The sequence below is a fragment of the Enterobacter sp. Y17 genome (genome assembly GCF_019730495.1).
Classification (GTDB): Bacteria; Pseudomonadota; Gammaproteobacteria; order Enterobacterales; family Enterobacteriaceae; genus Enterobacter; species Enterobacter asburiae_B.
On the sequence record NZ_JAASKP010000007.1, the window covers coordinates 1 to 104,607 of the forward strand.

Consider the following 104,607-nt stretch of genomic DNA (forward strand, 5'->3'; position numbering starts at 1 on the left):
GGAGAAGCCGCAGCCCTTGACCTTAGCCATCAGACCCTAGCCGTATGGCACGAACCCCGGAGGGGTTCGGCGGAGCCCGGCGGGTGCGTCAGCAGCCGCCCTGGCGGAGTGGGGCTCGACGACCGGACAGCAGCGCTGGCCGGGAGCCGAAGGGGGCCAGAAGTGGGATTCGGGTGTTTTGAGGGAATTTGCTGATCGGGTTTCAGAGCCGCCACGCCACGCCACGCCACGCCACGCCACGCCACGCCACGCCACGCCACGCCACGCCACGCAGGACCGTATCAGTGACAATTCGCCCTCACAATGCCTTTCATGTGCATCTCCCCGGGCTTACATCAGGGCGGGAGGGGGCAGCGCCGCAGGCGCTGGCCTTGCCGTCCGTCAGCCCGAAGGGATGACAGGGTTTTCGCGCGCGAACAGGCGGCGCATATGCCCCGCCCGGATTATTTACTGTGCATCCCCCTGACCGCCCTGGAGAATGAAGTGGCCGCAAAGATAAACGGCACACTGGCGGGTAGCCGATTCGCAGATCTCATCCAGCACTTTCGCCGTGGTTACGGGGTTGAGTCCGGATTCGCGACGTCGCTCGTTGATGAGCGTTTTATACTGGCGCAGGATGCTGCGGGTTTCCGGTGACAGTTGCATGGTGTTCTCCTTTTTTCAGTTTCCGGAGGCAACGCCTCCGGTTTCTCTGTCAGGCATCGAGCGCTGCGCGCAGGTTCAACATGACGTCGTTTTCTTCTTTCAGGGTTTCTTCTGCCGATCCGCCGCCATCCTCAGCGCATACGGCGATACGCTCCATTTCCTTCCCTGCAAGCTGCATCACCACCGCAAGCGCCGCTGCCGGAATGGTGACATTACGGTGTTTCCGTTTTTCTTCCACCATCACCTCAACAATGTTGTAGATGAGAGGGACACATCCGGAGGGATACAACTCTGCCTCCAGTCTTTCCATCACCACGTCGATCTCTTCATCACTGAGATCCCAGTCAATGCAGAGACCGCGAATATCGTTCCGGCTCCAGCTGGCGAATACAAATTTCTCGCCGTCATTATCGTCATCACGCAGCATTTCGATGGCTATCTCTTTTGCTGTACCAATCATGTTTTTCTCCATTAGTCGGGCGGCATTGCCGCCCGTGGTGAATCAGTCAAGAGCACGCCAGATCGTGGCGCTTTCAGGATGGGTATCAGCAAATGCCATAAGCTGCTCATAACGGCGGCAGAAGTGGCGGCACAGCTCCTCATGGTCATGGTTACTGTGGTGCCAGCTCCGGTGATTCAGTACCAGCGCCGTGAGGATGATCCCCGCCACCTCCCCGCTGACAGTCTGCTCAAACCAGTTGTCCGGATTGCACAGGGTCAGGCTCTCCACGTCAGGCGCCATATATCCGCCACCTTCCGGCAGCCGGTAAAACTGCCAGAATCCCCCCTGATACTCAGGGCAGTAACGCTGGGCATAGGCGTACACGGATGCCTCGGACGTCATAAAATCGCCGCCAAACAAATCAGGCAGGAAAGTCAGGCGCTGCGCACCCTCAAGACGAACAGCATCACAGGTCACGGTCTGGTTCATAGATCCTCCACGGTTAACATATTCTCGGTTCCGGCATCGCCGTGACGACACGACAGACCGGCGAAAAGCGGAGGACACAGGGGCGACGCCGCAAGCCGCAGCGCAAAGCCTTCACGGGCTGAATGCACCGTGAAGGGTGCGAACGGGTGAGGACGGAGGCGTCAGCGAACCCTTGTGGCCGATGCGGCCGGGCTACAGTGAAGTCACGGCGCATGCCGTCACCGCACGGAGCTTCAGGGGAGTTTCATTGTCCCGACGTGGCCCGGAGGGCAGCGGCGGATAGAAGCGGAAGGCACTGACATCCTTTTCGCTGTGGATGTCCACCGGTTGCCGGGGCGTTACCCCGGCTCTTTCCCTTACGCGGCCAGCGTCTCCTGTAATGCGTGAACGTCCTTCAGCTCATTCCTGACGGATTCAGGCTCCTGCCGCCCGGCTTCCCAGGCCATACCGATCCGGTTTTCCAGCTCACATTCATAGTTACGCAGGACGCGGGACAGGAGTACCGCCGGAACACTCACCTGACGGTTTGCCACTTCCCGCTGACGGGTCAGGAGATCGCTGACAGTCAGATTATTTACCCCCTCCTGGCGGTATTGAGTCATTTTCATTTCGCCGATCGCCTTCATCAGATTCCGGATTTCAGTCCCGTCCGGTTCTGGCTGGGCTTCACGGCAGGCCACGCTAATCCACTCTTCCGTCCAGACCAGCAGGACCAGGGGTTCGTCAAACGTGAACATGTTTTCAAGCTGTACACAAAGTTCTTCGCGGGTTCCGTACATCGTTTTTTCTCTCTTGTAAGGGGTTACAGGCCGGGCATCAGCCCGGCAGGGTCAGTCAGTCCTGAAAGGTTTCGTCCAGCACCAGGGCTTCGCGGTAGGCTTCAAGAAGCAGGGTGTTGATCCGGCGCAGAGTCTGCGCAGCCATACGTTCGGTAAGCGTTGCCGCGTCGTGCCGATGCTGCGATTCGAGGCGGTTCAGCAGCATCCGCACGTCACACATGGCATTGCTGAGCGCGGCCACGTCCGCGCGCAGGTGTTCAAGGCCCGGGTAGTTCATGCCGCCTCCGGATAGTCGGGGTAAAACGCGCCGTCATTGGCCGCCGGCATCCTTCTCGGCCGTTCAACCTGTGCCAGACGTCGAACGCCGGCGGCGTGGTACTGCTCAAGCATCTCGATCCCGATATAGCGGCGGCTGGCTTCAGCGGCGGCTACGCAGGTGGAGCCGCTGCCGGCGAACGGATCAAGGACAATAGCCCCCGGACGCGTGAGCGATTCAATCAGCGGCCGCAGGCTCTGCACCGGCTTCTCCGTCGGGTGATGTCGGTTGCCCGTGTATTTCCAGGGGATCACGTCCGGGATGGGACGGTCCGGGGTTTGCGGCCTTCCCTTCGCCAGCAGGTAGGCGCTCTCATGGGTGTAACCCACGAACGTCGATTTTGAGGCGTAGCTCTTGGCAAAGACGATATGGCCAACCACCCTGAAACCGGCCGTTTTCCACGCATTCAGAAACAGATCCGCGCGGTTCCAGGCATAGAAACTCACCATCAGGTTGTCATTTTTCAGCACGCGGTACATTTCATGACAGGCGGGCTGGAGCCATTCGGCAGAGTTGTCCCCGGCCAGGGTGCGGCCGGTACGGTCCTTATAGCCAACCAGGTACGGTGGATCGGTAAGAATAAAATCGACGGCACGCGCCGGAAAACGGGACATCACCTGCACGCAGTCACCCAGAATAAAACGGGACATAGACACACTCCTCTCTGATATGCGGCACCCTGTTGCGCCGTGCCGCCACAAAAACCCGGCGAAAAGCGGAGGGCGCAGGGGCGACGCCGCAAGCCGCAGCGCAAGCCTTTCACGGGCTGAATGCACCGTGAAAGGTGCGAACGGGTGAGGACGGAGACAACGTGAACCCTTGCGACCACAGCGGCCGGGTTAGCGTGAAGGCACGGCGTTGAACACGCCGCCGGCTGGCGGCAATAAGGCGGAGGGAACCGACATCCTTCGGTACCGGTTCTGGTAGCTGATGAGTACGTGAGTGTATGGCAGAATGCACGCTGATAATGGATTCGCGCCGTTATCTGACATGTGTGCCTTTGATTTCAGGACGTCCCCGACCGGAGACGTCTTTTTTTTGAGTCGGATATATGGCAGGTGAAAGTGCGAAGTGATTATGTGATTATCAGCGCCGAAAACATCTTAAGGGTTTTCACCTGTAACGAATTGCATGGCTTCAGGACACCCCCTACCCGGATGGTGTCCTTTTTTTCACCCCGCCTTAACTCCGTAGGTGACAAACTAAAGCGCGTTCCGGTTAAAAACGTTTCCGGCATCGTGGCTGAGCTCTCAGAGACGCATGGCTTCTGCAGTTTCATCTTCATACACGCCGTGACCAGGCGTCAGAAATCGTCTGCAAGCCAGAATTTCACATTCAGAATGTATCCTGCGGACACTGCTGCAGCCTCGCGCTGTGCGCCGCCACCGTAAAATGACCGTGGCAGACGCGAGCGACAGCTTACCCTTCGTCCGATGCGGCCGGATTAACATGAAAGCATGGCGGGTCTGTTTTCTGGAAGAGAAAAATAAGGGCGATAAATCATGATGATATATTTTGACTTAACGCAAACCGGTTCTAAAGTTTAAGAATAATAACAGCAAGTATGCTTACGGCAGGAGGTGATGTCACCCTGCCGTTTTTTTTCTGAAGTGCATGGGCCGGATTTAACTGCTCTCCGGTGCCGCCCCAATTCTGCGCAGTGCCTCCTGCACTTCATGCAGCCCAAAAATATCATCTGGGGGCGGATATTTTCCCGACAGGCTGCATGAACCCGCTGGCGATACAGCGCCTGCAGTGCAACAATTACGAGGGTGCGTTCCTCTCCCGTCAGTTTCTCAAGCTGCACACGGTTTCCTTCAGGTTAATGTTCATATTCATCCCTGCCCCTCTGGTTTTTTCTCGTCAAACGCCAGGAGAACCCCGAGGCCGATCAGCGAGGCGTAGCAGATCTGCATCGCAACTGTCACCGGAAGGGAGATATTATCAACCAGGACACCGGGAACCACGACGGCCACGCCTGCCAGTATCATTCCCCTGCCGGTCTTTTTGACCCGTTCCGGCCACTGCGATTCAGGCACGTTCCGGGCGCGCAGAAAGTTATGAATGCACTGCTCTGCTTTTTGTTTAATCACTGACATGCTCTAGTCTCCGAATGCCCGGCGCATATTTTTCTTTATCCTGGTCGCTTCAGCGGATACCGGTGCGGCAGGCTCTGCTGGTTTCTCCGGTACTGCAGCTTTACTCATGCCAGCCGTACCGGCCATCTGCTGAACCAGAACCTGCAGCTCGCTGACCGTGCCGGGCGGTACCGGCATACTGGCCAGCAGACGCGGCAGCTCCGGCGCGGTCGTATGCAGGGCAAGACCGGTGATAATCAGATTTCTCAGCAACTCTCCGCGCAGACGGGATGACACGCCCGTCAGCACACCCTCAACCCGTTCGCTGCTCCGGTCATCCTGAAGCGTCAGGGTGTAACGCCGGCGCTGGTATTCCGTCTCCGGTGACATGGCCAGAGTCGCCACGCCACCGTCAGGCTCATCAGGAAGTCCTGAGAGTGAAGACCAGGTGCCGGATACCAGCGCCATCACGGCGCAAAGCCGGATGGCGCTCAGATGCCCGTCAAAGAATACCGGGATCAGTGCCGGTAAACGGGCATCCGTCTGGTACATCACCGCCCCGGCGGTGGCGGCGGTCCGGATGAAGTCACCGCGCAGGGGCTGTGAGATGGTGCTGATGGTCGCCATCGCCGCGATGTCGGTGCGATCGTCGCTGTGCAGATAGAAAGAATACTGGCCGTCCGGCACGTTTAGTCCTCTTTATTGTAAAGGGCAATCTCTCTGGCCAGCGCCAGCTGCGGATCGCCGATAACCTCGATACGGTCAGGAGCCAGAGGCCAGGCCTGACGGATAGCCTCTTCAATGAGGGATGCCCCTCCCCCGACCAGGAATACACGGTTAACGTTCCTGAAGGCCGTCAGCTCACTGGTGACACGCGCCCCCAGGGAAGTGATTGCCTCTGTAATTTTGTTCAGAACATCGTCAATTTTTCCGGCATCGTTGATCACTCGCTGCAGATACTGACGATCATTGCGGTTGCGGATGACCGTGTCAGCAATAAGCGCGCTGGTTTCGCTGTCTGCAGCCCGCAGCGCGCCTGCAGCTGCGCGGGTGACCTGTGACACACCGACAGACGGATTGCCGTGTACCGCACTGATATCATCAAACTGTCCGACAATCACGCCGGCATCGAGCGTGGTTCCGCCGAGATCGATAATCAGGGTGGTCTCAGCGGGTCCGGGCTTCAGCTCCACGAGACGGGAGAACGCCGCCGGCAGTGATTCCGGCATCACCTTCACGTCCGTTACGGTAAATGCCCTGCCCTTATTCAGAACCAGCTCACGCATCAGGTTTTCCCGTTTGCGTCGGATGTTCTCCTCGTTCCGCTGGCAGTCCCCGTCATAATACTCGCTCAGGGGCAGCGTCACGGTCAGGCTCACCGGCTGCGGCTCAAGTCCGCTGTTCAGCAGGGCATGATGCACGGCCAGCAGGTTGAGATCACCGTACTGGTATTCCACGTTTGTCGTCGGGATGGCATCCCGGCTGACGCTGTCCCAGGTGTATTTCAGCGTGCCCACCTGATAGTTGAACGTTGCGGCACTGAATTCCGCCACTTTCCAGCCATGCCGGAAGGAGTTAGCTGAAACCCGGGTCTGCAGCTCGTTTCCTTCAAACCATGCCAGCTTAACATTAGTTGAACCATCATCGCAGTAAATATTCATCATTATGCTCCGTTAATTAAACTCAATTTGATACATATTATAAGAGCAAAATGGCAAAACAAAAGTATTATTTCTCACTGTGAGCAACTTAAATATCTCATAATGAGATTTAACAGCATTTTGAGTAACTTAGGTTACTCACTCTGTTCATGAAGCAGGTGATCTGGATTATCCTCACGCTGTTAAATATACTGTATGCATAACCAGTATATTTAGACGTCAGGAGGAAAGATGAAACTGCAGCTTTTCAGCACCGGGAAAGCACTCCCGCCACAGGCCCATCCGTTGTTTGCTGACCTGGCCAGCTGCGGTTTTCCCAGCCCTGCCGCTGACTATGTCGAGTCCGACCTGGATCTCCATGATTACTGCATACGGCACCCGAGCGCGACTTACTACCTCCGTGCCAGCGGTGACAGCATGTCCGACGGCAGCCTTTACAATGGCGATCTGCTGGTTGTGGACAGTGCAGAGAAGCCCCGGCACGGCGATATTGTTGTGGCCAGCGTGCAGGGGGAGTTTACGGTTAAACGGCTTCTGCTGACGCCACGACTGACGCTGCAGCCAATGAACGCCGCCTGGTCGCCGATTTATCCCGACCCGGACGATCTGGATATCTTTGGCGTCGTGACGCACATCATCCACCGCCCGAGGGAGATGTACTGATGTTTGCCCTGGCCGATGTGAACAGCTTTTATGCCAGCTGCGAACGTGTTTTCCGCCCTGATTTGAAAGGAAAGCCGGTTGTGGTGCTCAGTAATAACGATGGCTGCGTCATCGCAAGAAGTGCCGAGGCAAAGCCCTGGATCAAAATGGGCACGCCGTGGTTTCAGATGAAAAACGAAACGTACCCGGAAAAAATATACGCGTTCTCAAGCAACTATGAACTTTATGCCTCGATGTCAGCGCGCGTCATGAGCTGCCTGGAGGAGCTGGCCCCCAGGGTGGAACAGTATTCGATTGACGAGATGTTCCTCGACCTGACCGGCGTTGAGCACTGCATGGACCTGGAGGACTTCGGCCGGCAGCTGCGCCAGCACGTGTATGACTGTACCCGTCTGACCATCGGCGTGGGTGCCGGGCCAACTAAAACCCTGGCAAAATCAGCCCAGTGGGCCTCAAAGGAGTGGAAACAGTTTCGTGGTGTGCTCGCCCTGACTAGGGGGAATCCTCAGCGAACGCGGAAACTGCTTTCACTGCAGCCGGTCGAAGAGATCTGGGGTGTGGGAAACCGTATTGCACGCAAACTTAACGTACTGGGTATCAGGACAGCGCTCGATCTGGCCCTGACGAACCCGGCCTTTATACGCAAAAATTTCTCCGTCGTTCTCGAGCGAACAGTGCGCGAACTGAACGGGGAAAGCTGCATGTCGCTTGAGGAAGCACCACCGACGAAACAGCAGATCGTCTGCAGCCGCAGCTTTGGAGAGAGAATCACGGAGTACGATTCGCTCCGCCAGGCTGTCTGTCAGTACGCAGAGCGGGCCTCAGAAAAGCTGCGTAAAGAGCGCCAGTATTGCCGGCATATTTCCGTATTCATCAAAACGTCTCCGTTCGCCGTTAAAGAGCCTTACTACGGCAACGTGGCCACGGAGAAACTGCTTACCCCCACTCAGGACACCCGGGACATCATTGCGGCCGCCACAACGGCTCTGGAGCGTATCTGGAAGGACGGGCACCGGTATGCCAAAGCCGGTGTGATGCTGAATGACTTCACCGGCTCCGGCGTTTCGCAGCTGCAGCTGTTCGACGAACGTCCGCCACGTCCTCACAGCGCTGAGCTGATGAAGGTTCTCGATGGCATTAATCATTCCGGGCTGGGACAGGTCTGGTTTGCCGGACGAGGGATAGCGCCATCATGGCAAATGAAACGCGACATGCTCTCCCCTGCGTACACCACCCGCTGGAAAGATATACCCATAGCGAGGATCAGTTAAATTTCGCTTTTCAGAGAGAGCCTGTAGTGCTCGCCGCAGCCGAACGACAGGGCGAAGCCCGCGAGTGAGCGAGGAAGCACCAGGGAACTGCACTGACAAATTCTGCTTACGCTCGAATTCTAAAGGTTAGCTCCTTAAAGTTTATCCACTTATCCACGGACATATTTTTATAAGATCTTTTTAATAGGTTGTTAGGTTTACCTTTTTAGAACTCCTCTCAGCCCTTTATTCATGCAGGTTTGAGAAGGATCATTGTGACAATTTGCCCTTTCAGTGTGACAAATCACCCTCAACCTCCCTCTTAAAGGGTGACAGATTGCCCTTAACCCTGTGACAAATTGCCCTCATGATTTGCTGTACTCCACAAAGTTATCCCAACCTGTTGACTCTTTTTCAATTAGTGTGACAATCTAAATTCCTGTCACACTTTACACGGACCTGTCATGACGGAAGTTGCGGTTATCAACCATAAAAAACGTAAGAATAGCCCGCGAATTGTCCAGTCAAACGAACTGACTGAGGCGGCATACAGTCTTTCTCGCGATCAAAAGCGTATGCTTTATCTCTTTGTGGACCAGATCAGAAAATCTGACGGTACGCTCCAGGAGCATGACGGGATATGTGAAATTCAGGTCGCCAAGTATGCGGAAACCTTCGGGTTGACCTCCGCCGAGGCCAGCAAAGATATCCGTCAGGCTCTCAAGGGATTCGCGGGTAAAGAAGTGGTCTTTTATCGGCCTGAAGAGGATGCCGGGGAAGAAAAAGGTTATGAGTCCTTTCCCTGGTTCATCAAACGTGCCCATAGTCCCTCCAGAGGGCTTTACAGCGTCCATATTAACCCGTACCTCATTCCTTTCTTTATTGGCCTTCAGAACCGTTTCACACAGTTCCGACTAAGTGAAACGAAAGAGATCACAAATCCCTATGCCATGCGCCTGTACGAGTCACTATGCCAGTACCGTAAGCCGGATGGCTCTGGCGTGGTATCTCTGAAAATAGACTGGATCATGGAGCGCTATCAGCTTCCGCAAAGTTATCAGCGTATGCCGGACTTTCGCCGTCGGTTCCTGCAGGCGAGTGTCGATGAGATTAACAGCAGAACGCCAATGCGCCTGTCTTATATCGAGAAAAAGAAAGGCCGCCAGACGACTCATATAGTCTTTTCTTTCAGCGACATAATGTCGATCACACCTGAGTGAGCTTTGAGGGTGATTTGTCACAATTAGCAGGGTGGTTTGTCACACTAGAGTTAAAGCTCTCAGGGTGATTTGTCACAGAAAAGTTTGCCTTCCTTTGCCCTGACTGGTTTTCAGGAACTAAATGGTACCTATTTTGTGCTTTAGAAACACTTAATGAGGGCAATTTGTCACACTTAGTTCAGTGCAGCTTGTCACATTTCCCCTCAGCCCTGAGTGTCGTTTGTCACACTTAAGAGCGCCCTTTCCACTTCTGGCTGAGGGTGTATTGTCACTATTTGAATTCAAAACCGCTGCCTGTAACTATTGGTGCATTTTCCCTGCACTAAAAATGTGTTTGAGCAGGCAGCTGTTAAATGTCCTGTCTGAATGTTCTGGCCAGCCCGGAGGATCAGTTAAGAGCACACCTTCCTGCTCCATCCAGCTATGTGTTTGTAGTTTACGCTCGACATACTCCTCGGATTCAGAGCCCATTGTTTCGATGATGAAAGTGGTAACTGTGTTTTCTTTGCTCGGAACCACATTCAGTATGAAGTCAGGATGAATGACCTCTTCCACCCCATTTTTAGTGCTTTTAGACGTAAAAAGTGGCTTGCTGAGGCTGATAGCATCCGGATGATTTTCCTGACGGCCAGCATAGCTGCTGGCGTTTATTATTACCTTCAGTGTGTCGCGTTCTTTGTTGCTATCCACAGGCACAGGATTATCAAGCGTATACGCGGCATGCGCATAGCCCTCATGGCAGTAAACCTTACCATCCCTACCTCTGCGGTATTCCAGAATTGCCCAGTATGGGGCCCGACTGCCAGTGTTGTAGGTGCTTTCTCCATTAATACTGACTCGGCCTTCAGGCCTATGGATAAAAGTATTACTACGAACGCTAAAGGTAACTTCTTCCCGATTGGCATCGGTCGCAATACCAATGATATACACACATGCCTCCTTATCACTGCTATCAGCCTGCAGTGAAATTTCCAGCTGAGTCAGCATGTCGTTAATCCGTTCGAGGGACAGCCAGGGCGCGCAACTGAACAGCATATTAAGCTGTCTTCCATTGCCCATTATATGTTCATCCAGAACTTCTTTTATTCTATTGACCGAACCGACTAACCCCGGACTTTTATATTCAGGTACTAGTTCAAGTTGGTTCAGGCCAGCTGCCTGAATGAGAGTCAGCAATTTTCGGCCCAGAGCCGGAATGGGTTTAAGTGTTTTGCGTCGACGCTTACGAGGCACTACCGGCCCTTCCACAGCGTTGATTTTGTTGTCTTTCTTCTTGTCAGGTAACCAGTCATTCCCGCCAACCGGATTTAATGGGCTGGTTTTTCCTTCAGTGATAGTGTTATCAGCATCCTTACTTTTCTTTAGCCTGAACAAAGGGCACTGTTCATCATGCTGTCTTGTCGTCTTGACGTGGCGTAACCTGGCAACGTTAACCTCGCAGTTAAAAGGACCTTCAATGTTCGGGTCATGTTCGACGCAATCACATTTTAACCACAGCTTACGGCGGTCCATTTCTTCAAGCACAGAATTTGCTATACGTAAATCAGCCTGAGCGGGTTTTCGACTGTTGCTGAAAACATGCAGCAATGCCTCTCTCTCTGCCAGATTCAGTTTCCTTTCAAGCCTTCCCCTTGGATTTTTTTTCCACACAAGGTCCATTGATTTACTCCTTCACTCAAAAGTGTGATTATGATATCAAGATAATATCTTGATATCATAACAACTTGATAAGATAGCAAGGCGTTTAAGCTTAATCATATCTTGTTGAATTACATTATCTTATTAACATAACAAGTTAACATGATGGCAAGATGCAAGCGCCGGTGATATTGAAATTTACTTTTTAATATCCTATTATCTTAATAAGATAACAAACAAGGTGTGCGGAATATGATCATTGTTCTTGGTAGTCAAAAAGGTGGAGTAGGTAAAAGTACGCTCGCAGTTTCTATCGCTGCATATCTTATGGCGCTAGGAAAGCGAGTTCTCATTGTAGATGCCGACGATCAAAAATCAGTACTGACCTGGTATAACAATCGACCAGAGAACTTGCCTCATATGCCTGTGACTGGAGCGTCCGGCAACATCAAAGCCATGCTAAAAGAGCATGAAAAATCTTATGACTTTGTAATCGCCGATTGTGCTGGCCGTGACAGTGCAGAGATGCGAAGCGGATTAATGGCTGCAGATGTGTTTATTTCCCCTTTACGACCGTCCCAAATGGATTTGGATGTCGTACCACATACATGCTCTGTTTTTACTGCAGCTAAAGATTTCAACGAGTCTGTACGTGGGTATTTAGTGTTGAATATGACACCAACTAACATGTTCGTTAATGAAGCTAATCAGGCAGCGGATGTTCTCAAAGACTTTCCGGAAATGAATCTGTCTAATGCTCGCGTGTGTGACAGAAAAGCTCACAGGGATGCCTGGGCCGAATCAATGACTATTTTTGAAACACAGAACATCAAAGCCCAAGAAGAAATTGAAGCTCTGGTTAAGGAGATCATTCTGTGAGGAATAGAGCACATACACCGCCAAGAGACGAAGCTTCGTTTATAAACGGAGGCACAGCTGGCCTCACTGCAAAAAATCCAGATGAACCAAGTAATAAATCTGCGACTAGTAAAGCAAAACCAGTCAGTATCTCTCTTGCTGAAGAGAATCTTAACTCAATCGATAATGTCATTAAGGAAGAGATGTTATCAGGGAACAGGAGAGTAAATAGATCCGATGTAGTTAGAGCTGCAGTGATGGCATTAGAAAATTTATCACGAGAAGAAATCTCTCAACTGATTGAAAAATCTAGATTAAAGTAATATTAACTTATTAACTTATTAACTTATTAACTTAATACCTTGTTAGGTTGGTAGTTAAAGGTGGCATGATTACTAAGTTAATCAGATGGTAAGATAGTAAGATAGTAAGATAGTAAGATAGTAAGATAGTAACTTACCATCTTGTTACCTTGATATCTTAGTTACCTGTTTTTTTAAGCAACGCCACCGCCTCATCGCCCGGCATCTGGAACTGCACCCGGTGCCGTGCTGCCACATCCAGCGCAAACACCTTCGTATACACCTCCGTCGAGCTGATGCTCTTATGTCCCATTAAACTCTGCAGCACCTTCAGCGGTATGCCTGCGTACAGCATGTGCATCGCGTAGGAATGGCGGAATGTGTGCGGGGTCACCGGCACGGAGAACGTCACCCCGTCGGCCGCAGCCGTTTCAACCGCTTCGCTGAGCCAGGTGCGGACCGTCCGATCGGTAATCTCCCAGATACGGGCCTTCTCGGTTCTGCCGCTTCGCTTGTTACGACGTTCAAGAGGTATTTTCAGCGTGGCCACCATCATCTCCAGCTGGCTGACATAGTTCGCATCAGAAAGTGGAACCAGGCGATGCGTCTGACTGCCGGCAGGCGAACGGCCGGCCGTTCGGGCCGCTTTTTCCGCCCGCTGCTTGAGTGTGGCCAGTTGCACGAACGGGTAAGGCGGCGCCAGAGAAAAATCACTCCGGGTCAGCGCCAGAGCCTCGTTAATGCGCGCGCCGGTATTCCACAGGGTGGCCAGCAGCATCTTGCGGTGGAGGTCGGGTACATAGTGGAGCAGGGCACTCACTTCCGGCGCCAGCAGATATTTCGGCAGTTCGTCCTGAACGAGTGCCATCTGGCGCAGGGCCAGTGCGGCAGGGTAGTCGATGGCCACCGGCAGCTGCGCGGCAGAAAAAGAAACGCCCTGGCCTGGTATTGCCGGCATCATTGTTTATTGTCCCCGGTGGACAGGTATTGCACTGTCAGTCGAGCCAGTGCTTTCTGCGCGTAATCCTCACCCGGGAGCACACTGATTTCTCCCCGGCGTTTCATCTCGGTGCCGATGGCGCTGAGAGTGATCGTTACCGGAAGCAGCCGGCGCAGCTGCAGGGCGTGCCCGCATGCGGAACGGATACGATCGGCAAAATCATCCTCATCACGGGAATATGTTCCGGGCGCCGGCCGTTCCAGGCCGTCCTTTTCCGACTGCAGCTGCTGGCACAGCGTCAGCAGTTCAATGATCTCTTCTGCCGCACGGGCAGCCACCAGGTCATGGTTCATTCCGGCTTATCCTAGTTTGCTAAACAGCTGAGGCATTTCATCAAACAACATCACATGACGGGTGCGCTTTCCCTTGAAAATGCGCCTCATCATTGGCGTGAAATCCGCTGGCTCCCAGCCATAGGGCCACGTATGGTAAATCCCTTCCTGCAGCGTGCTGTGGCGACGTTCTGGTCCGGCAACGATACGCCGCCTGACCTCCCTGTTCAGCGCCTCACCGCGCAGACCGTACTGGCCCAGGTAGCGGCGCAGCCGCGTTCTCGGCATCCGCAGATCGGAATTCACGTAAGCATTAACATCCATATGCTGGGTGGCGGTGAGGATATTCATGCCGTACTTGCGCATGGTGCTGAAAGCGGTGGCCATCACGTCCGTTTCGTTCTGTGGTTCATCATCGGTTCTGTTCATCTGGTTTCCTGTTAACCGGGTTAAGGGTTGTTGCGGGGTCCGATCGTCTAAGCTGACGCGGTGTCATCCTGCAGCGACCGGAAGGCAAGCAGGGCATGCCTCCTGGAGAGCAGCGCGATACAGTCCCCGCGCTGCGGGTCTATCTCTTCGTCAGTGGCCTCGTTATACCGCATACGCAGCCGCCATCCCGTCACGGGAGGCGCGTTCTGTATGGCCAGCACCATCCCTTCCGGCGACAGCAGTTCACGGAGGGTGTAGCAGGCCCCAATCCGGGTTGAGTCCCGCAGCCACATCACGGGGTACTCACTGACCAGCTGGTCATACACACATTCCGGCGTATGGAAGTAATTCCCGTCCGCCCTGCATAAATCACACATAACGCTTCCTCTATTGAGAAATCCCGCCTCCCATTATTTATACGTTCCTTCAATGAGAATGTAGGCCCCCTTAAAATAGGCATCTATCAGACAGGATTGCCAGGGCGGAGCACAGTGCTGGGACAGCGGTTGTTTGTAGTCACCAACCAGCTGCCATGAGTCCGAGTTATCCATTCGTTCTGCAACAATGCTTCCGTTACGTTTAAGGATTTTTGGTGACTTCCAGTTAGGTTTGGCATTGATCACATCATCTGCCGTTGCATCTGTCATTCCTGAATAGAGCCACAGCTCTTGATGGCCGTACCTCTCCTCAAGCTCCCGGACCACATCGTAAAATGATCTAAATGTTGGTTTACCCATTTCTCGCCTCAAAAATAATATCCGGAGCAATAGTCACTCGTAGTAATTATGACGTGCAGCATTATCGGCTAAGTACAACCCTGAGTCTGTCACCCGGATGATTTTTCCCTGCCGTCATCATTTTCAGGCTGATAATAAGCAGCCATATAGCCACGCCATTAAATTACCGGAAGGCCGTTCCGGTGAGATCCGATTTTTACTCTATAACTCAGTTTCCGGAAGTGTACCACGCACATGGAATAAGCAAAGCGGCAATGTTTACCCCTGCGCGCCGGATCGCTGGGCAGGTTAGAGACACAATATACAGCACAAACGCAGCTGAAACAGTTGCACATCTTGTGTTTCTGCGCCGCAGCACGCCGGAGGTGAGGAAGAAGATCCGGAACTGGTAATTTTCGGATCTCAGGAGGAGAAAAGAGAGACTGATGCAGAAAAAGGCACTAATGGAGTTAGATTGTTGCGACTAGGGGATTATTGCTGTTTAGGCAAAAAACTTCATTTTATCAATTCATTTCAGCAATAATGAATCTTTTCGGTAAGCATGAATGATCTGAAAACCACAATGATGTTATTTAAAAATCCGTTTAAAATACAGATTCACATATCGTAGAAGGGCATGGTCTTCCCGATACTCTTCCGTAAATAGTGTCCGTATCTTTTAAGGATAAATATGATATTTGCACGGCAATCAAATGAACCTGCTCATAACGAGCCCTCTTTTATCAGAGATTTCCACTATCTGACAGCTTTAATACAGCATCTGGGGGCGCATGAACGCTGGAACAGCAGAACTCCCAGAAATATAGCTGATAGTCTCGGCATGGATATGCAGGAGGTAGAGCGGGTGCTTGCTTCTTACCCGGCGTTTTTCAGACGCTCTTCCAACCTCAGTTCTCAGGGCGAGCCTCTGTATATGATCCATCTCCGCTATGCCAGAAGAAGGAAGAATAATGAAACTGACGCCCGTGAATCTCCTCCTGTCAGTGCGGCTGAGATGGGTATTATGCTGGATCTCGTGACAAAGATGATTGCCGTGGAAGAACAGAACAAAAGGCTCAGCTTCGAGATTAAAACCAATAATCTTAAAATATGGTCTGCTCTGGGGCTGGCCTTTCTTTCTTCCGCCACGGCGATTGCCACAGCATTACTGAAATAGGGGAGTATGTATGAAACTGGAATCTTTTCGTGTTCGAAACTTCCGCTCTGTGTTTGACAGTGGGGTGATAACCACTGAGAAACTGACAGCAATTCTGGGGCGGAATGAAAGCGGCAAAACAAATTTGTTACTTGCTCTTAAAAGCCTTAATCCGGCAGAAGGTTTCGACAAACTCAATGATATAAAAGATTTCCCAAGGAATAGAAAATTAAGTGAGTGTACGCCTGACACACCAGTGGTAGATACCACATGGACATTATCCGAACAAGAACTAACTGAACTTAATGAAATATATCCACGTGTACAAAATAATACATCCGTAACGGTTGGCAGGAGATATAATGGCGAGTTAAGGTATATCAATTTTATCGGTCTTAATAAGTTCGAATATGATGCACAAAAAATAAAAAAAGAAGTGCGTAAAATTTCCGCCCAAACGGAACTGTTCTTTGATAACCATGAAAGTAGCACTGAGGAAAGTCAGGTCGACCGTCAGTCCATAAGAGACATTTGTAATGCTATGCTTCCTATTCCTGACCGACCCGTAGCATGGTCAGGGCAGGCTAATGGTAAACCTCAGGAACTGAGGAAATATCTGATAAAGTATGATATTGAGCTCAAATCAGATTCTGACGATGCTCTTGATGAACTGGAGGATAGTCTGGCAGAAATTATCAATGATGCAGTCAGACAAAAAGCCGCGCGACAATGGGTCCTGAAAAATCTTCCTGTTTTCGTAATGGTTGATGAATATCCGGAACTGAACGGTCATCATCATATGGCCGAGTACACTCAGCGTAAACAACAATCTAAACTAACGAATGCAGATATTAATTTTGAAAAGCTGTGTAAGGTTGCAGGAATTGACCCGGCCGAACTAACTGCTAACAGGAATAATTCAGAGATTCGAAATCAGCTTGTAAACAGAGCCGGAGCAATCGTCACGACGGAAATAAGAAGGCTATGGCAGGATAAACCTCTTAAAATTCGTTTCAACGTGGATAGTGATTATTTCGATACATATGTTTCAGATTCGAATAATTCCTACGATGTTGAGGTGAACCTAGATGAAAGAAGCCGGGGATTTAAGTGGTTCTTCTCTTTCTATATAACATTTTTTGCAGATACCAAGGGGGGGGCAGCAGAAAATGCTATTATTTTGCTGGATGAGCCCGGACTTTATTTGCATGCTAAATCTCAGACTGATCTCCTAAATCATCTGAACAATGATTTTGAAAATCAGATTATCTATACCACTCATTCTCCGTTCCTGGTGCCAATTAAAAACATTTCCGATATAAAAACTGTGTCAATTGCAGAGGATAAGGGTACGACGGTGACCAACGATCCCAGCGGGGATTCCACAACTTTATTCCCGTTGCAGGCCGCGCTGGGTTATGACATCGCACAGTCGTTATTTATTGGTTCTCATAATTTGATTGTTGAGGGCGTTACTGATTTCTGGTACCTCAGTACAATTTCAGATGTGCTGACGTCTGTCGGCAGAAAAGGCTTGAACAGCAAAATCACCATAACCCCTGCCGGCGGGGCACAGCGCGTATCCTACATGGTTTCTCTTCTGTCCTCTCAGAATCTTAATGTTGTTGTGCTTCTGGATGATGAGAAGCAAAGCCGGGAGACTTCAACTGAGCTTCAGCAGCAGGGCATGCTTACTAGAAAGAACGTAATATTTGTTTCTGATGCGTTGGAGTCTAAGCGTGACGAGTGCGATATCGAAGATCTCTTCAATCGTGAGACTTTCCTTCAGATGGTTGATGAAAGCTATGATCTGAAACCAGCTACTCTTAAACTGAATGATAAAATACCGCGGATTGTCAAACAGATTGAAAGTGCCTTCTCGGCAGACAAGAAACACTTTGTGAAAGCCAAACCCGCCCGCGCATTCATGAATCGTATGAAAGATGGCGATAATCAGATATTGTCCAAAGAAGAACTGGACCGTTTTGAAAAGCTGTTTGATCTGATAAACAAAAGAATGAATGCCCGCAATTAAATTTTAATCCTTAAGCAGTAAGTAAAAGGCCCGATAAATCGGGCCTATATACTTTCAACTCTTGAATGAATTCACTAAGGTAGTTATCGTGATAAATCTGAATGTTTATGTATTGCACCTAAGATGTAATTTTTACTTCTATCTTTCAAGTTGTTTAAATTTCTGTTCCTACGTCATCAGGAACTAACAACCCATTATGGTCTTTGTACCGCTTAATCTCAGAGAAAGTTGCATCGGAAATTGATTTATCAGGTAAACAGTACCCGTTATGGTAATCTTCGATATAGTCATAGTAGTCATCAATATCGCGCTGATCTATACCTAAAAACTCAGGGCCTTTTATCCGATCTTCAAGAAACTCACGTTGTTGTGAAGTGATACTTCCATCTCGCACGCCAAAATTAATCCAGCGCAAACAAACTGTTCGTGTAGGTGTTCCATAGTAATCCCTCAGAAGTGTTATGACGTGAGAATATTGCCCACGTAATAAAGGATCAATAATTTGGCTTTTTAAGTTTCCTTTTATAGCCTTAACCTGAATTCCAGCAATGTTGTGTGTGCCATGTATTAATGCTGTTTCTATTACCCCATTTTGGGGGTTTTTTCTAACAAAACGGATATCAGAACTACTGTGAGGCGCATATAAATGGGGATGCAGTTGATGAGTGCTAATAAATCCAGTCCCTATGGCTTTGTATTGATCGTATACACTCGATAAAGCCAACCTTGACCTTTGTGTACACCATGTAAATGCGGCTTGCCCCATTTTTTTATTATCATTGAGTTTACTTACCAAGTAAGCTTCAAAGACAAAACCAGCAAAGGATGGTAGTGTTAACTTAGACCTGAAAGTAACTTTCCCATTTACCTCCTCAAGATGTCCAGTTTCGATGCCATCAGCATATAGCTGGTTTCTGAATCGTTGCGCTAAAATTTTTCTACGCATTTCTGGAGTAATACTCCGATGATTAGGATCAATAATATCAAGTGGTACTTCAACTAAGGTAACTAACTCTTTCTCATCAATAATTATATTATCTGCCACAAAAGAAATCCTTAATATTTATTTTTAAGATGACATTCAAGTTGTTAAAGAAAGCAATAGTGAAATTTTTTTATTCTAGGTCAGGTTCAGCATTAACACACCTTAAGCTTGCAAAGCTAGATTCGAACGGAAGGGCTGCTTAACCAGCTTCTTATATAAGATATGATAATTAATCTAGGAATGCCACTTTCATGACCACCGGTAATCATATATTGTCTGCGTCGTTTTGGCTATGACGACTATTTCAGTCACTCTTACACCCAATATGAGTGTGAAGGTGGATATCAACTACTTCTGGCTTTAACAGAAACCGGATCTCCGGAGAGAAAAAGAAGAATTGTTGCCAAAAAGTCAAAAAAATCTGCACATTGCTGCAGTAAATGAATTATTGCTTGCGGGGCAAAATTAACGACATACAAAGCTTGAAACAGCAACAAAGAGGGAAGGGAAATTTTTTTCAGTTTTTTTACTGACCGGCCTTAAAGGCCGCATCGAATTTTCTAAATACAGTTTTACATAAGGAACATCGTATGACTGTATTTCTCATCCTCACCGCCATCGCATATGGCATCTTCAAAACCGGCTGTTTCATCCTTTTAGTGGTCAAGGGGTATCAGGGCTGGACATTATTCTGGAAAAACTATGACCGTCTCCCTCATATCATCCGTTCCAGCTGCCGATACCAGAGACGATTCATTCTCCGACGTATCTGGAAACGCGTCAGAACCGGCTAAGCCGGTTCTTCCAGCAGCATCCCCAGCCCGGCCAGCCAGCACAGACAACACCAGGTGGTGAACACCATACTGGTCTCACCGGATTTCCACTTACGGATGGTACGTTCGTCCACATCCAGCCGGTTCGCCAGTTGCACGTCAGTCAGGGGGATCAGCTCCCTGACCACGATGACTTCACTGGCTGAAGGCGCTAACCAGCTCTCGCCTGAGCACAGTGTTTCAGGGTTAAATTTCTCGAGTTCAATCAGCTCCTGAATCTGACGGGCACTTTCTGCCTTCATATGCGGTTAACCTTTCCGATCAGGATTGCGACACACTTTGTACACGATGGGCAAGCCGGCGCGTTTCTTCCACGGCCCTGAGTTCATTTGCTTTTTCCATCATTTCTGCAGTTGGTTCAGGGAGTTTTTCAAAAAACTCCTTAAACCGTTTCGCGACAGACTGCAGGGAAACACTGTCAGTTCTCGCCGTTTTAAGATTGGTGTAGACAAGGCGGGAAAGGGGCCTAGTCAGCTCCTTCTGCTCCATGTACCGTTTGAAGATCCAGAGATAAATATCAACCAGCTCCAGCCCGGCACTCATCGTTCCCGACTGGAAGACAAGCGGTTTTGCCGGCATGTTCTTCATATCCATGACGGGCAAACCCGGCCCCAGTGCCCACGGCTGTTCGCGGATCTGGTAGTAAAACTCGTTCAGCTCCCGCTGGGTGGTGTTGAACTGCGACTGCTGATCAACAATGATATCTGCTTTCCGCTTCGGAGCCCCCAGACGGGAGCAGATCCCGTGCAAAACGGACTGAAAACCGATCATGTTGGGCATGATCTGCAGCTTTTCCTTATTGGTTTTGCAGTTGTACCCCAGTTCATCAAAGTTGACCATCGCCCAGTACAGGGCATCGGTAATAAGTTCAACGGAACGGGCATCACCCAGAGAATGAACACGCTGAAGCAGCGCCCCACAAACCTCACTGAATAATGAGGAAGAACGTTCATCATGAGCCTCAAGACGAGCACGCCACGCTTTTTCAGCCAGCTCATCATCAAACAGATTGGACAGATTCAACAGCAACGGATAGCGCAGCGGAGTCCAGTAGGCACTCCAGGGCACCACCGGATTCAGTCCCTGATCAAATACCTGATCAAAGAACGAAATAATGGCGTGATCCCGTTTAACCACCTGCCAGACATCAAACCGTATCCGGTGCTTCTTCTGCAGAACCAGCAGCGTATCGACCACATCATCAAGGCGGTACATGCCCAGCTCAGCAGCGTGAAGGCGCTGTACGCCCAGCTTTTTGCGCAAACTGGCCAGTTCAGATTCGGCCACCTTGTCCAGGTCATCGGGTGAGGAAAGAACGCCGTAAGATAGAACAGGCTGGGTGCGGTCAAACAGATTCGGACCGGTATGACCGGTTTCATCCACATAAAAGTGCATTCAGATGTCCTTTGTAAGGTTGGTAGGATGGCCTGGCTATTTTTGGGGACCAAACACACGGGTCATGCGAGCGATCAGCGTTGCCAGTGACTCTTTAGAGCCGGCAAAAATCTTATCAAGCACAGACTCAATAATCTGGTATGCATCTTCAATGTCCTGGCTGCTCACCCGGTCCAGTTCGTGGCTGCCGGCATTACCCAGCCATTTGAGGGCCATCAGGGCATCCATGTGCTCAGCATATTCAGCTTCATCCCGCAACTTTTCGAGCCGTGTGTGTAATTTTGTACCCGAGATATTAAGCGCTTTCATCAGTGCTTCCAGGGTAATTCGTATTGCTGTTGCTGCTGAGCCTGGTGCACTGATAAACAGCGAAAAAGACTGTCTTAGCGGCAGGGTGACCTCATCAGGACACTCCGCAGGAATAGCGAATGCTGGCAACGCAGGTGTAAAACTGGCCGCCCGGTAAAGAATATTCCCGGTAATATCCTCTGCAGCAGAGCGGACCCGGTCGCTGTCAGGAAGGACACCGGTTCCGCTGACGGCCACAACTGCCGGACAACGGGTCCGCTCACAGAACAACAGACAGACGAACACAAATTCCATATCAGGCAGACCGGATTCGGGTGTATCCCATATTTTACTGGATTCTGCAGTCTGACCGGCATGAAAGGTTCCTTCTTTTATGGTCAGCGTATTCCCACCGCAGACTGGGCATATCCAGTCAGGACAGCGGGATTCTCGGAAAGGGGTCAGAAGTGACGGATTCATTATGGGTTTTCAGTTCCGTTTAACATTACTGACTTGTATCACGTCCTGCGACCTACAGTCACGCTGACAGGCTCTTTTGTGGCTCATGAACTTCCGTTTCTCAGGGTTTTCGGATCCCGGGAGAAGGCAAGAAGGATTTATGCTGATAATGCAATACTAATGATTGATTTTGAACATAATCGCATTATTTCATAATTGGCATCAATAATTGAACCAATATACATAAATGTAAATAAAAGGAAGGCGATCTCATTTTCCATGTAAATTATAAGTCATTTCAGAAAGCGAGACGGTAGTGAACTTGCGGAACTGAGAATAAACTATCTCGATTCTTTCAGGGAACTGGAGTGTGCAGATGTACGTCAGAGCCCTGCGCCTTTTGCATTAAAAATTAAAGGACTGAACATGGCGACCACAGTAATAGCTGCCTTTAACGAATTTATGAAAGATACCGTGAATCTCAAAAAGACAGATACCGATGACGCACGTGCAAGTCGAGACTGGCTTATCGGCAAGATTAATGATTTTGAGAAGGACGGAACATTTCCGGTTAACCATCCGGACATACACATTGCATTTGGTTCTTTTGCCAGAAGGACTAAAATTCGCCCGCTTGACGATATCGATCTGATGCTCGGGTTATCTGCGGAATCTTCGACACACACGATATACAGCGATCACATAACGCTGAATTCTTCCGGAGAAAACACGCGGCTGCACCAGTACAGGCATACGGGAGAAAATACCATCTGTTCTGTAAGGATCCTGAACGTCTTTAAGAACCGACTGCAAGGTGTTTCTCAGTACGCACAGGCTGAAATCAGGCGTAATCAGGAGGCCGTTACGCTCAATCTGAGCAGTAAGGACTGGAATTTTGACATCGTGCCATGCTTTATTTCTACCGCAGATGCGTTTGGTAAGAATTACTACCTGATACCTGACGGCAAAGGGCACTGGAAGAAAACCGATCCCCGTGTTGACCGGAACAGAGTTACGGATATCAATGTTAAAAATGACGGGAATGTCCTTAACGTCATCAGAGCAGTTAAATACTGGCAGCGGCGGCCCACGATGCCCGCGATGAGCTCCTATCTACTTGAAACAATGATACTGGATTATTATTCAAACAAGACAAACTGCTCAAAGTTTATCGATATGGAGCTTCAGTCCCTTTTCAATCATCTAGGCCTTTTTGTGAAGTATTCTGTTAACGACCCAAAAGGTATTCAGGGCGACATCAATACCCTGTCGATGGAAGCTCGTCAGAAAATTTCGGATAGATGCTATCTCGATGCGCAGAGGGCTGCGGAAGCGAGACAGTTCGAGAGGGATAATGACCATGAAAAATCCATCAACAAGTGGCAGGAAGTGTTCGGCCCTCATTTTCCAGCTTACGGGTGAAAGATGAATACTATTTATACAAACCAGTCGACAAGGGAAAACCTGGATTTACTGTATGCTCAGGCCCGTGTCTACGACAGAGTAAAAAGCTGGAACAGGCTTAACTTTATTTTCAGCATCATCGTGCCGCTACTGCTCTCGCTCGTTACCGTATACAACCGGAGCCGGGGATTCGTGGATTCAGAGTTGCTGTCTTCGCTGTTGGGGTTGTATGGACTCCTGGTGCTTACCTTTAACATTGTTATCAGCGGACACATCTCGGCACTGCGCAGGAAGGCAGCCTCAATCCAGGAAATGTACGACTGCCGGGTACTTGGCATCCGGCGTAATGAGCTGAAGGTGGAGGAGATCCCACGGGATGACATCATCCGGGCAGCTGCATATTTCAGGGACAGTCCGGAAAAAGCACGAAAGCGATTTGGCGAAGAGGGGTGGTACGTCAGTAAGGTGTATGACGCGCCGCAGGCCGTAATGGCGCTTCTGTGCCACGGAAAAAACCTCGGCTGGGACAAATCGCTCAGGGAGGTGCTCCACGTGTTTTATCTTTCAGCTTTCATTGTCTCGCCTGTCGCGATGCTTGTTTACGGCATTGCCATGAAATCCGGGCTGAATGAGATCCTCTTTTATGTGGTGTTCACTTTGCCGGTTATCCGTTACTTCTTGCTTCAGTTTCTGGATAATCGCAGCAGTATGAAAAGAAGCGAGAAGCTGAAAAAGTACGTTGAGAAGGAATTATCCGGCATCAGGGTGTCCGGAAGGGCAGGAGAAGAGCAACTGGGTTATTCGCTCCGGAATATCCAGGATGAAATTTTCACCTATCGAGCCTCATGTCCGCCCGTACCCAACGGTATTCAGCTGATAATGAAGCCCAAAAATGAGCGAATTTATGTTGATTACTTTGAAACGAATCTGAAGGAGATGCACCTTCAGGAGTAATCCCCCTTAGCTCCGGTGTATTTTATCTATGCCGGAGTCACATCATAATAAACCATTCAGGTTGCCTGACGGTCAGCGTAAACACATAGTTACCTTCACCTCAGATGGTTAGCATCCGGCTTTACCTTTTTTCGGATCTGACCGGGAAAAGTGAAAAGAAAGGATATGCAAAGCATATCCATATGCCTGACATCTGCATAGGTATGGCATACGCATATACTCACCATCTGCATATGCTCTATATATACATATGCCGAACATCTGCCTATACTGAACATATGCACACACCCGGTGCAATGAACCTCATTCCGGATATGCATCACATATCCATACTTACCCGGGAGAAAAATCATGAGAACCGTATCCATTTTCAAAAACGGCAACAACCGCGCCATCCGCCTGCCCCGCGATCTGGATTTTGAGGGGGTGAGCGAGCTCGAGATCGTCCGGGAGGGGGACAGCATTATTCTGCGTCCCGTCCGGCCGACCTGGGGCTCGTTCCTGGAGCTCGAAAAAGCTGACCCGGACTTTATGGCTGAGCGCGGGGACGTTGTCAGCGACGAAGGACGGGTTAACCTGTGAACAAAATGTATATGCTCGACACCAACATCTGCTCGTTCATCATGCGCGAGCAGCCGGAAGCCGTCCTGAAGCGCCTGGAGCAGGCGGTGCTGCGGGGTCACCGCATTGTGGTTTCGGCCATCACCTGGGCCGAAGTGTCACTGGCATCACAGGAAGCAGGACCAGCCGCACAGAAGCTGGCTGACGCCTTCGCTGCCCGCCTTGATGCCATCCTGCCCTGGGACCGTACCGCGGTGGACGCGACCACGGAAATTAAGGTGGCGCTGCGCCTCGCCGGCACGCCGATCGGGCCGAACGACACGGCGATCGCCGGGCACGCCATCGCCGCCGGTGCCGTGCTGGTGACCAATAATGTGCGGGAATTTGAGCGGGTGCCGGGTCTGGTGCTGGAAGACTGGGTAAGATAACGCTGTAATACAAAACAGGCGGTCTGGCGCTGCCGGACACTCTTTCAGTCAGCGGTATATAAAGGAATAAAAGATGCCTCTGATCACGCGGCTTATGCTGCAAAACTTTAAAAAGTTTCCGGAACTGGATCTGCGCTTCACTCATGACCGTAACATTCTGGTCGGTGACAACGAGTCCGGGAAAAGCACGATTCTGCTGGCCCTTGACCTTGTGCTGAGTGACAGCCGGCACCGGGTCGAGGCATTGGGTGTGGAATCGCTCCTGTCCCAGTCAGCAGTCAGGCATTTTCAGGAAGGTGAGCGCCGCGCCGAGCTGTTACCCGTGCTGACAGCTGACGTTTTCCTGAGTAATGGGGGAGATCCTGACCTGAACGGCAGGCAAAATCTGGCGGGTATCGATGCGGATGGACTCAGAATGCGCATTGCACCAATGACGGAGGAATACGGTCAGGATATTCACAATGTACTACAGCAGGATCCCGATAATTTTCCCTATGAATACTATTCCGTGCGGTTCAGCACCTTCTCCGGTGGTCATTTCGCCGGCTTCAGACGCTATCTGCGCCATCTGCTGTTAGACAGTGCACGCATCGATAACGAGCACGCCGCACAGGAATATACGCGCACAGTTTACAGCGTCAATGTGCCGGTGGCCGATCGTTACCGGCTTGAAAACAGTTACCGGCAACAGAAAATGCTCTTCTGCACCCGGCATCTGTCAGCCATAAACGACACGCTGGAAACGTATCAGTTTGGCGTGCGTTCCGGTGCTAAATCAGGTCTTGAGGCGAATCTGGACATTACCGAGGACGGTATTTCCATTCGTCACCGTGGAAAAGGAAGGCAGTGCTTCATCAAAACAGAGTTTGCGCTGCAGCGGCATCAGCAGCAGGGAGAGCTCCACGCACTGTTGCTTGAGGAGCCGGAGAATCATCTCAGCCATGTCAGTATGAAGAGGCTGGTTAATCAGCTTGCCACTGAACGGCAGACGCAGGTGTTTATTGCCACACACAGCAGCCATATCTCCTCCCGCCTCGATCTACGTAAGGCAATCCTCCTCGGATCTACCCGGCCGGTACTGATGAATGAACTTTCCGCTGAGACTGCCGCCTTCTTCATGAAAGCACCGGATAATAACGTGCTGGAATTTGCGCTAGCCAGACGTGTACTGCTCGTGGAGGGGGATGCTGAGTTTATTCTGATTGAGGCCTTTTATCGCCGCCTGTATGGCAGGGCGCCGGAGGATGACGGGGTTCACATCATCGCTATCGGCGGAACGAGTTTCCGTCGTTATCTTGAACTGGCCCGTCTTCTGGAAAATCGCGTCGCGGCCCTTCGTGATAATGACGGAAACTATCAGCAAAACTGCGATGAACGCTATGCTGACGTGCTGTGTTCCCGCACCCGGGCATTTGCTGATCGCGACAACACCCGATCCACATTTGAAATCTGCCTGTATCAGGATAACGCTGCTCTGTGTGACGCGCTTTTCCGCGGAACCCGCCGAACACTCACGGTGCAGGAATACATGCTGGCCAATAAGGCAGAAGCAGCATTCCGGCTGTTACAGCTGCACGCCGAAGAGCTGACGGTACCTGATTATATTCAGGAGGCACTGGCATGGATAAGAGAGTGATATTTGCGGTTGCCGGCTCGGGCAAGACCACGCTGCTGATACGGCGGTTGAGTGAGGACCGGAGAACGCTGATCCTGACCTTCACCGTGAATAATGAAGCGCATCTGCGGGCGCAGATTATCAGACGTTTTGGCTTTATCCCGGACGGGATCAGGGTGATGACCTGGTTTGAGTTTCTGCACGGTTTTTGCTTCCGGCCTTTCCTGCAGGAGCGGCTGGCATCGCGTGGCCTGAGCTTCGACCGACCCCCTCCCGGAATACCGCGCACGAATGCCCGGCATTATCAGGATCCCGCCGGACGGCTATATCACCGGAGGCTCGCACACTTGCTGACAGCCCGGGGGCTGCTGCCGGATATCCGTACCCGGCTTGCCCGTTACTACGATGAACTGCTTGTCGATGAAGTCCAGGACTTTGCCGGACATGACTTTGATTTTCTGCTGGAGCTCTGCCGTGCGGAAATCACTGTGCTGTGTTGCGGTGATTTTTATCAGCATACCTTTGATACAAGCCGTGACGGCAACGTTAATTCAGCGCTGCACGATGACATTACGCGATATGAGGCCCGCTTCGCCGCAGCAGGTTTCATGGTTGACCGTAACACGCTCAACCGAACATGGCGTTGCTCGACTTCGGTGTGCGAGTTTATCACCGGGCAACTGAACATCCGTATCGCTGCCCATGGGATACATGCCACCCTGATTGAAACGATCACAGATGCAGAGCGCACAGCCGCCCTGCACGCCGATAATACGGTGATTAAGCTCTTCTATCGTGAGCATCACCGTTACGGCTGCTATTCCATGAACTGGGGCGTCAGCAAAGGGCTCGATCACTTTCAGGATGTCTGCATTGTGATGGGGCCCGCCCACTGGAAGCTTCTGACCCGTCAGGAACTGGCAGCCCTTCCACCGTCGTCCCGTAACAGGCTGTACGTGGCATGCTCACGGGCGCGCGGCAACATTTATTTTGTTCCGGAAACTCATCTGCGCCGATTCCGAAACTGAGTTACCGATTTCTCAGTCGGGCACAAATCAGTAAAAAGCGAGGGTCATCGACGGAAATACCGGCTGGACAGGTGCGGTTCCGGTTCTCGCTTTCCGGAACCTGGCTGACAATATGTAACATTATCATTAAATTCAATTATGCCAGTTATTTTCATTCGCAAAATGTGAATAATGTGGCATACACGCCAGCATGAAATTATTGTTAACATTTTAAGTTCTGAATGGTTTTTCACTTGTTCAGTTAAAAGTGCAGGTCATTGAAAACATTGTACGGTTTTGTTGGCCGGAGACTATTTCATCATCGCGGATAATGAGCGGAACTAACTGTCCATTATATCTGGGCCAGACAGAAAACATGGTATAGTCGGTGATGGATGCTGAAGTTTAGTAATTTCAGAAATAATTTAATTTGAGATGCCATGACAATGGTTTTTCTGATTTACCAGAGCTGAAAATATGGCATACTGCAGATGTTACCTGACTGCACTCATACCGGGTAACGGACTGTGTATTGTGATGATTTTTTTATTACAGGGGGGATAGATCGTGATCTATAAGATTTGCCAGGTAATTGACGGGGAGTACGTCTGCGACATTGATATCAGTGTGGAAGAATGGAAAAATCTGTTAATGAATGAAAAGGTTTTTGACTCTAAAAGTATTGAGGCGTTAAAAAAATGGTATATTGAACCAAATCATTCCTGCACATGTTTTGATATAGGCAAAAAGTACGACCAGCACAGTATGAGTGCTAATGGCGTTATTAACGGGCTCGGTGGTAGAGTTCAAAAAGAGCTAGGAAGGTTTGAAGTTAAAGGGATCGGGAATATAGCACCTGGCACAAAATTCATTACAGTCATGAAGAGTAAAGAAACCGGTGAAAAACCAAAAAGATACTTATGGACTATTCGTGATGAACTTGTTCAGGCAATTAAAGAGCTGGATTTATTTGGTGTGGAAGAAATAACCATCAATGAGTATTACTCAGACGATGAGTTGATCAACGCCATGGAAGCGAATAATACATTTGATATCGCCCAGGCATTTGAATATACAGGGGAAGCTAAACCAAAGAAACATGCAATTGAAGTAAAAAATGGCGTCTCGTACCCAAGAAATAAAGGGGTTTCGAAAAATGCACTGAACAAAGCAGGTTACAGATGTGAAGTCGATGGTGAACACCCAACCTTCAGAAGGCGTAACTCTTCCCTGAATTATACTGAACCTCATCACATTGTACCTATGTCCATGCAGGATGATTTTAACACTTCGCTTGACGTCGAAGAAAATATAATATCGCTGTGTTGCAATTGCCATAAGCAAATTCACCTCGGCCAGGGATATGAAGAAATGCTTGAGAAAATATATAATGAGAGAAAGGAGTTATTAAAACAGGTAGCTATCGATATATCTCTGGAGGATTTGATTCGCTATTATAAAGGTGAGAACAGGTGAGTGTTATTCAATAGTAATGCTTTTACCTTGCTTGCAGAGACGGTCATTATTTCCTGGTAGTTACCGATTTGGCGCGTGAAAATACAAAACCCGAAATTAATCGGGTTTGAATTATATAAAGATTAACAGACTCCCGTGCCCAGGAGCGATGTAAAATCACGCTTGTCGTGACATTTCTGCAATGTTTACTTTTGACTATCAAGCCATTTATTCATCTGCTCAATTTCACCTTTTTGAGCTTTAATGATGTCCTGTGCGAGCTTTCTCATTTCCGGATCTTTTCCGTATTTTAGCTCGGTCTCAGCCATTGCTATTGCCCCTTCATGGTGCGCTACCATGCCTTTCGCAAAAGCCTTGTCGGGATCGGATTCATTTACGGCAGCCATCATTTTGTCATGCATGTCTTTCATGCCAGCCATATATTCCTGTGACGAAGCCGAGGTAGACATATCAGTCATTTTCATTTCTGAATGTTCTGCTGAAATCGCTGGCAGGGATAACAATAATACTGCAAATAAAGTGTTTCTGGCTTTCATAAAAAATATCCTTTTAAGTTGATACCCGTTAACTGTAGCAGAATCTGATAAAAATGCCCCCTGTAGGGGGCAAAGATGTTGCCATATATCCGGTTACGGAAAAATCTATCAAGGAAATAAGGACAGCACAGATACTTCCCTCGCCGTCAGCCTGCACTGAGCATGCGACGATGCGCTTCGGCCATGGCCTGATGTGGGCCAGACTGACCGTTATTCATAAATTCATGGGCAACTGCAGCTCTTTCATGCTCATTCATTGCCGCTAATGACTTCGACGGCCCGGTAGGGGAAACGGTCTGACTTCCCATCATCCTCTGATGACTTTCAACCATTTTCTGGTGCGCATCCGCCGACCCGTTCGTCATGGTTTCATGAGCAATAATGGCCTGTTCATGCTGGTCCATACCGGCCATACGAGGAGCAGTCCCCTGGATCCCGACAGGAGCCGCAGCAGACTGCATCTGGTGAGCAGGAGCCTGTGCATTGTTGACCCGCTCATGGATATTCACGGTTTCAGTGGCCCAGGCCGAAGAAATTAAACCAAAGCCCAGCAAGGATGCTAATACGATATTTTTCATGATAAATCTCCATTTCTGAATTAGTGATGTCCGGGGAAGTACAACCGACGTTTTCAGTTCCATAACTGAAACAGGTTCGGCAGTGTTTATTTCTCCGGGAGAGGACTGGATATTCATTTCCTGGCGTACTCTGACGCCGGGTATTGATGAAGCAATCCAGCCTTCCTGATAAGTTGCACTAATTATATCGAATGGCTTCTGTTTGCTGCATGACAGGCTAATGACATCTTTGTCATTTAAATCTTTATTCTCAGTATTGGGTTTCCGGAATCATTTTCTCCAGTCTGGGCACGGATAAGATAAAACGCGTTGAGTGTACGTCCGATTCCACCTGCACTCTTCCGTGATGTGCTTCCACGATTGACTTCACAATCGCAAGGCCGATGCCGCTGCCTTCTCCTTTTCGTTGTCTGGACGGATCCACCCGATAAAAGCGATCAAACAGCTTTGATAAATGCTCTTCAGGGATTGGTTTCCCCGGATTTTCAATCACAAGGTCAAAAAAGCTCTCCTGCTCTCTTATTGAGACGGTGATTGCCTGTCCCTCTGGGGTATAACGCAGGGCATTGGATAACAGATTATTGATCGCTCTTCTGAACATTTGTGGATCTCCCTCAACCAGGCAGGGCATCCCGTTAAATTTGAGCGTGATATTTCGTTCTTCGGCCCAGGCTTCGAAAAACTCGAAGACTTTCATGACTTCTGCTCTGAGGTCAAACCGAACCCTGTCAGGTATCAGCTGATTATTGTCCGCCTGGGCCAGGAACAGCATGTCGCTGACCATTTTTGTCATCCGGTTATACTCTTCAAGGCTGGAATAGAGGACATCCTCAAGTTCCTTCTGGGTTCGATCCTGACTCAGAGCGATTTCAGTCTGCGTCACCAGATTGGTGATGGGGGTTCTGATCTCGTGCGCGATATCGGCAGAGAAATTGGCCTGGCGGGTAAAAACATCCTCAATCTTTCCAATCATATGATTGAACGAGATAACCAGCTGCTCCAGCTCAATGGGAACGCGTGTCGGTTCCAGCCGCGCATCAAGATTCTCGGAGGTGATGTTTTTAATGGCATTGCTGACATTACGAAGGGGCAGGTGCCCCTGACGGACAGCAATGCGAATGATCAGAACAATTAGCAGACTTATCACGACAGCGATCGCAATCAGATTTTTTTTCAGCGCATCGAGGTAATGGAGATGGAAATTAATGGAGAGGCCAGTCAGCATGACATAGTTCTGCTGTTTGCCCTGAAATATCGCCTGACCAGATGAGGCGATAATTCTGTATGTTTCCATCTTCATTCCGGACCCGGTATCCATCGCTCTCGCAGGATCCTCCACCGTCCAGAGAAAGACATCACGTGCACGGCTGTGCTCGCTAAAATCGGCTGAATTCACAGCAGAGCGTAAAGCAGCCCCCTGCACAGAGCTGTACAGCACCTCTCCCCGGGGATTGAGGAGCAAAAGAGCAACGTTACGGTAGCTGGCGATCGATTCCTTTATTTTGCTTACTTTTTTTTCATCCGGATCAACCGGAGACTGCAGGATACGGTTTAGTGTGGTGCTGATTTGTTGCAGATCGCTGACATCCTGCTCGGCAAAATGCTTATCAACAGAATGCAGCATAAACCAGGTGAAGGCGATAAACGCCAGTATTGTGGACAGGCTGATAAAAAAGGTCAGCCGCAGAGCGAGTGAGAAAGGTCGTCTGGACGGTTTGCTATGCATCCGGGATCTCCAGCATGTAGCCCACGCCCCGCACTGTCTGGATCAGTTTTGTCTCGTAATCGTTGTCAATTTTAGCGCGGAGTCGCTTTACTGCGACATCAATCGCGTTAGTGTCGCTGTCAAAATTCATGTCCCAGACCTGAGAGGCAATCAGGGAGCGGGGAAGAACTTCTCCTTGATGGCGAATGAAGAATTCCAGCAGGCTGAACTCTTTACTGGTGAGCACAATGCGGTTCCCGGCGCGGCTGACTTTTCTGGATACGAGATCAACCGAGAGGTCAGCCACTTTAAGCTGGCTTTCCGTGATCATCGTGTTTCCCCGCCTGAGGAGGGTTCTTACCCGGGCGAGCAGTTCAGCAAACGCAAAGGGCTTCACCAGATAATCGTCCGCACCCAGCTCAAGTCCTTTGACCCTGTGTTCAATCGTGCCAAGGGCCGTCAGCAGTAATACCGGCATCCCCTTTCCGGCACTGCGCAGCATACGGATGATATCCCAGCCGTTTACATCAGGCAGCATGATATCCAGGATGACTAAATCATACTCGGCTGTCATGGCAAGATGATATCCGGTCAGACCATTATCAGCGTGATCCACGACGAACCCCGCCTCTGTCAGCCCCTTGCTGAGATATTCACCTGTTTTAATTTCGTCTTCAACGATTAATATTTTCATTATGCTCCCCGGCTGGCTGCTAATGTCATTTTATTGCGCCCACGATCGTTATCAACGGATTACAGCAAAAATGACAACATTGTCATTATCCTGTCACCCGGCAAACAGAGAGCGTTCGGTAAAGTATCCCTATCAATACTCTGGACTTCGTTTGAACCATTTACCAGGTCTGCCTGTACGAGAAGCGTTATGTTCAAATTAAAATTACTCAGCATCAGTACCATATTCATCCTGGCTGGTTGTGTTTCTCTGGCACCTGAATATCAGCGTCCGCCAGCTCCGGTTCCCCAGCAGTTTTCATTGTCTAAAAACAGTCTGACGCCTGCGGTAAACAGCTATCAGGATACGGGCTGGCGAAACTTTTTTGTCGATCCCCAGGTCAGCAGGCTGATCGGTGAAGCCCTGAATAATAACCGTGATTTGAGAATGGCTGCCCTGAAGGTTGAAGAGGCCCGGGCCCAGTTCAACGTCACGGATGCAGATCGTTATCCTCAACTGAATGCCTCATCCGGGATCACATACAGCGGTGGTCTGAAAGGTGACAAGCCGACCACACAGGAGTACGACGCGGGTCTGGAGCTCAGCTATGAGCTCGATTTTTTTGGCAAACTTAAGAACATGAGTGAGGCTGATCGCCAGAACTACTTTGCCAGCGAAGAAGCCCGTCGTGCCGTACACATCCTGCTGGTCTCCAACGTTTCACAGAGCTATTTCAGCCAGCAACTGGCGTACGAACAACTCCGTATTGCGCGGGAAACGCTGAAAAATTATGAACAGTCTTATGCATTCGTTGAGCAACAACTGGTGACCGGGAGTACGAACGTTCTGGCGCTTGAACAAGCCAGGGGGCAAATCGAAAGTACCCGCGCCGAAATAGCCAAACGAGAAGGCGATCTGGCTCAGGCAAACAATGCCCTGCAACTGGTGCTGGGAACGTACCGCGCAGTTCCGTCAGAAAAAGGGATGAAAGGTGGGGAGATCGCACCAGTAAAATTGCCACCAAATCTGTCGTCACAAATATTGCTGCAGCGTCCGGATATTATGGAAGCGGAATACCTGTTGAAAGCGGCTGATGCTAATATTGGCGCAGCGCGAGCGGCTTTTTTCCCGTCCATTACCCTGACCAGTGGCCTTTCCGCAAGCAGTACGGAGCTGTCCAGCCTCTTTACGTCAGGAAGTGGAATGTGGAATTTTATCCCTAAAATTGAAATTCCTATTTTCAATGCCGGCAGAAACAAAGCCAATCTGAAGCTGGCTGAAATTCGCCAGCAACAGTCCGTGGTTAATTACGAACAAAAAATTCAGTCAGCCTTTAAGGATGTTTCCGACACGCTTGCGCTGCGCGACAGCCTTAGCCAGCAACTTGAGTCACAGCAGCGTTATCTTGATTCACTTCAGATAACTCTACAGCGTGCCAGAGGATTGTATGCAAGTGGTGCTGTCAGTTACATCGAAGTGCTGGATGCAGAACGTTCCCTCTTCGCGACGCAGCAAACCATTCTCGATCTTACCTATTCCCGACAGGTTAACGAAATTAATCTGTTTACCGCGCTGGGTGGCGGTTGGGTAGAGTAAATTTATTCAATTAATCAGGAAATTAAAAATGCGTAATTCACTTAAAGCCGTTTTATTTGGTGCCTTCTCTGTCATGTTTTCTGCCGGTCTTCATGCTGAAACACATCAGCATGGCGATATGAATGCTGCCAGTGATGCTTCGGTACAGCAGGTTATCAAGGGCACCGGTATCGTTAAAGACATTGATATGAATAGTAAAAAGATTACCATTTCGCACGAAGCAATCCCGGCGGTGGGCTGGCCTGCAATGACCATGCGCTTCACTTTTGTTAATGCAGACGACGCTATCAATGCCCTGAAAACCGGCAACCATGTCGATTTCTCGTTTATTCAGCAGGGCAATATCTCCTTACTCAAAAGCATTAACGTTACGCAATCCTGATTAACAGTCCGGAGCGAATACATCCAGTGCGCCTGAACATTCATTATGGGATTACTGTGAATGAATGATCGGGCGCATATGCCAGGTGTTTTGATTTTTCAGCGAGAAATTGTATGGCTTCTTTAAAGATAAAATATGCTGCAATAATTATCAGCAGCCTCATAGCAGGAGGGCTGATATCGGTTACTGCCTGGCAGTATTTAAACTCATCACAAAAAACAGTACCAGCAGAACAAAAGGCACCGGAGAAAAAGGTACTTTTCTGGTATGATCCTATGAAACCGGATACCAAATTTGATAAACCCGGAAAATCGCCTTTTATGGATATGGACCTTGTGCCGAAATATGCTGATGAAAGTGGCGATAAAAGCAGTAGCGGGATCCGTATCGATCCAACTCAGGTTCAGAATCTGGGATTAAAAACGCAAAAAGTCACGCGAGGAATGCTGAATTATTCTCAGACAATCCCGGCTAATGTCAGTTACAACGAATATCAGTTTGTCATTGTGCAGGCGCGTTCTGACGGTTTCGTCGAAAAAGTGTATCCCCTGACGATTGGCGATCATGTGAAGAAAGGCACTCCGCTTATCGATATCACCATTCCTGAATGGGTTGAGGCACAAAGTGAGTTTCTGCTGTTATCCGGTACAGGCGGTACGCCAACCCAGATAAAAGGGGTTCTGGAGCGACTTCGTCTGGCTGGTATGCCGGAAGAGGATATTCAAAGGCTGCGTTCAACCCGCACAATCCAGACCCGTTTTACCATTAAAGCACCTATTGATGGTGTCATTACTGCATTTGACCTGCGCACCGGCATGAATATTTCCAAAGATAAGGTGGTGGCTCAGATTCAGGGGATGGACCCGGTCTGGATCAGCGCTGCAGTGCCAGAATCTATCGCCTATCTGCTGAAAGATACGTCGCAGTTTGAAATTTCGGTACCGGCTTATCCGGATAAAACATTCCATGTCGAAAAATGGAACATTCTTCCCAGCGTGGATCAGACAACCCGCACGCTTCAGGTCCGCCTCCAGGTTACTAACAAGGATGAGTTTCTCAAGCCGGGCATGAATGCCTATCTCAAACTGAATACCCAAAGTCAGGAGATGCTGCTGATACCAAGCCAGGCCGTTATCGATACCGGCAAAGAACAGCGCGTGATTACTGTTGATGATGAAGGCAAGTTTGTGCCGAAACAGATCCACGTTCTGCATGAATCACAGCAACAGTCCGGCATTGGCTCCGGTCTTAATGAAGGCGATACCGTGGTGGTCAGTGGCCTGTTCCTCATTGACTCCGAAGCCAATATTACGGGCGCGCTGGAACGTATGCGCCACCCTGAAAAAACAGAAAACAGTATGCCAGCAATGTCTGAGCAGCCTGTAAATATGCATTCAGGGCACTGAGGAGACGACGATGATTGAATGGATTATCCGGCGCTCTGTCGCCAACCGTTTCCTGGTCATGATGGGTGCCCTGTTTCTCAGCATCTGGGGCACATGGACGATAATTAACACGCCGGTCGATGCGCTGCCTGACCTGTCAGATGTGCAGGTCATTATTAAAACCAGCTATCCCGGACAGGCTCCGCAGATTGTAGAAAACCAGGTCACCTATCCGCTTACCACCACCATGCTGTCCGTACCTGGCGCAAAAACTGTGCGTGGCTTTTCACAGTTCGGTGATTCGTATGTGTATGTCATTTTTGAAGACGGGACCGATCTGTACTGGGCCCGTTCGCGCGTGCTGGAATACCTGAATCAGGTTCAGGGCAAACTGCCTGCGGGTGTGAGTTCTGAAATCGGTCCGGACGCCACGGGAGTGGGCTGGATATTTGAATATGCCCTGGTCGATCGCAGCGGAAAACACGACCTTTCAGAACTGCGTTCTTTGCAGGACTGGTTTCTGAAATTTGAACTGAAGACCATCCCGAACGTGGCTGAGGTAGCCTCGGTTGGTGGCGTGGTGAAGCAGTACCAGATTCAGGTCAATCCGGTAAAACTGTCTCAGTATGGGATCAGCCTGCCCGAAGTGAAACAGGCTCTTGAATCGTCTAACCAGGAGGCCGGTGGTTCATCCGTTGAAATAGCCGAAGCGGAGTATATGGTCCGCGCCAGCGGCTATCTGCAGAGCATTGATGATTTTAATAACATCGTCCTGAAAACAGGCGAGAACGGCGTGCCGGTTTATTTGCGGGATGTTGCCCGCGTGCAGACAGGGCCTGAAATGCGGCGTGGTATTGCCGAACTGAACGGCCAGGGGGAAGTCGCTGGCGGCGTGGTGATCCTGCGGTCGGGTAAAAACGCGCGTGACGTAATCACGGCAGTGAGGGATAAACTGGAGACACTGAAGGCCAGTCTGCCGGAAGGTGTTGAAATCGTGACCACCTACGATCGCAGCCAGTTAATCGACCGGGCGATTGATAACCTCAGTTCCAAACTTCTGGAAGAGTTTTTCGTGGTGGCCATCGTCTGTGCCCTGTTCCTGTGGCACGTACGTTCTGCCCTGGTGGCGATTATCTCTCTGCCGCTTGGCCTGTGTATCGCCTTTATCGTCATGCACTTCCAGGGACTGAACGCCAATATCATGTCGCTGGGAGGGATAGCTATTGCCGTCGGTGCGATGGTGGATGCCGCCATTGTGATGATTGAGAATGCGCATAAACGGCTTGAGGAGTGGGATCATCGGCATCCGGGTGAGCAGATTGACAACGTCACCCGCTGGAAGGTGATTACCGACGCCTCCGTGGAAGTGGGACCCGCACTGTTTATCAGCCTGCTGATCATCACCCTGTCCTTTATACCTATCTTTACCCTGGAAGGTCAGGAAGGACGTCTGTTTGGCCCGCTGGCATTCACGAAAACGTACTCCATGGCGGGCGCGGCCGCGCTGGCCATCATTGTCATTCCGATCCTGATGGGATTCTGGATCCGGGGAAAAATTCCTGCCGAGACCAGTAACCCCCTGAACCGGGTGCTGATCAAAGCGTATCATCCATTGCTGCTGCGGGTCCTCCACTGGCCAAAAACAACCCTGCTGGTTGCGGCCTTGTCCATTTTCACCGTTGTATGGCCATTGAGTCAGGTGGGGGGGGAGTTTCTGCCGAAGATCAATGAGGGCGACCTGCTGTATATGCCGTCAACATTGCCTGGCGTCTCTCCGGCAGAAGCTGCAGCACTCCTGCAGACGACGGACAAGTTAATCAAAAGCGTTCCTGAAGTGGCCTCTGTATTTGGCAAGACCGGTAAAGCAGAGACCGCAACGGATTCCGCACCGCTTGAAATGGTGGAAACCACGATCCAGCTCAAACCTGAGGATCAGTGGCGTCCGGGTATGACGATTGACAAGATTATTGAAGAACTCGACAAGACCGTCCGTTTACCGGGTCTGGCAAACCTGTGGGTTCCGCCAATCCGTAACCGTATTGATATGCTCTCAACCGGGATCAAAAGCCCGATAGGTATCAAGGTCTCAGGGACTGTCCTGGCCGATATTGATGCGACTGCGCAGAGTATTGAGGCGGTAGCCAAAACCGTGCCGGGCGTGGTGTCTGCCCTGGCTGAGCGACTTGAAGGCGGGCGTTACATCGATATCGATATCAACCGGGAAAAAGCGTCCCGTTACGGTATGACTGTCGGTGATGTACAGCTGTTTGTCTCATCAGCCATCGGCGGCGCAACGGTAGGGGAAACGGTTGAAGGCGTGGCCCGCTACCCGATTAATATTCGCTATCCGCAGGATTACCGGAACAGTCCAAATGCATTGAAACAGATGCCGATCCTGACCCCGATGAAGCAGCAGATCACGCTGGGCGATGTCGCGGATATTAAGGTCGTTTCAGGGCCGACTATGCTGAAAACGGAAAATGCCCGTCCAGCCAGCTGGATTTACATTGACGCGCGCGGCAGGGATATGGTGTCGGTGGTTAATGATATTAAAACGGCTATCAGTCAGAAAGTGAAACTGAGACCGGGTACCAGCGTGTCATTCTCCGGACAATTTGAACTGCTTGAGCACGCCAACAAGAAACTTAAACTGATGGTGCCGATGACGGTGATGATCATTTTCATCCTGTTGTATCTGGCGTTCCGCCGGGTTGATGAAGCGTTGTTGATCCTGATGAGTCTGCCGTTCGCCCTGGTTGGCGGGATATGGTTCCTGTACTGGCAGGGCTTCCATATGTCAGTCGCAACCGGAACCGGGTTTATCGCCCTGGCCGGTGTGGCAGCAGAGTTTGGCGTGGTCATGCTGATGTATCTGCGTCATGCCATTGAAGCGCATCCGGAACTGTCAAACAAGGAAACGTTCACACCGGAAGGTCTTGATGAAGCCCTTTATCATGGTGCCGTGCTGCGTGTCCGGCCGAAAGCCATGACCGTGGCGGTGATCATCGCGGGTCTGCTGCCGATACTCTGGGGAACCGGCGCAGGTTCAGAAGTCATGAGCCGTATTGCGGCCCCCATGATTGGCGGGATGATCACAGCTCCGCTGCTGTCCCTGTTCATTATTCCTGCCGCCTATAAACTCATCTGGCTGCGCAGACATAAAAAGAGCGTGTCATAACCCTGAAAGGACACCCCTGCGGGTGTCCTTTTGCATAAATTCACCCTGACGTCAGGGTTTACATCGATAACATACAGAGGTGAGTATGAAAAAAATAATTTTAATGGCCCTGGCTTTTGGCCTTTCACTTCCGGCAATGGCAGGTGAAAAAGTAATAGACATGTACAAGTCTGAAAACTGTGGTTGCTGTTCCCTGTGGGGCAAGGCGATGGAAAAGGACGGGTTTGAGGTACGGACCCACGTCATGAATGATCAGGCTCTGTCAGCCCTGAAAGAAAAATATGCTGTTCCTGCTGAGCTGAGAAGCTGTCATACCGCAGTTACTGGTAATTTGATCATTGAAGGTCATGTGCCTGCCACAACGATACATAAGGCAATGCAGTCTGGTTCAGGGATTTATGGCCTTGCCACCCCCGGTATGCCTGCGGGAAGCCCGGGAATGGAGATGGGGGCCCGTAAAGAGGCTTACGATGTTATCGCATTCTCTCCGGAGGGCAGTAAAAAGATCTTCCAGCGAATCGAATAGTCAGCGGAACGGCTGATAACGGGACGCCGGTAGCAGGCACTCCTGTGCCGGCGACATTCGTGGTAATCGCATCCATGACATAACCTGAATACAGAAGACGCTTCAGGTTTGCATAAGGAGAGTTACTGTGAAAAATGACAATGCAGTGCAACACAACAACCAGACTGCCTCTGAACAGACATTATCCCCGGACGAGAGTCACGTATTGCATAAGGTGAGAGATCCCGTGTGCGGGATGACAATCATGCCCGATAAGGCGCACAGCAGCATTCGATACCAGGAGCATCAGCTTTATTTCTGCTCCGCCAGCTGTGAGAGCAAATTTAAAGCTCATCCCGATCATTATCTTACAGAAGATGCCAGTGAACATTCCCATCACCACCATCACCACGAGGTCATCCCTGATCAGATAAAACAGCCTCACCACCAGGCGGAGAACGATATTTCTGAAGGTGTGTGGACATGCCCGATGCACCCGGAGATACGCCGTCGTGGTCCAGGAAGCTGTCCTGTCTGTGGAATGGCACTGGAACCACTCGTAGCCACGGCATCCACGGGGCCGAGTGATGAACTTCGCGACATGACAAGACGCTTCTGGCTGGGGTTGTTGCTGGCGTTTCCGGTTCTGATACTCGAAATGGGATCTCATCTGTTTCCCGCCTTGAGAAATACAGTATCGCCACAGTACAACACATGGCTGCAGCTGCTTCTGGCCTCTCCTGTCGTGTTGTGGTGTGGCTGGCCATTTTTCGCCCGGGCCGGGATGTCGTTACGTAACCGTTCCCTGAATATGTTTACCCTTGTTGCTATGGGGACCGGCGTAGCCTGGGTTTACAGCGTCATTGCAACTGTCTTCCCCTCCTGGTTTCCTGCATCGTTCAGAAACATGGATGGCCTGGTGGCCGTTTATTTTGAAGCCGCGGCAGTAATTACGGTGCTTGTACTGCTGGGACAGGTTCTTGAGCTGCGGGCACGGGAACAAACCTCAGGTGCCATTACTGCGCTTCTGAACCTTGCCCCCAAAACCGCCAGGCGGCTGGACCATGACGGTCATGAAACGGATATTAATGCGGAAGATGTCCTGCCTGGCGATAAGCTCCGCATCAGACCTGGGGAGAGTATTCCGGTCGACGGTATCGTGGTCGAAGGCACAACAACCGTTGATGAATCGATGGTGACCGGGGAGTCTATGCCGGTTACCAAAACGGAGGGTGCCCCTGTCATTGGGGGGACGATTAATCAGACAGGTAGTCTTATCATCCGTGCAGAGAAAGTCGGAGATGAAACGATGCTCTCACGAATTGTTCAGATGGTCGCTGATGCACAGCGTTCGCGAGCCCCCATCCAGAGAATGGCTGACAGCGTTTCAGGCTGGTTTGTTCCTCTGGTGATACTTATCGCGGTTGTTGCTTTCGTGATCTGGTCTGTCTGGGGGCCCGAGCCCAGGATGGCGCACGGTCTGATTGCGGCTGTGTCGGTCCTGATTATTGCCTGTCCCTGCGCGCTGGGGCTGGCCACGCCGATGTCGATAATGGTGGGGGTGGGCAAAGGAGCCCAGGCCGGGGTGTTAATCAAAAATGCCGAAGCCCTTGAGCGTCTTGAAAAAGTGGACACGCTGGTTGTCGACAAAACAGGCACGCTCACCGAAGGTTCGCCTACGGTGACAGGAATTATCAGTCTCAGTCCGGGTGGGGAAGCCTCTCTTTTGCGTGTAACGGCCGCAGTGGAAAAAGGCTCGCAGCATCCGCTGGGTATGGCAGTCGTCAGAGCAGCACAGGAAAAGGGGATCGCAATACCCGCAGTCACTCATTTCGATGCGCCGTCGGGTAAAGGTGTCACAGGCGATGTCGAAGGTCAACGGATTGTTATTGGTAATGAACTGGTTATGCAGGAAAACAGTATCGTTATTGATAATCAAAAGGCCGTTGCGGATACGTTGCGGATGGAAGGCGCTACCGTTATCTATGTGGCCACGGACGGGGACCTTGCAGGCCTGATAGCTATTTCGGATCCCGTGAAAGCAACCACGCCGGATGCACTTAAAGCGTTGCGTCAGGCGGGGATCCGCATTGTTATGCTCACCGGGGATAACCAGCTAACAGCTGAAGCCGTCGCACGAAAACTGGGAATAGAGGATGTTGAAGCCGGGATTCTGCCGGATGGCAAAAAAGCAGTGATAACCCGACTGAAAGCGTCTGGTCATGTGGTTGCGATGGCCGGAGACGGTGTGAATGATGCCCCGGCGCTGGCAGCGGCTGACGTGGGTATAGCCATGGGAACGGGTACAGATGTGGCAATTGAAAGTGCCGGAGTCACCCTTCTCAAAGGCGACCTGATGATACTGAACAGGGCCCGTCATCTGTCAGAGATCACCATGAAAAATATCCGACAGAATCTGTTTTTTGCATTTATCTACAACGCACTTGGTGTGCCGGTGGCTGCAGGCCTGCTTTATCCTGTGTATGGAATACTGCTGTCGCCAGTTATTGCGGCGGCGGCCATGGCTCTTTCTTCCGTCAGCGTCATTGTGAATGCGTTGCGTCTGAAAAGTGTCAGGCTCGGGAAATAACACTGAGTGAAGGGTCTGTTATGAACAGAAGGAGTCCAGTATGAAAAGTACCACCTATGCGCTTATTGCTGTCGCCGCGATCGCGGCATTTGCCCTCCTGCGAGAACACTGGTCACATGTGGCAGGTTACTGGCCATATCTGTTATTGCTGGTCTGCCCGCTAATGCATCTTTTCCACGGCCACGGAGGGCATGGGGATCACCAACATCACGGAAGTGAAAACGATAAAAAAAATTAATCCGGCAAACGGGGCCGCGTCGCGGTCCCGTTATCAGTCCAGGTATCGTTCGTAGTCTCTGGCATGCGCAAAGGCATGCTGTTCGAGTTTGTTATCAGCAGGTGCCGATGCCCGGAACGCCAGTGAATTAACAGGATTGTTATTGATGACCAGCTCGTAATGTAAATGAGGACCGGATGAACGTCCGCTGTTACCGGATAACGCAATAGCACCTCCCCGGGTAACTCTGGCCCCTTTAGTAACGAGTATTTTATTGAGGTGGAGATAGCGAGTTTTAACACCGGCTTTTCCCGTAACTTCAACAAAATATCCCATGGTACTGTTGTATTCGGCCCGGGTGATTTTTCCGTCGATGACGCTGACTATTTTCGTGTTCATGGGCATGGAATAATCAATGCCATTATGGGGACTCACTTTTCCCGATACCGGGTTAAGTCTTGCAGGATTGAAAGGTGAACTGAGTCTTGCTGTGGCTGGTAACGGATAATCGAGACTGCCTTTCCCGGAAGTATCGGAAAGATTATAGAACTTTTTGTCTGATATACGATACGCCGTGTAATTAAATGAGCCGGACGTAAATTTATAAGCCACTACACGTGATTTTCCCGCTTTCTTTTGCAGTACGAGTTTTAATGATTCATTTTTTTTCAAATGCCGAAGATTAAAGCGGGAAGGCAAAGAGCGCTGAAGGATAGCGATCTCGTTCGATTCCAGCCCCGAGCGGGTGGCTGAAAGGTAAGCATTTTCTTTTACGACATCGGTAGAATACATTTACTGGAATTCGCCGTTAGCATGAACACTGCGGCGTATGCTAGGGGTTTTCAGGAGGCGTGTCATCTGCCAGTTAATCGGGAGCACCGTTGATGGTCGTCATTTTTGTAACATATCTTGTTTCCCGTTTGCTCCTGAAGCTCTGGGAAGTGTATGACCAGCCCGGCGGTGATGATTAACGGGTCTGAAACAGGTTACGGCAGAGCAATATGAAGCTCATGTCCTGCGACGTAACCCGTCAGTGAAACCCTGCTGCGCACCTGACGCTAAGCACTAACCCACCTGCCTTTACCTGGACGAATCCAGCCCACGAAGCTTTCTTGCCTGCGTCTGATGAGCTTCCGCAGCGGCATTATTGACCTGCTCATGCACGAGGGCGGCTTTCTCTCCGGCATTCAGTTCGTTAAAAGAAGAAGATGATGTCTCTGAATTTGCGTCACTCCCGGACAGCATTTTTTTATGTTCCTCAATCATTTTTTGATGTGCATAGGACGCGCTGTTGTTCATAAATGAATGCGCAACAATGGCCCTTTCATGTTCATTCATTTCAGAGAATGATGGCGTGCTCTTTTTATTAATCCTGCCCGGCAAGTTTTCATGCGTCGAGGAATTAACATGACTGACGGCTGAGGCATTGTTCACGAATCGATGTGCTTCATGGGCAATATCACTGGACTTGGCAAAAACTGCCCCACAAAATAAAGCTGTAAACGCAGTGGTAGTGATTAATATATTCATGTGTGATTACCTTCTTAGGTACATAAAAGATGTCATCACGATCATATATAAAAATAATCAACCTGTGGTGAAGATGACGTAAATGTAATACAGCTACGTACATTACACGATTGTAATGAATTTGTTTCTTAAGGTGTGCTAGCTTCATTTCATTGTAAGAGGATGAACCAGAAATTTAATTTAAATCGGTTCTCGAACTTTGTCAGTAACCATACTTTAAATAAGGGAACGCGCATGCTGTTGAAAACGTCTCGACGAACTTTCCTGAAGGGATTAACCCTCTCTGGCGTAGCCGGAAGTCTTGGCGTATGGAGTTTCAATGCGCGTTCCAGTCTGAGCCTGCCAGTTGCCGCATCCCTGCAGGGTACTCAGTTTGACCTGACCATTGGTGAAACGGCCGTCAATATCACTGGCAGTGAGCGTCAGGCCAAAACAATCAATGGAGGCCTGCCGGGGCCCGTTCTTCGCTGGAAAGAAGGTGACACCATTACCCTGAAGGTCAAGAACCGTCTTAATGAACAGACGTCCATTCACTGGCACGGCATTATTCTTCCAGCCAATATGGATGGTGTTCCGGGGCTGAGTTTTAGGGGCATAGAGCCTGATGATACCTACGTTTACACCTTTAAGGTTAAGCAGAACGGGACTTACTGGTACCACAGCCATTCCGGTCTGCAGGAACAGGAGGGGGTATACGGTGCCATTATCATCGATGCCAGGGAGCCGGAACCGTTTGCTTACGATCGTGAGCACGTGGTCATGTTGTCTGACTGGACCGATGAAAATCCTCACAGTATTCTGAAAAAATTAAAAAAACAGTCGGATTACTACAATTTCAATAAACCAACCATTGGCTCTTTTTTCCGCGACGTGAATACCAGGGGGCTGTCAGCCACTATTGCCGATCGGAAAATGTGGGCTGAAATGAAAATGAATCCGACTGACCTCGCGGATGTCAGTGGCTACACCTACACCTATCTCATGAACGGTCAGGCCCCGCTGAAAAACTGGACCGGGCTGTTCCGTCCCGGTGAAAAGATACGCTTACGGTTTATCAACGGTTCGGCAATGACCTATTTCGATATCCGCATCCCCGGGCTGAAAATGACGGTCGTGGCTGCAGATGGCCAGTATGTAAACCCGGTTACCGTTGACGAATTCAGGATTGCCGTTGCCGAAACCTATGATGTCATTGTGGAGCCTCAGGGTGAGGCCTATACCATCTTCGCACAATCCATGGACAGGACCGGCTACGCTCGGGGGACACTGGCCACGAGAGAGGGGTTAAGTGCTGCCGTTCCCGCCCTGGATCCACGTCCTCTGTTGACCATGGAAGATATGGGTATGGGAGGAATGGGGCATGATATGGCAGGAATGGACCACAGCCAGATGGGGGGCATGAATAACAGCGGAGAGATGATGTCTATGGACGGTGCTGAGCTTGCGGATAGCGGGACATCCTCCGCACCCATGGATCACAGCAGCATGACTGGTATGGATCATTCCCAGATGGCCGGAATGCCGGGTATGCAAAGTCATCCTGCGTCAGAAACGGGTAACCCACTGGTTGATATGCAGGCGATGAGCGTCTCTCCGAAATTAAACGATCCGGGTATCGGTCTTCGAAATAACGGAAGAAAGGTTCTCACGTACGCGGATTTGAAAAGCCGCTTTGAGGATCCTGACGGACGTGAACCTGGCCGCACCATAGAACTGCATTTAACCGGTCACATGGAAAAGTTTGCCTGGTCATTTAACGGAATCAAGTTTTCAGATGCCGCACCGGTGCTGCTGAAATACGGTGAGCGACTCAGGATCACTCTGGTCAACGATACCATGATGACTCACCCCATTCACCTGCATGGTATGTGGAGCGATCTGGAAGATGAAAACGGTAATTTCATGGTTCGTAAACACACAATAGATATTCCCCCTGGTACAAAACGCAGTTACAGAGTGACAGCAGATGCGCTTGGCCGCTGGGCGTATCACTGCCATTTGCTCTATCACATGGAAATGGGAATGTTTCGTGAAGTCCGGGTGGAGGAATGATGCGAATGAAGAGAAGTTTTAAGGCCATAACTGTTCTGGTCGCTGGTTTGTTTACCTCACCGTTTTCTATTGCGGCGGGCTCCGTCTCTGCAGATCCTCATGCCGGGCACGACATGTCTTCCATGCAGATGCCGGTAGATGAGAATTTCACTGAGATGACGTCAATGGAGCCCATTGTAACTGAGAGCAGAACGCCAATTCCGCCTGTTACCGATGCCGACCGGAAGGCTGCATTCGGCAATTTACCGGGGCATGCGATTCACGACAGTGCGATTAATTATCTGGTCTTGCTGGATCAACTGGAATGGCAACGGTCGGATAACACCAATAATTTCAGCTGGAGTGTTAACAGCTGGATTGGAGGCGACACTGACCGGCTCTGGCTAAAGAGTGAAGGCGAACGAAGCGGGGGGAAAACGGAGACGGCAGAAGCCCAGCTACTCTGGGGGCATGCGGTTGGCCCCTGGTGGGATTTGGTTGCGGGTGTAAGACAGGATTTCAGACCTGCTTCAGCCCAGACCTGGGCTGCTGTCGGTTTTCAGGGGCTCGCGCTCTATAATTTTGAGTCTGAAATTACGGCTTTTGTCAGTAATGACGGAAAAGCAGCCCTCCGTCTGGGGGGAGAATACGACGTTTTACTGACTAACCGGCTCATACTCCAGCCATCCTATGAGGTAAATCTCTACAGTCAGGATGATGAATCGCGGGAGCGCGGCAGAGGATTAGCTGACACAGAGCTGGGCCTTCGGCTGCGCTACGAAATACGCCGTGAGTTTGCACCCTATATAGGCGTCTCCTGGAATCAGCTTTACGGGAAAACGTCCGATATGGCGAAAAGAGAGGGTGAGAAAGACCATCAGGTAGTATTCCTGGCGGGAGCCAGAATCTGGTTTTAATGCGTTGACTTAAAACACTAAACTAAACAGGTAAATAATATGTCGATTTTACATAAAGCCATTCTTACAGGTGGCCTGGTTATGGGCGTCGCTTTTTCTGCTATGGCCCATCCGGAATTAAAAAGCTCTGTGCCACAGGCTGATTCGGCCGTAGCGGCCCCGGATAAGATTCAGCTTAATTTCTCGGAAGATCTGACCGTGAAATTCTCAGGTGCAAAATTAACGATGACGGGTATGAAAGGTATGTCATCACATTCTCCGATGCCGGTCACGGCAAAAGTGGCACCAGGCGCTGACCCTAAATCGATGGTCATTATTCCGCGAGAACCTTTACCCGCTGGCACTTATCGTGTTGACTGGCGCGCAGTTTCTTCAGATACGCACCCTATTACCGGTAATTACACCTTTACAGTGAAGTAATATTATGAACGACCTGATTATGATTGTTATTCGTTTTCTTCTTTATCTTGATTTGATGGTAATATTTGGATTGCCATTTTTTCAGATATATGGATTAAGTGGTGTCAGACATGAAACGTATAACCTGACTAATTTCAGGTCGTTTATAACCTTTGCTGTTGTTGCAGGCATCATTCTTACTGGCATTAATATGCTCCTGGTATCTAATGCCATGAGCGGAGTAACTGATCTCAGGGAATTATCCATCCATATTATCGAGATGGTTATAGAAGAAACTGATGTAGGTATTAGCTGGATTGTCAGACTCTGTGCACTGTTTATCACTCTCGGTGCTTTGTTCCTTTACACTAACAAGAGACTATTGTCCTGCCTGCTGATGACGATGAGTGGGGGCGTGGCGCTGGCTACACTTGCCTGGGGAGGACACGCCGTCATGCATGACGGTCTGCATTACTATCTCCATTTACTGAGCGATCTGACTCATCTCGGCGCTGCAGGTGCCTGGACAGGTGCTCTGGTTGCATTTGCTATCCTGCTGATGCGCAGAAACGCGCACAATGCACAGAGCGTCATTGTGATATCTGACTCCCTGGCAAAATTTGCCACGGCAGGTACGGTGATTGTTGTAGCCCTGATCCTGAGTGCGATGGTCAACTATCTGTATATTGCTGAAGGTAACTTAACCCCCTTATTCAACAGCTCCTGGGGGGGAATATTGCTTGCTAAGACGGCTCTGTTTGTTCTGATGCTTCTTCTGGCTGCAGCAAACCGGTTTCACCTGGGTCCCCGGCTTGAAGTTATGGTCAGGGAAGGGAATTATGATCGCAGCGTTGCCCTGATGCGAAACAGCATCCTGACAGAATTCGTTGTTGCGATTATCATTCTGGGTGCCGTAGCGTGGCTCGGAATGCTTGCTCCGTCTCAGGTCAGCTAAGGGACAACCAACGCTCACGCGTGAGATTTTTACTTTCATATCAGCGAGTTGACCATGCAGCGTATTTTAATCGTTGAAGACGAACAAAAAACAGGTCGTTACCTGCAGCAGGGACTGGTTGAGGAAGGCTATCAGGCCGATCTCTTTAATAATGGCCGCGATGGTCTTGGGGCCGCGTCGAAGGGACAGTATGATTTGATAATACTGGACGTGATGCTGCCTTTCCTCGACGGGTGGCAAATCATCAGCGCACTGAGGAAGTCCGGGCACGAAGAACCGGTCCTGTTTTTAACCGCAAAAGACAACGTGCGGGACAAAGTGAAAGGACTGGAGCTTGGTGCAGATGACTACCTGATTAAGCCCTTCGATTTTACGGAGCTGGTTGCACGTGTAAGAACCTTACTGCGGCGGGCACGCTCGCAGTCCGCAACGGTTTGCACCATCGCCGATATGACCGTTGATATGGTGCGCCGAACCGTGATCCGTTCGGGGAAGAAGATCCATCTCACCGGTAAAGAATACGTTCTGCTTGAGTTGCTGTTGCAACGCACCGGAGAAGTGTTACCCAGGAGTCTTATCTCGTCCTTGGTCTGGAATATGAACTTTGACAGTGATACGAATGTGATTGATGTCGCCGTGAGACGTCTGAGAAGTAAAATTGATGATGACTTTGAACCAAAACTGATCCATACCGTTCGCGGTGCCGGATATGTCCTGGAGATCAGAGAAGAGTGAGGTTCAAAATTTCCCTGACCACACGCCTGAGCCTGATTTTTTCTGCAGTGATGCTTACGGTATGGTGGTTATCAAGTTTTATCCTGATTAGCACCCTTAATGGCTATTTCGATAATCAGGATCGCGATTTTCTGACTGGTAAACTTCAGCTCACCGAAGAGTTTCTTAAAACAGAGACGTTCAGGAACAAAACGGATATTAAGTCATTATCAGAAAAAATAAACGATGCGATGGTGGGGCACAATGGCTTATTCATTTCTATAAAAAATATGGAAAATGAAAAACTGGTGGAACTGTATGCCAAAAATTCTGTTGTTCCAGCGGTCCTGCTAAATAAGTCGGGGGATATTCTCGACTATATGATCCAGACGGAAGAAAATAACACCGTATACCGCAGTATCTCGCGGCGGGTTGCCGTGACGCCGGAACAGGGTAAAAGCAAACATTTCATCGTTACGGTTGCCACGGATACCGGGTATCACACCCTGTTTATGGATAAGCTCAGTACCTGGCTGTTCTGGTTCAATATCGGTCTGGTTTTTATTTCTGTTTTTCTGGGCTGGCTGACCACACGCATTGGTCTGAAACCGTTACGGGAAATGACCAGTCTGGCTTCCTCCATGACCGTGCACAGCCTGGATCAGCGTCTTAATCCCGATCTGGCTCCGCCGGAAATCTCAGAGACCATGCAGGAATTCAATAACATGTTCGATCGCCTGGAGGGTTCATTCCGGAAACTGTCAGATTTCTCGTCTGACATCGCGCATGAGCTGCGCACACCGGTCAGTAATCTGATGATGCAGACGCAGTTTGCACTGGCTAAGGAAAGGGATGTTTCGCATTACCGCGAAATTTTATTCGCTAACCTGGAAGAACTGAAAAGGTTGTCACGAATGACCAGTGACATGCTTTTTCTGGCACGTTCAGAGCATGGTCTGCTGCAGCTGGATAAACATGATGTGGATCTGGCCGCCGAACTGAATGAATTACGTGAGTTATTCGAGCCCCTTGCAGACGAGACAGGAAAGACAATCACGGTTGAAGGTGAAGGGGTTATTGCCGGAGACAGCGACATGCTGCGGCGTGCTTTCAGTAACCTGCTTTCGAATGCAATCAAGTATTCTCCCGATAACACCTGTACAGCGATACGCCTTGAGCATGACAGTGACTGTGTGAACGTGATGATTACGAATACGATGTCTGGCCCGGTTCCCGCTAATCTTGAACGTTTGTTTGACCGGTTCTATCGCGCAGACTCATCACGGGTCCACAACACGGAAGGCGCGGGGCTGGGGTTATCAATAACGAGGTCAATCATTCATGCTCACGGCGGCGAGCTGTCAGCAGAACAGCAGGGGCGGGAAATTGTGTTCAAAGTGCGCCTGTTAATGGATTAACCCCGTTATTCAGGAGAAACCTGGAAGGTGACAAAATTGTCATCATCCAGTCACGCGATAAACAGATGCGGTTTTTTATAATCATTCATAAATCAGGAGCAGGGTGATAACGCAATCACCTGGTTCCTGGAGTGATGAATAACCCGCCCTGAGATCAAATGCTTTCTCTGTCATAAGCCGTTGATTGTTTGGGGATGTAAACACCGGAGACCCAACCATGAAAAAGATCCTTGTATCATTTGTTGCCATTATGGCTGCCGCTTCATCTGCCATGGCTGCAGAGACAATGAACATGCATGACCAGGTAAATAATGCACAGGCACCTGCCCACCAGATGCAGTCATCTGCTGAAAAAAGTGCAATTCAGGGAGACAGCATGACAATGATGGATATGAGCAGTCACGATCAGGCCGCAATGTCCCATGACATGATGCAAAACAGCAATTCTGCTGCCCACCAGGACATGGCTGAAATGCATAAAAAAATGATGAAAGCTAAACCAGGAGCTACCAACGAAACAGCAAAGTCATTTTCTGAAATGAGCGAGCATGAGAAGGCCGCAGCTGTGCATGAGAAGGCGAATAATGGTCAGTCTTCCGTTGTTCACCAGCAGCAGGCTGATAAGCATCGTAGTCAGATCACCCAGAATTAACCCGCAGCTCCACTTGTTAGACCCTCATTTGACGCCGAAGTCACTGGCTTACGCTCCTGATAGGGAGCGTTTTTTTTAAACTAAATGAAAGAGTATATCTGTGTATGACTAATCGTAGTCTGCGGTCGGGTATAAAATAAATGAACGACGGACTAAATTTAACATAAGATAGATTACACGAACTAAGCTATTGAAACATAACAAATTAATTGATTGCGCGCCGATCATCTCCAGGGTTCATGCCGCGCCGTATCCTGAGACTGGCTGAGAATACGAATGATCGTAACCACCGAATGTGATGGCACAAAATAGATCATGTGCTGTTCCACTGGCAGCGAGCAGATATCTTCCCCCAGCTCTGCGCGATGCGTGCCGATGTCATGCATGGCCAGCACATCAAACACTGCTGCTATACGGCCGATATACGCATCCGCCTGAACAACCCCGAACTGTTTGAAGCTGTAGTCCCAGATAGCCTCCAGATCTTCTTCTGCTTTTGGTGTCAGCTCAATCTCTTTCATTTGCCATCCTAGCCCTGACATTATTCAGGAATGCATCCTTGTTCCATGGTTTCGCCTCGCCGCTGCTGATGCCTTCGGCCAGCAGATCGCGCAGTTCCTGAAGGCGTGATTCAGCTTGCTTCTCGCGCAGCAGCCGCAGCGCGTCTCGCATAACCTCGCTCTGGGTTCGGTAATCACCGGCCTTAACCAGGGAATCGATAAATTCACGCAGCTCATCACCCACGTCCACCGTCATTGTACGGGCCATAACCCCTCCGTTTCATTATGTAAGATTTGTTCTTACATAAGTATATCATTTTAGCATCAGGCTTCCATGCTCAGTGATCGAGACTATGGGCTGCATTTATGAGATCAACAGGGATGCGAAATCAGATAGATATCTAATAGAATGCTGAGTTGTAGCCTTAAGCGAGAACTGGAAATGAAATTAACAGAAAATCGGGTGGATACACTCATCGATACCCTGAACGACCTGATCTGTGATGAGCAAAGTATTACTCGCGAACAGCGAGAAAATTTAATTAAAACGGTTGCCACATTGGGCGGGCTTAAGGAGCGACTACGACTCATTTCTGCGGAGAAAGAAGCCAGACAGATCGCCAAAAACGAGAAGGTAAAGAAACCGCGCGAACCGGACCTGGTGTTTCCCCGTACTGGAAAGCCGTGGCTGTCAGAGGACCTCGATGTTATCCATTCCATTATCGACGATATACCTGGGGTCGTTTGCGGGAGGGGGCGGAATCCTACGCTAAGGCTTTGGCCAGCGATATTCTCCGGTGAGATTGATGTGTTCCCATCCGAGCGGCGAAACATGGGCCAAGAGATCGGGCGATAGCAGCTTTCCATCGCGTTTCTGGTTTGCAACGACCTCGCCGAGCTTCATGGTGTTCCAGAAGATGATGATGGCGGCGAGCAGATTCATGCCGGCGATGCGGTAATGCTGGCCTTCGGCGGAACGGTCGCGGATTTCACCGCGGCGGTGGAAGCTGATTGCCCGCTTCAGCGCATGATGAGCTTCGCCTTTGTTGAGCCCGATCTGGGCACGCCGTTGGAGTTCGGCATCCAGAATCCAGTCGATCATGAACAGGGTGCGCTCGACGCGACCGACTTCCCGCAGGGCTGTCGCGAGCTCGTTCTGCCGCGGATAGGAGGCGAGTTTCCGCAGAATCTGGCTTGGCGCGACGGTCCCGGCAGCAATGGTGGCGGCGATGCGCAGGATGTCGGGCCAATTGCGCTCGATCATGGCTTGGTTGACCTTTCCGCCGATCAACGCTCGCAGGTGCGCCGGGGCGGCCGACGGATTGAACGCGTAGAGCCGTTTGGATGGCAGGTCGCGGATGCGCGGAGCGAACCGGTAGCCGAGAATGGCACATGCGGCAAAGACGTGATCGGTGAAGCCGCCCGTGTCGGTGAACTGCTCGCGGATATGGCGTCCAGCATCGTTCATCAGCAGGCCATCGAGGATGTAAGGCGCTTCGCTTGCCGTTGCAGGAATCACCTGGGTTGCGAACGGCGCATATTGGTCGGAGACGTGGCTATAGGCTTTCAGGCCCGGGGTATTGCCATATTTCGCGTTGACCAGGTTCATGGCCTCACCTTGCTCTGTAGCGACGAAGAACTGTCCGTCGCTCGAAGCCGACGTGCCCATGCCCCAGAACCGGGCCATGGGTAACGCTGCCTGTGCCTCGACCACCATGGCCAGCGCCCGGTCATAGGCTTCGCCCTCGACATGCCACCGTCCAATGCGGATCAATTCCCAGAAGGTGTGGGTGTTTGTCGCATCCGCCATTTTGCGCAAGCCGAGGTTGATCCCTTCCGCCAAGATAACGTTCATTAGCCCGATCCGGTCAGCGCAGGGTGCTCCTGTGCGCAGATGGGTGAACGCTTCGGTGAAGCCGGTCGCCGCATCCACCTCCAGCAGGAGATCGGTGATGCGCGTGGGCGGGATCTGCTTGTAGAGATCGAGCACCAGATCTTCGGCGCCTGTCGGCGCGGCGGCTTCGAGTTTCTCGATATGCAGAACGCCGTTTTCAATCGACCCGCCCGGGATCGTGCCTGCGCGAGCGGCACGGCCAAGCTCGCGCAACCGCATGTCGAGGCGAGCTTGCCGGTCTGCCAGCCATTCCTCCGGCCGCAATGGCACAGCGAGACGACCGCCTTCCGCGATGGATTGTGCCGGAACGAGTGCGTGTTTCAGATCGCCATAGCGCCGGGACCTAGTAAGCCAGACATCTCCGGAGCGGAACGCATCGCGCAGATGGAACAGCACCGCGATCTCCCATAGGCGAGCGTCGCCAGCCCTCTGGGCCCGAAGGTGGCGATGCCATTTCGAGCTGGGCCGCAAGAAGCTGGTCATCGCGGCATCGTTCAAACCGGTACGAAGGGCCGTCACCGCTTCCAGAAGCGGCAGTGCAACGGGCGCAGCTCGCAGATCGAGCAGGCGCAACATGCGTGGAGCGTATCGGCGGAAGCGGTGATAACCGTCGAGCACATGATTGAGCGGATCGTCGGCCATGGTGGCGGTCAGCCTGGTTGCCATTGCAACAAGGGTTTTTAAGCCGTCCCACCCTGACCCACTCGCGATGACATCGCCCAGCGGCTGGCCATCATCCTGTGCATCGACCAGGGCGCCCCCGATCTCGGCGAAGGATTTCAGGGTGTCACGCACCACCCCCGCTTCGTCTGCGACCTTTGCATGGCAAATACGCTCCGAAGCACGGTAGAGACGGCCGACGATCCGGTCGTGGGTTTCGACCACTGCGTCGGCCAACATCGCCTGCCATTCCGAGACGCAAACAGCCAAGATCGCAAGCCGCCTGTCCTCCGGGAGATCGCGCATGCCGTCGGCATAATACCGTTCACCCTGCCTGCGCAGACGAGTCACCCGATGGGCAGGAACGCCGGCAAGCAGATCCTCGGGGAGATCGATGCGTTGCAGATATTCGAGCCGGTCGAGCAGCCGGTTGGCCGACGAAGAGTTCGAGCCAGGCTCGAACTGGCGCAGCCACACAAAACGGGTCACCCGATCATCAGCCGTCTCCTCGAGCAATGCCAGCAACTGTTCTCGGATCGACATAGGCAGCCGACTGGCGATCCTCGTCTCGATGCGTCGCTCGGCATCGACGAGAGCCGCGGCACAAAGCCGCTCGATCGTGGATGTCGCGGGAAGGACAGTGCGGGTGCGTCGGCACTCGGCTACGAAGCGACGGGCGATATCCTCGTTCGACACCGCCATCTCGGCTTCTCGGAACAACCATTCCTTCAGCTCGCTCGCACCACGTCCGGAGAAGGTGCGGAAGCCGTAGAGCCCCCGTAACTCGGCAAGATGCTCGTGCCGTGTTTCCTCGCGGGCAGCATAGTCTACGAGATCGTCGGCACCCAGGCCAAGCTGCGCTCCGATAAATTCGATGACCTCTGCAGGGATCAGTTCGCCTGGAGCCAGCACCCGGCCGGGATAGCGCAGGACACACAATTGCAGGGCGAAGCCGAACCTGTTGTGAGCGCGCCGACGCAGCCTGATATGCCCAAGGTCTTCATCACTCAGCGTATAGTGCTTGAGCAAATCCGTCTGTGAAGTCGGCAAGCGCAACAGCGCGTCTTTCTGCCGATCGGTTAGAGTGACGCGACGCGGCATACATGTTCCTTTTTCAAAATCTGATAGCGTTCAAGACGCTTTGTTTATGAAGCTGGTTGAGATACATTTCCAGAGGTCAATGCAATCGTGGCCGAAGCGCCGCCTCAAACCAACGTTTGTGATACATGCTGATCGGATATGCCCGCGTCTCCAAAGCCGATGGCTCGCAGTCTCTCGACCTGCAGCACGACGCCTTGCGCGCCGCAGGTGTCGAACGGGACAATATCTATGATGATCTTGCTTCCGGCGGTCGTGATGATCGCCCTGGCTTGACTGCCTGCCTCAAGTCATTGCGTGACGGCGATGTGCTGGTGGTCTGGAAGCTCGATCGCCTCGGACGATCGCTTGCCCATCTGGTCAACACGGTGAAGGAGCTGTCAGACCGCAAGATCGGCCTGCGGGTTCTGACTGGAAAGGGCGCTCAGATCGACACCACGACTGCGTCCGGTCGCATGGTGTTCGGAATCTTCGCCACCTTGGCCGAGTTCGAGCGGGATCTGATCCGAGAGCGCACCATGGCGGGTCTCGCCTCCGCGAGAGCGCGCGGTCGCAAGGGCGGACGAAAATTCGCGCTCACCAAAGCTCAGGTGCGTCTCGCGCAAGCCGCCATGGCCCAGCGCGATACTTCAGTTTCCGATCTCTGCAAGGAACTCGGCATCGAGCGCGTCACTCTCTACCGATATGTCGGTCCCAAAGGCGAGCTCAGAGACCATGGAAAGCATGTTCTCGGACTTACGTAGTGGACTTGCCTCGGTTTCGTTCCGGTCTTTTTGAGAGCATTATTTGTTATCAAGGAGACCATATATGTCATTAAAGCATAGTGATGAATTTAAGCGTGATGCAGTTCGCATAGCACTCACTAGTGGCTTAACACGCCGTCAAGTTGCGTCAGATTTAAGTATTGGGCTTTCCACGCTTGGGAAATGGATCGCATCAATTTCCGATGAAACTAAAATTCCTACCCAAGACACTGATCTTCTGCGTGAGAATGAACGTTTACGCAAAGAGAACCGTATCCTTCGGGAGGAGAGGGAGATATTAAAAAAGGCAGCAATATTTTTCGCAGTACAAAAGCTGTGAGATTTCAGTTTATTACGGATTACCGTGGCTCTCTCTCACGTTCACGCATATGTCGTTTGATGGGCGTAACAGATCGTGGTTTACGTGCATGGAAACGCCGTCCTCCATCACTGCGCCAGCGTCGTGATCTTATACTTCTAGCGCATATACGTGAGCAGCATCGGTTGTGTTTGGGGAGCTATGGTAGGCCGCGTATGACAGAAGAGTTGAAAGCGCTGGGCCTGCAGGTTGGGCAGCGTCGGGTTGGACGTTTGATGCGCCAGAATAACATTACAGTTGTTCGAACGCGTAAATTCAAACGGACAACGGATAGTCATCATACCTTCAACATTGCACCGAACCTATTAAAACAAGACTTTAGCGCAAGCGCACCCAACCAGAAATGGGCAGGCGATATCACTTATGTTTGGACCAGAGAAGGATGGGTCTATCTTGCTGTTATCCTTGACCTGTATTCCCGTCGCGTGATTGGCTGGGCAACAGGTGATCGATTAAAGCAGGATCTTGCATTAAGGGCACTGAATATGGCGTTGGCTTTACGCAAACCACCACCGGGTTGTATTCAACACACAGACCGTGGGAGCCAATATTGCGCTCATGAATATCAAAAGCTACTGCTCAAACATCAATTGCTGCCGTCCATGAGCGGGAAAGGCAATTGTTTTGATAACTCCGCAGTAGAAAGCTTCTTTAAATCATTAAAGGCTGAGTTGATTTGGCGCAGACACTGGCAAACAAGGCGAGATATTGAGATTGCAATCTTCGAATATATAAATGGCTTTTATAATCCACGCCGAAGACATTCAACACTCGGCTGGAAATCGCCGGTTGCATTTGAGAAAAAAGCCGCTTAAAATGAGAGATAGACCGGAACACAACCGGTGCAAGTCCATAGCAACTCGTTTCTTTTCGCAGGTTGAGCCACCTCCGCGCTTCATCAGAAAACTGAAGGAACCTCCATTGAATCGAACTAATATTTTTTTTGGTGAATCGCATTCTGACTGGTTGCCTGTCAGAGGCGGAGAATCTGGTGATTTTGTTTTTCGACGTGGTGACGGGCATGCCTTCGCGAAAATCGCACCTGCTTCCCGCCGCGGTGAGCTCGCTGGAGAGCGTGACCGCCTCATTTGGCTCAAAGGTCGAGGTGTGGCTTGCCCCGAGGTGATCAACTGGCAGGAGGAACAGGAGGGTGCATGCTTGGTGATAACGGCAATTCCGGGAGTACCGGCGGCTGATCTGTCTGGAGCGGATTTGCTCAAAGCGTGGCCGTCAATGGGGCAGCAACTTGGCGCTGTTCACAGCCTATCGGTTGATCAATGTCCGTTTGAGCGCAGGCTGTCGCGAATGTTCGGACGCGCCGTTGATGTGGTGTCCCGCAATGCCGTCAATCCCGACTTCTTACCGGACGAGGACAAGAGTACGCCGCAGCTCGATCTTTTGGCTCGTGTCGAACGAGAGCTACCGGTGCGGCTCGACCAAGAGCGCACCGATATGGTTGTTTGCCATGGTGATCCCTGCATGCCGAACTTCATGGTGGACCCTAAAACTCTTCAATGCACGGGTCTGATCGACCTTGGGCGGCTCGGAACAGCAGATCGCTATGCCGATTTGGCACTCATGATTGCTAACGCCGAAGAGAACTGGGCAGCGCCAGATGAAGCAGAGCGCGCCTTCGCTGTCCTATTCAATGTATTGGGGATCGAAGCCCCCGACCGCGAACGCCTTGCCTTCTATCTGCGATTGGACCCTCTGACTTGGGGTTGATGTTCATGCCGCCTGTTTTTCCTGCTCATTGGCACGTTTCGCAACCTGTTCTCATTGCGGACACCTTTTCCAGCCTCGTTTGGAAAGTTTCATTGCCAGACGGGACTCCTGCAATCGTCAAGGGATTGAAACCTATAGAAGACATTGCTGATGAACTGCGCGGGGCCGACTATCTGGTATGGCGCAATGGGAGGGGAGCAGTCCGGTTGCTCGGTCGTGAGAACAATCTGATGTTGCTCGAATATGCCGGGGAGCGAATGCTCTCTCACATCGTTGCCGAGCACGGCGACTACCAGGCGACCGAAATTGCAGCGGAACTAATGGCGAAGCTGTATGCCGCATCTGAGGAACCCCTGCCTTCTGCCCTTCTCCCGATCCGGGATCGCTTTGCAGCTTTGTTTCAGCGGGCGCGCGATGATCAAAACGCAGGTTGTCAAACTGACTACGTCCACGCGGCGATTATAGCCGATCAAATGATGAGCAATGCCTCGGAACTGCGTGGGCTACATGGCGATCTGCATCATGAAAACATCATGTTCTCCAGTCGCGGCTGGCTGGTGATAGATCCCGTCGGTCTGGTCGGTGAAGTGGGCTTTGGCGCCGCCAATATGTTCTACGATCCGGCTGACAGAGACGACCTTTGTCTCGATCCTAGACGCATTGCACAGATGGCGGACGCATTCTCTCGTGCGCTGGACGTCGATCCGCGTCGCCTGCTCGACCAGGCGTACGCTTATGGGTGCCTTTCCGCAGCTTGGAACGCGGATGGAGAAGAGGAGCAACGCGATCTAGCTATCGCGGCCGCGATCAAGCAGGTGCGACAGACGTCATACTAGATATCAAGCGACTTCTCCTATCCCCTGGGAACACATCAATCTTACCGGAGAATATCGTTGGCCAAAGCCTTAGCGTAGGATTTCGCCCTCTCCCGCAAACGACCCCTACCTGATGACAGAATTGATGATCACATCCTGTGGCTTTCAAAACAGCAAGGGCGCACTCCCTATGCTGTCGCACTGAAGATTGTTGGTGTAGGAAGAATGGATGATGAGTGGGCGAAAGCCTGGAAACCCGCGGCAAAATCGCTTCGAGAAGATTATGCAAAGCTTCATCCTGCTCCCTCTTCGGATATCAGCCAGGAATAATCGGTTTAGGTTGAAATGTTTATGAAGTTATTTTGCAGCAGCATGTTTTATAATTATAAAAAACTGCTCCTGCAAACTATGGTAAAATAATAAACAATTACACTCCTTAATCTAAATATATCAATATTTTTGCCGATATATATAGTAAGGAAGGGAGTGTCATGAACGATTTTAATATTTTAAGTATCTGTATTCAGAATAAGGATGTGGCAGGTGCAATGCGCGTGCTGCGTGATAAATCAGAATTTGCGGTGCGCAAGATTCTGGAGAAACTCAGAGTCAGGGTCACAACGCAAACCGGCAGGGCATTCTGGCATTATGTTCAGGGCTGGCTGTTAACCGCGTGTCGCCAGGGGAATATACAGCATGAATCATTCATTACCCGACATTCTTCCCACTATCCGGAACGCCAGCCAGCTCAGTCCCGCTGCACTCGATATGGTCAAACTTCTCGCACTTCTGGCCATGATTATCGACCACACCAATACGGTGTTTCTGTCGTCTGCCTTGCCGGTGATGTATGCGCTTGGCCGGATGGCCTTCCCCCTGTTCACGCTTATATGGGCGATGAACGTACAGCGCCCCCCGGAACGACTGCAGAAGAGAGCCAATCGTCTGTGGATCTGGGCAATCATAACGCAGCCGGTGTTCAGCCTGGCCTTCCAGAATCAACAGCCCTGGTGGGCCCTGAACATTCTGTTCGTGTTTGCAGGCGTCACGCAGTTGCTTGCCCTGCAGTACCGGCACGGCCGGAAAGGAATGCTTGCCGGGTATCTGCTCCTGGCCCTTATGATTTGGCCCCTGCAGCCGGCAAGTTACGGGCTGGCAGGAATAACGCTGGCCATCAGTATGGCAACGGTTTCTGGCAGCGATACACCCGGAGTGCAGCGGCTGGCAGCCATCACTGCCGTGCTGTCACTGATTTGTTTAAACGGGTTATCGCATCTCCTGGATATGCCCGCAGAAACATTATTACTGGCCACGCTGCCTACTCTGGCATTCCCCCTGGCAGTGGTTTCATTCTGCAGGCAAATCTGTCCGGAGGGCCGTAGGCGTTTCATGCCGCGTAATTTCTTTTATTATGCTTACGCCGGCCACCTGGGGATTATTGGTCTGGTACAGTCTACTTTTGGCTGATTTAGAATGACGTGATGGCTATCAGTGAGAAAGAGCTGATAGCCGTAACCACCTGACAGGTTATCGGTCGGGCTTAACTGGTTATTAGCGCAGGGCATGTTAAACTTCCCGCAGGGAAAAGGAGAGAAGCATGAACCATGAAAGTGATCTGATGAACCACGGCTTCAGTGAAGAGGACATTGTCCGACTGCGGGCCAGTTCAGCTAAAACGGGTACGGAAATGGATACTCTGCTGAACGATCTGGCAAACCGTTTTAAGGCCCTGATATGGGTGCTGTCAGTCATGTTACTGATTCTTGTGGCCACACTTTTGGCTGGCTCGAGGGTGCATGCAATTTCCTTTGGCGTGGCTATTCTTGTTCTTGGCACTCTGTTTACGATTACCATGCCTTTGAAGCTGGCCTATAAATCATGGCATTACCGCCGGAATCTCATTTCCCAGCGTCATCAGAAGTGATCAGATCGAAAACAACCTTAGCCTTTACCACCCATCCCACAATTTTCATTGTCAGTTTACCCCGGGACATGGTGTCGATTTTCCGGTAAAAATCGGTGCTGATATAGTTAAACAGACGCCATGTCCCTGGTCTGGCCATTAATCCATAGACACTGTAGATATTGCCTGCAAGCGCGATCCCGTTGTATATCCCTAACCCTGTTGATCGTTCAAATCCCATGAATTTAGCGATGTTCATGGCACCATCACCAAACATACCCTGCGTGTCAGGTTCATTCAGGAACTGACGACCAACTTCACGGGTTATCGTGTTGGCCGAGTCGACAATCAGAATAGCCCCGGCAAGAACGCCTACGGGGGTCATTGAGGAAGTCAGCACGAAGCCAAATACGCCCTGCATACCTGCCAACACCACTTTAATTCCTGAGATGACATAACCGACCATCCGGTCTTCATCCCTGACGTATTTGATCTGGGCATATAGTTTCGCATAACCGGTCTGGAGCTGCCGGCTCTGCTCAAGCAGACTGCTGTTTTCTGCCTGCAGGTTACGCAGGCAGGTCATGCACTCTTCGTCAGACTTTGCCCGCCGGGCACGCTCAAATTCGCCATTAATGACAGATTTAATTTCATCGATGAATTTGAGACGCGTCAATCCATCCCCCAGATGTCGGGCGCCAACAATATTAGCGGTATTGACGAGTTTGCGGGCCTCCAGATTAATCATGGTTTCTGCCCAGAGTCGTGCCTGGCTTTTGTTTACCGGAAGAATTATATCCATTTTACTCATCCTGATTGAAAATCACCCGTTAAAGCTTATCGCGCTCCCGGATTTAGGCAACCCTGCTTTAAGGGGTAAAAAATAGTCTGATGCTGTCAGTAAACCTTCGCCCATGATGGCCAGCCTGTGTAGTCCAGGGTTCATGGAACATGTATGCCGCGAAGCGGCATGGAGACGCCAGCCGGAGCTGAACCGGGTGATTCTGGTGAGGGGCGTCGTAACCGGCATCAGCCGTTACGGATTGATAGGTTCTGCCAATCCCATCCCTTTCCCTGCAAAGCTATACCCGCTTAAAGCTTTCCGATTGCTAATGTGCGCGGTCGGAGTGAGTCCGTCAAGGCCTCTGGCCGCTGACGGGCTGTATCTCCGCGTTAGCGCCGTTAGGCGCTTACGAGCGTGTATGAAGTGATTACCGCGACTTAACTACAGCTACTCTTGATACTAGTTACAACATCCCTCTTAAAGCGAGGGTGTTCCGGCCCTTCGGGCCGGAGCGGCGTCGGTTTAGCAGGGGTCAGGTATGTATGCGGCGCCTGGTTCTGGCGAGAACGGGGCCCGGCGCTTGCGACGGGAGGTACTTTTGATTTCCTTCTGAGCGCGCGGCCGTGAGGCCGCTGCATGCGAAGGCATTTTACGTTATCCACAGAGTGGCCGAAGACAAAGATCTACTCTGGAATGTAATGAACAGAGAGATAAAAAAGGTGAAGTAAGACTGTTTTGCGGAATGTCTTTTATTCATTTCCGGGTTACTTCACTTATTCGTTTGCGGATTTCTGTGTAAAAAAAAGAGACTGTGGCCATTGCGGGCCATAACGACCGGCAGAGCGTCATGGTGACCGGAAGAAGAAAGGAGTGAAGGATGAAAAATGAGCAGAATGGCCGAAAAAAACAAGCACGAAAAGCCCCGGTGAGGGGCCTGTAAACAAGAAGACTGTTGTGTCGTCTGTGACTAGTCCGGTGGAGAAAGCGCCAGATCCAGCTGGTAAAGATGCTGGATGGCCAGCGCCTTCAGGCGCTCAGATGTGCACCAGTACGCTTCATCAGGCGGCATGGTGCGATAAATCCATTCAGACATTGCATGAAGTCGTTCATCTGCCGGCAGCTTAATCAGGTTGTTGGCACGTTTACGCTCCGCGCCTTTTTTGCGGCGGTAAACGAGTGCCTCCTGACGCTTACGGCCAGACCAGCATTTCCGCGCAGAGTGGGCCTGAACATCATCATGTTCGCTCATCACCCCTTCCCGGATCAGCTGCTCACGCTCGGCGCTCTGACGGAGCTTCTTCTCCTGTTCTTTAAACAGCTTGTCCATATCGACGCCCAGCATCTGGAATCCCACAGGGGTGATATAGACATACGTTGGCAGCCAGGTGCGGGATTCACGATCCCAGGCGCGTTCCTCCGCGAGACCCAGAACGCCAAACCGTACCTGTTCCTCAATAAGCCGTGAAAGGCGTGACACTGTCACCTCCGTTTCAGGAATGACATTGCCTTTTGCGTCCTTTGCACTGAGTTCTTTTGCAAGACGGGAGATACACATGCCGACGGTATGCTTGCCGGCATCACAGAAGCTGATGAGCACTGGCCAGAGCGCATCGAGCAGGCGCTGACGTTCCGGACGGAAGCCATATTTACGTCCCGCCTTACGGCGGCCGGCGACATAGAGAGGGTGACGAGAAACATGCATGCGCAGGCTGACCTGCCCGGTTTCTTTGTCTTTTTTCACCAGGCGATTGTAGGCATGTCCGAGCTGTCCGGAGAGCTTTTTATAATGCTCCGGGCGATACCAGGCCGGGTTCTCACATTTGGCTTTTGTGGAATGCTCACCGCGTTTGCGGCGGGTCAGTTTTTTGACCGGTGCAATGAGGAAATTACCCTGAGTGCCGGCATCGACATTCTGCCAGAAACGGGCTAGCTCATCTTTCGGTAGATCTGACCAGTGAACAGAAATCTGATTGTCATTCACGGCGGCCTGTTCTTATGGCGGCCGGGTGTTGTTTTCTATGGTGCATGCGTTATAATCCTTCACAGGCAACGCGCCTGCTTTTGGACCCCCTGATACCTGTGTCTTCCGCCAAGATGATGACAGTTATCGGGGGGTTTGTGCATTCAGGCTCCGGGAAATCCCGTAACCTGCTCCTGAACGTTTTACTGGACACGTCCTGTCCTTGTTTGTTTCCGGAAGTCCGCATTTCTTCCGTAAAACCATCTTCTGCCACCCGCCTGCCTCACCACAAAGCAGTCAAACCGTCAGTTTGAGTTAGGTCACAAAAGTAATCTGAATCAACAATCTGTCCCACCACAAGACGATCGCTGACGATCCGAATACTACCTTCTCGTCAGTAATTTTTCCAGATGTTAGACCAGATAACCGTCCGTAGTTTGCATGCTAATTATCCTTAAGGGACTATAACCGGCAGCGCTCGCCGCAGTATCAGGCCGGCAGGCCTGATCGAGGAAGCGCAGGAGAACGGAACGGGAAGATGGCAATTACGCGCGGAACATGAAAAACAGTCTCTGGCGGGAGACGTTCTTCGGACTGAGGATCATTTCACTCTGGTGGCTTTCCGGATTGCTGCCTGGAGTCTTTCAGCGGTTACGGCTTCCGGGAAAACCGTGATGGTGTCGGGAGTCGCCCCGCTAACGGGCATGACGACGATCCCCGGCGTTCCGGTGAGCCCCAGTTCCTCTGCCAGGTTACTGTTTTTCTCAAGGGACGCGGTATGGTCGCCCGGCACAGAGGCGGCCAGCCCTGCCTTTGACGCTGCCGCGAGTATATCCTCCGCCGTCAGCTTGCCTTCATTATGGCCGGTGGCGTAGATGGCATTGTGATAGGTGACATAGGCCTGCGGCCCTTTCTTTTGCCAGACCGTCAGCCCCTGCTGCGCAGCCTGAAGTGAAGCTTCCCAGCGTCCACCAAATATTGGCCACTCCTTAAAGAGGTAGCGGACGTCCGGCTGCGCTTTCATGACCTTCTCCAGCTCCGGCGCGAAGCGGCTGCAGAACACGCACTGGTAATCAAAGAATTCAATCACAGCGACCTTTGCATTATCAGGCCCGTAAGCCGGGGTGTCCGGATCATGCAGAAGGTTCGCCTGATTCTCCATCACGCTGAGTGCAAACATCTTCTGCTTACGTGTCTCCTGCTGTTCCTGCAGCTTACGACTGACCGTCACCAGTATCTCCGGGTGCGACACCAGGTAGTCAGCAGCGATTTCGCCGATACGTGCCTCCTGCTCCGGGCTGAATAAGGGCTGAGGGGCCGAAGCGTGTGCCATTGAAATAAAGCCAATGTATGTTGTAACTATTAATGCTGCTAATTTGTTTGCTTTCATAGCCTGATTCTCAGAATTAAAAGGGGGATTAACGTTCTTTCTGAATGGTTCGGGTGAGGGTCTGTTCTTCACGCTCCGGCATGCGGCCGCGTTCAGTATTTTCTGCCGCCCTGAGCATGTCTCGTTCAGCGTTTGCCAGATCTGCAATCACACGCGATGCCCGCGACTGTTCACCAGCGGTCTTGTCAGCACCTTCCAGCTCGCTTCTGACGCCTGCAGCGGCTTTTATTTCCTGTCCATCGGTGTTTTCCTCACCTCTGACCCTGGCGATCACATCCGCATCCGGGTTGAGTGGTTCCGGTTTACGCGGGTTAATGTCTTCCGGTTTCAGTCTGATCAACTCTTCCTGTGGAACTTCCGCCAGCAACGACTCCGGCTGCCTGCTCCGTCCGGCTTCTTCATTGCGAACCTGGTCTGCCAGCATTTGCTCGCGCAGCTGCTGTACGTTCTGTTCGTCCGTCAGCGTGGAGACAATACCCGGCGACACATCCTGTTTTGTCCCACCGCTTACCTTAAGCAGCCATGCTGAAGGCGGTTCATCACCGGTCTGCCAGACCACTCCGTCCTTTGGATGATTTCGTACTGCATCGAGTGCAGCCGTAAGGTCGCTGGCCACAATCGTGTTTCCGGACTGACTCCGCTGCAGCACGGCGCCACGGGCACGCTCTGTCATGACCATTCGTGTCTCCCCCTGAGTCATCCGTCCTTCCGGGCTGGAAACCAGGGAAACCAGGGCCAGGCCCGCACTCCTGCCATTGTTGTCATACACCGGCAGCGCCAGCGCCGGTTCAGGAAAGCGCCGGGTGGCCGGGATGATTTTTGCCGTCAGTGACGCATCCTGCATGCCCTGATGGCGCACCCAGGCGCGACCGATGGCCGTTTTATTCACCGGCTGCCCCATTGCCCAGATGGCTTTCGCCTGTTTGCGCTGCGTTTCCGGAGCCAGCGCATCGTGCGCAGTTTTGATATCACGCTCCGGTGTTTTTACCGCCTTAACCCAGTCCGCTTTCCCGTCGGTGTATATCTGGACGTGCTCTTTCACGCGTGAGGCTGAAATGTAGAAGGCACGACGGGAAGCCAGTGCCTTACGTCCGTCTTTCGTGCCCTCAAGCGCAATGACATAATCACTGCTGGCCCCCTGTGCGCCGTAGCCGGTGACGGCCCAGCCGTAGTCGATATGCTGCTGCGCCCGGACCTTCTCCGGATTGATGGTGACGCGACCGTTCTCCCCTTTCAGACGGATATTCCCCTCCTCGCTGACCGACTCCACCGTATAGCGCTGGTTGGCCATCTGCCCCTGTTCGCGATCGGTCGCCGTGAACTTAAGCAGATCGCCGGAACGGACTTCCATCTCGCTGCGGCGAAACAGCTGCACGTCACCGGTGATCAGCTCCTTCGGTGAAATCAGAGCAATCTTCCCTTCCTCATCACGTACCGTCACCGTTCTGCCGTTACGGTCAACAGCCACCACATCCTGGTAGCGGTCACCGCGTTTAACCACCATCCCTGCTTCCCAGGCCTCTGTTTTGTTGAACTCATGGCGCGTATGGGTGATTTTATCGAGCACAGGCACCTTAATGGCCTTCTCCCCCAGTTCTCCCCGCGCTGCAAGCGCGGCATGAATGCCGGCATTTATCGCTTTACGGTCGGCGTTCAGCTGCGCAATGATGAGCGTACGGGACCGCGCCTCCGGCGTCCGGTCCTTCCAGTCCGCCACGATGTCGTTAACAGGCGTCTCCGTTTCCTGAATCGCACTTTCCGGGAGCGCGGCTGAAGCGCTACGCGCCACACGGTCAGCCGGCTGGGTTTCAATGCGCTGCAGGGCCGCATCGATCCGGTTATCGATGATGTCGTGAACGGCGCCGCGCAACTGCAGGTCTTTCTGACGGACGATTTCCTTCATGATGGCCACATCCATCGGGCTTCGCTCCTGCATCAGCTTAAACGGCGCGCCCACGTCGACCGCTTCAAACTGGTCGATATCCCCCATCGAGACTGCACGTCCGCCGCCGCTGGCAATGGCCTGGAACAATGCCGCCGTATCCTGGTTGCCTGCCATTGATGATTCATCGATAAGAAACACCTGTCCTTTATAGTCAGGTTTCCCGCCTGCGGCCGTCGCCTGGTCATGCTCAACGACAAAGGATTTGATGGTCTGCGCCCGTACACCGACGTCGCTCATTTCTTTCACCGCCTGGTGCGTAGGAGCAAGCCCCGTCATCACCGGACGAACGTCCGCCGGCAGGGTCTCCAGTGCAGATATCACCGCCTTCAGCTGCGTGGTTTTCCCCACGCCGGCATAGCCCTGAATCCCGATAAACTGATCGGTGGTACCCAGCACCAGGGTGGTCGCCTTTTTCTGGCCATCGGTGAGTCCGTTCAGCACGGCCTCCGGTACCTGTTCCAGCAACGGCTGCTGCGTACCTTTCCCTTCCTCCACCACGCGCAGAATGGCTTTCTCCATCTCCCAGGTGGACCGGGACACCAGTACCGGCTCTCCCCCTGCGGATACGGACAACAGCTCGCCATTTTTAATCATCGCGCCAATTTCATTCCCGATGGCTTCGAGGTCGGGATGATATTTCTGCGCTTCCGTCGCCAGCTTAAGCTCGCTGATCACCACGGTGCGCTGGTCGTTAATGGCACGCCACACGGCCAGACCCGCGTCCGTCCGGACGCTGTGATGCAGTGAATCAACCGCCTGACTGACGTCCTGGTGACCGCTCAGGTTTCTGACCAGCTGCACGGGAGAGGCATTGGTCTTCATGCGCTGCAGCCGGGCTTCAGCCCGGTCCTGCACTTCGGCGGTGAACACTTCCGCCCGGTGGCCACTCTGTGCCAGCGAGTTCATGGTCTGGGTCGATATGTCGCGGCTGTTGAGCGCGGCCAGCACCACGCCGGTGTCGTTATCCCGTCCGCCCGGCGCGGTCACGTAAGCATGTGACAGATAGAGCGGCTGGTCTTTTGGCAGCGTCAGTGTGTCTTCCCCCCGTTTAACCTCAATCCCCTTTTCACTTATCCCGGTCACCTCAAGACGATCTTTGGCCTTCAGGCTGTGCTCGCGGTCGCCCGCCACGGACAGCAGTTTTTCGCCGGTGGCCACGCTGAGGGTTTCACGGCTGAAGAGACGCCAGTCAGCGCTGATATCCCCGATTTTCATCCGGGTCAGCACGCCGTCACCGTCGATTAGCGAGAGGACTCGCGTGTCCTCATGCACCCGGTCAATCACATAGGACTTACGCTCTTTTGCGTCCGTGCGATCTTCAAGCACCATGCCGGGACGGTACGAACCTGGCATGCGGCGCGTTTTGCTGTCGAGCCACACCGGCTGCCGGGCCTCTATCTCCACGCCGTCACGCCCCAGCTGCCCTGCGTTCTGCAGCGCCTCACGTACCAGGCCCGTCAGCTGCGCCTGTTCACGTTTGCCGACCACGACGGCGGTGACGTTATCAGTTCCACCGCTCAGCTCTGCAAACCGGTTGGCCAGCGCCTCGTAACGGTCGCGTTTGTTCGGAATACTGACCACTTCGGCCTCCAGCCCGGGCGCAGGCTCCGTGCGGCGGGAGCGGGCAACCCCCGCGGACTCCAGCACGGACATGGCGTTACCGTTCGCCTGCCGTCCGGCACTGTCGAGAAAGACCAGCTGTGCGTCCTGCGCGCGCGCTTCGCCCAGCAGAACCAGCGTCTCCTTTAGCCCCAGACGCTCTGCCCCTTCTATAATCAGCGTGCTCTGGGGTTTAAGGTGGAAATCACCGCTCAGAACATGCTGCCGGCTGATAATCCGTTCACGCAAATCGTCGGATTTTGCCAGCGAAATGGCGCGCTCGGCAGAGCTGGCCAGCACCTGCACATCACGACCATTCGCGCCGGCAATACCGGCCAGCTGCGCGGTCAGGTCACGGATGCTCGCCACGCCTGACGGGGCATTCATCAGCACCAGGGCGTCCTTCTCCACAACTTCAAGCGCCGCCGGCGCGTACTGCGCCGGGCGGGTGAAACTGACGACTTTTGTGGATTTGAGATGCTCCTGACTCAGCGCCTGGATCGAGAGTTCATCCAGCAGGTGAATACGGGAGGTGAAAACCCCTTTCTCACTGTCCAGCGGCACAATCATGCCGTCCTTCAGCGCTGCATCAATGGCCACACGAATATCCTTAATCTCCGGCAGCCGTTCACTCAGCTCAGCGGTGGTCATCATCAGCTCGCCAAAGGTGAAGCGCGTTTTACTGTCGCTGAGCTGCGAGATGGCCAGCCGGACAGCCTCAGTCAGTTCCGGGCGGGGTATTTCAGTGTCCAGCTGCGCGGCAGGTAAGCTCCTGGTCGCCGGTGTCTTTTCGGGACCGGTCTGTGCCGGCTGACTCAGCGTGTCAGTCTGTTGTGGTACTGGCTGACGGGACTGGCTCTCCCGTTCTGCGGGTTGAGCAGGTGTGTCGACGCTCTTTTCTGCCGTGGACGACGTCTGCAGAGAAGCCTGTTCAGGCCCGGCTGGAACCGGCTTAGCCTGGTGACCTCGCTCCGGCTGAGGCGCGGTCTCACGAAGACCTGCATCACGCGGCTCCACGCTCTCCTGATACGCCTTCAGGTCAAATCCCTTCTCCTTCATCTGGCTCAGCCAGCGCTCCATCAGGCGCATCCGCGAAGGGTCAACTTTCGCCCTGCGGGTGTCTTTGGCGGCCACATCCCGGCTGCGCAGCGTGGCTTCAGCCCCCACGGCCCCCTGAATTTCCCGGCCCCGTGATGAATATTCGTCCCTGACTTCTTCCGGAACGCCCTTGATCTCCCACATCCCATGCTTGCCTACTTCTTCCACTTCATGGCCGAGCGCTTCAACCCGCTCGCGCAGCGCGCTGCGATAGATTTTCCCGAGGGTGACCTGGTGCTTCATGACGGTTTCGATAAAGCCGGCGTTATGGATATAGTCCGTGGCCAGAGCTTTCCATTTGCCCGCATACTCCGTCATGTTGGCAATCAGGAGATGGGTGTGCAGCTGCGGATCAAGATTGCGCGAGGTATCATGCGTATAGGCGGCCGCCACCATCTTGCCGGTGTGTACGATGGACGTAACGCCGTCTTTCGTGTCGCGGGCCGAGATGAGCTTCTCCACATAGCCGGCCGCCACGCGGACGGCATGGTTATGTGCTTCCACCATTTCTTTATCGTTGCCGATGAGTGCCAGAATGGACACGCTTTTGGGGGCGGAAAAAGTCAGGTCATGGCCGGGGCGGTGGACGTGCTGTCCGTTAACCTCCTTGCCAAGCCGTGAGCCGTCCGGCAGGCGGCCCTCGAGCACGGCCGTCAGATCATCGCCACGAACATTGCCCTCAAGACCCAGCTCTTTTGCACCTTCCCCCATCCAGAGACTCTGCAGGCTCCCCAGAAAATAGTAGTTATCGGAATTGCTGTAGTAGCCTGCAGCCTCACCGGCTGACGCTACTGGGGCGACAGACATCATAGGTCATGCTCTCTCTCGTAATAGTGATGGTCGTTTTCGTCGTAACCCGGGTCGTCCGCGTGACGGTGAAGTAAAATGTTCTCTTCTTCCTGCGCCAGCTGACGGTGGGTGCTGTGGGCTTCATCCTGGGTCTGCGGTGTCACTGACTTCCCTGCCGTCGTCAGACTCAGGCCGCCGTCAGGCAGTGCCGTCACCTTCATATCCAGGTTCATTGATTCGCCCGCATTCTCGCTGGCCTGATCTTCGCCTCCGCCTGAGGTGGCTCCGGTATTGAGCCGCCGTTTCAGCATCCCCAGTGCGCCGACTGCAGCTGGCTCGGAGGGAGCATCCAGCTGGGTTCTGCTGCGGATTTTTTGCAGTGCTGCAGGTATTTCCGGTTTGAGGGGCGCAGTCTCTTTTTGACGAGTTACTGAAGGAGGAGAAGACCGAAGTGAAACGACGTTGTCTTTTTTGTCTTCGGTGACAGTGTCTGTCACCGTGCTGTGATTTTCAGTTACGACTTGCGTAACCACAGGCGCTGTTCGCGATGTGACGGGCTCCCTGGCTGGTACTGGCTTCCGTTCAGGTGCAGCGCTGCGCGAAGGTTTATTTTCTTCCGCCGGAGTACGCGCCACTTTTTCGACGGCCGATGTTGCCGGCGAGCCGGATGCCCCTGCAGACGAAACCGGAGCAGGACCGTCATCTGCAGAGGATGTCTCGCTCCCCTTCTCCAGCACTTCATCACCGGTTGGGAACGTCAGACCTGCAGCTGCAGCTGCGCGCTCGTTCTCCTGAATAACCCTCTCCAGCTCCGGACTCAGTGAATCTCGGATATTGCGCTCGAGAAGGCCTGCCTGCCGCTTCTTCGGCGCGCGATATTTCAGCTTAAGACGGACGACCGGATACTCACCCGGGAGGCGCACATAAAAGTTGAGATTCGGCAGACGCATGATCTGCTCGTAGTCGACAATCGGGTTATTGACCTCGTCCTTACCGAGGGACACACCGTCACGCACCTGGTCCAGACCGTAGCTGTTCTGCTCGCGGATTTTGCGCTTACGCTGGTTGCCCAGCTCCTCTTCCACCACTTTGGCCATCTCCGCACTAGGTGATCGACCGTACATACGGGTGTTCATCAGGTCGAAGATACTTTTGGCCAGCTCGCGGCCGTAGACGTGAACCAGCTGGGCCATGTTTTGCATCCCCAGCACAAAACAGCCACCAAACTTACGCGCCTCGGCAAGCGTCTCGGCCAGCTCGGGGATACGCTGCAGGCTGGGGGCTTCATCGATAATGAACCATACGCGGCGGTCGCTGTTCTCCCCCATGCTCTGCAGCATCAGCGTGGCCAGAGATACCCACAGCGAGATCAGCGGGCGTACACTCTTGCGGTGACGAGCCTGTGTTGAAATAAACAACCAGCTGCTGTCATAGCGTTCCTGCGTCATCCACTCCCGGATGGTGAACGGCGGCTTCGTTCCGTCATCCAGCCCCTGCAGGTAGCGAAGGGCTTTGGCGTAGTTGGTTACCACAGAGCGAATGGAAATGGCCGTTTTCTCGATCTTCTCCTCAACCAGGTTGGCTGAGGGCGTGTTGGCCAGATAGTCACGCAGATTTTTCATGCTGAGGGACAGCAGGGTTTTGAGGAACTTCTCAATGCTGCGTTCCGGGTCCGTCGACATACGAATTGCAAGGTCGGCATAAATAGTTCGCGAGCTGGATACCCAGAACGGATCGGACTCCCCTTCAACCGGGATGAGGCTAGCAGCCAGGTTGTCGTAATCGACCGCGTCGACACACTCACCCCACATCTGCCAGTTGGCACAGCGCTCGTCGTGGGCGTTAAGGATGATATCGGTAGACGGGTTATAGTGGGTTTCGGTGAAGGTACAGCCGGAGTCGTAGATGATGGCCCGGTCACCACGTTTGCGGATGTAGTCGAGTAACCAGCGTATTAGCGTCGACTTCCCCACCCCGATAGTGCCATGCATCAGGAAATTCAGTACCTCCGCCATCCTGACCATATGCAGATCACCCACGCGAAGGTCAGAGAACTCACCGTTTTTACGCAGCAGCTTATTCACTTCAGCAGGCTTGTCAGTCAGCTGCATCCCGGAAATGTATTCGTCTTCACTTTCCTTTCGACCGATATTGGCGATAAACCATGTCACGGCGATAAACACCACCATACTGAACAACCCGCTGGCGCCGGCCGCCCACTGCAGCTCAGTCAGGCACTGGTTGCCCATCTCCTGCATGTACAGGTCGGTATAGATCTGCGGCAGGGTCATTTTGAGCACCATCATCGTCGCGGTTGGCGCATACCAGTAGTGGACGTCGTAAATTTTTGGCGTCCCCGTTGCCGGCATCAGATCGATAAAACTGCTGTTGATGCTGGCAAACCACCACAGGGAGCCGTTATCAAGGGCTTCCTGTGGAATTCGCCAGAGAAAAATGGCGGTAGTCAGCACGGCGAACAGGATGAAGATCCAGAATCCTATCCAGTTGTTCACCTGAATGAACATGCGCCAGCGGTAGGCGGTCATCTGCCCGCCCTGGGTGAGGTTTTTTCCTGCGAAGCTCATAGAGTGTTGTCCGGCCGTTATCGCATCACCTGCGCGGTGATGTGTGTTATCAGAGAAGAAACGTTGAAAAGGTTGCTGTAAAACGTGGTATCGCGAGGGTAAAGCGCCGGTTTATTGCATCAGGCTCAGCTCATATCTGGCCTGCTGGCACCCGTCCTCCCAGTCCTGTTCATTAATGTATGCAGCCACAGAACGGACTGAAGTGGCCACATCCCTATAAGCCGCTGAGTGCCACTCCCGGGGTTCCAGACCATAAAGAGTGAATTCATAGCCAGCCCAGCAAGCAATGATGGTCATTCCCTGCCCCTCAGGAAGTGAACCAAATACATTAATCCAGGCCTTCGCTACCATCAGCTCGCTTTCAAGATGGATAAGCGACCAGAATTCAGCTGAGTAATCTGCACGTTCATATATCTGATGCATCATGATGGACGAACTCCTTTGAAATTAAGGACGCAACGCTCGCCGCAGACAGGGCTGCGCCAGGCGCAGTCATGCGAGGAAGCGTAATTACTGGTAACTGACAGAAAGCACTGACGCACCCTGCCCGGAATGAACACGGTTAAAAATCAGCTGTGAGGGAGAACGGCTGCGACGATCGCCGCAGCCGCGGGTATTACATGATGCCGGCGATGGACTTGGCCAGCTGCGCTTCCAGGACAGGTTTTGCCTCTTCAAACTTGAGGTTCACCTTGTTGGCGTTGGATACCACACGAGTCTGGTATTTAGCACGGTTGCCCTGCTCCGTGCTGGTCTGCAGCTTAATACCTGACGTGCCCTGTTTCAGGGCGGCAATATTGTCGGTAGTGACGGCAGCTTTGCTGCGCTCGGAGATTTGCAGATCGGTCACCATCGTGTAGTTAACGTCTTCGACCATTGCATCAGCAGCCATACCAATCAGCCCGGTGGCCAGCCCTACGCCCAGCGTTGCGCCAGCAGACGACGAGTTATACGCCGTAATACCCGCGCCCAGTGCCGCACCCATTGCCGCACCTTCATACCCGGTCTTAAGGAAGCCCTGGGCATCACGTAGATCCATTTTCTCGGCTTTCAGCACGTTTGCCTGAATCCAGTAGTAGGCCGTGTCCGGAGAGCTGGAGACGCGGTAACCTTTCGCGGCCAGTTCATTTGTAATCTGTGCCTGCAGACCAGACATATCCTTGTCAGAGGTATTACGGATCTGCAAATAAACAGTCTTCTCTGATGATGGCTCCAGCCAGATGGTTTCACTCATCTGGGTTTTGACATCGAGGTTACGTTTCTTCACCGCTGTGGACATGGCACCACAACCAGACAGAGCGAGAGTAGACGCGATCAGACCAACAACGGCTAATTGTTTTAATTTCATGAATTCATCCTGTGCATAGAAAAACGTCCCCGTTAGCGAGATATAGCTAACAGAGACGTTATCGGCTGATTTGAAAGGGAATTTAGGTTAAATAGATGGCTTACTTAGATTACTACAAAAATTAAGGGGACCAATGCCCCCTTACTCTCAGTATCCCCGGTTAGGGTCATACGTATTTGAAGGTTCGTTGAAGTTTGTTCCCCAACTGTTTCCGTGTATATCCAGGCCAGAGATGCCACCAACCATTGGCATTCCTGATGCAGGGTTCACCGTTATTCCATTACTGAACGAATCGTTGAAGGAAGTATTTAAAGGAACAGGGGTTATACCGGCATCCTGGATACTCATTTGGCTGCCTGAAAAGCTGATAATTTTGTTGTCACTAGCGCTAAGGCGTTGAGCCTCATTATCTGGTAACACATGAGCTATCCCGTTCCGGATAACGTATATCCGCCCATTATCTTCATCTTTAAGAAGGGTATTATCCTTGTAAGTAATAGGCCGCAATACTGCTCCCACTAGGATAAAAGCTATTAACGAGTGAACAGCTATGCCTGCTATTAAAGCACTTTCTGTATCATTGCCTACATACACCATCAGGAAGGTTAGCAAGACTGCAAGCACCCCGTTACTCAGGAAAGTTGCTTTTAAACCCATCCCTCTTTGGCTGCTTCGTAACTTCCAAAAACAGAGCAGATAGATAGCGCTGGGGATAATTGATAAGAGCATGCTCTTAGCCATAAATGGCACGTCAAAAAGTACCTGCATGCTTAAAGAATAAGCTGCATAAATGCCGATTGGAATGAAACAACAATAAGCACTTACTTTTTTGTTCATTTTACCCTCCAGTTTTCTTCCTTAATTCTGCCACTCTCTGTTGCAGTTCATCTGGTTGGAGATCATTAAACGGATTGAGTTTACTTGATTGATCCAGTTCAGCTTCAGCACGACCAAGCTTGAATCGCCCTTGACCGATTAAGTTTTCTCCTTTCAGGATATCACTGGATGCCTGAACAGTGGATTGTTTTTTATCAATTTCTCCAGCAGATTCGTTGATTTTATGCTCATTTTCAGATCTTTGTTCCGCCACTCTACGCTGTAATTCATTCTGGGGACCAAAACCCTGCGTAGAATGTTCATGCAACTTAGCCTGATTTTCTTTGTAGGACTCCTGCATAGCATCACCACGTACTTTTTCGCCGCCAACATTAATTCCTGAACGGCTATGAGTAACTTCACTCTCCTGGCCATACGTGTTTCCTTTCTCCCTAATGGCTCCTGAATGATTGAACTCCGGGTGCGATTCTGCAATGTGACCGGCCCTTTCATCTGTAGTGGTGCGTCCACCGGAAACAACCATGCCTGCCGACGAGGTGATATTACCCGAGCTGCTTCTCTGTCCGGCTGCTTGTCCCTGATGAACAGTTGAATGCTCAATACCCGGCGAAACAGAATCGTTTGTTCTGGCAGAATAATTCCCACCCTGCTGGCCTCCATATTCAGCGACCTGAGTCGTTCCGTAAGGCTGGGTACTGCTAACACCTCCCGAGCTACGAGTACCGCCATCCTGAGAGCTGTAACTGACTCCAGCATCATGACCAGATGAACCTGATACCTGCTGACTGCCACGCGCTGGCTGAACAATATGCTCACCACTGAATGCTGCATGCTCCTGGCCGCTGGTGAGATCTGAACGACCCTGCTGATAATCCCCCATAATTTCAGGTTTGAGACGTTCATTTACGAATTCCATCGCTGCTTCTCGCGCCGACGGCGCACTTGTCAGCATGGACTGAGCCTTATCACCGTATTTATTCGCCGCCCAGTCCACAAACTCCTGCGTATAGTTCGTATCGAGGCTTGCGCTCTGATTCTGCGCAACGGTGGCCATACGACTGAATTCATTACTCTGCGTCGAACTGGTGGTGTACTGATGGTACTGGCTTTCAGCATCATTAAGCGTTGCTGCCAGCTGCTGAACATTACTGCTTGCAGCATTTTCGGAATGATTCGCACCATCGGTGATACGGCTGCTTTTAACCATATCCATACCCTGGCGGAAGTCATTAACTGCCTGGCTGTTCTGATCATGCCGCATATCCTGCGAATGGGAATCTGAATTCTGGATTCCTCTTGAGCTGCCCGTCGAATGCCGCAAATCGCCTGAAATACTTCCTTCAGCACCTAACTTAACAACGCCCAGATTAAGCCCCCCTCCGGCCGTTCCTTTAATGCCTGCAGATATAGACCCCTGATTACTAATATCCATCAGTTTGTTATAGGCTTCCTGCGTCGAGATGTTGTTTGCTTTCGCATAACTTTCAGCGGCAGACAACATCATGCCAGCACCGCGTGTTGCATTAGTGGCCTGGCTGTTTTCACTGCCTTTGATCAGGCTGTCGCTGGTACCGGTCTGATTAGAAAGCTGAGAGAGCTGCGACCAGCCACTGGTAACGCTGTGGTTGTAGCCATCGAGTGCAGTCTGCGCCTGTACCTGCGACTGACGGGCGGACTCCTGGAATCCACTGCTTGCCAGCTGGCTGAGCTTCATGTTCACCGGCAGGTTCGACATTGCACCCGAGCCGTCGATAACCGTATGGCCACCGGCCGTCTGAGTCTGCGTGGAGCCGTTATCTGCCTGCCACGTTTGCTGACCCTGACGCTGCATCAGGTTGGTATCCATCTTGTTCTGGCTGACATTGTCCATCGACATGTTGTTAAACGACCAGTTTCCGTCCGCTGTGGTCGCGGCCACACCTGCTGACGTGAAGGCGCCCGAGCTGAGTACACTCCCTGCCACCTGAGAGCCCATCGCCGCAGCACCTTTGGTCAGATAGAACGACAGCACCGGAATGGAAAGGGACAAATACCCTGCCAGATTCGCCACGTCCGAATGCTGCAGCGCAACCACATCCTTGTTGGCCAGCACCAGGGGCGTGCCCCCGGACTGGCTCTGCAGCCAGTAGTTGGCGGCATAGTTAAGAATGGCGAACATCACCGGCCACATCTGGAAATAGATAAACCCGGAAACGTATATTTTCAGGGTGTTCAGGCCAAACATAGTGTGATTTGACGTGGCCAGCGCAATCATCAGCGGGAACAGGCACACCAGGATAAGCATCAGCAGAGACTGTGCAAACGGCAGCGTGCGGGTCGCCAGCTCGTTACCTGCAGCCCAGGCAAGACGCTGTTTTGTTGCAGCGTTCTCGGTGGCCAGATTAAGCAGGTTAGCCGTGTCTGATGAGCGAGCGGCAAAGCCCTTGATCCCTTGCCGTACTGCACTGTTCGTGATGTTGTTCTTCATGATCTGCGCAGCAGTCATACCACCGGCATAGAAGAACCCATAACTGTCCCCCATTGAGTTGGCCAGAAGCGACGCACCATTCAGCTTGTTGCCAAAGACCTTTCTCGTCAGCCAGGTGAACGTCGCACTGCCCGGGTTAACATCAGTATTGGCAAGCTTCTGGATCTCCGTTGCGGCCTGCTGGCAGGTTAGGAACTGACGCGAGGTGGAGGTCATCTTAAAGATTCCCCGCAGCGGGCTTGGGTTACTGGTTATCAGTGTCAGCGGGTCAGTAGAATTGAGCAGCTGATTAATGGTGTATTTTCCATTCAGAAGAATGTCGCCGATCACACAGTTTTCCACGTAGTCCGGCAGCATCTGCGCCAGCTCCGGATTTTGCGTCGTGAAGTCACTGGTTTCCGCCACAATCTGCGAGCCAAAAAGCATCCCGGTTTTGCTGTAGGTCACTGAGTCGGGTCTGGCCATCAGCATGTCGTAAACCGACGCCATCTTGTACCCGATACTGGTCGTAAGAGACGCAATAGCCGCCAGGCCAACCGGTACGTTATCGGTGACCCAGACGGTACCCGGGTCAGAGAGGTCAATAACCTGCACTGAGCGTTTCGGTACCAGCAGGATGGATGTCAGGATCATGAAGACCGCCAGCCACTGGACGAAAAGCATTGGGTTACGTTGTTTAATAAAAGTAAGCAGTACGGCCAGCACCCCAAAGGTGCCGGCAATACGCATTAAGGTGTGGAAGGTATTCTGACCGACAAGGGTAACAACGGCGTCCAGCGCCGTTTTCCACATACCCCCGCCATAAATGGTGTATATCTCAAGCATCAGCGATCACCCCAGTGATAGTTGCTTTGATAGGAGCCTGAAACAATGGTGGATACCTGCTGTTGCAGGTACTGCATGTTGCGGTCGATACCGTCCAGAGCGTTCTGATCAGCTGCTGACTGCAGCTTCATGTCAGCGAGAAGTCCCTGCGCATGAATGATGTTGTCGCGTAGTTTTGCGGCAGCCTCTTCTGGGAAGTTCTTGCCAGCCAGGGACAGGCTTGCCTGTTTTACCAGTTCCTGGAGGTACTGAATCATCAGGTCCTGTGCGATAAAGTCAGCTACCTGTATCAGATATGTTGCACTCTGCCCCATGCTCTGGGCGTTAGTCAGGTACTTCAGTACCGGCACAGAAGTGGTGTTCACAAAGCCTTTTTCCTGATCGGTCAGCGCAGTATCGTCGACCAGCTTGTTCTGCATCGAGAGCATCAGGTTTTTAACCAACGTGACCAGAGCGTTCGACTCGGAAATCGTCAGATTGGTCACGACAGGTCCCAGGCAGAGATCGGATTCGTCACATCCGTAGACCTTCGCTGTTCCGCCGCGCATCAGGACTTTAATCAGGTCGCGGTTATCGACCAGTGGCGTCAGAATTGTCACATCGCCATTCTTGTTGAAAATGATGGAGCCAACGGTACTCATAACCAACTCCTTCAGCGCGCGGTCGTTGCCGAGAAGACCATTCTTACTGAGGGTGTCCCAGATAAGGTTTTTGTTCTTCAGCACCTGATCCTTCTCATCATCCCCGGCCTTAGCCGTGACTTTGTCGCCCTGTCCTCCGACGGTACAACCCTGCCTGGAAGCCGCCCAGTCGGAAAACATATTGGTTTCACCGGCGATGTCCTGGCAGATTTTCTGCTGCGAGACCTGTGTCACGGGCCACAGCCCGCCGATAATGCCCTGAGCGGCCTGACACGAACTCATGTTCATGGAGTTAACATCACTGGCCAGCTTCTGCAGGAAGTCTTTTGCCTGCTTCAGTTCCGGTACCATCGTCTGCAGGGCCAGGTCGAATGCATAGCCAGCTGCGTTGCTCATGATTTGCTTCACGAATCGCTGGATTTCCTCGCCGCTGATCATACTGAACGACCCGAGATAGGCGTCTATACCGCCGCAGCCGGCGTTCAGAGAAGGCAGCTGCATCGAGATCAACTGGACGTTTTTGACGGGATTTCGCAGGTAAACCGAGCCACCGGTAAAATAACCGGCCGCCTGTCCCTGCCAGGCCTGTGCCTGAGTAACGTTGCCGCTGTAGCCCAGATTATTGAAGAAACCGTTCAGATCGCCGTTGACGTCCGCCTGAGCAGGCAGAGCAGCCAGGCCTGAGAAGAATACGGCCCCTGCCGTAATAAGCGCCTTAATCATTTGGCACCTCCACAGCTTGCGTATTCTTGCCTGCCGGGCTGTCAGCACGGTTAATTTTGCGGCAAAGATATCTGGCCAGACAGAGCCAGCTGCAGACGAGTAAATTCACCGCAATAAGCGCGATAATCGCGGCCATAACGCCCCACAACAGGTACTGCGGATAGTGGATGAGAAGCGAGAGCGTAAACTGTTCGGAGCGGTCAACGGACATCGCACTGAGCGTTGTGATGGCGCACTTCACGTATACCCTTTCGACTACGGCGGCAAAAACTAAGGCATAAAGCAGTTTCAGGGTTAACAAATCCGTCCATTTTCGGGCTTCAGTTTCCGCACTACAGTCTTTCACTATCGCGAAAGCCTGGTTCCGGATAAGCGTCTTCAGTCTGTTAAGCCTCATGCAATCTCCTCCCGGGGTTTTCTGGCCAGGGTCTGCCGGCAGACGTACAGCCCGGTGACGGTAAAAAAGAATCCGATGCTCAGCGAGATAAGCAGGAGCACCGGAAAGTCCTGCAGACAGGTTGTCAGTTCAGGGCGATCCATAACGCTGACCACCCGGTGAGCCAGCACCCCATAGAACGCTGCGGACACAAGCAGCGTCACGCTGAATAACAGCCACACGCGCTCGGTACGCGATAACGCATACGTATTTGTCGTCATTTTGTAGTCCGTTTGTATTACTGAGGGGTGACCTGCGCGCTTGCCGGCATTGGCGGCAGCATCTTCGGATCGACGTTGTCCATGTCTGCCTGAATCAGGCTGGCCATCCGACTCTCAAGTGCGGGGATGTCCATCACGCCCTGGGTGAGTGGATAGGCTTTCAGGGTGTTGACGTTGACCATAAAGGCCGTCGGTGTCGCAATCGGCAAACCGTTTCCGAAGAAGGTAACAATCTCGTCTGCGATAGGAGAGTTTGGGTCCGTCTTACGTGGGATCATCGGGGTCGGGTAAGATACGTCCCCGCCCCCATCAAGGGTGTACGGGTATACCCTGATGGCATGCTCATCGGCCCAGCCCTTCAGCAGCGGGTCAAACTTAGCGCTGTACTGGCAGTGCGCCTGCATAAAGAGCACCACGGCATAATCTTTCATGTTAGCCCGACGTCCGTCCGGCAGCGCCATCAGGCTGGCTGGCGCGGGTACCGGAATGGTGGAGGCGGTGATGGCTGCAGCATCAGCGGAAGACGCTGTTTTTGTCGCTTCAAGCGCCATTAACTCCTCACGCGCACCGGCGTTCGCCAGCAGGGGCAGGGATAACAGGAGCGCAGTGAGTCCGGTTTTAATGTTCATGATCGGCTTCCTTATGCGCTTGCCCTCTTTCGTAACGGAACCAGCGATACACGGCATACATCACCATGCCAGCCGCCGCGGCCCACATACCATTGCACAGCCATAAGAGCCCCTGCTGCGTATGCTCAACCGACCAGGTCATCAGCTCGCTCAGTACGCGCGCCATCGTGCCCCAGAAAATCAGTCCTGCGAGAATAGCGGGTTTCATTCGTGTGTCTCCTTGTTTTGCCGTGCCAGAACCGAATGCGTGTCTGGTGAAATTTTCTTTCGGGCGGCCAGGTTCAGGCCTTGGAATACAAACCACACTCCAAAGCCAAACATCACCGAGATAATCCAGGTGTTGAGCAACGTTGCATCTGTCGCACGCGCCCACGAATCGCTGTCCACAGGGCCACGCTGACACAACACTTCAGGCGGTGCTTTCGCTAAGGCAGGAGGCACAGGCTTTAATGACTCTCCGGGGTCAGGTGGCGAGAAGCTTCCTGCCTCATTTTCATTAACACACCCCATTACCTTGCCAGCCGGTGCACCGTCAGTCAGGTCATGAAAGGTCGTCAGGAATTGCCTGGAAAGTGAACCGTCTGATGCAGCCAGCATCACAAACACATACAGCGCCAGTGCCGGGCAGAGGACAAATGCATACAGGGCAACCCGCCCTGCATCACGGATGAGGGTGAAAAGTGTTTTTGTCATAAGAATCTCTCAGGAATTGGGTTTAAAGCCGGTGGCCACGTTCAGGAATCGCTTAGACAGGTCATCCTGAGTCATGAAGCCGTATGACAGCGCACGGTAATTCTTGCTCCGGGGGTCAACAAGGTAGAGCGCCGGGAAGTGCGTAATATTCATCGACCGGGACTGCCCCGTATCCGGACGGCTCTGCGGCAGGGAGGCTGCCACCTGGCCATCAACCGATACCGGGATAAGCGAAATCCCGTTGGTTTTCGCAAAGTCCGCCACCACACCCGCCATCTGCACGTCAATCGGGTCACTGCCCCGGTAGAAGTAGAACAGACCGTACTGCTGCGCCAGTTGCTCCACGGCGCTCTGCCGCGTCTGCTGGTCGCGGGTCTGCATAAACGGCGCCATGCTGTTGTAGTGCGGATACTCCAGGTTGTAGTCGAGGTCCGGGTGGCTCAGCTGCGCCGCCGCAAAGGACTGGCTGAACATCGATGCCCGATCGGTCCAGAACTTCTGCCAGCGCAGGAACGTCGCCGTGTTTTCACGTGAGGGGAAGAGGATGGCGCGGTTAAGCGCCTCCTGTGTGTACCCTTTCAGCACCCGGGCCTGTTCCATAGGGGACATTTTGCTGAGATCCGGAATGGCCTGCGGTGCAGGCTGTTGTGGCTTTCTGGGCTGCTCCGGCGGCTTTTTCGGCTCGTTGTACCAGGACCAGCCGGTGAACGGCTCTGCCGGCGTCACAATCTCCTCGGCCATCACCGTATGGCTCGTCAGCGCCATAAGCAGGCCACAGAGGACACGCTTCATTTACCACCTCCCTGCTGATTCACCTGCGCGGCAATGCGCTCCTTAATCTGCTGGACCTGCGTGCTGGTATCGGGGATTTTCTGGTTCTTCATCAAATCCTCGTAGAAGTCAGAGAAGTTGATTTTGTCGAAGTCGATACTCTGCAGCTCCGGGACCGTGATCCCCCGGCAGTTCGGGCTGTCGCCGCTACCGAACTTAACGCCCAGCTGGTCGCGACGCCCCTGCTCCTGAATGATGCGGGCAAGCTTGCCGTCAAAGACGCAGTAGACCTGGCTTTTCTGGATGCAGGCACCCAGCACCTGACGGTCACAGCGCTCGCCGACGCTGACGGTGATTTTCTTCGCCTTCGCCTTCCCTATAGCTTTTTCTTCATCATCACATGCGGCCAGCCCGGCGCTTTGTCCCCAGCCAGAGTCTTTACAGCAGTTAGAGAAACCTGCAAAAGCCTTACGACAGCGCATGGCTTTCCCCGTGAAGGCTTTAACCTCAATGGTACTGCTGGCGTCTTTTGCGTCTTCAGCTGCCGAGGCAAGACCTGCCAGTTTGGCCACAGCCGTATCAAAACCGCTGCTTCCGGCACCATTGGTGTCGTCACACTCGCCTGACTTACAGATGTAGTCGCCGCCGCAAACCAGGCCGCCAGACTGATGCGTGGTCTGACACTGGTAGGTGTAGCTCATATGGGTACACTGCCCGTCGGTCGACTCGGTGCAGGTTGTTCCTGCCGCCGTACAGGACGGATTCGTCATCAGCGTTCCGCAGGTTCCCGTGGAGTCTGACGGTACGACATAGTTATCGGTGTACTCCCAGCAGTCGCTATAAACGTCATAGCTCTGGCCATTGTTAACAATGGTTTTATTTCCGCCCGGAGAGGTGCAGGTTGACGTGGTTTTTTGCGCCTTCGACATATCCAGACCGCAGGAGGAGGACCAGTTAACTTCCGGAACCCACTTCTCTGTTGTCGCGATCATGGTCAATGTTACGGTCATGGTGGCCTCACCACTGTTCAGCCAGTCATAGGTTTTTCTTGCGTAATCTCTGCATCGCCCCTGGTTTCCATTAAGACAGTTTTTATTGAGTATCACACCTTGTGGTGAAGGCTGTCCCTCTGCCAGCACTGCACCTGCAGCACCAGGAAGAACCCACGAGTTGTCTCTTACGGCAACTGACTCTTGATCAACACCCCACCAGGTTAACCTGTAATACATATTCTTATCGTTGAAATGTATGGCCAGCGAAACACTGATAACCGGTCCTGAATAAGGGGAGGTAAACGTGAAATAGACGCGTTTGTCATTGTCATAGGTCCAATTCCACATCGGTTTATCAATTGTGATGGTCTTCTGTTCAGTTGTTTTTTCTACATGCCCGCCCGCCACTGCTGTGCGGGTACAGGCCTCAACTGAGGCCACATCTTTATCGCAGGTGTAATTTTCAAAGGTGGTTTTCGATACCGTGACCTCCTTACACTGGTTCGCGGTCCCGTTTAGCACACCGTCAGCTCCAGCTTCCGCATTTTTACCGATAGTGATGAAAGGTGCGTTCGGGTCGATGGCGGGCGTCGGGTTCGTTTTTCCGGAGTTGATAACCGACTGCGCTGCGTCATTGCCCTGCAGAGCGGCCTGCCCTTTGTTGGCCAGCCCACCGTCACCGCCATCCACGCCGCCGTAATACCCTTTCTCCGGTGGGTTAGCGGTATAGCCTGGTATTGCCCCCGTGACGGTATCCGGATTTTTCAGGGCTCCCGTCCCGGCGGAAGCATTGCCTTTGCCAAAGCTCGCTCCCGCCTCAAAGGCAGGATCAGCTGCGCCAGCCAGAAGCGGAAAAAGCATCAGCACCGTTGAAAGTAGTTTTTTCATTTTCCGGCCTCCAGAAGATGGCGTGCCGTTGCCGCACAATCACCACTTTCAGCTACTTTTTCGAGAGCCTGCTGCAGGGGCAGACTTCCCCTGATTACGTCATAGTGGCCAGTGCAGGTCACCACCAGGGCGGGCACCGTGGTGATGTTGTACTGAGTGAACAACGTTGGATCGATTTGCACGCCAGCGTCCTTGTCCTCCTTACTCAGCTCAAACATTGCCGCCGCGGTCTGTCGCATGTCGTTATTAACCAGGCCGCGCAGCGTTGGCGGAATGTTGTAACGGCGGGCATCCTTCAGCATGGGCAGCAGACCTTCACGTGGAATACCGAGGCTCACAAAGTAAATAGCCGGGAACGTGTCTTTTTCCCCCATCTTGTTGGTCTGGGCTGCGATATCGCCCTGCAGGCGGTTAATCAGGTCCAGTTGCTGCTGCGGTAAGACGGGTGCGGCCGCCGGATGCCCCTGCAGGTCTTCCTTCATCGCTGTCAGCGCATCCTGCTGACCTTTGATCCAGCTATGGTCGGAGACGGAGATATCGGTCTGGGCGCTCGCCAGGGCCAGCGGCGCGAAAGCAATCATGACGCTGATCGTCAGCGCCCGGAGATAAGCGTTTTTCATTGTCATGTCCTTAAAGGAATACGCAGTTACGTTTGCGCCAGAAGAGGTAGCCGAAGTTCTTTTTGGAGGATGGAGAGTTATGCGTTGTGCCCCAGAGCTGCGTGCTGGCCCCGAAGGGATGGCAGTTACCCGGTTCGGGGTACATGTTTACCATCTGGTATCGCCATCGCTCTTTCGGGATGATCGGGGATGGATACTGGTTACATACGGCGACGTCCGCGCCCACGGAGTTCCATACCAGTCCCTCACGATGCATCTTGAAGGCCATTCGTTCTCCGACCAGCAGAGAGGCCTCGAGCGGAGAAAACTCACCGCTGGTAAAGCCTGTTAGCGGGTAGATAGAACCCTGACTACCTGCGCACCAGAACAGCGGCGACAGCGGAAGGCCAGCTGATGATGCAGCTGCGTCAGCAGCACAGGCCCCCTGAGCGATCAGGTTGCCGAACAGCGCTGCCTCGGGGTTAATCAGCATCGAGAGGGTGCTGTCATTCCAGAGAGGATCAACTTCGGAAAGATAGGCAATATCCATGTCGCCGGTCTGCAGACACCCCAGGCTGGTGATGATGTTCAGCCAGAAAATCAGCGGGTATTTGTACCAGTGAACATGGTAGAACGTGCCGGCAGCGGGCCGGTCACTCTGCCCTGCGGTTCCCGTTCCCGTTCGTCCGAGATCGATTTTAAAGCCGCCCATGTTGACCATGACGCCAGGCTCACGGGTTACGTCCACCATCGCCATTGGCTCCCAGAACCCGATGGCCAGACCGATACGATAAAACACACCATATGGACAAATCTGGATCGGCGAAGCCGGGTTGTTGGTATCCTTTTGTGGACCGGCGGCCAGCTGAATATTACCGAGCGTCATCGGAAACAGACACTTCCAGCAGACATCGCTTATCGGGTTAACCCAGCGGCCATCACCCGCGTTGCTGGCTGCGGCCGTTGCCTGAGCTGGCATCCAGGACAGCAGGATCAGCATCACACCGGCAAGCCATGAGAAACGCTTCATTTCACCTCCCGCAGCCACACACAGACCGGGCCGTCCTCAGTGTCATGAATGGAACCGATGAACCAGCCTTCGCCCTGAGGCGCGGAAGGGAGCCAGTCACTGATGTTTTGTTTCCCCTTTTCCCAGTCGGCAATCACCTGGGGAGGCGCGTCGTTTTCCATCCAGCGGGTGGCGCAGGTCAGATTGTGCCGGCGCATCCAGTCGCCAAATTCAGTCTGCGTGGCCTCATCACTGGCGGGTGCAAAATAATGAGGGTGCGTCCAGAAGCCATTGCGGTCACGGGTAACCGTCACCGGCCTGACAGATTCAGGGTGAGTCATGGGGTATCTCCGGGAGTGCCGCAGCCACCGGACGGCGGGAGGGCTTAAAACAGGATTAATAGTTTTTGGTTTTGTCGGCCGCTTTCATGATGAATGCCAGCCGCTGGTCTTTGGACATATCCTCAAGAGCCAGCAAGCCAGCTCTTAACACTATTGAGGGATAATAAAGGGGATTTTCTGCAAGAATGGCCTTAAGCCGTAAAGCCGATTTTTCATCATGACGAACGGCTGTAACATTCTGGCCCTTTTCAGTATCAGGGTCTTTTTTCATGGCGTTACCTGGTCGGGGTTAATCGGAAACCGGGATGACATTCAGGCTGAGGCGGAGCGCAACGCAGTGAGCACCGAACATCCTGAAGGGCAGCGCGGTTGTATCAGGGCGTGTTTTTTGCAGGCGTCACGGTGAAAGCGTAGCCGCTGTCATCTTCGTAGCTTGCTCCTCTGGATTCCCCCTGTTCTATCCTGCGACCAGCTTCATCAATATAGAAGGCAAGTGCAGCCGGGGTATAAAACCTTCCTGCCTGCGCCCGGACAATGAAATGCCGGTATTCTGACATCCCCGCCGGCGGGAATTGTCCTTCGGTGATATCGTCAGGAACATCATTTCCAGACGGTGAACTAAACCAGCCTGGCGCTACCTTTACCTGTCTCTGATAGGCCCCATAACACAGTTCACTGTTAATTACCTTTCCTACAATAGCTTCCGGTGTTTCAGGAAATGAAGGCTGTTTTTTCACTTTTTCAGCCACATCGTTGATAATTCTCACAACATCCCGCGTCAGGACAGACTGTTTTGCACTGACAGTTATGGTGACCTGCTTCAACGGAAAGTTCGTCGGGACGAATTTCGGTACCGGTTTTGTGATGTACCACCCTTCCCGCTCACTGCCCCGGATAAGCAAATTCAGCCACGAGCCGGCGTACCCATCGTTCACTGCCGCATCTTCGCTGTCCTGCATCGCCTGCTCAGTGATTCTCGGTGCCGTATAACACTGGCGCGCCCGGAAAATACGTCGGCTGATTTTTTGCCGGTCTGCCTCTGGCATCGTCACGCGCAGTGATTCTTCACGCGTCAGTTCGTAGCCCGCGTCAGTCAATGCTTTTTCCAGTTCGGCCAGCATCACCTGGTAGTATTCCCGGTTAGCAAAGGCGTGAACCGCGTCAGCATGTCGGGCACCGCCAAATTGCGCCAGAGGGACGGGTATTCCCGGTCTGCTCTCCCACGCCCGTCGTTCACGTCGGGCACATACCACGTACTGAACAACAATCCAGCCAGCGAGTAGCGCAACGACGACCAGAATACCGGTCATGCCCTCGGTATAGCGCAAACAGGTGAGCACTCCCTGCAAGCCCTGAGGGCCGGTGAAGCAGCTGATTAACGCCATGCGTTCATCTCCTCCATTCTGTTGCGGATAAGCCTGACGAGGTACATGGGAAACGCCTCATCACGTTCGTCCGGCGCTATCGGCTGACGCTGGTTCTCCGCGCACCACTGATGCCATGCACCGGCGATCAGCGCCGGTTGCCATGATGCGATTTCAGGGTACAGCTGACAGAGTTGATTCACGGTTTCGTCGCAGCCCCTGGTATCAGCATTGTGGCCTGTCATGTGCTGAGACGCAGGTGGCACAGAGTTATTGTGTATCAGTGACATTCGGCGTTCTCCTGCCCTTCGCCTGCAAACAACCTGTCGAGGCGCTCGGAAAGTGACAGCTTCGGGCCCTTTTTACGTTTCGCGCTGTCCTCGGCCCGCATGTTCTCCAGTAAGAGGTGAATGATGTAGTCCGGGAAACGTTCATCACGCCTGGACGGCTCCCGACTGTCCTGCTGGTTCTGCTCACACCAGTGGAGCCAGGCTTTGGTCACCAGTACCGGATGCCAGGAGTCAATTTCGGGGTACAGCGTCTTCAGTCGTTCTGCTGTTCCCATGCGCGGCGTTATCTCAGCGGGTTTGCGCGGTTTTCTGCCGTAACGTTGATGGGATGTGACCGCCTGACGCATTTCGGGAAACAGGTCACCTAACGTTGTTGCACTCATTTTTTTGCTCCTGATACCGGAATCTCTTCCACTTTCATCACGCGGCCGTCGCGCGAGATCCGCGCGGGGATGTGTTCAAACCCGAATTTACGGGTCAGTACGCCAGACTGGTCGAAGTAGATACGTTCGTTCAGCGCATCACTGGTTTCTTTGATGTTGCCGTTCACCAGGATGACCTTCACGCTGGTCTGGCCGGCGAGCTGCTGTCGGGTCCAGTTCACCTGCTCCTTGTCATCGCCGTCGATAAAAAAGAGCACCTGGCTGAAGGGCACCTTATCCAGAGGATTGACCGTGTCGCCCTTGCGGGCGATCACGTTGCCCTTGCGGGCGATCACGTTGCCCTGCATGTCTGTGATCGTTTCCTTCACGGTAAATGTCGGGTCCCAGGCAAAGCTACGGTATTCCTTCGCTTTCGTGAGCCCTTCCACCGGTGTCGGACGTACCGCATGCTCCTTCACTCTTTCCGTTGCCTCTTTGCGAAGGCGGTCCAGCTCGCCCGTCTGCTCCATTCCCTTCAGGCGATTCTGGATAAACGCCAGCATGTCCTGCTCCGCAGGCTCGAAGACGTTGCCCCAGGTACCGAGATCTTTCGCCCCGCTGCCGGCGGAAAGCATCAGCAGCATCATGGCCGTCAGCTGCAGTCGTTTTTTCACTGGCCCCCCTGGATGCGTCGGGCAATATCAGCACGAATTTCATTCGTGATATCGCGCTGCGGGCTCATCACCGCCGGCTTCACCAGAACGATGGCGTTGTGTGAGGACTGCCATGCATCCAGGCTGCCGGTCAGTGCCGCGTTGAACTGCTGGGTCATCGCTTTAGCCCTGTTTTCATCGAGCTGTAACTGAGCGGACTGCTGCATGAAGAGGTCCACAGTCCCCTTCATGTCGAAGACCACCACCTCCGGGGCGACGGCTTTCGCCGTCACATATGCCACGCCTGTCATAACCAGAAGTCCCGCCAGCCCCAGCATGCTGGCTTTAACCCAGCGGGATGTCTTGCTGGCTATCGTTACACCGTCGCGGACGGTGTCGCCGTTATACGGCTTGTCCTGTTGTTCACTCATGCTGCTTTCACCCACTCTTCAAGTTCGCGAAGTTCACTACCGTATTTTTTCTCCGCCAGCAGATATGCCGCCTCTTCCGCTGTCGCTCCCGCTTCTTTCTGGGCTTTCTGCATGAAAGCGAAGTCCTCGCCACGCGAGCTGAACATGGCACGCGTCACGGGGTCGACGAACAGGCGATGGAAGGAGCTGTATTCACCGGCGTTTATCAGCAGGGAGCTGTAGCCGGTCTGCAGGGCTGGCTGGAAGCCACGGATAACTTCTTTTTCCATGTCCGAGAACTGATCCGGGTTATCGGCAAGGTACTGTTTAAACGCCTTCGCATCCTGCAAGAGGGTGATTTTGGTGGAGCTGTTGTTCCAGGCGGCTTCTGCTTCCTTACTGGCGCTGAAGTCCTTGATGCCCTGGGTGATGGTGATAAACGCCCCACGGTGACGACGCACGGTGCGGTAGCCGGTTTCGATAAACCTTGCCGCGTGTGGGTTGGAGCCACCCAGCAAACGCCAGGCCTCGTCGATGATGCAGACTTTTTTGAGGTCGCGCGGGCTGTGGTACATCTTTTCCTGTATCGCCAGAATGAGCGAGAACAGGATGGACGAGAGCAGCTTCGGCTTGTCTTCCAGGCTCAGCAGCTCCAGCACCGCGAAGCGGGTTTCCCCATCGAGCGTCGGGGTGTCGGCGTTGAAGTATTCTCCGTCAGGCCCCCAGGTGCAGTATGTATCGAGCAGCATGGCCAGCTCAGCGAGACGCGCGATGATGGTCGGCTTGTCTGCAAACGCCTGGTTCACATCCTCATTGGTCAGGTAATTATGAACGTCGTCGATACGGGCTTTGTTTGCCTTCTTCTCCCACGCATCCATTACCGCTTTTTGCAGGATCGCTTCACAGACGCCATCCAGCGGCTGCGTCGGACTGGCGAGTACCGTCAGCAGGCGCACAATCCCTTCCGCAGAATGATTAATGTCCTTAACGTTGGCGAACGGGTTAAAGCGCAGTTTAGAGCCATCGAGATAAACCCCGCCGGCCTGGTGACAGTAGTTCTTGTAGCTGTCCCCCATGTCGATAACCCAGGCGTATCCCCCGGCATTCAGTACGTCACGAAGAATGCCCTGCGTCAGGAATGATTTACCGGCCCCGGACGTGCCAGTGACGGCGATGTTAAAGTTGGTACTGCCGTTCTCTTCACCAAACATGTCGTAGAATGCAACCTGGTTCCGGTAGGTCGGCAATGGCATACCCACGTTGGACAGCTGGCGTTCCGCGACGACCGGCATCAGGCTCACTGCGTTCCATGACTTGGAGCGTAGCGTTGCCCCCGTCATCTTCAGGTCTTCCCACATCCCTTCCTGCATGACGAACGGGAAACTGGCCAGCCAGTTGCGCATCTGCTGGTACTGTATCGTCACCATTTCCAGCTCGTTCTTACGGAACACGTTGACGGCGGCCAGTTCACACTTCTGTGCCTCGGTATTGTTATCCGGGGCGAACAGGGTCAGGTTGAAGTAGGTATTGCAGAGCGCGATTTCATTACTGTGAAGCTGCTCTCGGGTACGCCGCCATTCCTCTGCAGCCTTTTTGGTGTTGGGGAACAGTGCAGCGTAGGCTGAGTTGGCCTTTTTAGACAGGTCCTGGTCTTTACGGAAAGCCTCGCTCTGACTTTTGGTCTGTTCTTCCAGCGCCGTCGTCCAGGTCAGCATAAAGGGACAGGGTATCCCGAGGTCGGGAAAACGCAGGTTCTGCAGATTGTCAGCCCCCTGCCAGAGCGCGAATCGACGCGGATTTTTAGCAAGCTGCATGTTGATGATGCGACATGCAGATGCCGGCAGGCGTGTCCCGCGCGCGTCAATGGTTTCAGGCAGCTCCATCCGGATATGCGATGGATGCACCTTCAGGTCAATCCCGGGATCAACCACCTGGCGGTTGAGCTTCTCATCCTCGTTGTAGTCCCCGGAGGACGTCAGCACCTGTTCCTGACGGTAGTTCATCTGCTCGCGTACCGCAGACAGGAATGCGTGCACATCGGTGTTCATGCTGTCGATGCGCGCGGCTCCCAGTGAGACGCGGATGGTGTTACGTATCTGAATCAGGTCATCCATCACCCGCTGCACCTGGGAAGCGCGCTTAATGGGCTGACCGTAGACAATAAAGATACGGTAGTTACGCAGGTAGAGCGGGTATTCCCGTTCGTTGGCCAGGCCGTGCAGCGCGGAACGCTGCCAGAACGCGCGGGTGATTTTATTGAGATGATCGGCCATCCCCCCTTTCCACATGTCGTTACTCACGCCGCGATCGATGCGTTCCCCGACACACTTGCTGGCAAGCATAATGACGGTCACAGGGGTCTGGCGGGGAAGCTTCTTACGTAGCATGTCATCGAGCGCGGCCATCACCTGCTCGTTCGCGCCAGGAAGCGGGGCGGCCTCCATAATGAAGCCCGCAGAGCCGGCATTTACGAAAATTTCATTCTTGTCGTCGTAATACCGGTACGGCAGCGCAGCGACCAGGGACGGATAATCCCAGGTCTGGGAAAGGTTGTTGCGGGCCGTTGCTGCACCGTCTTCCTCTTTCCCGTTTTTCAGCATATCCATCAGGCTGTCGACAAAACTCATTTTCGGCCCTCCGCAGCGGCCCGGATCAACTCCAGGCGACGCAGCTTCTCTTCGTTCATCTGGCCGGTGTACGGTGCATCACCGGCAGTTTTAATCTGCCAGTCACGTCTCACGCTCAAAACGGCCAGCGTTTCATCGTCGGTATCGACTGACTGTGTGGCGGTGATTTGCGTCGTTCCTTTCCGTGAATGGGCTAACGATTTCGCCAGATATTCGACGCCGTTCCTGCCGGAAATGAAGTGGCTGCTCATTCCCCTCCCTCCCCGATGACGCGGTAGCTTTCATCCCAGTGGGATTTGTTTTTCACGAACTCGACCACAGCCGGCTGATGAAAGTTGTCGTCCGTGTCCACCCAGGGGGCAATCCACAGACGCTGCGTGGCGTCTGGAATACGCTGAACCGGAACGCGGCCCGCCGTGTTAACCGGCACAGGGGCTGCATGACTGGACGTGTCCAGCGGCGTGACCAGCGAACCTGACGATTTCGCCGGCGCAGTGGTCAGGGGGCGTGGTGCGACAGGCTTAGCGGCGGTGGTTCCGGTTGCTGCGGCGGAAACAGGACGGAAGGGATTCACGACCGGTGCTGAATTGCGCAGTGCCGGCAGGGTTTCACCCGCAGGCTTTTTTGCGGTTTTCTCTGCCGTCAGGTCATCCAGACTTTTACCCTGAGCGGCCAGCTTGTTGGCCTCACCGGTAGTCAGGCACTGGTCGGTTGCGGTCTTGTTGCAGTCGAAATCAGAATTGAGACCGGCGCAGCCGGTCAGTGCGCTGCACAGCAGTGCAGCACCCAGTAGTTTTTTCATGGGGTAACTCCGGTTTTGATTTAAGGGGTATTCAGGGAGGGGTAATACTCAATTTCGATTATTTGCAGTTGCACTGAAGCACAGTAAAAACCAGCTGCACAGCAAGGCTGGCAAACACGCCGGCATAAAACATGTCCAGCGACAGAAAGTTCAGGTTCATCTGGATGAAGCCATAAACAATGGCCGCGATCAGCATTCCTCCCCACGGAACGACTGAACCATACATAAAGTACCAGCCATCGCGTTTGTTAAAGAAAACGCAGCTAAAGTATACGAGGAACACGCTTAAGAGCAGGGACACTCGCCAGGGGCCCCAGCCCATATCACCCACGCCTTTAAGATTGAGCACTGCCCACACAGTCAGTTCGATAGTGAATACCAGTGCAGGAGTGAGGATATGGCGATAATCATGCAGGATTTTGAGTAATGGATAGCGTGCCATGTTGGCAGACATAAACACTCCAGTGAAATGAATTACAGGAAGACGTTGATGACATGAGCAAGTGCGCCTATGGTCACCAGGGTGAGTAATACAGTGAGCCCTCCAGTATGGTTGTAAACAGAAACACCGGTCGCTCCGGCAGTTATTACCAGTAGTGAAATGGCTCTGGTACGCTTCATTTCTCTCCGATTTTCTCGTTACCGTCAGTGACTTTATGGAGGAACTTCAGGTCAGGTTTCTTTTCTGGCCAGACGGTCCTGGCTTCCTCACGATGCCAGTTGCTGACAATGCTGGCCGTCAACCCTTCTGTTTCAGCCTGGTGCTTCAGGTGTTCCCAGGCAGAAAGGTTCAGGGGTTCATAATCAGAAAGTAACCTGTCGAATACCTCCTCCCAGCTTTCGTTGTAACGCGAGATAATTCGCTTAAATATCTTCTGACTCAGAAAAAACCAGGCAATCAGGAAACACAGTGCAAACAATGACGGGCGGAACACTGCAACCGTTGTTACCAGTACAACGATGAAGGTTGCAAGCCAAAAGAAAATGTACTTATTTCCTTGCGGAGTGGGCCGGCCTGCCTCCCATTCAGCAACATGCATCCGCATGCTCCTGAGCAGGTTGTTATTACGCACTTCGTCACGCATCCCGTACTCCTTATTTAGTGGTTCTGCAGGCTGAGACTAACGATGTCCGCCGCATTCACGGCACCAGGTGTAGTCAGGGAAAGCACCATCAACAAAACTGCGGCAGTGCGTTTCATTTTCACTCCTTTTTGTCATCGTCTGTCAGTCCCTGGACGGGTTCGGCGGCGTCATATGGCCAGATGGGAGGTCGTATACGAATCAAGCCGGTGGCAAAGAGGAGTGCACCTAAGATGCGAAAAACATATTCCTCCCGTATTCCTTTGATAACGCACGTAATCACACCCACCCACATGAGGACCCACCAAATCGAATACAGCCAGTTAACTGTTATCCTTAATCGACGGTTCACATCATTTGCTTTACGGTCGGGACCGCCTCCCTGTGCGTTTGTTTTATGTACAGACATCTGCATTTCCTCATTAGTTGATGGTGTCACCGAGGCGCAGCTGGCTGGCCTGGCGGAGAACATCATCGGGGTTGATGTTGCCGACTGAGGTGGTACTGGATGCAGTGGTCTGGCTCGCTGGCTGCGGAGTCACTGCGTTCTGCGCGGCGTTGCCGGCTTTCTGTAGTTCCTCTTTCGCTTTCGCGTCCTCGGCGTCCTCGATAGTTTCAAGGCGGAAGCCCTTCTGGAATACAACGGTCACCTGGTTGCCGGCACCAATATCAATTACCGGGTGGTACTGCTCAGCGCGCTTAATCCAGTACTGGCTCAGCGTGTCGGCCGCCTTGCTGGCCCCGCCGCCTATACCCTGCTTAAACACGTCGCCAGCACTGACATCTGCTGTGGCTCCGAGGCCGACGGATGGTGTGGCGGCAGATTTTATACCTTCACCAAAACCTGACAGGAGGCCTGCTGCACCGGCGTAGCCGACAATCATGCCGTTTCGCATGACGGGCTTGCCGCGAATGCCGCCTTTACCCTGGAAGCTGACATGCCCCTGAAACTCCATGTCCACGTGCTTGCCGTTTTTCAGGATGCAGCTGATGGACTGGGTACGGACGTTTCCGCGTTCGCTGGAGATATCGCCCCACATCTCACCCACAATAAAGCAGCCGTCCGCATTGAACTCTTTGTTGTTGGGCATCTGAATGTTGCCCTGCAGGCGGATGGTTACAGGGCTGGTATTCTGCTGCCCGGTGACGCTGGCGTTCGCGTCGGCCCCCTCAATCAGGACGGCATCAGAGAATGAGCCGGAAGGAATCCAGGGTAATTTAGTTGGCTTTTTCTTCAGGCTGTCGTAGCTGAACTTTGTTGTCGACAGGCCACCTGTCATGCGCTGGCCGGAGCCGCCCGGGTAGAACGCTGCGCCCTGCCCCATATTCACACCAGTGGCGGCCGGTGCACCTGTGGGGGTCACATTGTATTCGGGTGGTCGGGCCTGGCCGGCAGCAACGGGACCGGGGAGTGGTGTTCCGTTCTGGCCAGCAGGTGGTGTCTGCTGGCCAGTGGTCTGGTTGCTGCCGGGGGCTTTCGTAAGCTGGTCGTTCAGGCGCTGAATTTCAGCATCCTTTTCAGCCAGCTTTTGCTCGGTGGTGAGCTTGTTCTGCGCGAACTGCTGAGCAAGTGTGGCAAGGTTTTGCTCAAGAGCGGAGGTCTTTGCCTGCTGCTGTGTCAGCGCGGCATCGTTGACCTGCTCGTTAAACGTCGCGGTCACAACGCCGGTCAGGTTTGGTGTTGCAACCGGTGCGGGTTGCTTTTGTTTTTGCTGGTATTGCCCGTACCACATTACGCCGCCTGCTGCGGCTGCGCCGCCAATGATGACGGCGGCCAGGATGGCCAGCTGCTTGCGGCGGGTTTTCAGGTTTTCATTCAGGCTTATGGTCATGGGCGGGCGTCTCCGTCATCTGAAAACACAATCCAGGCATAGCCTTCGCCGCCAGCGTAGAGCTGATTCTGCGACAGCATTACGGCCCGGACGCCCTTGCGCCAGAAATCGCGCTCGCGGAGGCTTCGGGTGATGCTGCCCGGGTTGCTCATCCGGAAGCGAACAACCCGCAGGTGGTTGCCCACAAACTGGCGTTCAGGCGTCAGGCGTACATCACTGGCGGGTGTGTAAGCCGGCATGCGGCTGACCGGGTATTCCCGGTAGTCGTCCGGCACCTGACCATTGACTACAGCGCGGGATAGCGCAACCAGCGTTTTTTCATAGGTTTGCCCTTCTTCCCATGCCTTCGCATCGTCGTTCTTGCGAAGTGGTGGTGACATCGGGGTGAAGCGCAGTGTTTTGCCGTTACCCGGCTGCGGCCTGACGTTCAGGCTCAGCGATGAACCGTGGTCAGTCTGGATAAACAGGGTGAAGTTCTGGCCGACAAGCGGAGACAGGATAAGCGCTCCGTCCTCGGTCTGGCTCTGGTCATACGCACCGGTTGGTCCGCTGATGCTGGTAATGAGTTCTCCGTCTACAACAACCTTGCTCGGGTTGGTGTTGCTGAGGGTGACGTTAAAGGCGGCGTCGTTCTCAAACGGAATGGCTGCGGGTGCGGAAGCGGCCCGGAGGCCGCTGGTAAATAATCCCGCTGCCAGAAACACAGCAGCAGCTGCCGGTGAAATGCGAAATTTCATGGGCAGTCCTGTCAGTTAGTGGAAGATACCGGCTTGAGTTCTTCAAAGCTGTGGAGGTTAATCACACCGTTGTCATAACTCAGTTTCAGTCGGTAGGTTTTTTCCTGGTCTTTCAGTGGCGTGATGATTGCGCCGTTTGTGGTGGAGGATTTCAGTACCCCGCTGTACTGCACGGAGCCATCATCCATGACGCGAATTTCTTTCGTGTCGAACTGGGTGGTGATGCCCGCTTTCTGGATGCGCTCAGTTTCTATGTCCAGGGCTTTCTTGAGTACGTCCCGTTCGGCGGATGGGACAAATCCAAGAATCATTTTCTGGTTATGTTCGATGTTTTCCGGGGTAACGTTGAGTCGCCAGTAAATAAAGGAAGCGGCGAACTGTGTCAGACCGGTCGCATCGACACTTTTAGAATCTGATGCAAATGGGCGGTTAAACGTTAACGGCGTGGTGATGGTTTTCTGGGTTGTGGCGAAATACCATGCCAGTGACCCTGTCAGTACATTCCCTGCGCCCATGAGTAAGGTTAAAGCTGAAAGACCAATAAACGCATAGCGGAGTTGTTTATCGCGCTCTCCTTTAATATTCAGTTTCATGAAAAACTATGCCCTCCAGTGCCGGAAACTTGAATCAGGTATCTGGCGAAAGGTTACTTTGAATAAAAGTGATGGCAGGTGCCAGTAACAGAAATTAAGCAACCAGTATGACCCCTGCCCTTTTTTCAGATATCTGACGATAAACCAGAGGATTCCCGCGATTACACCAAGTTCGAGTGACAAGTTGTTAAGCACCCCCAAAATCAATAGGGGTGCGGTAACAATTAACTCGTCAATCGGTAAGCCTAAATAACGGTCCTGCTGGTTCATTGTTTCCGGGAAGTTATATTTATCTCCTTCCCCATTCATCATTTAGCTCGCGATGCCGAAGGCGACACGGGTAAAGATGATTGCCATAACGATACCGACGAACACCAGTGGTGAGCGGGCCTTAATGTAAATAAACAGGCCCATGATGATTTCGGCGATGTAGAACCATTTAACCAGTGAAGAACCAGAACCGAAGGTTGAATTAACCGTGGTGTTTTGTGAGGAAAGAAGGTCAGTACCAGATGCGAATGCCGGGTGAGTGACCATAAGTGCAATTAAAAAAGCGCCTGCTGACTTTAAGTAAAATTTAGCTTTGCGATTTTCGCGTGCTTTGCGGAATAAAGACGCTACCGCCCATCCCTTACCGACGTTAAGGGCACTGCCTTTGGTTAACATGTTTGTTTTCTCCGAAGTAAACAAAAGTGAATCGCGTAAGTGCTTGTTTACGCGGGCGCAATTGTCCCATGACCCTAAAAAAAAAAAACTGTGACGCATGTCACACTTTTTGGAATCATTCAGATTTATCCGAATATGTAAGTGAGTAGGCTTTGTTGACCAGAAAGTTCGGAAATGGCCTCCGGGATCTATAGCTATGAAAGTTAAAGAGAAAATGTGGGATGGTCGCGGCCGTCCGCGTAAGTTCCAGCCAGGTGAAGCGGTGGAGTGGCGATTGCGTGCTCCGGATAATTTGCTTATGGAGCTGAGAATATGTGCCAGAGCTGGCAACAGGAGTGTGAATGAGGAAATTATTGCCAGGCTTTTATTGTCGCTAAATTATCAGCCGGGTAAGCCAGTCATTAAAACTGCGGAGGGTGAGCGGCTCATAGCGCTAGCGGTAAGATTCGAGGAGTGGCTTGGAAAATTACTTGATAGTGAATCCGCTGAAGTTGTGGCTGAAGTTAAAACCCCACTCAAGCAGGAACAATTGTGGATGTGGCGTGAGGGTGAGCGGATTTTGCTTCCGGGGAAAACAACCGGATATAGCATGCGTATTCCCGAGAATCTTGCTGATGAAATCAGGGCGATGGCGAAGGTGCATAACCGTAGTCTGAATGACGAAATGCTCACCCGCCTGATGAATACGCTGGGTTATTTTACGGAAAGGTTGCTTGACCAGAACGAGGATGCTCAGGCACTTAAAGTTCTCTGTATGGAGTTTGAAGTTTTCCTGAAGGAAAAAATAAGAGAGGTAGAAAAAAGTGACCTCCCCTGGGATGAAAAATCGTCTCAGTGATCGATGCGAGCCGGAGTGTCCGGCTCGCAGATTTATTCTTTTTCGTTGATGAAGTGCCTTGCTTCCGCTTCGTTCTCGGCTGTATTTATGCCGCTAATAATCATATCGAGCGTATCTTCCAGGCTGCCCTCGCCGTCTTTTCCTGTCATTTTTAAATACATTTCAGCGAGTAGTGTTGCAATGAGAACTGTACCTTCACGTGAGCCGGCTGCTTTTCTTATGAGGTCTCTGCGATATCCTTCAATATCAAACTGGTTGCCATCCTCGCCATCGCGCTTATAAACAAGAAGTCCAAGCCTGATTAATTCGTTGCAGGTAGCTGATATGTTTGCTTCTCCAGCATTAGCGCCGTTTTGCAGGTCTTGTTGAACGATATCACGAACTTCGCGTTCAATTTTATCTTTAAGGTAGATGCCGACTCTTCCCATATTTTTTACCTGTTTTAAGTTAGTGTCGGAACCGACACTACATATAGCCTGTTGGTGGATTATCAGATTGCTGCGCAAAGGTGCAATGGATTGATACTGCTGTGAATTTACGCTCTATACAGTAGTACAATCCAGCACCAGGATGTGCGACAGTGTGACACTGTGCGATATATAATTCAATGGAATTAAAGCATATCTACAATTGTACGATACATGTGTGACATACCGACACTAACAGGTATCAGGATTATACGATAGTGTAGTGTCGGTATGTGCGACATTTAACGGTCTTAATCCAACAACGCGCAAAATTCTTACGGGCATCCAACTGAAATTAAAAGAAAAATCTGCAAGACGAAGTCTTGCGTGGGGTGTGATGTTTAAAGGGTTAGTAAAGAGCGGCATGTTAATACCGCCTACTGCTCTGACATGTTTATTTCGGACAGGTGTTAAATCTCCGCAGGAAAGCGCTCACGCGCGTTTGTAGTGAATTTACTTGATTACGACGATCCGCCGGGGTATTTTTTAAAGCGCCTCTCCAGAGCCCGTTTATTTCGCTAAAAGGCCAAGCCATGAAAATATCGTTACTGCCTGCTGCTTTGCTGACTCTTTCACTATCTGCTGGCGCAGCTCCGCAAATGTGCTTTGATCAGGCCGGGAAAGATTACCAAATTGATCCGCTTCTGCTTATGTCAATTTCGATTAAAGAGAGCCATCTGGTACCAGATGCGATAAATGGATCAAACAGGAATGGGACAGAAGATGTCTGTGGGATGCAGGTGAACAGCTCACATTACGGTAAACTTAAAAACTTCAATATTACCCGTGAGCGCCTGCTGAATGATCCATGTATCTGCGTTTATACGGGTGCATGGGTACTGGCGCACAACTTCAGGTCATACGGAAAAAACTGGGACAGCGTGGGGATGTATAATACGGGGCCGAGCAAAAAACTCATTGCGCAGCGCAAGGCCTATGCACAGGATATCAAAAATATATATCGCGTATTACTGGCCAGAAAAAAATTACTTTCTGAACGTCTCGCGCCAGCTGCGGGAAAGGAGCATGAGATAAAAACTACAGAAACAGCATCGCTTAACAGCGGACAGTAAAAAGCCGCTCTGTTGAGCGGCTTCATTTTCAGGCCTTCAGCTTTGCAAACTCCTCAGCCATTTTCCAGAGCACCTGATTTAATTTGATGTCACCATCTATTCCGGTGACTTCCCGCGTTCTGGTCATCTTCCCTTTTTCCGTTCTGCCACGAATTCCCCCACGGATTACATTTTCCTGCACCACGTTAAACGTGGTCCATAAATCCTGGCCTCTGTCGAGCACACGGCGAGGGTTAATAATTTGCTCCGGTGTAATCGGCGCTGGTTTTCCATCGTATTTAAGTTCCAGGGCGGTCGCACCAAAAAGGCGCTGCTCAGGCAAAGTGAGCTGAATGCTTTTCATGAGGTCAATATTTTCATCAACCGCGTCAAATGTTTTCAGCACCGTGTAAGCGCCTTCAATAACCTGCCCGACAATATCTCCTTTGTGAGGCACACGAATTTCACCAAAATCCTTCCATGCAACCAGGCCATTACTGCAAACCTGACGGAACATACCGGGGATCATTTTATAGCTGCTTGAACCATCATGGCTATTCAGCAGAATAATTTCCGGTACTTCTTTTCCGTTAATCTGGTCATGACGGCGCAGGCGAAGCATATGCTTTGTAAAGTCGCGTTTATCCTGGTCACGTGTACGTGACTGAGTTGCATAATATGGCTGAAAACCTTCATCACGTAAGCGATCAAGAATGTTAATGGTCGGGATATACGTATAACGTTCAGAGCGTGAATCGTGTTTATCCGATGAGAACGCGCTCGGAACGATGAGCTGTAATTCATCATTCGTCAGCGGACGGTCTTTGCGGATCGAGGTAGACATACGATAGCGGCTTGCGAAACTGACCATTTTTATTTACTCCTGATTATTTAGTTAAAGATGAAGAAATAACGCGGTGAAAATTATCCAGCGGCATTGCAATTGCCACCGGGCGACCATCTACAAGCCAGACAGAGATATAATCCGGGCATTCGTCATTAATTAACGTCAGCTCAGTGGCATTCTCAGGCGGCGTAAAAATTGCCGGTTGTGGTTCCCCTTCAGATGCTGCCAGGACCCAGCAAAACAGATCCGTGAACTGGGACGTGGTGAGGTTTGAATCACATCTTCCGGTAGATTCTTGAGCGGCGGTTTTGACGTTGACGTTTCGTGTGTGCATCCTGGTTTTCTCCTGTGGTGATGGTTGTCCATCTCCCTGGTGAGTTCTCTCGCGGCAAAGGGCAAAGGAGCAACGGCGAAGGGAGGAAGGAAAGGGGCGGAGACTAAAGTTTTTGCGGCACGCAAAAAGTTTTGGCGGAGTGCATTTCACCCCTTGGATGACGACCCGACGGTGCTACGACAAGCCCTCCGCGTGAGGACGCACGGGGGATGGCCTCACCGGGGGAACAGGATGCACACACCCGACACGTCGGAACGGCGTGGCGCCATTAAAGCGACGGCATCAGCCGGCGCGGTGAAGGCGTTCCGGACGGCACGGCCGGAGAAGCCGCAGCCCCTGACCTTCGCCATCAGACCCTAGCCGTATGGCCCGAAACCCGGAGGGGTTCGGCGGAGCCTGGCGGGTGCGCAGCAGCCGCCCTGGCGGAGTGGGGCTCGACGACCGGACAGCAACGCTGGCCGGGAGCCGAAGGGGGCCATCGCCCTGCCCTGTTTTTCGGTTATGGCCATAACTGAGCTGCAGCTGAGAAAGTTAACCAGCAGGACGCCGGTTATGACCGCCGATGAGGAGAGCATCACTGCAACGGGGAAAGGCAGAGCGCCGGAGGCGCTTTCGCCCTCCCCGTTTCCCCGAAGGGGTAGCGTTTTTTGCGGTTGCCCCGATGATATGCACCGGGGCCAGGATTTCCGCTCAGATCGGTTCTTCGCTGTCACCTCCGTTTTCCTGTTCATAGTGCATCATGGCCATTTTCAGCAGGGCATTAAATCCCTCGATGCCAGCCCCGTCCGGCTCGCACTGTTCGCACAGGTGCAGCAGATTGGCCAGAAAATCCGTGATGACAGTTTGCACGCTTTCGCTTTCCCTGTTCAGCCCGGTTTTACGGGCAAATTTCCAGAGCACATCTGCAGCCAGCGCGGCGTGATCATCGTTGCTGCGGATTTTTATCGGTTCAGCCTGGCCTTGCAGGCGTTCTGCCATCGTCTCCAGCACGGTGGCCGGAACAGCGTTCAGTGTGTTGCTCATCATTTCTCTCTCTCCCTGCGGCAGGTCTGCCCTGCCGCTCTGTCAGTCAGGCGGCCACGGTGGCCAGAAAGTTTTTCATAGCTTCGAAACGGCTGCGGAACTCCAGACGTCCCTTCCAGTCATTCAAGTAATAAACGGGGGTATAACGCACGCGATTTGCTTTCAGGGTCAGCGTGTTACCGGTCACGACTTTCGCAGGGATACCCAGCAGTGACAGCTGGATAAAGGCCATATCAGCCACCATCGGATCGATATCTGTGCAGGTGGCATACAGCTGTTCTGACGGGTTATATCCCGCATCAGTCATCCAGTATGCAAAGGCAATGACCATACCGGCGCTACCACAGGCAGGCTCATCGAGTGTCATCCAACCCTCACGCTTTATCGTCTCCTGAGCGCCGGGCATGAGTAGTCCGGCCATCAGGCGGGAGATGGAGGACGGAGAGAAATACTGCCCCATTTCATCCGCGCCCAGCTCCTGCTCCATATACAGCGCGCCGAGGAAATCATGAGTTTCACCCGCCAGTCCCTCCACCAACAGGCAGAACAGCTGGTTCATGGCGTCTAAATCGGACGGTTCATAACGTTTGCAGATCAGATAGTTACTTTCCATACCCTCTGGCGTGCGCAGCCGAGCCACATCCAGCTGGCTGGCAGCAAGCTGGATAAAGTCGCGGAACACTTCGGAACGGCGCATATGTTTCGCAGTCTGACGGAAGACACTGGCGAACTCTCTACGCGCCTCAGCTGGCGACAACATTCGGGCAGGAGCAGAAGCCCGCGGCAGCGCCTCTGCCTGGTCAGACAGGAACAGGGATTCAAAACTCAGTTGTGACATGGTTTCTCCTTACCGGCCGCCCGCGGGCGGCCGTCTCCTGTTAAGCCAGTCCAAGCGCCGGGTAGACGCTGACAGCCAGACCGCAGTCAGCCTCGGCGGCGTAGCCCGTTTCGGCATTTACCACGGACAGGAACGGCTGCCACTGTGAGAAGCGCAGCGCGGGTACGCGTGCGCGTTTTCCGGCGCGGAGGGCATTTACAAATGCCTTCGCCTGTGCGACAGTTTGCGGGTCAAATTTCACGATCAATCTCCTTACTTTGGTTGTGATTGCCGTATCTCGTTTTGGTAGGCCAGATACGGCGTTGAGAAAGCAGGGGCAACCCTGCTTTTTTAATGCGCGGAATTCAGCGGCGCATCGAGACAGAAACGGGCGATCACGTCGCCAATCAGCTCACGGTGATGGCGGGTGTGCAGGTCATGGCACTCAAAGAAACGCGCGCCGTACCGGACAAAAATTGCGGTCACATCCCCGCCCGTAAACTACATTGATTTGAACGACTCCCCGCCAAACCCCCTGCACCAGTCCACTGGCGGCAGTGTTTCCAGCTGGTCGATATACCGGGCCTCGGTGATTTCCGCCCAGGGACGGCGATAGCCGTCATTCTGCTTTTCCTGTACCTGAGTCGCGGGGATCAGCTCCGCATCCGGATAGAGACGGCGCAGGGATTCCAGCGTTATTGCTTCACGCTGAGTCACCCACTGCCCTTCCAGCTGGGTTGCCCGGTCATAAACGGCGTTATGTGACGGAACGAAAAAGGCCATTGGTGCAGCGGTCGGGGTGTTAACGCTCATGTTTCTGGCTCCTGTTTGATGAGGTTCCGTGCGGCGGCTGCCGCACGGGGTGAACCGGATTTAAATGTCGATACCTGCGCGCTCGATCAGGCGCACAAACTGTTTGAAGTGGTCAGCTTCAGCCACATGGATATGGCGGCACTGTTTATCGACGCCGCTGCTGAGGGCGTAGAAATAGGTGCAGCGCATTGTTTCGGGGCAGCGTCTGCGCAGTTTCTTCAGCTCTGCAAGGCTGCTGAACTCCAGAACGTCCGATTCCTCCTCAGAGTTTTTTTTCGTCTCAGCGACGAGGATCGTGTACGACACGGTTTTTCCCCCTATCTTCCTGGAAGATTCTTGAGCGGCGGTTTTGACGTTGACGTTTCGTGTGTGCATCCTGGTTTTCTCCTGTGGTGA

General features: G+C 52.3%; 109 protein-coding genes. 36 read left to right on the plus strand and 73 right to left on the minus strand.

The annotated features are described in order from the left end of the window. Nucleotides 1-447: 447 nt before the first annotated feature. The 9 genes from HCH49_RS20045 to parM all read right to left on the minus strand — a co-directional run bounded on the left by HCH49_RS20045 (nucleotide 448) and on the right by parM (nucleotide 6,410). Nucleotides 448-645 (minus strand): hypothetical protein, encoded by a 198-nt coding sequence (locus HCH49_RS20045; protein WP_032664460.1) that lies wholly within the window; start codon nucleotides 643-645, stop codon nucleotides 448-450. 49 nt (nucleotides 646-694) lie between these two features. Beyond that, nucleotides 695-1,105 carry a DUF1380 family protein gene (locus HCH49_RS20050; protein WP_032664463.1) on the minus strand — a complete coding sequence of 137 codons (411 nt, stop codon included), beginning with the start codon at nucleotides 1,103-1,105 and terminating at the stop codon, nucleotides 695-697. Between the two features lie 42 nt (nucleotides 1,106-1,147). Continuing rightward, nucleotides 1,148-1,576, minus strand: a complete 429-nt coding sequence (locus HCH49_RS20055) for an antirestriction protein (RefSeq protein WP_008502215.1) — start codon at nucleotides 1,574-1,576, stop codon at nucleotides 1,148-1,150. Between the two features lie 356 nt (nucleotides 1,577-1,932). Next, nucleotides 1,933-2,355: a DUF1380 family protein gene (locus tag HCH49_RS20060; RefSeq protein ID WP_221696936.1), complete on the minus strand. Its 423-nt coding sequence runs from the start codon at nucleotides 2,353-2,355 to the stop codon at nucleotides 1,933-1,935. A gap of 55 nt (nucleotides 2,356-2,410) precedes the next feature. Further along, entirely contained in the window at nucleotides 2,411-2,632 is a 222-nt protein-coding gene (locus HCH49_RS20065; protein ID WP_013087144.1) for a hypothetical protein, read from the minus strand. Further along, the gene (locus HCH49_RS20070) at nucleotides 2,629-3,321 is read right to left on the minus strand and encodes a DNA methylase (RefSeq protein WP_221696935.1); all 693 of its coding nucleotides are present in this window, start codon (nucleotides 3,319-3,321) and stop codon (nucleotides 2,629-2,631) included. The genes HCH49_RS20065 and HCH49_RS20070 overlap by 4 nt, the downstream gene beginning before the upstream one ends. Before the next feature lie 1,185 nt (nucleotides 3,322-4,506). After that, nucleotides 4,507-4,770 carry a hypothetical protein gene (locus tag HCH49_RS20075; protein ID WP_221696933.1) on the minus strand — a complete coding sequence of 88 codons (264 nt, stop codon included), beginning with the start codon at nucleotides 4,768-4,770 and terminating at the stop codon, nucleotides 4,507-4,509. Nucleotides 4,771-4,773: 3 nt separating this feature from the next. After that, complete coding sequence (locus HCH49_RS20080) at nucleotides 4,774-5,436, minus strand: plasmid partitioning/stability family protein (RefSeq protein ID WP_221696932.1); 663 nt, start codon at nucleotides 5,434-5,436, stop codon at nucleotides 4,774-4,776. A gap of 2 nt (nucleotides 5,437-5,438) precedes the next feature. Continuing rightward, complete coding sequence (gene parM / locus HCH49_RS20085) at nucleotides 5,439-6,410, minus strand: plasmid segregation protein ParM domain-containing protein (protein WP_221696938.1); 972 nt, start codon at nucleotides 6,408-6,410, stop codon at nucleotides 5,439-5,441. A 231-nt stretch (nucleotides 6,411-6,641) separates the two neighbouring features. Between parM and umuD the strand changes: the two genes are divergently transcribed. The 3 genes from umuD (at nucleotide 6,642) to repE (ending at nucleotide 9,543) form a co-directional block, all read left to right on the plus strand. Beyond that, the gene (gene umuD, locus HCH49_RS20090; RefSeq protein WP_045337362.1) at nucleotides 6,642-7,073 is read left to right on the plus strand and encodes a translesion error-prone DNA polymerase V autoproteolytic subunit; all 432 of its coding nucleotides are present in this window, start codon (nucleotides 6,642-6,644) and stop codon (nucleotides 7,071-7,073) included. Continuing rightward, nucleotides 7,073-8,344 carry a Y-family DNA polymerase gene (locus tag HCH49_RS20095; protein ID WP_221696931.1) on the plus strand — a complete coding sequence of 424 codons (1,272 nt, stop codon included), beginning with the start codon at nucleotides 7,073-7,075 and terminating at the stop codon, nucleotides 8,342-8,344. The genes umuD and HCH49_RS20095 overlap by 1 nt, the downstream gene beginning before the upstream one ends. Nucleotides 8,345-8,787: 443 nt before the next feature. Beyond that, nucleotides 8,788-9,543, plus strand: coding sequence for a replication initiation protein RepE (gene repE, locus HCH49_RS20100; protein WP_008502210.1), 756 nt, complete (start codon nucleotides 8,788-8,790; stop codon nucleotides 9,541-9,543). A 300-nt stretch (nucleotides 9,544-9,843) separates the two neighbouring features. Here the strand turns inward: repE and HCH49_RS20105 are convergent, their stop codons facing one another. Next, on the minus strand, nucleotides 9,844-11,202 hold the full coding sequence (locus tag HCH49_RS20105; protein ID WP_221696930.1) for a hypothetical protein: 1,359 nt from the start codon (nucleotides 11,200-11,202) through the stop codon (nucleotides 9,844-9,846). Nucleotides 11,203-11,433: 231 nt separating this feature from the next. On the opposite strand from HCH49_RS20105, the gene HCH49_RS20110 reads away from it, so the two are divergent. Together HCH49_RS20110 and HCH49_RS20115 are read left to right on the plus strand one after the other, a co-directional pair. Continuing rightward, nucleotides 11,434-12,060: a ParA family plasmid-partitioning AAA ATPase gene (locus tag HCH49_RS20110; RefSeq protein ID WP_008502208.1), complete on the plus strand. Its 627-nt coding sequence runs from the start codon at nucleotides 11,434-11,436 to the stop codon at nucleotides 12,058-12,060. Further along, nucleotides 12,057-12,362: a hypothetical protein gene (locus HCH49_RS20115; RefSeq protein ID WP_014172326.1), complete on the plus strand. Its 306-nt coding sequence runs from the start codon at nucleotides 12,057-12,059 to the stop codon at nucleotides 12,360-12,362. The genes HCH49_RS20110 and HCH49_RS20115 overlap by 4 nt, the downstream gene beginning before the upstream one ends. 157 nt (nucleotides 12,363-12,519) lie before the next feature. On the opposite strand, the gene HCH49_RS20120 is transcribed toward HCH49_RS20115, so the two are convergent. The 5 genes from HCH49_RS20120 to HCH49_RS20140 all read right to left on the minus strand — a co-directional run bounded on the left by HCH49_RS20120 (nucleotide 12,520) and on the right by HCH49_RS20140 (nucleotide 14,779). Then, the gene (locus tag HCH49_RS20120; protein ID WP_221696929.1) at nucleotides 12,520-13,302 is read right to left on the minus strand and encodes a site-specific integrase; all 783 of its coding nucleotides are present in this window, start codon (nucleotides 13,300-13,302) and stop codon (nucleotides 12,520-12,522) included. After that, nucleotides 13,299-13,634 (minus strand): hypothetical protein, encoded by a 336-nt coding sequence (locus HCH49_RS20125; RefSeq protein ID WP_221696928.1) that lies wholly within the window; start codon nucleotides 13,632-13,634, stop codon nucleotides 13,299-13,301. The genes HCH49_RS20120 and HCH49_RS20125 overlap by 4 nt, the downstream gene beginning before the upstream one ends. A gap of 6 nt (nucleotides 13,635-13,640) precedes the next feature. After that, a complete protein-coding gene (locus HCH49_RS20130) occupies nucleotides 13,641-14,000 on the minus strand; it encodes a hypothetical protein (RefSeq protein WP_350309126.1) in 360 nt (119 codons plus the stop codon). A gap of 89 nt (nucleotides 14,001-14,089) precedes the next feature. Continuing rightward, nucleotides 14,090-14,419 (minus strand): hypothetical protein, encoded by a 330-nt coding sequence (locus HCH49_RS20135; RefSeq protein WP_221696926.1) that lies wholly within the window; start codon nucleotides 14,417-14,419, stop codon nucleotides 14,090-14,092. A gap of 33 nt (nucleotides 14,420-14,452) precedes the next feature. Further along, nucleotides 14,453-14,779, minus strand: coding sequence for a hypothetical protein (locus tag HCH49_RS20140; protein ID WP_221696920.1), 327 nt, complete (start codon nucleotides 14,777-14,779; stop codon nucleotides 14,453-14,455). 670 nt (nucleotides 14,780-15,449) lie between these two features. On the opposite strand from HCH49_RS20140, the gene HCH49_RS20145 reads away from it, so the two are divergent. Together HCH49_RS20145 and HCH49_RS20150 are read left to right on the plus strand one after the other, a co-directional pair. Beyond that, on the plus strand, nucleotides 15,450-15,935 hold the full coding sequence (locus tag HCH49_RS20145) for a hypothetical protein (RefSeq protein ID WP_045325870.1): 486 nt from the start codon (nucleotides 15,450-15,452) through the stop codon (nucleotides 15,933-15,935). 10 nt (nucleotides 15,936-15,945) lie between these two features. Continuing rightward, nucleotides 15,946-17,949, plus strand: a complete 2,004-nt coding sequence (locus tag HCH49_RS20150) for an AAA family ATPase (RefSeq protein WP_126547841.1) — start codon at nucleotides 15,946-15,948, stop codon at nucleotides 17,947-17,949. A gap of 154 nt (nucleotides 17,950-18,103) precedes the next feature. Here HCH49_RS20150 and HCH49_RS20155 read toward each other — a convergent pair whose 3' ends face one another. The 4 genes from HCH49_RS20155 to HCH49_RS20170 all read right to left on the minus strand — a co-directional run bounded on the left by HCH49_RS20155 (nucleotide 18,104) and on the right by HCH49_RS20170 (nucleotide 21,930). Continuing rightward, nucleotides 18,104-18,994, minus strand: a complete 891-nt coding sequence (locus tag HCH49_RS20155; RefSeq protein WP_063160983.1) for a hypothetical protein — start codon at nucleotides 18,992-18,994, stop codon at nucleotides 18,104-18,106. 730 nt (nucleotides 18,995-19,724) lie between these two features. Continuing rightward, complete coding sequence (locus HCH49_RS20160; RefSeq protein WP_047353095.1) at nucleotides 19,725-20,009, minus strand: hypothetical protein; 285 nt, start codon at nucleotides 20,007-20,009, stop codon at nucleotides 19,725-19,727. 19 nt (nucleotides 20,010-20,028) lie between these two features. Next, complete coding sequence (locus HCH49_RS20165) at nucleotides 20,029-21,162, minus strand: DUF3800 domain-containing protein (protein WP_126514117.1); 1,134 nt, start codon at nucleotides 21,160-21,162, stop codon at nucleotides 20,029-20,031. A gap of 36 nt (nucleotides 21,163-21,198) precedes the next feature. Beyond that, a complete protein-coding gene (locus tag HCH49_RS20170) occupies nucleotides 21,199-21,930 on the minus strand; it encodes a DUF4145 domain-containing protein (RefSeq protein ID WP_047353093.1) in 732 nt (243 codons plus the stop codon). Between the two features lie 405 nt (nucleotides 21,931-22,335). Here HCH49_RS20170 and HCH49_RS20175 point away from each other — a divergent pair, with 405 nt between their 5' ends. From HCH49_RS20175 to HCH49_RS20205, 7 genes are all read left to right on the plus strand, one after another. After that, complete coding sequence (locus HCH49_RS20175) at nucleotides 22,336-23,331, plus strand: SMODS domain-containing nucleotidyltransferase (protein WP_126547842.1); 996 nt, start codon at nucleotides 22,336-22,338, stop codon at nucleotides 23,329-23,331. A 3-nt stretch (nucleotides 23,332-23,334) separates the two neighbouring features. Next, on the plus strand, nucleotides 23,335-24,267 hold the full coding sequence (locus tag HCH49_RS20180) for an S-4TM family putative pore-forming effector (protein ID WP_126547843.1): 933 nt from the start codon (nucleotides 23,335-23,337) through the stop codon (nucleotides 24,265-24,267). A gap of 351 nt (nucleotides 24,268-24,618) precedes the next feature. Beyond that, nucleotides 24,619-24,849, plus strand: coding sequence for a type II toxin-antitoxin system VapB family antitoxin (vapB, locus tag HCH49_RS20185; protein ID WP_032662167.1), 231 nt, complete (start codon nucleotides 24,619-24,621; stop codon nucleotides 24,847-24,849). Then, complete coding sequence (locus HCH49_RS20190) at nucleotides 24,846-25,256, plus strand: PIN domain-containing protein (RefSeq protein ID WP_032662169.1); 411 nt, start codon at nucleotides 24,846-24,848, stop codon at nucleotides 25,254-25,256. Before vapB ends, HCH49_RS20190 begins: the two co-directional genes overlap by 4 nt. A 73-nt stretch (nucleotides 25,257-25,329) precedes the next feature. Continuing rightward, nucleotides 25,330-26,892, plus strand: a complete 1,563-nt coding sequence (locus tag HCH49_RS20195; protein WP_040119797.1) for an ATP-dependent endonuclease — start codon at nucleotides 25,330-25,332, stop codon at nucleotides 26,890-26,892. Beyond that, complete coding sequence (locus tag HCH49_RS20200) at nucleotides 26,877-27,899, plus strand: helicase UvrD (protein ID WP_032662174.1); 1,023 nt, start codon at nucleotides 26,877-26,879, stop codon at nucleotides 27,897-27,899. Before HCH49_RS20195 ends, HCH49_RS20200 begins: the two co-directional genes overlap by 16 nt. A gap of 546 nt (nucleotides 27,900-28,445) precedes the next feature. Continuing rightward, nucleotides 28,446-29,354, plus strand: a complete 909-nt coding sequence (locus HCH49_RS20205) for an HNH endonuclease (RefSeq protein WP_032662179.1) — start codon at nucleotides 28,446-28,448, stop codon at nucleotides 29,352-29,354. Between the two features lie 185 nt (nucleotides 29,355-29,539). On the opposite strand, the gene HCH49_RS20210 is transcribed toward HCH49_RS20205, so the two are convergent. From HCH49_RS20210 to silR, 4 genes are all read right to left on the minus strand, one after another. Then, nucleotides 29,540-29,890: a DUF305 domain-containing protein gene (locus HCH49_RS20210; RefSeq protein WP_032662182.1), complete on the minus strand. Its 351-nt coding sequence runs from the start codon at nucleotides 29,888-29,890 to the stop codon at nucleotides 29,540-29,542. 146 nt (nucleotides 29,891-30,036) lie between these two features. Further along, nucleotides 30,037-30,468, minus strand: a complete 432-nt coding sequence (silE, locus tag HCH49_RS20215) for a silver-binding protein SilE (RefSeq protein WP_000790485.1) — start codon at nucleotides 30,466-30,468, stop codon at nucleotides 30,037-30,039. A gap of 250 nt (nucleotides 30,469-30,718) precedes the next feature. Next, on the minus strand, nucleotides 30,719-32,194 hold the full coding sequence (silS, locus tag HCH49_RS20220; RefSeq protein WP_032662186.1) for a copper/silver sensor histidine kinase SilS: 1,476 nt from the start codon (nucleotides 32,192-32,194) through the stop codon (nucleotides 30,719-30,721). Beyond that, nucleotides 32,187-32,867 (minus strand): copper/silver response regulator transcription factor SilR, encoded by a 681-nt coding sequence (gene silR, locus HCH49_RS20225; RefSeq protein ID WP_032662190.1) that lies wholly within the window; start codon nucleotides 32,865-32,867, stop codon nucleotides 32,187-32,189. Before silR ends, silS begins: the two co-directional genes overlap by 8 nt. Nucleotides 32,868-33,056: 189 nt before the next feature. Here silR and silC point away from each other — a divergent pair, with 189 nt between their 5' ends. From silC to HCH49_RS20260, 7 genes are all read left to right on the plus strand, one after another. Continuing rightward, complete coding sequence (silC, locus tag HCH49_RS20230; RefSeq protein ID WP_032662193.1) at nucleotides 33,057-34,442, plus strand: Cu(+)/Ag(+) efflux RND transporter outer membrane channel SilC; 1,386 nt, start codon at nucleotides 33,057-33,059, stop codon at nucleotides 34,440-34,442. 28 nt (nucleotides 34,443-34,470) lie between these two features. Then, the gene (locus HCH49_RS20235; protein WP_001246152.1) at nucleotides 34,471-34,824 is read left to right on the plus strand and encodes a Cu(+)/Ag(+) efflux RND transporter periplasmic metallochaperone SilF; all 354 of its coding nucleotides are present in this window, start codon (nucleotides 34,471-34,473) and stop codon (nucleotides 34,822-34,824) included. 113 nt (nucleotides 34,825-34,937) lie between these two features. Continuing rightward, nucleotides 34,938-36,230 carry a Cu(+)/Ag(+) efflux RND transporter periplasmic adaptor subunit SilB gene (gene silB, locus HCH49_RS20240; RefSeq protein WP_126547845.1) on the plus strand — a complete coding sequence of 431 codons (1,293 nt, stop codon included), beginning with the start codon at nucleotides 34,938-34,940 and terminating at the stop codon, nucleotides 36,228-36,230. 10 nt (nucleotides 36,231-36,240) lie between these two features. Next, on the plus strand, nucleotides 36,241-39,387 hold the full coding sequence (gene silA / locus HCH49_RS20245) for a Cu(+)/Ag(+) efflux RND transporter permease subunit SilA (protein WP_047070876.1): 3,147 nt from the start codon (nucleotides 36,241-36,243) through the stop codon (nucleotides 39,385-39,387). An 85-nt stretch (nucleotides 39,388-39,472) separates the two neighbouring features. Next, nucleotides 39,473-39,913: a DUF411 domain-containing protein gene (locus HCH49_RS20250; RefSeq protein ID WP_000720618.1), complete on the plus strand. Its 441-nt coding sequence runs from the start codon at nucleotides 39,473-39,475 to the stop codon at nucleotides 39,911-39,913. 127 nt (nucleotides 39,914-40,040) lie between these two features. After that, nucleotides 40,041-42,482, plus strand: coding sequence for an Ag(+)-translocating P-type ATPase SilP (gene silP / locus HCH49_RS20255; protein WP_032662211.1), 2,442 nt, complete (start codon nucleotides 40,041-40,043; stop codon nucleotides 42,480-42,482). Nucleotides 42,483-42,522: 40 nt separating this feature from the next. Beyond that, entirely contained in the window at nucleotides 42,523-42,720 is a 198-nt protein-coding gene (locus HCH49_RS20260; protein ID WP_000843494.1) for a DUF2933 domain-containing protein, read from the plus strand. A 33-nt stretch (nucleotides 42,721-42,753) separates the two neighbouring features. Here the strand turns inward: HCH49_RS20260 and HCH49_RS20265 are convergent, their stop codons facing one another. Then, nucleotides 42,754-43,491, minus strand: a complete 738-nt coding sequence (locus HCH49_RS20265) for a peptidoglycan DD-metalloendopeptidase family protein (RefSeq protein ID WP_000287499.1) — start codon at nucleotides 43,489-43,491, stop codon at nucleotides 42,754-42,756. A gap of 288 nt (nucleotides 43,492-43,779) precedes the next feature. After that, nucleotides 43,780-44,229, minus strand: a complete 450-nt coding sequence (locus HCH49_RS20270) for a hypothetical protein (RefSeq protein ID WP_032662214.1) — start codon at nucleotides 44,227-44,229, stop codon at nucleotides 43,780-43,782. Between the two features lie 234 nt (nucleotides 44,230-44,463). Between HCH49_RS20270 and pcoA the strand changes: the two genes are divergently transcribed. The 7 genes from pcoA (at nucleotide 44,464) to pcoE (ending at nucleotide 51,315) form a co-directional block, all read left to right on the plus strand. After that, a complete protein-coding gene (gene pcoA, locus HCH49_RS20275) occupies nucleotides 44,464-46,281 on the plus strand; it encodes a copper resistance system multicopper oxidase (RefSeq protein ID WP_221696919.1) in 1,818 nt (605 codons plus the stop codon). 5 nt (nucleotides 46,282-46,286) lie between these two features. Beyond that, nucleotides 46,287-47,177: a copper resistance protein B gene (locus HCH49_RS20280; RefSeq protein ID WP_072199631.1), complete on the plus strand. Its 891-nt coding sequence runs from the start codon at nucleotides 46,287-46,289 to the stop codon at nucleotides 47,175-47,177. Nucleotides 47,178-47,216: 39 nt separating this feature from the next. Continuing rightward, nucleotides 47,217-47,597 carry a copper resistance system metallochaperone PcoC gene (pcoC, locus tag HCH49_RS20285; protein ID WP_126547848.1) on the plus strand — a complete coding sequence of 127 codons (381 nt, stop codon included), beginning with the start codon at nucleotides 47,217-47,219 and terminating at the stop codon, nucleotides 47,595-47,597. A gap of 55 nt (nucleotides 47,598-47,652) precedes the next feature. Next, nucleotides 47,653-48,531 (plus strand): copper resistance inner membrane protein PcoD, encoded by an 879-nt coding sequence (gene pcoD, locus HCH49_RS20290; RefSeq protein ID WP_306463840.1) that lies wholly within the window; start codon nucleotides 47,653-47,655, stop codon nucleotides 48,529-48,531. A 54-nt stretch (nucleotides 48,532-48,585) separates the two neighbouring features. Continuing rightward, a complete protein-coding gene (gene pcoR, locus HCH49_RS20295) occupies nucleotides 48,586-49,266 on the plus strand; it encodes a copper response regulator transcription factor PcoR (RefSeq protein WP_032662230.1) in 681 nt (226 codons plus the stop codon). Continuing rightward, nucleotides 49,263-50,663: a copper resistance membrane spanning protein PcoS gene (pcoS, locus tag HCH49_RS20300; protein ID WP_032662233.1), complete on the plus strand. Its 1,401-nt coding sequence runs from the start codon at nucleotides 49,263-49,265 to the stop codon at nucleotides 50,661-50,663. The genes pcoR and pcoS overlap by 4 nt, the downstream gene beginning before the upstream one ends. A gap of 217 nt (nucleotides 50,664-50,880) precedes the next feature. Continuing rightward, entirely contained in the window at nucleotides 50,881-51,315 is a 435-nt protein-coding gene (gene pcoE, locus HCH49_RS20305) for a copper resistance system metallochaperone PcoE (protein WP_000723069.1), read from the plus strand. 224 nt (nucleotides 51,316-51,539) lie between these two features. On the opposite strand, the gene HCH49_RS20310 is transcribed toward pcoE, so the two are convergent. The 3 genes from HCH49_RS20310 to HCH49_RS20320 form a co-directional block, all read right to left on the minus strand. Beyond that, the gene (locus HCH49_RS20310; RefSeq protein ID WP_045328473.1) at nucleotides 51,540-51,836 is read right to left on the minus strand and encodes a type II toxin-antitoxin system RelE/ParE family toxin; all 297 of its coding nucleotides are present in this window, start codon (nucleotides 51,834-51,836) and stop codon (nucleotides 51,540-51,542) included. Then, nucleotides 51,823-52,083 (minus strand): type II toxin-antitoxin system ParD family antitoxin, encoded by a 261-nt coding sequence (locus tag HCH49_RS20315; protein WP_013087106.1) that lies wholly within the window; start codon nucleotides 52,081-52,083, stop codon nucleotides 51,823-51,825. Before HCH49_RS20315 ends, HCH49_RS20310 begins: the two co-directional genes overlap by 14 nt. Nucleotides 52,084-52,584: 501 nt before the next feature. Next, a complete protein-coding gene (locus tag HCH49_RS20320; RefSeq protein ID WP_001138082.1) occupies nucleotides 52,585-55,470 on the minus strand; it encodes a Tn3 family transposase in 2,886 nt (961 codons plus the stop codon). 125 nt (nucleotides 55,471-55,595) lie between these two features. Between HCH49_RS20320 and HCH49_RS20325 the strand changes: the two genes are divergently transcribed. The 6 genes from HCH49_RS20325 (at nucleotide 55,596) to HCH49_RS20350 (ending at nucleotide 61,053) form a co-directional block, all read left to right on the plus strand. Then, the gene (locus tag HCH49_RS20325; protein WP_000904906.1) at nucleotides 55,596-56,210 is read left to right on the plus strand and encodes a recombinase family protein; all 615 of its coding nucleotides are present in this window, start codon (nucleotides 55,596-55,598) and stop codon (nucleotides 56,208-56,210) included. 64 nt (nucleotides 56,211-56,274) lie between these two features. Beyond that, a protein-coding gene (locus HCH49_RS20330; RefSeq protein WP_085959879.1) for an IS3-like element IS1133 family transposase occupies nucleotides 56,275-57,404 on the plus strand; the annotation gives its coding sequence in 2 pieces (ribosomal slippage) (nucleotides 56,275-56,521 and nucleotides 56,521-57,404; 1,131 coding nt in all). A gap of 106 nt (nucleotides 57,405-57,510) precedes the next feature. Continuing rightward, nucleotides 57,511-58,314 carry an aminoglycoside O-phosphotransferase APH(3'')-Ib gene (gene aph(3'')-Ib / locus HCH49_RS20335; protein ID WP_001082319.1) on the plus strand — a complete coding sequence of 268 codons (804 nt, stop codon included), beginning with the start codon at nucleotides 57,511-57,513 and terminating at the stop codon, nucleotides 58,312-58,314. Continuing rightward, a complete protein-coding gene (locus HCH49_RS20340; RefSeq protein ID WP_000480968.1) occupies nucleotides 58,314-59,150 on the plus strand; it encodes an aminoglycoside O-phosphotransferase APH(6)-Id in 837 nt (278 codons plus the stop codon). The genes aph(3'')-Ib and HCH49_RS20340 overlap by 1 nt, the downstream gene beginning before the upstream one ends. 675 nt (nucleotides 59,151-59,825) lie before the next feature. After that, nucleotides 59,826-60,596 carry a TraX family protein gene (locus tag HCH49_RS20345; protein WP_032638097.1) on the plus strand — a complete coding sequence of 257 codons (771 nt, stop codon included), beginning with the start codon at nucleotides 59,826-59,828 and terminating at the stop codon, nucleotides 60,594-60,596. 130 nt (nucleotides 60,597-60,726) lie between these two features. Beyond that, nucleotides 60,727-61,053, plus strand: a complete 327-nt coding sequence (locus HCH49_RS20350; protein WP_032638096.1) for a hypothetical protein — start codon at nucleotides 60,727-60,729, stop codon at nucleotides 61,051-61,053. Here the strand turns inward: HCH49_RS20350 and HCH49_RS20355 are convergent. From HCH49_RS20355 to HCH49_RS20530, 36 genes are all read right to left on the minus strand, one after another. After that, entirely contained in the window at nucleotides 61,028-61,834 is an 807-nt protein-coding gene (locus tag HCH49_RS20355; protein ID WP_126547875.1) for a DUF4225 domain-containing protein, read from the minus strand. The two genes, HCH49_RS20350 and HCH49_RS20355, sit on opposite strands and share 26 nt — an antisense overlap. Before the next feature lie 949 nt (nucleotides 61,835-62,783). Continuing rightward, entirely contained in the window at nucleotides 62,784-63,797 is a 1,014-nt protein-coding gene (gene repA, locus HCH49_RS20360) for a plasmid replication initiator RepA (protein ID WP_143347791.1), read from the minus strand. 580 nt (nucleotides 63,798-64,377) lie between these two features. After that, the gene (locus tag HCH49_RS20365; RefSeq protein WP_221696971.1) at nucleotides 64,378-65,166 is read right to left on the minus strand and encodes a DsbA family protein; all 789 of its coding nucleotides are present in this window, start codon (nucleotides 65,164-65,166) and stop codon (nucleotides 64,378-64,380) included. Nucleotides 65,167-65,194: 28 nt separating this feature from the next. Next, nucleotides 65,195-70,618: a conjugative transfer relaxase/helicase TraI gene (gene traI, locus HCH49_RS20370; protein WP_221696969.1), complete on the minus strand. Its 5,424-nt coding sequence runs from the start codon at nucleotides 70,616-70,618 to the stop codon at nucleotides 65,195-65,197. Then, complete coding sequence (gene traD / locus HCH49_RS20375) at nucleotides 70,615-73,182, minus strand: type IV conjugative transfer system coupling protein TraD (RefSeq protein ID WP_221696968.1); 2,568 nt, start codon at nucleotides 73,180-73,182, stop codon at nucleotides 70,615-70,617. Before traD ends, traI begins: the two co-directional genes overlap by 4 nt. A 111-nt stretch (nucleotides 73,183-73,293) precedes the next feature. After that, a complete protein-coding gene (locus HCH49_RS20380; protein ID WP_221696967.1) occupies nucleotides 73,294-73,608 on the minus strand; it encodes a hypothetical protein in 315 nt (104 codons plus the stop codon). 190 nt (nucleotides 73,609-73,798) lie between these two features. Then, entirely contained in the window at nucleotides 73,799-74,530 is a 732-nt protein-coding gene (traT, locus tag HCH49_RS20385) for a conjugal transfer complement resistance protein TraT (protein WP_032641144.1), read from the minus strand. Nucleotides 74,531-74,677: 147 nt separating this feature from the next. Further along, a complete protein-coding gene (locus HCH49_RS20390) occupies nucleotides 74,678-75,367 on the minus strand; it encodes a hypothetical protein (protein ID WP_126497518.1) in 690 nt (229 codons plus the stop codon). 1 nt (nucleotide 75,368) lies between these two features. Next, nucleotides 75,369-78,659 (minus strand): conjugal transfer mating-pair stabilization protein TraG, encoded by a 3,291-nt coding sequence (traG, locus tag HCH49_RS20395; protein WP_221703286.1) that lies wholly within the window; start codon nucleotides 78,657-78,659, stop codon nucleotides 75,369-75,371. Further along, a complete protein-coding gene (traH, locus tag HCH49_RS20400) occupies nucleotides 78,659-80,023 on the minus strand; it encodes a conjugal transfer pilus assembly protein TraH (RefSeq protein WP_126349207.1) in 1,365 nt (454 codons plus the stop codon). Before traH ends, traG begins: the two co-directional genes overlap by 1 nt. Next, a complete protein-coding gene (locus tag HCH49_RS20405; RefSeq protein ID WP_221696965.1) occupies nucleotides 80,016-80,420 on the minus strand; it encodes a hypothetical protein in 405 nt (134 codons plus the stop codon). Before HCH49_RS20405 ends, traH begins: the two co-directional genes overlap by 8 nt. Further along, on the minus strand, nucleotides 80,417-80,680 hold the full coding sequence (locus HCH49_RS20410; RefSeq protein WP_032641305.1) for a hypothetical protein: 264 nt from the start codon (nucleotides 80,678-80,680) through the stop codon (nucleotides 80,417-80,419). Before HCH49_RS20410 ends, HCH49_RS20405 begins: the two co-directional genes overlap by 4 nt. A gap of 17 nt (nucleotides 80,681-80,697) precedes the next feature. Then, the gene (gene trbB, locus HCH49_RS20415; protein WP_176261196.1) at nucleotides 80,698-81,309 is read right to left on the minus strand and encodes an F-type conjugal transfer protein TrbB; all 612 of its coding nucleotides are present in this window, start codon (nucleotides 81,307-81,309) and stop codon (nucleotides 80,698-80,700) included. After that, the gene (locus HCH49_RS20420) at nucleotides 81,299-81,517 is read right to left on the minus strand and encodes a hypothetical protein (protein ID WP_221696964.1); all 219 of its coding nucleotides are present in this window, start codon (nucleotides 81,515-81,517) and stop codon (nucleotides 81,299-81,301) included. The genes trbB and HCH49_RS20420 overlap by 11 nt, the downstream gene beginning before the upstream one ends. Beyond that, a complete protein-coding gene (locus tag HCH49_RS20425) occupies nucleotides 81,514-82,002 on the minus strand; it encodes a hypothetical protein (RefSeq protein WP_221696963.1) in 489 nt (162 codons plus the stop codon). The genes HCH49_RS20420 and HCH49_RS20425 overlap by 4 nt, the downstream gene beginning before the upstream one ends. Before the next feature lie 9 nt (nucleotides 82,003-82,011). Further along, complete coding sequence (gene traF, locus HCH49_RS20430; RefSeq protein WP_032641297.1) at nucleotides 82,012-82,794, minus strand: type-F conjugative transfer system pilin assembly protein TraF; 783 nt, start codon at nucleotides 82,792-82,794, stop codon at nucleotides 82,012-82,014. After that, complete coding sequence (gene traN, locus HCH49_RS20435) at nucleotides 82,791-84,653, minus strand: type-F conjugative transfer system mating-pair stabilization protein TraN (protein WP_221703287.1); 1,863 nt, start codon at nucleotides 84,651-84,653, stop codon at nucleotides 82,791-82,793. The genes traF and traN overlap by 4 nt, the downstream gene beginning before the upstream one ends. Beyond that, nucleotides 84,650-85,273: a type-F conjugative transfer system pilin assembly protein TrbC gene (gene trbC, locus HCH49_RS20440; RefSeq protein WP_143347820.1), complete on the minus strand. Its 624-nt coding sequence runs from the start codon at nucleotides 85,271-85,273 to the stop codon at nucleotides 84,650-84,652. The genes traN and trbC overlap by 4 nt, the downstream gene beginning before the upstream one ends. A 10-nt stretch (nucleotides 85,274-85,283) precedes the next feature. Next, nucleotides 85,284-86,282, minus strand: coding sequence for a conjugal transfer pilus assembly protein TraU (gene traU / locus HCH49_RS20445; RefSeq protein ID WP_032641291.1), 999 nt, complete (start codon nucleotides 86,280-86,282; stop codon nucleotides 85,284-85,286). After that, nucleotides 86,279-86,602 carry a hypothetical protein gene (locus HCH49_RS20450; protein WP_032641290.1) on the minus strand — a complete coding sequence of 108 codons (324 nt, stop codon included), beginning with the start codon at nucleotides 86,600-86,602 and terminating at the stop codon, nucleotides 86,279-86,281. The genes traU and HCH49_RS20450 overlap by 4 nt, the downstream gene beginning before the upstream one ends. Nucleotides 86,603-86,657: 55 nt before the next feature. Further along, the gene (locus tag HCH49_RS20455; RefSeq protein WP_032641288.1) at nucleotides 86,658-86,873 is read right to left on the minus strand and encodes a hypothetical protein; all 216 of its coding nucleotides are present in this window, start codon (nucleotides 86,871-86,873) and stop codon (nucleotides 86,658-86,660) included. A 103-nt stretch (nucleotides 86,874-86,976) separates the two neighbouring features. Then, nucleotides 86,977-87,987, minus strand: coding sequence for a hypothetical protein (locus tag HCH49_RS20460; RefSeq protein WP_221696960.1), 1,011 nt, complete (start codon nucleotides 87,985-87,987; stop codon nucleotides 86,977-86,979). Further along, on the minus strand, nucleotides 87,978-88,256 hold the full coding sequence (locus HCH49_RS20465; RefSeq protein ID WP_207120093.1) for a hypothetical protein: 279 nt from the start codon (nucleotides 88,254-88,256) through the stop codon (nucleotides 87,978-87,980). The genes HCH49_RS20460 and HCH49_RS20465 overlap by 10 nt, the downstream gene beginning before the upstream one ends. Next, entirely contained in the window at nucleotides 88,247-88,639 is a 393-nt protein-coding gene (locus tag HCH49_RS20470) for a hypothetical protein (protein WP_221696959.1), read from the minus strand. The genes HCH49_RS20465 and HCH49_RS20470 overlap by 10 nt, the downstream gene beginning before the upstream one ends. After that, nucleotides 88,636-89,292, minus strand: coding sequence for a type-F conjugative transfer system protein TraW (traW, locus tag HCH49_RS20475; RefSeq protein ID WP_221696957.1), 657 nt, complete (start codon nucleotides 89,290-89,292; stop codon nucleotides 88,636-88,638). Before traW ends, HCH49_RS20470 begins: the two co-directional genes overlap by 4 nt. Continuing rightward, nucleotides 89,289-89,702 (minus strand): type-F conjugative transfer system protein TrbI, encoded by a 414-nt coding sequence (trbI, locus tag HCH49_RS20480; protein WP_221703288.1) that lies wholly within the window; start codon nucleotides 89,700-89,702, stop codon nucleotides 89,289-89,291. Before trbI ends, traW begins: the two co-directional genes overlap by 4 nt. Beyond that, nucleotides 89,699-92,308, minus strand: a complete 2,610-nt coding sequence (traC, locus tag HCH49_RS20485) for a type IV secretion system protein TraC (protein ID WP_221696956.1) — start codon at nucleotides 92,306-92,308, stop codon at nucleotides 89,699-89,701. Before traC ends, trbI begins: the two co-directional genes overlap by 4 nt. After that, nucleotides 92,305-92,559, minus strand: a complete 255-nt coding sequence (locus HCH49_RS20490) for a hypothetical protein (protein WP_221696954.1) — start codon at nucleotides 92,557-92,559, stop codon at nucleotides 92,305-92,307. The genes traC and HCH49_RS20490 overlap by 4 nt, the downstream gene beginning before the upstream one ends. Then, nucleotides 92,556-93,110, minus strand: coding sequence for a type IV conjugative transfer system lipoprotein TraV (gene traV / locus HCH49_RS20495; RefSeq protein WP_032641275.1), 555 nt, complete (start codon nucleotides 93,108-93,110; stop codon nucleotides 92,556-92,558). Before traV ends, HCH49_RS20490 begins: the two co-directional genes overlap by 4 nt. 58 nt (nucleotides 93,111-93,168) lie before the next feature. Beyond that, nucleotides 93,169-93,564, minus strand: coding sequence for a hypothetical protein (locus tag HCH49_RS20500; RefSeq protein ID WP_126349209.1), 396 nt, complete (start codon nucleotides 93,562-93,564; stop codon nucleotides 93,169-93,171). A 163-nt stretch (nucleotides 93,565-93,727) separates the two neighbouring features. After that, nucleotides 93,728-94,195 (minus strand): hypothetical protein, encoded by a 468-nt coding sequence (locus tag HCH49_RS20505; RefSeq protein WP_221696953.1) that lies wholly within the window; start codon nucleotides 94,193-94,195, stop codon nucleotides 93,728-93,730. A gap of 419 nt (nucleotides 94,196-94,614) precedes the next feature. Further along, the gene (gene traB, locus HCH49_RS20510; protein ID WP_126349218.1) at nucleotides 94,615-96,018 is read right to left on the minus strand and encodes an F-type conjugal transfer pilus assembly protein TraB; all 1,404 of its coding nucleotides are present in this window, start codon (nucleotides 96,016-96,018) and stop codon (nucleotides 94,615-94,617) included. Nucleotides 96,019-96,020: 2 nt separating this feature from the next. Next, nucleotides 96,021-96,761: a type-F conjugative transfer system secretin TraK gene (traK, locus tag HCH49_RS20515; RefSeq protein WP_023338038.1), complete on the minus strand. Its 741-nt coding sequence runs from the start codon at nucleotides 96,759-96,761 to the stop codon at nucleotides 96,021-96,023. 11 nt (nucleotides 96,762-96,772) lie between these two features. Continuing rightward, nucleotides 96,773-97,354 (minus strand): TraE/TraK family type IV conjugative transfer system protein, encoded by a 582-nt coding sequence (locus HCH49_RS20520; RefSeq protein WP_032641264.1) that lies wholly within the window; start codon nucleotides 97,352-97,354, stop codon nucleotides 96,773-96,775. Nucleotides 97,355-97,360: 6 nt separating this feature from the next. Next, a complete protein-coding gene (gene traL / locus HCH49_RS20525; protein WP_032641335.1) occupies nucleotides 97,361-97,663 on the minus strand; it encodes a type IV conjugative transfer system protein TraL in 303 nt (100 codons plus the stop codon). Between the two features lie 3 nt (nucleotides 97,664-97,666). After that, complete coding sequence (locus HCH49_RS20530; RefSeq protein WP_032645467.1) at nucleotides 97,667-98,020, minus strand: type IV conjugative transfer system pilin TraA; 354 nt, start codon at nucleotides 98,018-98,020, stop codon at nucleotides 97,667-97,669. Between the two features lie 196 nt (nucleotides 98,021-98,216). Between HCH49_RS20530 and HCH49_RS20535 the strand changes: the two genes are divergently transcribed. Continuing rightward, on the plus strand, nucleotides 98,217-98,858 hold the full coding sequence (locus HCH49_RS20535) for an Arc family DNA-binding protein (protein WP_126349213.1): 642 nt from the start codon (nucleotides 98,217-98,219) through the stop codon (nucleotides 98,856-98,858). Nucleotides 98,859-98,890: 32 nt separating this feature from the next. Here the strand turns inward: HCH49_RS20535 and HCH49_RS20540 are convergent, their stop codons facing one another. Next, a complete protein-coding gene (locus HCH49_RS20540) occupies nucleotides 98,891-99,286 on the minus strand; it encodes a conjugal transfer protein (RefSeq protein WP_029403780.1) in 396 nt (131 codons plus the stop codon). Nucleotides 99,287-99,858: 572 nt separating this feature from the next. Between HCH49_RS20540 and HCH49_RS20545 the strand changes: the two genes are divergently transcribed. Further along, nucleotides 99,859-100,398, plus strand: a complete 540-nt coding sequence (locus HCH49_RS20545; protein WP_063154523.1) for a lytic transglycosylase domain-containing protein — start codon at nucleotides 99,859-99,861, stop codon at nucleotides 100,396-100,398. 28 nt (nucleotides 100,399-100,426) lie between these two features. Here HCH49_RS20545 and HCH49_RS20550 read toward each other — a convergent pair whose 3' ends face one another. From HCH49_RS20550 to HCH49_RS20580, 8 genes are all read right to left on the minus strand, one after another. Next, a complete protein-coding gene (locus tag HCH49_RS20550; RefSeq protein ID WP_221696951.1) occupies nucleotides 100,427-101,248 on the minus strand; it encodes a DUF932 domain-containing protein in 822 nt (273 codons plus the stop codon). 16 nt (nucleotides 101,249-101,264) lie between these two features. Beyond that, nucleotides 101,265-101,558, minus strand: a complete 294-nt coding sequence (locus HCH49_RS20555; protein ID WP_221696950.1) for a hypothetical protein — start codon at nucleotides 101,556-101,558, stop codon at nucleotides 101,265-101,267. A gap of 690 nt (nucleotides 101,559-102,248) precedes the next feature. Further along, nucleotides 102,249-102,584, minus strand: coding sequence for a hypothetical protein (locus tag HCH49_RS20560; RefSeq protein ID WP_221696949.1), 336 nt, complete (start codon nucleotides 102,582-102,584; stop codon nucleotides 102,249-102,251). Nucleotides 102,585-102,627: 43 nt separating this feature from the next. Beyond that, nucleotides 102,628-103,419, minus strand: a complete 792-nt coding sequence (locus HCH49_RS20565; RefSeq protein WP_221696948.1) for an N-6 DNA methylase — start codon at nucleotides 103,417-103,419, stop codon at nucleotides 102,628-102,630. Between the two features lie 40 nt (nucleotides 103,420-103,459). Then, entirely contained in the window at nucleotides 103,460-103,660 is a 201-nt protein-coding gene (locus HCH49_RS20570) for a hypothetical protein (RefSeq protein ID WP_221696943.1), read from the minus strand. 89 nt (nucleotides 103,661-103,749) lie between these two features. Next, entirely contained in the window at nucleotides 103,750-103,884 is a 135-nt protein-coding gene (locus HCH49_RS22280) for a hypothetical protein (RefSeq protein ID WP_260454172.1), read from the minus strand. A 15-nt stretch (nucleotides 103,885-103,899) separates the two neighbouring features. Further along, a complete protein-coding gene (locus tag HCH49_RS20575) occupies nucleotides 103,900-104,211 on the minus strand; it encodes a hypothetical protein (RefSeq protein WP_245004248.1) in 312 nt (103 codons plus the stop codon). Nucleotides 104,212-104,271: 60 nt separating this feature from the next. Further along, nucleotides 104,272-104,586, minus strand: a complete 315-nt coding sequence (locus HCH49_RS20580; protein WP_221696972.1) for a hypothetical protein — start codon at nucleotides 104,584-104,586, stop codon at nucleotides 104,272-104,274. Nucleotides 104,587-104,607 lie beyond the last annotated feature (21 nt).

Coding starts and splice junctions, on each gene's coding strand:
- repE (WP_008502210.1), top strand. CDS start 8,788: ATGACGGAAGTTGCGGTTATCAACCATAAAAAACGTAAGAATAGCCCG.
- HCH49_RS20325 (WP_000904906.1), top strand. CDS start 55,596: ATGCTGATCGGATATGCCCGCGTCTCCAAAGCCGATGGCTCGCAGTCT.
- HCH49_RS20550 (WP_221696951.1), bottom strand. CDS start 101,248: ATGGTCAGTTTCGCAAGCCGCTATCGTATGTCTACCTCGATCCGCAAA.
- HCH49_RS20120 (WP_221696929.1), bottom strand. CDS start 13,302: ATGATGCCGGCAATACCAGGCCAGGGCGTTTCTTTTTCTGCCGCGCAG.
- pcoC (WP_126547848.1), top strand. CDS start 47,217: ATGTCGATTTTACATAAAGCCATTCTTACAGGTGGCCTGGTTATGGGC.
- HCH49_RS20390 (WP_126497518.1), bottom strand. CDS start 75,367: ATGAACAAAAAAGTAAGTGCTTATTGTTGTTTCATTCCAATCGGCATT.
- HCH49_RS20365 (WP_221696971.1), bottom strand. CDS start 65,166: ATGAAAGCAAACAAATTAGCAGCATTAATAGTTACAACATACATTGGC.
- HCH49_RS20075 (WP_221696933.1), bottom strand. CDS start 4,770: ATGTCAGTGATTAAACAAAAAGCAGAGCAGTGCATTCATAACTTTCTG.
- HCH49_RS20575 (WP_245004248.1), bottom strand. CDS start 104,211: ATGAGCGTTAACACCCCGACCGCTGCACCAATGGCCTTTTTCGTTCCG.
- HCH49_RS20465 (WP_207120093.1), bottom strand. CDS start 88,256: ATGTCACTGATACACAATAACTCTGTGCCACCTGCGTCTCAGCACATG.
- pcoA (WP_221696919.1), top strand. CDS start 44,464: ATGCTGTTGAAAACGTCTCGACGAACTTTCCTGAAGGGATTAACCCTC.
- HCH49_RS20340 (WP_000480968.1), top strand. CDS start 58,314: ATGTTCATGCCGCCTGTTTTTCCTGCTCATTGGCACGTTTCGCAACCT.
- HCH49_RS20070 (WP_221696935.1), bottom strand. CDS start 3,321: ATGTCCCGTTTTATTCTGGGTGACTGCGTGCAGGTGATGTCCCGTTTT.
- HCH49_RS20265 (WP_000287499.1), bottom strand. CDS start 43,491: ATGTATTCTACCGATGTCGTAAAAGAAAATGCTTACCTTTCAGCCACC.
- HCH49_RS20345 (WP_032638097.1), top strand. CDS start 59,826: ATGAATCATTCATTACCCGACATTCTTCCCACTATCCGGAACGCCAGC.
- umuD (WP_045337362.1), top strand. CDS start 6,642: ATGAAACTGCAGCTTTTCAGCACCGGGAAAGCACTCCCGCCACAGGCC.
- HCH49_RS20125 (WP_221696928.1), bottom strand. CDS start 13,634: ATGAACCATGACCTGGTGGCTGCCCGTGCGGCAGAAGAGATCATTGAA.
- HCH49_RS20320 (WP_001138082.1), bottom strand. CDS start 55,470: ATGCCGCGTCGCGTCACTCTAACCGATCGGCAGAAAGACGCGCTGTTG.
- pcoE (WP_000723069.1), top strand. CDS start 50,881: ATGAAAAAGATCCTTGTATCATTTGTTGCCATTATGGCTGCCGCTTCA.
- HCH49_RS20310 (WP_045328473.1), bottom strand. CDS start 51,836: ATGAAAGAGATTGAGCTGACACCAAAAGCAGAAGAAGATCTGGAGGCT.
- trbB (WP_176261196.1), bottom strand. CDS start 81,309: ATGAACATTAAAACCGGACTCACTGCGCTCCTGTTATCCCTGCCCCTG.
- HCH49_RS20180 (WP_126547843.1), top strand. CDS start 23,335: ATGAATACTATTTATACAAACCAGTCGACAAGGGAAAACCTGGATTTA.
- traT (WP_032641144.1), bottom strand. CDS start 74,530: ATGAAATTAAAACAATTAGCCGTTGTTGGTCTGATCGCGTCTACTCTC.
- HCH49_RS20380 (WP_221696967.1), bottom strand. CDS start 73,608: ATGATGCATCAGATATATGAACGTGCAGATTACTCAGCTGAATTCTGG.
- traK (WP_023338038.1), bottom strand. CDS start 96,761: ATGAAATTTCGCATTTCACCGGCAGCTGCTGCTGTGTTTCTGGCAGCG.
- HCH49_RS20315 (WP_013087106.1), bottom strand. CDS start 52,083: ATGGCCCGTACAATGACGGTGGACGTGGGTGATGAGCTGCGTGAATTT.
- silR (WP_032662190.1), bottom strand. CDS start 32,867: ATGAAAATATTAATCGTTGAAGACGAAATTAAAACAGGTGAATATCTC.
- traL (WP_032641335.1), bottom strand. CDS start 97,663: ATGAATGGGGAAGGAGATAAATATAACTTCCCGGAAACAATGAACCAG.
- traC (WP_221696956.1), bottom strand. CDS start 92,308: ATGAGTTTTGTCGACAGCCTGATGGATATGCTGAAAAACGGGAAAGAG.
- trbC (WP_143347820.1), bottom strand. CDS start 85,273: ATGAAAAACGCTTATCTCCGGGCGCTGACGATCAGCGTCATGATTGCT.
- HCH49_RS20560 (WP_221696949.1), bottom strand. CDS start 102,584: ATGATGAGCAACACACTGAACGCTGTTCCGGCCACCGTGCTGGAGACG.
- HCH49_RS20580 (WP_221696972.1), bottom strand. CDS start 104,586: ATGCACACACGAAACGTCAACGTCAAAACCGCCGCTCAAGAATCTTCC.
- HCH49_RS20095 (WP_221696931.1), top strand. CDS start 7,073: ATGTTTGCCCTGGCCGATGTGAACAGCTTTTATGCCAGCTGCGAACGT.
- silA (WP_047070876.1), top strand. CDS start 36,241: ATGATTGAATGGATTATCCGGCGCTCTGTCGCCAACCGTTTCCTGGTC.
- HCH49_RS20535 (WP_126349213.1), top strand. CDS start 98,217: ATGAAAGTTAAAGAGAAAATGTGGGATGGTCGCGGCCGTCCGCGTAAG.
- HCH49_RS20270 (WP_032662214.1), bottom strand. CDS start 44,229: ATGAATATATTAATCACTACCACTGCGTTTACAGCTTTATTTTGTGGG.
- HCH49_RS20470 (WP_221696959.1), bottom strand. CDS start 88,639: ATGAGTGCAACAACGTTAGGTGACCTGTTTCCCGAAATGCGTCAGGCG.
- HCH49_RS20280 (WP_072199631.1), top strand. CDS start 46,287: ATGAAGAGAAGTTTTAAGGCCATAACTGTTCTGGTCGCTGGTTTGTTT.
- HCH49_RS20050 (WP_032664463.1), bottom strand. CDS start 1,105: ATGATTGGTACAGCAAAAGAGATAGCCATCGAAATGCTGCGTGATGAC.
- HCH49_RS20135 (WP_221696926.1), bottom strand. CDS start 14,419: ATGTGTGATTTATGCAGGGCGGACGGGAATTACTTCCATACGCCGGAA.
- HCH49_RS20105 (WP_221696930.1), bottom strand. CDS start 11,202: ATGGACCTTGTGTGGAAAAAAAATCCAAGGGGAAGGCTTGAAAGGAAA.
- HCH49_RS20420 (WP_221696964.1), bottom strand. CDS start 81,517: ATGAAACCCGCTATTCTCGCAGGACTGATTTTCTGGGGCACGATGGCG.
- HCH49_RS20200 (WP_032662174.1), top strand. CDS start 26,877: ATGGATAAGAGAGTGATATTTGCGGTTGCCGGCTCGGGCAAGACCACG.
- HCH49_RS20555 (WP_221696950.1), bottom strand. CDS start 101,558: ATGCACACACGAAACGTCAACGTCAAAACCGCCGCTCAAGAATCTACC.
- traN (WP_221703287.1), bottom strand. CDS start 84,653: ATGAAAAAACTACTTTCAACGGTGCTGATGCTTTTTCCGCTTCTGGCT.
- traD (WP_221696968.1), bottom strand. CDS start 73,182: ATGAGCTTCGCAGGAAAAAACCTCACCCAGGGCGGGCAGATGACCGCC.
- HCH49_RS20350 (WP_032638096.1), top strand. CDS start 60,727: ATGAACCATGAAAGTGATCTGATGAACCACGGCTTCAGTGAAGAGGAC.
- HCH49_RS20160 (WP_047353095.1), bottom strand. CDS start 20,009: ATGAAGGCAGAAAGTGCCCGTCAGATTCAGGAGCTGATTGAACTCGAG.
- HCH49_RS20355 (WP_126547875.1), bottom strand. CDS start 61,834: ATGGATATAATTCTTCCGGTAAACAAAAGCCAGGCACGACTCTGGGCA.
- HCH49_RS20460 (WP_221696960.1), bottom strand. CDS start 87,987: ATGGCGTTAATCAGCTGCTTCACCGGCCCTCAGGGCTTGCAGGGAGTG.
- HCH49_RS20500 (WP_126349209.1), bottom strand. CDS start 93,564: ATGTCTGCCAACATGGCACGCTATCCATTACTCAAAATCCTGCATGAT.
- HCH49_RS20410 (WP_032641305.1), bottom strand. CDS start 80,680: ATGACGACAAATACGTATGCGTTATCGCGTACCGAGCGCGTGTGGCTG.
- silC (WP_032662193.1), top strand. CDS start 33,057: ATGTTCAAATTAAAATTACTCAGCATCAGTACCATATTCATCCTGGCT.
- vapB (WP_032662167.1), top strand. CDS start 24,619: ATGAGAACCGTATCCATTTTCAAAAACGGCAACAACCGCGCCATCCGC.
- traI (WP_221696969.1), bottom strand. CDS start 70,618: ATGATGTCTGTCGCCCCAGTAGCGTCAGCCGGTGAGGCTGCAGGCTAC.
- HCH49_RS20235 (WP_001246152.1), top strand. CDS start 34,471: ATGCGTAATTCACTTAAAGCCGTTTTATTTGGTGCCTTCTCTGTCATG.
- HCH49_RS20540 (WP_029403780.1), bottom strand. CDS start 99,286: ATGGGAAGAGTCGGCATCTACCTTAAAGATAAAATTGAACGCGAAGTT.
- HCH49_RS20405 (WP_221696965.1), bottom strand. CDS start 80,420: ATGAGGCTTAACAGACTGAAGACGCTTATCCGGAACCAGGCTTTCGCG.
- HCH49_RS20165 (WP_126514117.1), bottom strand. CDS start 21,162: ATGCACTTTTATGTGGATGAAACCGGTCATACCGGTCCGAATCTGTTT.
- HCH49_RS20455 (WP_032641288.1), bottom strand. CDS start 86,873: ATGAAAAAAGACCCTGATACTGAAAAGGGCCAGAATGTTACAGCCGTT.
- silS (WP_032662186.1), bottom strand. CDS start 32,194: ATGCATAGCAAACCGTCCAGACGACCTTTCTCACTCGCTCTGCGGCTG.
- HCH49_RS20545 (WP_063154523.1), top strand. CDS start 99,859: ATGAAAATATCGTTACTGCCTGCTGCTTTGCTGACTCTTTCACTATCT.
- HCH49_RS20530 (WP_032645467.1), bottom strand. CDS start 98,020: ATGTTAACCAAAGGCAGTGCCCTTAACGTCGGTAAGGGATGGGCGGTA.
- traH (WP_126349207.1), bottom strand. CDS start 80,023: ATGATTAAGGCGCTTATTACGGCAGGGGCCGTATTCTTCTCAGGCCTG.
- HCH49_RS20140 (WP_221696920.1), bottom strand. CDS start 14,779: ATGGGTAAACCAACATTTAGATCATTTTACGATGTGGTCCGGGAGCTT.
- HCH49_RS20170 (WP_047353093.1), bottom strand. CDS start 21,930: ATGAATCCGTCACTTCTGACCCCTTTCCGAGAATCCCGCTGTCCTGAC.
- HCH49_RS20210 (WP_032662182.1), bottom strand. CDS start 29,890: ATGAAAGCCAGAAACACTTTATTTGCAGTATTATTGTTATCCCTGCCA.
- HCH49_RS20060 (WP_221696936.1), bottom strand. CDS start 2,355: ATGTACGGAACCCGCGAAGAACTTTGTGTACAGCTTGAAAACATGTTC.
- HCH49_RS20130 (WP_350309126.1), bottom strand. CDS start 14,000: ATGGCCACCGCTTTCAGCACCATGCGCAAGTACGGCATGAATATCCTC.
- traG (WP_221703286.1), bottom strand. CDS start 78,659: ATGCTTGAGATATACACCATTTATGGCGGGGGTATGTGGAAAACGGCG.
- silE (WP_000790485.1), bottom strand. CDS start 30,468: ATGAAAAATATCGTATTAGCATCCTTGCTGGGCTTTGGTTTAATTTCT.
- HCH49_RS20425 (WP_221696963.1), bottom strand. CDS start 82,002: ATGACAAAAACACTTTTCACCCTCATCCGTGATGCAGGGCGGGTTGCC.
- HCH49_RS20490 (WP_221696954.1), bottom strand. CDS start 92,559: ATGAGCAGCCACTTCATTTCCGGCAGGAACGGCGTCGAATATCTGGCG.
- HCH49_RS20150 (WP_126547841.1), top strand. CDS start 15,946: ATGAAACTGGAATCTTTTCGTGTTCGAAACTTCCGCTCTGTGTTTGAC.
- HCH49_RS20195 (WP_040119797.1), top strand. CDS start 25,330: ATGCCTCTGATCACGCGGCTTATGCTGCAAAACTTTAAAAAGTTTCCG.
- HCH49_RS20520 (WP_032641264.1), bottom strand. CDS start 97,354: ATGAAACTGAATATTAAAGGAGAGCGCGATAAACAACTCCGCTATGCG.
- HCH49_RS20450 (WP_032641290.1), bottom strand. CDS start 86,602: ATGACTCACCCTGAATCTGTCAGGCCGGTGACGGTTACCCGTGACCGC.
- HCH49_RS20055 (WP_008502215.1), bottom strand. CDS start 1,576: ATGAACCAGACCGTGACCTGTGATGCTGTTCGTCTTGAGGGTGCGCAG.
- parM (WP_221696938.1), bottom strand. CDS start 6,410: ATGAATATTTACTGCGATGATGGTTCAACTAATGTTAAGCTGGCATGG.
- trbI (WP_221703288.1), bottom strand. CDS start 89,702: ATGAGTGAACAACAGGACAAGCCGTATAACGGCGACACCGTCCGCGAC.
- HCH49_RS20175 (WP_126547842.1), top strand. CDS start 22,336: ATGGCGACCACAGTAATAGCTGCCTTTAACGAATTTATGAAAGATACC.
- HCH49_RS20110 (WP_008502208.1), top strand. CDS start 11,434: ATGATCATTGTTCTTGGTAGTCAAAAAGGTGGAGTAGGTAAAAGTACG.
- HCH49_RS20260 (WP_000843494.1), top strand. CDS start 42,523: ATGAAAAGTACCACCTATGCGCTTATTGCTGTCGCCGCGATCGCGGCA.
- pcoR (WP_032662230.1), top strand. CDS start 48,586: ATGCAGCGTATTTTAATCGTTGAAGACGAACAAAAAACAGGTCGTTAC.
- pcoD (WP_306463840.1), top strand. CDS start 47,653: ATGGTAATATTTGGATTGCCATTTTTTCAGATATATGGATTAAGTGGT.
- silB (WP_126547845.1), top strand. CDS start 34,938: ATGGCTTCTTTAAAGATAAAATATGCTGCAATAATTATCAGCAGCCTC.
- HCH49_RS20505 (WP_221696953.1), bottom strand. CDS start 94,195: ATGCGTGACGAAGTGCGTAATAACAACCTGCTCAGGAGCATGCGGATG.
- HCH49_RS20045 (WP_032664460.1), bottom strand. CDS start 645: ATGCAACTGTCACCGGAAACCCGCAGCATCCTGCGCCAGTATAAAACG.
- traU (WP_032641291.1), bottom strand. CDS start 86,282: ATGAAGCGTTTCTCATGGCTTGCCGGTGTGATGCTGATCCTGCTGTCC.
- traV (WP_032641275.1), bottom strand. CDS start 93,110: ATGAAAAAACTACTGGGTGCTGCACTGCTGTGCAGCGCACTGACCGGC.
- HCH49_RS20145 (WP_045325870.1), top strand. CDS start 15,450: ATGATATTTGCACGGCAATCAAATGAACCTGCTCATAACGAGCCCTCT.
- traF (WP_032641297.1), bottom strand. CDS start 82,794: ATGAAGCGTGTCCTCTGTGGCCTGCTTATGGCGCTGACGAGCCATACG.
- HCH49_RS20065 (WP_013087144.1), bottom strand. CDS start 2,632: ATGAACTACCCGGGCCTTGAACACCTGCGCGCGGACGTGGCCGCGCTC.
- HCH49_RS20565 (WP_221696948.1), bottom strand. CDS start 103,419: ATGTCACAACTGAGTTTTGAATCCCTGTTCCTGTCTGACCAGGCAGAG.
- HCH49_RS20250 (WP_000720618.1), top strand. CDS start 39,473: ATGAAAAAAATAATTTTAATGGCCCTGGCTTTTGGCCTTTCACTTCCG.